Consider the following 115,343-nt stretch of genomic DNA (forward strand, 5'->3'; position numbering starts at 1 on the left):
GGCTTTAACACCTGACTTAATAGCCCGCCTACGCGCGCTTTACGCCCAATAAATCCGGATAACGCTCGCTCCCTACGTATTACCGCGGCTGCTGGCACGTAGTTAGCCGGAGCTTCTTCTGTAGGTACCGTCATTTTCTTCCCTACTGAAAGCGGTTTACAACCCGAAGGCCTTCATCCCGCACGCGGCGTTGCTGCGTCAGGGTTTCCCCCATTGCGCAAAATTCCCCACTGCTGCCTCCCGTAGGAGTCTGGGCCGTGTCTCAGTCCCAATGTGGCCGGTCGGTCTCTCAACCCGGCTACCCATCGTTGGCTTGGTAGGCCGTTACCCCACCAACTACCTAATGGGCCGCGAGCCCATCTCTCACCGCACAAGGCTTTCCCGTACATAGCATGCGGAATGTACGGAGTATCCGGTATTAGCACAGGTTTCCCTGAGTTATTCCGAAGTGAGAGGCAGGTTGCTCACGTGTTACTCACCCGTTCGCCACTCTACTCACACCCGAAGGTGCTTTCTCGTTCGACTTGCATGTGTTAAGCACGCCGCCAGCGTTCATCCTGAGCCAGGATCAAACTCTCCATTCAAAAGCAGGCGCGAGGCCTGCATCAAGAACGGTATTTGATTCCGGTGGTTTGGCTATTCGCTCTCACGATAGCCTGTTTCCGGATGCGACCCCTCGGTAGAAAGAGAGGAGTCGTCTTTAGAATTCTTTTAAGGATTTCCTCGGTATCTGACCGAGGCGGGTTCCTTCATGTGATCATTCAAAGAACTCGTTGGCTTGTATCACTTTTCGTCTAAACAGTATCCGATTTTCAAGGTTCCGAGACGGGCTCTATCTGAGACCGTCCCTGCCGCTTTTAGGTTAAAACCTTACGAGCGGCGCGAAGAAGTACTTTACGCTCCTTCGCATCTCGCGTCAATAGCAAATTGAAACTTTTTCAAAATTTTTTGAAGAAGCGACTCTTCGCCATTGCTAAGAACCTGTCAATTGACCTGCTCTTATCCGCCTCGAACATGGTGCCCTTCGCTGCGGCGCGAGTTGGTATATTACGCATCGCATTTGGGGGTGTCAAGCATTAATTTGCAATTTCTCGAAAGTTTTTACGAGACGTCATGTGAGCGTGGCTTTTAGTATGGTTTGTAGTCCTTGCCAATAACGACGAGGAGATTGCCCTCGTAGCTGTAACGTGCATAGCTGCGCACCACGCGCCCCTGGCCCAAATCGGCCGCAAGCAGGCGCGCCGCTGCCTCGTCATCGGTGTCCTTGAACACGACGAAGGTCTCGTCATAGACGAACTGGTTGGCATTGCCCGTGCTGATCACCTTCCAGCCGAGCTTCTTGAGCTCGTTGGTGCAGTCGTTGGCGACGCCCGACACGCCCACGCCATTCCAAACCGCGACGGTGCAGTTCTTGCGCGTGACCTTGTTGGTATCGACCTCCGAGGGAGTCGCGACAGGCGACATGCCACTCGAGACACGCGAGACCATCGTATTCCAGCTATCGGTACTGCAAATACTGTATTGCACGCCGCCTATATCCTCCAACGTCGAAGGCATCGTCTCCTGGTAGCACGAAGTGTCGACGTTGATGCCATGCAGGGCACGAAAGGTCTGCGTCACCTCATCACTTGAGGCGTCTGTTGCAACGCATGCCGTGAAGCTGTCAACGCGCGCAGACATTTGCTCGGAGCTCGATCCAAAGAGCCTACGGCATATGGCGCCCACAAGCGCCTCCTTGCTCGCCGTTGCCACATCGACGGGCAAGGGAGCAAGCTGGCTTTCGAGCCTACTCAGGCCAGCGTCGTTTACCTCTATATAGTGGGCGATATCAACGTCCGCGAGCTTTTTGACAGCCGCGATGATTCCCTCCTCATGCGCATCGGCAAAAGCATCCTCTATCTTGCTATACCCCACGCCATCGATATAGACGCGCGTGTTGACGGGAATCCAGAGGAACGAGAGCGTGACGTTGTCGGGATCAACGCAGACAAGGGCGAGGTCGACGATGGCGCCACGGCCCTCCTCGGCAGATGAGGCATCCGTATGCACGAGGACATTCCAGAACAAGTCGGTTTTGGACTCAACGGGCGTGAGCTGCTGGGAGAAATCCTGCGTATCGAAGACGGGCTTGAGCGCATTGCGTGCCGCCTGCTGATAGACGAGCACACCCACCGTCGTCGCAAGCGCCAGCGCAATGACAGCGACGAACAAGACGGTAAAGAGCATCCTTCGCGTCTGGGATGGATCGCGCTTGCCGAAGCCCGTCGGGTGGATATAGGTGCCGCGTCCCTTCGCGGCGCGCGAAAGGGCCGCACGCTCCGATGCACGAGCTGCCCGGGATTGCGATTTGGACGAGAGGCGCGAACTCGCGAAAGGCGTGCCACCGGAAGACCTATGACGTCGTCCGCCGGCACCGTTTATATTGAGTCCACCTCTTTTGTGATGATATGGCACTGCGCACTCCGACGAATCGCTAGAAACTCAGGTCTTGCGCCGGGACACGCTCGATATCGGCGCCGAGCGCCCGCAGTTTGCCGACGTAATCCTCATAGCCGCGATCGATATGGTGAATGCTGTCGACGAAGGTCGCACCATCGGCAACGAGTCCCGCAATCACGAGCGCGGCGCCCGCGCGCAAGTCGGTCGAATTGACCGGTGCGCCGGAAAGGTGGCCCACGCCGTTCACAAGGGCGTGATGTCCGTCGATGCGGATATCGGCGCCCATGCGAGCAAGCTCTGCAGCGAACATGAAGCGGTTCTCGAAGAGGTTCTCGGTGATGATGGAATCCCCGTTTGCCAGCGCGCAGAGCACCATGAATTGAGCTTGCAGGTCGGTGGGGAATCCGGGAAATGGCAGGGTCTGGATATCGGCCGGTCGCAAATCATCCGAGCGCTCAGCCGTAATCTCGTCGTCGGTGATGAACAGGTCCACGCCCATCTGGTGGAGCTTTTTGAGCGCAAGTCCCAGATGGTCGGGACTAGCGCCCCTTACGGTAACGGGACCGCCAGTCGCAGCACCCGCCACGAGGAAGGTCCCCGCTTCGATACGATCGCCCACGGTCATATGCGAGGTAGGATGAAGCTCGGTAACGCCATGCACCACGACGTCCGGAGTGCCCGCGTTTTCGATGTCCGCTCCCATCGAGATGAGGAAGTTGGCGAGATCCACGATTTCGGGTTCGCAGGCGGCGTTATGGATGACCGTCGTGCCACGAGCGCAAACGGAAGCCATCATGAGGTTCTCCGTCGCGCCCACGCTCTGAAAGTCCAGGATGACCTCGGCGCCAATCAAGCCATTGGGCGTGCTCGCATGGAGGTATCCGTGATCGACATCGAACTGCACGCCGAGCGCCTCGAGACTCGCGATGTGCATGTCGAGTTTGCGCGAGCCAATCTGGCATCCGCCTGGCATTGCCACGACAGCGCAACCGAACCGGGTAATGAGCGGGCCAAGAATCGAAATGGAAGCACGCATCTTGGCGACGAGCTCATAAGGGGTTCTATACGAGTTGAGATCGCGCGTGTCGATGAAAAGAGTATGGCTGTCCTCCCCGCGTCTGACGCGGGCGCCAATGGTCGACAGAACGTCACTCATAACGTCTACGTCCGAGATAAACGGCACGTTTCCGATGCACGTCTCACCAGACGCCATCACGCTTGCCGCCATAAGCTTGAGAACTGAGTTCTTGGCGCCACGAACCTCTACCGTTCCCGAAATGGGCCGTTGGCCGTTGACGACGATCAACTCACGTGAATCCATATCTCCCCTTCAATGCGCTTGCATGAGTTTAGCATCTTGCTCCTGGAGCTAATCTGTAGATGCTGTGATATCGCAAGCGGCGCCCGTGTGGAAGCGGGCAGAAGAAGGCCCGCCAGCTTGGGGCTGACGGGCCGTCACATCCTTGCTTATTACGGCAGAATTACTTGCCGAAACGCTCGATGAGCTTCTCCTTCTGAGCAGAACCCAGGCCGCCAACGCGACGGTTCTCGGCGATGCCGATCTCCTCCATGGCCTTCTGGGCAGTCACCTTGCCAACGCTGGGCAGGGAGACGAGAATCTGAATGACCTTGGTCTTCTTGGTGATCTCGTCATCGCTGTTGAGGACCTTGCTGAGCGTGAGCTTGCCAGACTTGATATCCTCCTTGAGCTTCGCGCGCTTGGCGCGAGCTTCCTTGGCCTTCTCAAGTGCAGCAGCGCGCTGCTCATCAGTCATCTTGGGTAAAGGCATTTCCATCCTCCTCGAAATGGGATCTTGCATCGTGGGGGTACTATAGCACTTCTGAACGTCAAGGTCACGAACATATTGCATTTCAGATAATTTCCATGACCTGCGGAAGGACGATTCGAGACCGGAAAAGGTAGTTGCGGGGGAGATCTGGCGCGCCATGAGGGATTCGAACCCCCGACCGCCGGATTAGAAGTCCGATGCTCTATCCTGCTGAGCTAATGGCGCGCTGTGGCTCCACATTCTAGCGTAAATCACGCGAGGCAACCGACAGCTTAGGCGTCGAAGTTTTCCTCGTGCTTCTTGAGAATCTTCACGGCATTAAGAGTCTCGCGCAACGTCGCATCGATTTCGTCCTCGAGCTGCTTGAGACGCACGAGATCATCATGCACGGCAGCATCCACCATGCCATGGCTGCGCTTGAGGGAGCGGCGCAGGCGTGCATCGATGTCGATCAGGCGCTTCTTGATGCCCACTAGGTCAAGCCCCATGCGGGCAAAATGCGCGGATGATCCCGCCTGTTTGCTTGTCTTATAGAGCTCGAGGATGAACTGGCTGATGGATTGCCCATGTGCAGTCGCGTCAGTGGCGATGGCATCCTTCGTCGAGGGCGGGCACGAGATATTGAGCCTGCCGGTATGGTACTCGGAGTCCTGCTTTCGCTTACGCATGGCCCTCGCCCGCCATCATCGAGACCGCGTGATCGAACTGGTCGAAAACCCCTTCCCAGTTCTCCTCTGCAGCTTTCTTGGAGCCAGGCAGGTTAACGACGAGCACGCGCCCGCGCTGCGCGGCAATTGCGCGACTGAGCATGGCACGATGCGTCTTGGTCATGGAGTAGGCGCGCATCGCCTCGGCAATGCCGGGAACCTCGCGGTCGCACACCTTGCGCGTGGCTTCGGGCGTGACATCCGCGAGCGAAAGACCGCTGCCTCCGCAAGTCAAGACGACATCGGCGCCGGCATCGCAGCAGGCAACGATGGCGTCTGCGATCATGTCGACGTCGTCTTTCACGACAACGCGCGAAAGCGTCGTCCACCCTTGCTCGGCAATGAGCTCCTCGAGGCGCGCTCCTGCCGTATCCTCCTCGATACTGCGTGTGGATGAGCAGGTAACGATTCCGAATTTGATGTTCATGGCCTGTCCCGTCTCTAGTCTCGCGTCCACAACCCCGTGCGTCCACCCTCCTTGCGGACGAGATGCACGTCGCAAATCTCCATGCCGCGATCGACCGCCTTGCACATATCGTATACCGTAAGGAGCGCAATGCTCACGCCGGTGAGAGCCTCCATCTCGATACCGGTCTTTCCGGTCACGCCCGTGGTCATGATCGCGTGAATACCTACTCGCCCGTCCTCGCGTTCGCCTGCCAAGACGGGCTCAAGCTCACACTTTGACTTGGTGATGTTGAGTGGATGGCACATGGGGATAAGCGAACTCGTCTGCTTGCAGCCCATGATACCCGCCACGCGTGCGCAGGCGAGGACGTCGCCCTTCGCCGCCGTGCCGTCCGTAATCATCGCAAGAGTGTCCGAATGCATGAAAATCCAACCTTCGGCAATGGCCTGGCGCTCGGTATCGGCCTTCTGCGAGACATCGACCATGCGCACGACGCCCTTCTCGTCGACATGGCTGAGCTGCCCATCGCGTGCGAGGTCGTTCTCGGAATTGCCAGCCGCAAGGCCTCCTGGTCTGTCCTGCGTCATGTTCTAGCCTCCTATTTGGCTCATGCGTCGCTCGGTGCCACGCTCCTCGTGATGCTCGTCGGGCTTGATGCCAATCGCCTCTTCGATCGCGTGATCGATGGCCTCGGAATCATCGGAGCGAATTGCCTCCATGACATCGATCTCGCGGTCACTGAACAGGCAGGGCCTAATCTTGCCATCCGCCGTGAGCCGCAGGCGATTGCACGAGCTGCAGAAATGGTTCGACATCGCGCTGATGAAGCCGACCGTTCCCTTCGCACCTGGGAGCCTGTAATAAATCGCAGGGCCGGCGCCCGAGGGAAGATCGTCATCAGTGACGGGCTCAAGCGGGCCAATACCAGCTGCGATGGCGCCTTCGTTGATGCGCTCGATGATCTCGCTCGCAGGAACGATGTCTTCTTCGGTCCAGCCAGCGCCTGTGCCACCCGAACTCTCCCCCACCGGCATGTACTCGATGAAGCGCACATGCAAGGGCCTGTCGAGCGAGAGCTTGGCAAAGCCGAAGAAGTCCTGGTCGAGACTGCGAACGGCGACGGCGTTTATCTTGACGGGATCAAAGCCGTTCTCGAGAGCCGCGTCGATGCCCGCAAACACGTCCTCGATCTTTCCGAGACGCGTCACGTAGGTGAACTGTGCGGGATCGAGCGTGTCGAGCGAGATGTTGACGCGCGTGAGACCGGCATCCTTCAAATCGGCCGCCATCTTGGGGAGCAATATGCCATTGGTCGTGAGCGAAATGTCCTCGATTCCCGGCGTAGCGGCGATCTCGCGTACGAGGTCAACCACGCCTTTGCGGATGAGCGGTTCGCCGCCCGTGAGACGCACCCTGCGAATACCCGCCTGCGCCGCGCGACGCGTGAAGTCGGCGATCTCCTCGATGCGCAAGATGGACTCGTGCGATCTGAACGGCACACCCTCCTCGGGCATGCAGTATATGCAGCGCAAATTGCAGCGATCTGTCAGAGAGATACGTAGGTAGTCAATCTTGCGCCCGTAATTGTCCTTCATGTGGCTCCCTCGAAGAAGTTCATTGCAGAATACTACAGAGTGCTCGTATCGATACCGGCGAGCTCGAGGAAATAGCGCGCGACCGCTTCGAAGTCCTCAAGGCCGAAGACGGGCTTTCCCTCAGCGCGCACCTGATCGGCAAGGGCGACGTTATCGGTGACGAGCGCAATGCGCTCCTCAGAGGCGAGTTTGGGGTCTGGATGCCCCGCAGCGTTGCGATAGACCTCGATGGCACCATCAGCCTCGGCGCGGAACCCCTCGACGATCACCAAGTCAACGTCATCGGCGATCTTGGCGACAAGCTCGTCACGCGATGGCTCGCCCTGCGGTGTGCTCACGAAGATCGCGTACTGATCCGAAGCGCTGAGAATGACGGGGTTGGCACCGGCCTGCGCGTACTTCCAGGAGTCCTTGCCCTCGACATCGACGCCGCCCGTCCTGTGACCATGATGCTTGATGACGCCAACGCGGATGCCCATGCCCGTGAGCAACTCCACGACGCGCGTGGTGAACGTCGTCTTTCCGGAATTTGACCACCCGGTCATCGTTATGACAGGCACTTCGCTCATGGATTCTCCTTGCGTGACGCCCGACCATCATTGTGCTGAGCAAAGTATAGCGCAGCTCTCCGACAAAGCACGGAGCAGTTCGAGGCAGACACTGTCGGTGGTGATGCGCACATGCTCGCTCCTGAACGGGGGAAGTCCGAAAACGCTCGCCTTTCTGTCCGAATTTGCTCCTGCTTTGGTCTGGGTTCGTTCAGATTGTCGGGGTGGTTCGCTCGGTAAGCAAAGGCATAGCATGGCGGCTCCAATCGAAGCGACCACCTGGACTATCGGGTGGAAAACGAAGGAGAGGCCATGCCACAGAGCTTTCGCCACGCAGCACCAGATACACCACGCGCGCTGCACAAGATGCAGGTCATCATGCTGAGCTTGCTGCTCATATGCACAATGACCTTACCCTACATTGGCGTAGCCGCCACGCGACCCGCCTTGGCATCGGGACAGACCGTCAATTTATGGAAAGAGGGCAATATCCATTACTCAGACGGTGCATGGAACGCGCATATCTTCCACACGAACGACGGCGAGGGCGAGACACTGGCATATTGCATCGAACCCGCAAAGAACTCGCCCGGCGAGGGAAGCTACGAGAAGAGCAGCATCCATTGCGTGAGCGGAAGGGATTATGAACTCATAGCCGACCTATGGTTCGCCTTCGGTGGGCCGGGTTTCGATGCGAGCATGTGGCCCGCGACAAACTGGAACGGCGACCCCATGGGTGCCGAGGATTACTACCTTGCCTCGCACATTCTTCTGGCCGACACATACAGTTCGAGCGCCCACGAAGCCACCTATGGCGCTGGCGAGAACTTCCGCAACTGGCTTACCTGGAACATCACGGGATTTGACCTAAATAATGGCAGCCTCATCAACCCCAACGCCCTTGGGCGCCTCGTCATGACGCGCACAGGCGAGGTACCCGCCGACTTCGAAGCCTATATGATCGACGGGGGAAGCAAGCAGACCATAGCCGCAAGCTCACGCTACAAGACCGTCGGCATGATCAAGATGAACAAACGGTCGATGAATCCCGATATAACAAACGATAACCCCCTGTACTCCATGGAGGGCATTACATACGGCGTCTACGTGACTAACACCTGTGGCCCCGAAGGCGATACGGGCAAGACTCTCGTGCTCGACGAGTCTGGTTATGCAGAGGTCGGGGGGCTCTATTCAGGCACCTACTTCATACGCGAGATCGAATCCTCCGTCGAGGGCACGGGCTACGCCTACGACCCGACCATTTACAACTGCTGGGTTGACCCCGGAGAAGTGAGCTGGCTTCACGATACGTCAAACGGCGCGGGCGATGTCGACCAAAACGATGTCACGGACGAGCCTCAAACCGAAGACGTTGACGTCATCATCCAGAAACACGACTTGATCACACGGAGTTCGACACCCTCAGGAGACGGTACGCTTGCCGATGCGCTCTTTGAGGTGCGCTATTTCCCGAACCTCACGGGAGAGACAGGGGGCAATGCAGTTCGCAGATGGACCTTTAGGACCGATGATACGGGTAAGGTCGATCTACGCGGCGACCTTGCGCATGCCTTTGTCAGCGGAGACGCACTGTATCGCGATCCGATCGCAAACGAGCCGCTGTTCCCCATTGGCACCTACGCGATTCGCGAGCTGAAGGCCCCCGCCTCCTACGAAGTTCCCGTAGACAACGAGCCCATTGTCATCACCATCACCTCTCATGGCACGGGCGCGCATGACGTGTCGAGCGGTCCGCTTGGCAACGGCGGCGTCATCGTCAACGAGAACCCCATACGTCAGGACCTTTGCTTTACCAAACGCGATCTGGACACGCAAAGGCCCATGGGCGGCATCCCGTTCCTCGTGTCGCGCATTGCCGCGGATGGGTCGACCATCGAACGACATGTCGTCGTCACCGATGCGAACGGAAGATTCGACTCGAGCGCCGCATATCGACGCCATACAACACGTACCAACGCCAATGATGCGGCCGTAGAAATTGGGGCAAATGGAAGTTACGTTGTAAACGAAGCACTGCTCGACTCCGAAGCTGGCACATGGTTTGGGATGACGGCGGACGGAAGCATGACTACGGCGAACGACTCGGTCGGGGCCTTCCCCGACAGCACGAGCTGCCATTACCTCTTCGAGGAGCTGCCCGTGCGAGCAAACGAGGGCAAGGCACTCGTTCAGTTCGAGGCATTTGCCCATGCCGCGCAATCCACCACAATAGACCTGGGAACCGTTGGCAACACCACCCCCACGCTGGCAACGAGCGCACATGACGCACGTGACGGCGATAAGCTCGTGAGCTGGGACGCAAATGCCGTCATCCTCGATTCCGTGTCGTACAGCGGCCTCGTTGCCGGACGGACTTACACGCTCGAGGGCCACCTTGCCGACGCGACGACGGGTGAGGTGCTTCGCGACCCTCATGGCAATGCAATTACCTCCTCGCACACGTTCACCGCATCAGCAAGTACGGGAAGCGTTGAGGTCAAGTTCACGCTCAATACGATGGGTCTGAAAAACGGCAGGCAACTCGTCGTCTGCGAACGCCTTCTCGAGAGTGGCCGTCTTCTCGCGATGCATGAGGATATCGACGATAGCTCCCAAACCGTTACCGTCGTTCAGCCGGCAATCGAGACACACGCAGTTGACGGAATGGATGGCGACTCGCTCATCGTGGGCGATGTCGATGCGACCATCGTTGACCACGTCTCATACACGGGCCTCATAGCGGGCGCGAACTACGAGCTCACCGGCACGGTTGTGGATAGCGCAAGTGGCCTGCCCTTCGAACCGTCAGGCAGCACGGTTACCTCGACAGTCACGTTTGTTCCCGAAGCCTCATCCGGGTCAATCGACATCGCATATGCCCTTGACGCATCCGAGCTGGAACCGGGCACGAAGCTCGTCATCTTCGAGAAACTGATGAGTGACGGCACCATCGTCGCAACGCACGAGGACCTCGATTCCGTCAGCCAGACGATAAGCGTCTTTCCGCCGTCCCTCCAAACGCACGCGCATGATCCACAAGATGGCGATTCGAGCGTTGCGAGCGATATCGCCACGAGCATCATCGACATGGTTTCCTACAGCGGGCTGACGCCAGGGTACGAATACTCGATCGAGGCAACGCTCGTCGACAAGGAGAGCGGACGTCCAGCACTCGATCCGTTCGGGCTACCCGTCACCGCAACGCACGTCTTCACACCTCTGGAGCGCGAGGGAAGCACGGACGTGGTCATCGACTTCGATGCCACGAACATCCAAACGTCAACGGCATTCGTCGTCTTCGAGGAGCTTTACCGCGACGGACGTCACCTCGCAAGTCATGTCGACCTTGCAAGCGTCGAACAGGCGATAGTCGTGGAGCCACCGTACATCCAGACAGCGGCAAGCTCGGATGGCATATCAAAGCGGCTTATGCGCGATAGAGATATCCCCCTCGTTGACACAGTCTCGTATCGCAATCTCAAGGTAGGACAGAACTATGAGCTTCGTGGCCGCGTCATGAACAAGGCAACGGGCGAGGCGCTGAGCGACCGCAGGGGCGACCCCGTAAAGAGCAGTCTCGAATTCACACCGGATGCCCCATCGGGTCTCGTGGAGCTCTCCTTCACGCTCGACACAACCGTCGTGGATGAGGGGACGGAGCTCGTCGTCTTCGAGGAGCTTTACCGCGACGGCGTCAAAATCGCCGCACACGAAGATCTTGCAAATGCCCAACAGACGGTCACGGTCGCCAAGCCACGCATTACGACAACGGCAGCGTCGAAGGACGGGGCCAAGACCGTTGTACGCGATGTCGATACGACCATCGTCGATACCGTGAGCTATGAAGGCCTGGCGCCTCGCTGCGACTACACGCTTGCCGGAGCAGTCATGAACAAGGCAGACGGGAAGCCCCTCGTCGACGAGGACGGCAGGCCAATAACATCGCAAGCAGATTTTGTCACCGAGCATGCCGACGGAACCGTCTCGCTGTCGTTTTCCCTCGACACGAGCATGCTCGAAGCCGGAAGCGAGCTTGTCATCTTCGAGAAGCTTCTTCGCAACGGCGAGGAAATCGCCGTTCACGAGGACATCGAAGACGAAGGGCAAACGGTACGCCTTGTGCCAGCCGCCATCAATACCTGTGCGAGCGACCCGCTCGATGGTGGCAAGCTCATCGCCGCCCATGAGCAGACACGAATATTCGATGCGGTGTCGTATGAGGGCCTGCAGCCTGGCGTCACCTATGAATTCGTGGGAACGCTCATGGACAAGGAAGCGAAAACACCACTCCTTACTGCACAGGGCGAACCTGCGCGGACAACATACAGCTTCGTTCCCGAAGAGGCGGCTGGAACCGTCGATGTCAACTTCTCCTTCGATGCCTCAAGCACCGACACAGAGCGGGAGATCGTCATCTTCGAGGAGCTCTACCGCAAAGGGAGACTTCTCGCGACTCACGCAGACTACGAGAACACCGCTCAGACGGTACGCGTTACGCCGCCCTCTATCAAAACGTACGCGTCCGATATGAGCGATGGCGACAAGGAAATCACCGGGAATTGCATGACAACCATTATCGACAGCGTCTCCTATGCCGGCCTCGTTCCAAACGAAGAGTACGAAATCGATGGCACGCTCATGATCGACGATGGCACTCTCGAAGGAAGACCCGCACTCGATGCTTATGGAAGGCCCATAACCGCGCATATTGCATTTACACCAGACGCCTCCCATGGAAACGCCACCGTTCCCTTCGAGATAGATGCCACGCTCCTGGGCGATGACACAAAGCTCGTCGTTTTCGAGAAGCTCTTTGCCAATGATGCGCTCATGGCCGAGCACGCTGATCTCCATGACGAGGACCAGACCGTGCGCGTGAAACCCTCCAGACCAGAGACACCGCCCGAAGAGGCATCGCCGCCTAATGAGTCGACGCCCACTCCATTTGGCCCCTCGCTGAAGACAGGCGACTCGACCATATGGATGCTCGCAGCATGTGGGTTGATTGGGGGTGCAGCATTCGGCCTGCTAGCAGCGCTACGCCGCAAAGCCTTTGGCCCGAACAGCAAACGGGAGTAGGAAGAATGAATTCGACTACTAACGAGGATGACGTGTCACGCGGCGAGGAACCGTCGTCACTCGTACCGAAAAATATCGTAATTCGAGAGAAACCCCGAATGAAGCGTGGTGATTATTCGGTCACCCAAGAACAAGTTGATGACCTTATCCAAAATGAGCTTTCCGGCATACGTTTTAGCGTAAAGCCAAAGGTAAACAACAGAATCGGCACCCCGGGCAAAACTTCAAAAAGGTATAATGCGGAGAAAGATAAGTACGAGCTGTTCATCGAGATTGGAAAACAATATTCCAGTTCGCACAAGGATTTGATCGATACGCTGGTTCACGAAGAGCTGGAGGCAAGGATAATCAGAAACCGCCATCATCGAGAACTGTATTGTAAATTTGTCGAAGCCAACGACGACGACATTATCCACACTTATATACAAAGATTGGTTGATCGTTTCTTGTTAATAAAGGGGGTACGATGAGCATCGATGAAATTTTCGACATTCTCATGGATGGAGATGCCGAGACGATAAGAGCGCTCTCCGGGTCTGGCGCTCGATACATGTACTCACCCAAGACAGGCGGATTTAGAGCGTGGCATGGCAGAGACTTCGTCTCTGCGTGCAAGGTTTACTTCACGCCTGCTTGCGTAGCCCTCTACGGTAACGAGCATACTTTCTAGGGCGCAATCCCCTACTTGCCGATGAGCTTGAGCAGATAGGGAATTTCGGTCTCGAAATCGACGCCGTACCAGTTGTGGTCGGGCTGGCTGATGGTGGCCTTGATGCAGGCAACCGTGTAGTCAGCCGCCACGGCAAGCGCCTCGTCCAACTCGAAGCCGTTGAGAAGAGCGCCGACCGTCGTAGATGAGAATACATCGCCCGTCCCATGGAAGCGCGCATCGACGAGCTCGTTGAAATACGAGAAATACTCGCCCGTCTCTCCGTCGAGACCATAGACGCCGCAGCTACCCGGCTCGAGACTCACACCAGTGAGCACGGCCTTCTTGGGGCCGAGGGCGGCGAGTCCCTGGAGAAGGTCACGCACGTAGTCCTCGTCATAGGTGCCGTCTTCCTTGTATTCCGCGCCAAGCATGAATGCGGCTTCGGTGATGTTGGGGTCGATGATATCGGCCTTGGAGCAAACCACCGTGCCCATTGCCCGAGCGAACTCGGGGGTGAAGCCCTTGTAGAGCACGCCGTTGTCGGCCATGGCCGGGTCAACGAAGATGAGCGTGCCATCCTCCTTGTGACGATCGAAGAAGCGGCTTACGAGCTCGAGCTGCTCGAAGGAGCCAAGATAGCCCGTGTAGATGGCATCGAAGTCGACCCCGTTGTCAATCCAGCTCTGGGAGATGGGCTCGATCTGGTCGGTCAGGTCGTCGAAAGTGAAGCTCTTGAAAGCGGTGTGAACCGAGAGCACGGCAGTGGGAAGAATGCCGCACTCGACCCCCATGGCCGAGATGATGGGCAACGCAACGGTGAGGGAACACTTTCCAACGCAAGAGATGTCCTGAATGCTTACGACGCGCTTCATGCCGTGCCTCTTTCCAAAAAAGCAACGGGTACCATGCGGCACCCGTTGGCAGATGTCTGGAGCGGGCGATGGGAGTCGAACCCACCTCATGAGCTTGGAAGGCTCAGGTTCTACCGATGAACTACGCCCGCAATGTAGACAGATTATACCCCAATAGGTTCAAGTCACAGGATAAAGCTCGGAAAAGTTTGCGGACGCTTGGACATCGCCTGCATCAGACGAGCTTCGCGTCTGGACGGATTACCGCATCCTGCTCAGGCCTTCGGGAATCTGCGCTCGCCGTAATAACCCGCGTCGAACGCGGCATCCTTCATACCGCATCCGCTCTGATAGCAGGTCGGTCGGAAGTCCAACACCTTCGAGTACAGCTCGGGGTTCTTGCGCAGGTTGGCGAGCATGGCATAGACGGCGGCGCCGTCAATAGCAACGATGCGGTCATTGTGGGAAATCATCGCCAGATACACATCGGCTGCCGTATGCCCCTCCACGCTGATGGGGTCTTCTACCTTGTCGAAGAAACGGGGTTCCTCCATGTCCACGTATCTGCAAAACTCGCGGTAGATATCGTCGTTCTCAGGTGCGAGCAGGCTCCTGGAGTAATCGGGCCTATGCTTGAGGTGCGACGTCTCGTCGGTAAGCCCGGCATCGACTTCCTCGAAGTACAAGCGCATCGTGTGCCCGCGCGTGGCCGTTCCCGCCTCGACCATGGCGGCTTCGTTCTCGTAAGATCCCATGAGCACCTCCCATGACTCTTCCTTTTCGCCATTATCATTCACGAGCACGCGAGCAGGCAAGCCTCTCACCCGCGCAACAGCGGAGTAGGCCTCTTCCAGAATCCCGCCGAGATTTGCTACGCGAGCTATCGCACGAAGTTCGTCATGATCTGGGGTTCTTTCTCGGGCAAACCGAGCTCCTCCTTGCCAAGCGCGATTGCCTTCATGAGAAACGTCATGTTTCTGGCAAGCGTTCTCATCTGCTGCAATCCCTCGGTATCCTCTCCGGCCTCGCCCGGAAGTCTCCCGTGCACGCCATTCCAATACTGGCCCGTGGCAATCGGCATGCCGCATATCCCAAAGTACTTGTTGAGCTCGTCGTAGGTCGCGGTGATGCCGCCGCGCCGCGCTGTCGCAACGGCCGCGCCGACCTTCATAGTCTTCGGGAAATGCGTACTGAAAAATAGCCTGTCGAGGAGAGCAATCAGCGTCGCATTAGCAGAGGCGTAGTAGACCGGCGACCCAACCACCAGACCGTCGGCTTCCTCGAGAGCCGGAGCTATCTCGTTGACTATGTCATCAAAGACGCACGCACCCGTGTTGGCGCAGGATCCACACGCTATGCACCCGCGCACGTCAAGGGAGCCTACGCGCACAAGCTCGGTATCGATTCCTTCGGCCTTGAAGACATCGATCATCTCGTCGAGGGCACGTGCCGTGTTGCCATTCTGCCGGGGTGACCCGTTAATCAGCAATACCTTCATTTCCACTCCCGAAAACTCGTCTTTATTCGACTCCCACCCAGGATACACGTGCTGCAGCATCGTGACGATTCCGCACGCGAAACGCACGCGCACCAAGAAGGCCAGGAGCCTGAGCCCCTGGCCTTGTAGTTTTGTTGGTCGGGGAGACAGGATTCGAACCTGCGACATCCTGCTCCCAAAGCAGGCGCGCTACCAGGCTGCGCCACTCCCCGACGCGAGAAGGAAGTATACCGCACTTTCAGCGCCGAGTAGCGGCATTGTTCCGGCAACGTTCGTCATGCGCCGAGGGACCTGGCCCCATGGCTCATCCCCTACGCGAGCTTGGCCCACTTGCGCTTGCCAACCTGCAGCGTCGCATGGGCGAGCCGCGCGGCGGGCAGATGATACGTGCCCTTCTCGACGGCTTCGCCGTCAATCTTCACGGCACCCTGATCGATCATGCGACGACCTTCACCGCCTGAGCCCACGAGCTTGAGGTCTGCAAGCAACTTGGGCAAGTAGACACCGCCCTTCTCAGGATCCTCCTCGAGCTCGATGTCGAAGACCTCGATGTCATCAGGGGCCGCATGTGCCTTGAAGACAAGGTCGAACTGCTCCTCGGCCGCAGCCGCGGCGTCAGCACCGTGATAAATCCCGATAATCTCACGCGCGAGGCGACGCTTCGATTTGTTGGGGTCAAGCTCCCCTGCTGCCAGGCCTGCTTCGATATCGTCGATCTCGTCCACGGGAAGCGCCGTCGCCAGGCGGTAGTACCGCGGCATGAGCTCATCGGGGATGCTCATGATCTTGCCGAACATGTCGGCTGGCTCGTCGGTGAGACCCACGTAGTTGCCGTAGGACTTCGACATCTTGCGTACGCCATCGAGACCCTCGAGCAGCGGAAGCGTCAGGCAGACCTGTGGCTCCATGCCCTTCTTCTCCATGAGCTCGCGTCCGGCGAGCAGGTTGAAGAGCTGGTCGTTGCCGCCAAGCTCGACATCGGCATTGATGACGACGGAGTCGTACGCCTGCATGATGGGGTAGATGAATTCGTGCATGGCGATGGGCTGCTGGCTGTGATAGCGGTTGGAGAAGTCGTCCCGCTCGAGAATGCGAGCGACCGTGAAGTTGGAAAGCAGACCCAGCAAGTCGGCAAGGTCAAGGTCAAAAATCCAATCGCGGTTATGCACGACCTTGGTCTTCTCGGGGTCAAGCACCTTCATTGCCTGCTCCATGTAGGTCTGAGCATTCGCGTCGATCTGCTCGGCAGAAAGCTGCGGGCGCGTCGAGTTGCGACCGGACGGATCGCCGATCATGGCCGTACCGTCACCGATGATGAGCGTGACCTCATGGCCAAGGTCCTGGAACTGGCGCAGCTTGCGCAGGGGCACGGCATGGCCGATGTGCAAATCCGGACTCGTCGGGTCAACACCGAGCTTGATGTTGAGCGGCGTGCCGCGATCGAGCTTCTTCTTCATGGCCCCAAGCGGCGTAATGCCCGCGACGCCCGACTGAATGATGTGGAGTTGTTCTTCGCTTGAAAGCACGTCTTTGCCTTTCATCAAACCTTACTGCTATGTAAATTCGCTATCTTAGCAGAAGCACCCATGCCAGTTGCGGTGCATGTACTACTCGACCGGCCTGAAGAGATGCCCCGTGGTCGTATCGGCGCTCTTCTTGACCTTCGTCCCGTTTATTCCGCTGCGCACGCGATTATGCGCGTGCTCCGCTTCGCCTTCGCCCATGAGCGTCGCATCGACGGCGAAGCCACGCACGCCAGCACGCAGCAAGTCGCCAATTGCATGCGCGACGTCGAGTGGCACGGCATTGTAAATGTGCCCTCGCCCGCATGCGTCCGTCGTAACCGGAAAGCGGTAACCCTTGCGATCCTCCAGAAAACGCGATGCGCCCTGACGGCGCTCGCAAGTGCCACAACGCTCATCGCACGGCCCTTCGGACATGAGGAAGCAGTGATCGCTCACCATGAGCTCTTGGCGGCCGATGACGACGATCCCGAGAGGAAGCGGCGACTCATCGGCCAGCAGCTTCATCTGGTGAAGCGTGAGCTCGGGCGAGAGCCAGACGAAGCTCGCGCCGAGCGCGGCCCAGGTGCGGATGGCCTCGATGTTGGTGGCGTACATACGCGGCCCGATGGCACAGCCCGGCTCGAACTCCTCGAGCGAACAGGCTATGTTCGTGTCATCGAAACGAATGACCGTCGTGAACGGCGCCATGTCGGAGAGGTCCGTCACGCGCGTGATGTCAATGCCACCGGCGGACAATGCCGTCTGCCCGTCTGCATCAAGCAGCGTTTCTTCGAAAGCGGCGAGTGCGGCACTGCGCGTCTTGTGCAGGGTCGAAAAGCCAATGCCCACGCCCTCGTCCAGATCGACCTGCCAGTCCTCGCACGTGAAAGGCGTGGAGCCGAGCCTGCCCACGTGCTCGATGACATCCTCACGCGTAATCGCCTTGGTGCGTGCCTCCTCAATGACCGGACCTGTCGCTTTCGCTTCGTGGCCCGCCTCGTCACATACGGTAATCTCGAGCGGCTCGCCCTTCCTCATGGTCACGTCGATGGAAACCGGAATCTTCATCCCCGTCTCGGTACGTTCTTGCGCATCGGCGGCGAGCTTGGCCGAGCGCACGCGAAACACGCGATCGCCAACGGAGACCGGCTCGCGCACACCCAGGTACTTCGTCTCGCCCTTGAGGGTGTCGGACGATTCGACGGTATAGGTGACGCGCCCCTTGGAGGTCCAGAACTCGAGCAGGTCACCCACGGCGATGTCCCTCGTTGCGGCAAGTTTGACCTTGCCAGCGGAATACCCCGTGACGCGCCCGACCGCCACACCGCGATTGTTCGGACGCCGGTAACCCATCATGTCGTTACCGCGCTCACCAGTTAGATAGCCCTGCGTGAATCCGCGGTTAAACGCCTCGGCTAGCACATCCTCGGCATCATCGGCGACCTCGTACGAAGCCCGGTCCCTCCATGCGCGGTCAATCGCCTCGCGATACGTTGCCGTAACCGTGGAGACGTACTCGGGCGATTTCATGCGTCCCTCGATCTTGAGCGACGCGACATCGGCCTCGATGAGCTGATCGACCATCCCGATGCCACAAAGGTCCTTGGGACTCAGCAGGTACTGACCTTCCTGCGCGAGCGTCTTGCCGTCTTCATCGACAAGCTTATACGGCAGGCGGCAGGGCTGAGCGCAGAGCCCCCTATTGGCGCTACGTCCGCCAATAAGCGACGAGAGCAGGCACTGCCCCGACTGGCAAATGCACAGCGCCCCGTGCACGAAAACCTCCAAATCGACGCCAAGCTCGGCAAGACGCGCAATCTGCTCGATGGAGAGCTCGCGCGCAAGCGTCACGCGCGAGCAGCCAAGACGCGTGGCCAGCTCGATACCACGCTTGCCACGCACGTTGAGCTGCGTGGAGGCGTGAAGTTCGAGTTCGGGCAGATCGCGGCGCAGCACCGACATGAGACCGACGTCCTGCACGATGGCGGCATCGATTCCCGCCTCGGCTGCAGAGGCGACCATCGCGAGCGCATCGTCCATCTCGCCCGGAAACACGAGCGTGTTGGCCGTGAGGTAGACGCGTACGTCGCGCAGATGCGCATCGTGGCATGCCGCACGCAGGTCGTCGATGGCGAAGTTATCGGCATTGCGCCGCGCGTTGAATGATCCGGCTCCCAGGTAGATGGCATCGGCACCAGCGGCAAGCGCCGCCTCGAACGCCGCGCGATTCCCCGCGGGTGCGAGCAGTTCCGGCTTTCTCATCGCCTAGTCCACCATGGCATTGGTATCGGCCGCAAGGCTCTCACGTGCATGCTCGAGCTGGACCTTGACCGCATCATGACCTGTTGCACCATAGGTCGTACGACGTTCGACGACCTTGTCGATGTCAACAGCCTCGAGCGCATCGGCAGCGAAGTGCTCGTCGACTTCGGCAAGATCGTCGGCACTCAGGTCCTGCAAGGTTTTTCCCCGTTTCTCGCATTCGAGCACGAGCCTGCCCACGATGGCATGCGCCTCGCGGAAGGGCACGCCCGTCCCAACGAGGTAATCGGCCAGATCGGTCGCCGCCATGAAGCCGCCGAGCGCTCCGGTGCGCATGGCGTCCTCGTTGACCTGCATGGTACGAATCATGCCCGTCATCACGACGAGGGAGTTACCGAGCGTATCGACCGCGTCGAACACGCCTTCCTTGTCCTCCTGCATGTCCTTGTTATAGGCAAGCGGAAGGCCCTTCATGGTCGTGAGCAGCGCCATGAGGTCACCGTACACACGACCGGTCTTGCCGCGAATGAGCTCGGCGAAGTCAGGGTTCTTCTTCTGGGGCATGATTGACGAGCCCGTCGAGTAGGCATCGGACAGGCGGATGAAGCCGAACTCGTTGCTCGACCAGTAGATAAGCTCCTCGCACAAACGCGAGAGGTGCATCATGGCCACCGCGCAGGCATAGGAGAGGTCGAGGAGGAAATCACGGTCGCTCACGGCGTCCATGCTGTTTTCCGCCACGCTGGCAAAGCCGAGCTCGCCTGCCACGAAATGGCGGTCGAGCGGATAGGTCGTGCCCGCGAGAGCGGCGCTACCCAAGGGCAGCACATCGGCAGCCGCGTAGGCCGCCTGCAGGCGCTCGAAATCGCGCGTGAACATCCAGTAGTACGCGAGCATATGATGCGAGAAGAGCACGGGCTGCGCTTTCTGCATATGCGTGTAGCCTGGCATGACGACGCCGAACTTGTCCTCGGCAAGCTCGAGGAGCGCACCACGCAGGTCGAGCATCTGGTGCGCAAGACCCGCGGCGAGTTTCTTGGCATGATGGCGTGCATCGGTCGCGACCTGGTCATTGCGGCTCCGGCCCGTATGCAGGCGTCCGCCTGCCGCACCGATGGCCTCGGTCAGGTTGCGCTCGATGGACATGTGAATGTCCTCGTCATCGATATCGAACTCGAAATCGCCTTCGTCAATCTGGGCTGCAATGGCATCGAGCCCCGCGCGAATGCTTGCGGCGTCCTCGTCCGAGATAACGCCCTGGCGAGCGAGCATGAGCGCATGCGCCTTCGACCCCTCGATATCGGACTCCCACATGCGCTTGTCGACGGGCAAAGACGCACCGAAGGCCTGCGTAAACTCCGTAGGGGAATCTTCGAAGCGACCTCCCCAGAGCGCCTCGCTCGCGTGCATGCCGTCTGGGGAAGATGTTGTGTTCTGCATGGTGTACTCCAAGTTGGTTTGTCGCGACCAAACTGACAATATAGCAAAGATGCGCCGCCGTTCTTGCGACGGGCGCAAACATCCCGTCTACCTAGCGCTCTGCAGAAAGTTCCTTTCACTTTACCGTACTAAAGTTATAATAGTGCGCCACTAGGCTTTATGGACGAGAGGTTTTCATGAATACAGGAGATTACGCAGTCATCATCGCCATCTTGATCTACTTCATGGTGGTGCTCATCATCGGCTTTTCCTACGCGAGGCGTGCCAACAAGTCCTCGTCGGAGTACTTCCTGGGCGGCCGCAAGGTCGGTCCCTGGTTCACGGCCCTTTCAGCCGAAGCATCGGACATGTCGGGCTACCTGCTCATGGGCCTACCCGGCCTCGCCTACTTCACCGGTGCCGCCGACGCGGGTTGGACGTGCATCGGCCTGGCACTCGGTACCTACTTCAACTGGTTGCTCGTCGCCAAGCGCTTGCGCCGCTATTCCGAAAAGGCCAACGACTCTATCACGTTGCCCGGTTTCTATTCCAATCGCTTTCACGATGACAAGAACGTCGTGAGCACGGTTGCCGCCGTCATCATCCTCATCTTCTTCTGCGTCTACACGGGCAGCTGCTTCGTCACTTGCGGCAAGCTCTTCAACACGCTCTTTGGCATGGACTATACGGTCATGATGATCTTCGGCGCCATCATCGTATTCCTCTACACGATGGTGGGCGGTTATCTCTCGGTCGTCGCGACCGACTTCGTGCAGGGCTGCCTCATGTTCTTTGCCCTGGCGGTCGTCGTCATCGGCTCCATCACCATGGCAGGTGGCATCGAGAACACCGCAGCGTTCCTCTCCGACATCCCCGGCTACCTCTCGATGGTGCAAACGGCTACGCCCGAGGTCGATGCCGACGGTGTCCAGTATCTGCTTGGTGGTGCTCCCGTCTTTGGCATTCCCGCCGAATACGGTCTGCTCACCATCATCTCGACCCTGAGCTGGGGCCTCGGTTATTTCGGCATGCCGCAGGTACTCGTGCGCTTCATGGGCATTCGCAATGACAGCGAGATCAAGACCTCGCGTCGCATCGCCATCGTCTGGGTCGTCATCTCCATGTTCTGCGCCATCATGATCGGCATCATCGGTCGTTATCTCTTCCCCGCCCAGTACCTCACCCAATCCGGCGCGGAGAGCATCTTCATCTTCCTGTCGCAAGTCATGCTCCCCGGTTTTCTCTGCGGCCTTGTCGTCTCGGGCATTCTTGCCGCCTCGATGTCGAGCGCCTCGTCGTACCTGCTCATCACGGGTTCTTCGGTTGCCGAGAACATCTTCCGCGGCGTCTTCAAGAAGAATGCCACCGACAACCAAGTGCTCATCGTGAGCCGCATCACGCTGGCCTGCGTCCTGCTCTTCGGCATCGCCGTTGCCTGGAGCGAAGACTCGATCATCTTCAACGTCGTCTCGTACGCCTGGGCCGGTCTGGGTGCCTCGTTTGGCCCGCTCACGCTCTTCAGCCTGTACTGGAAGCGCACGACCAAGTCAGGTGCCATCGCAGGCATGCTGACGGGTGCCGTCTCCGTCATCGTATGGCATAACCTCGTCAAGCCACTCGGCGGCGTCTTCGGCATCTACGAGTTGCTTCCCGCCTTCATCCTGAGCTGCCTGGCGATCGTCATCGTCTCGCTGCTGAGCAAGGAGCCTTCGAAGGCCATCCAGTACGAGTTCGATCACTACATGGACGAGGAGCTCGTTGACCGTCACCTCGACGCCGTGCTCGAAGGCGGCATCCCGCTCAAGGGCGTCAACATGCCCGTCGACACGCCCATCCTGCCCAAAGAGGCCGAGGAAGTCGACGAGAAGGAGCCTGTCGTGTTCCCCGATGGCGAGGTCGTCGTCTCCGAGGAGAATCCCAAGGACGACCGCTAGGGTTATCTCGTAAACGTGTCAGGGGATCAGACCCCTCGACACAGGTATATCCGCAAAGAGAACGGGCCGCGCAATGCACGGCCCGTTTTCTTTGATGCCAGGAAGGCGATGATGCGTGTCTTCTAGACGACGCCGGGGCAGCCCTCGTCCTGACGGTGCTTCGCCCACACGCGCGTCGACAAGCCGAAGAGGTCGATGAAACCCTCGGCGCTATCACGGTTGAAGGTGTCGGCGGAGTCATACGTTGCCAGGCCATAATCGTAGAGCGAGTACTTGCTGCGACGTCCGACCGTCACGCAGCTACCCTTGAGGAAACGCAGGCGCACGTCGCCCGTGACGAGCTGCTGGGTGGTCGAGCAGAAGCCATCCAGGGCCTCCTTGAGGGGCGAGAACCACAGACCGTCGTAGACGAGCTCTGCCCACTTCTGCTCCACGATGGGCTTGAAGTGCAGAAGCTCGCGTTCCAGGCACAGGTCCTCGAGGGCCTTGTGCGCCTGGATGATGGATAGCGCACCAGGCACCTCATAGCACTCGCGGCTCTTCACGCCCACGAGACGGTTCTCGATCATGTCGACGCGGCCGAAGCCGTTGCGGCCCGCAATCTCGTTCATCTTGAGGATGATGTCGTGGAAGCTCATCTTCTCGCCATCCAGCGCGCAGGGCACGCCCGCGTCGAAGCTGATGACGACGTACTCGCCCTCTGCCGGGGCTTCGTAGCTCGAGGTGGTCATCGTGTAGATGTCCTCGAGCGGCTCGCTCCATGGATCCTCGAGCTCGCCGCACTCGATGGCGCGGCCCCAGAGGTTGTCGTCGATGGAATAGGGCGATGCCTTCGTCGTGGGGACGGGGATGCCGTGATTCTTCGCGTACTCCATCTCGTCGTTGCGCGTATGCAGATCCCACTCGCGCACGGGGGCAAGCACCTTGATTTCGGGGTCGAGGCTCTGGATGGCGACCTCGAAGCGAACCTGGTCATTGCCCTTGCCGGTGCAGCCGTGGGCGATGTACTTCGCGCCGTACTTATGCGCAATCTCAACGAGATTCTTGGAGATGACGGGGCGCGACAATGCGCTCACCATCGGGTACTTGTTCTCGTACATGCAGTTGGCGGCCAATGCCTTGGTCAAGAAGTCATTGACGAATTCCTCGCGCATGTCGATGGCCAGCGCCTCGATGGCGCCGACCTGCAGGGCCTTCTTCTTGACGAACTCGAGGTCCTGGCGCTCCTGCCCGACATCACCCGTCACCGCGATGACGTCGAGACCCTTTTCCTCCATGAGCCACTTGATGCAGACGGATGTATCGAGACCACCCGAGTATGCAAGTACGACCTTGTCCTTTTCCATTTCCATTCTTCCTTCCTTTCGAGTCAGCCGAGTTTACTTCTTCTCGAGCAGCTGGTTCACGTCAATTTGAAATCTCTCGCCCTGCGCGTCGTCAGCGCAAATGACGAGTATCGTATCGTCACCCGCGATGCTACCGAGCACGCCCTGCGTTTGCGAGGCGTCGAGCGCCGCCGCCACACTCGAAGCCGTGCCGGGATCGCAGAGAAGCAGCACCTGGTTTTGCGCCCGGCGCGTCTCGCGTACGGCACTTGCCGCAATCGAGCGGAGGCGGTAATCCTCCGGCAGCATGTAGACGCCCCTAACATCCTTCTCGAGACCGAGGTCCGTGATGTCGCGCGAAATGGTCGCCTGCGTGACATCGAAGCCGCGGTCGCGCAGCTGCGCGACAAGATCGGATTGTGTGCGAATGTGATTGTGCCGGACAAGGTCACGAATCGCATCCTGGCGCTCTTTGCGCGCACCCGCCATGCTACTGCGCCCCCATCACGAGCGAGAGCAGTGCCTTCTGGGCATGCAGGCGATTTTCCGCCTCGTCGAAAATCACCGAGTACGGAGCATCCATTACCTCGTCAGTGACTTCCTCGCCACGATGGGCAGGTAGGCAATGCATGAAAAGGGCATCATCGGCGGCTAAAGCCATGAGCTCGGCGTTGACCTGGAAGCCTTCGAACTCGGCAACGCGCTGGTCATGCTCGTCCTCGTCGCCCATGGAAGTCCAGGTATCGGTGATGACCACGTCAGCACCGGCAACCGCCTCGCGCGGATCGTTGAAAAGCTCGATCGAGGCACCGGTCATGGAAGCGACTTTCTCGCACTCGGCGATGACGACGGGATCGGGCGTGTGAATCGCGGGAAATCCCAGCTTCACGTTCATGCCCGCCAAAACGCCCATCTCAAGGTAGGTATGGGCCATGTTGTTGCCATCGCCCACATAGGCGATGGTGAGGCCCGCGAGCTTGCCCTTGTGCTCTCGAATCGTCAGAGCGTCTGCCAGGCCCTGGCAGGGATGAAAGTCATCGGAGAGCGCGTTGATGACGGGAATGCTTGCCCATTGGGCGACCTCGACGACTTTACTCTGCTCGTAGGTGCGCAATACGATGGCATCGACAAAGCGCTCGAGCACGAGCGTCGTGTCCTGCACGGTCTCGCCACGACTGAACGCCGAGTGGTCATCGCTCATGACGAGCGGGTGCGCCCCCAGACGATAGGTGCCAATCTCGAAGCTCGAGCGCGTACGCAGACTTGGCTTCTCCATGATGATGGCAACGGCCTTGCCCGTGCAGGGGGCATCGTGCACGCCGTTCTTCCAGTCGGCCTTTTGCCGTGCGGCCGTATCGAGCACGAGTGTGAACTCCTCGGGCGTCAAATCGAGCAGACGCAGGCAATCGCGTCCGGCAAGCGTGTTCTGGCTCATTGTGCAACCTCCTCGTATATGGTCGGGAACGCTTCGGCGAGCGCATCGATGTCATCCTTCTCGATGATGAGCGGTGGCAGGAAGCGAATGATGTCAGCCGCCGGAGCGTTGAGCACGAAGCCATGCCGCAGCGCGTTGAGCACCACCTGATTGGCGACGGGCTTATCCAAGCTGATGCCACACATGAGGCCTTTGCCACGTACGTCCATCACGAAGGGCAGCTCGGCCAGTTTCTCACGCAGATAGGCGCCCATCTCGTTCACATGGTCGAGGAAGCCCTCCTCGCACATGATCTTGGTGGTCGCATCTGCTGCCGCGCAGGCGAGCGGGCCGCCACCGAAAGTCGTCCCGTGCATGCCCGGCTGCATGAGTGCGGCAAGATCGGTCTTGGCGGCAAACGCGCCCATGGGGATGCCATCGGCGATGCCTTTTGCCATCGTCACGATATCGGGCTCGATGCCGTAGGACTGGAAGGCGAAGTACGAGCCCGTACGACAAAAGCCCGTTTGCACCTCATCGACGATGAGGAGCATGCCGCGCTCGGAGGTCATCTCGCGAGCCGCCTTGAGGTATTCGAGCGAGCACGGCCAGACGCCGGATTCACCCTGGATGCACTCGATCATGAGCGCACAGGGACGCGTGCCATCGATCTCGCCGTCGAGCGCAGCCACAAGCGCGTCGATGTCGTTGAGCGGCGTACGTCCAAAGCCCGCCGGAAGCGGTGCGAAGGGATCCTGCTTGTTGTCTTGCGCAGTTGCCGCGAGCGTGGCAAGCGTTCTACCGTGAAAGGACTTCTCGGCCGAGATGATGCCGTAGGCGCCCCCGAGGTTCTTGGCGCCCCACAGGCGCGCAAGCTTGATGGCGCCCTCGTTTGCCTCGGCGCCGGAGTTGGCGAAGAAGCTCTGCCAGACCGCCTCCGTACCATGCGCGAGCATGTCCGAGATGCGTTCGGCGAGCTCGCCGCGATGCTCGACGTAGAAGTAGTTGCTCACGTGGACGAGCTTGTTTGCCTGCTCGGTGATTGCCTCGGTGACGCGCGAATTGCAGTGCCCGACGCTCACGACGCCAATACCCGAGAGGAAGTCACGGTATTCATTTCCCTCGTCATCGATGAGCCACTGCCCCGCACCCGAGACGAACTCGACCGGCTTGCGGGCGAAGGTGTGCATGACGTAGGTGTCATCGAGCTGCTGTGCCTTGTCGAATTGCTTTCCCATGTCGATTACTCACTCCTTCCGATGGTCTGGATGGATTGGTCGAGCTTGCTTGCGAAGTTGCTCACCGGTGCCTCGACGAAGTCCGGATCCATCGAATCGTCTTGATGGCGCACGATGAGCGTACCGACACCCGAATCGGTAAAGATCTCGAGGACAAGCGAATGGGGGACCGTGCCGTTGATGATGTGCGCCTTGCGCACGCCCGCCGAGAGCGCCGTCACGCAGGCATTGATCTTGGGAATCATGCCACTCGACATCGTGCCCTCGTTGGCGAGCTCGACGGCCTCGGAAAGCGCCATGCGAAAGACGAGCGTCGACTTGTCATCGAAGTCCGTGTAGATGCCGTCGACATCGGTGATGAAGACAATCTTCTGCGCACCGACCGCCGCCGCGATCTCGCCTGCGACGGTATCCGCGTTGATGTTATAGTCGCCGTCGTCACCATAGCCAACCGTCGCGATGACGGGAATGTAGTCCGCTGCGAGCAGATCCTCGATGAGGCGGGTGTTGATGGACTTGACCTTGCCCACGCGCCCGAGCTTCGGGTCGAGCGGCTCGGCTTGGATAATCTTCGCGTCGGCACCATTGAGGCCGACGGCAACCGACCCGTGCTTGTTGATGGCGCTCACAAGATCCTGGTTGACCTGGCCGACGAGGGTCATCTTGACGATCTCCATCGTCTGCTCGTCGGTCACGCGCTGGCCACCCTCGAAGTGCGTGGGGATGTCGAGACGCTTGAGCATGGCGTTGATATTGGGGCCGCCACCATGCACGATGATGGGATTGGCGCCCATGAGCTTGAGCATGATGATGTCATCGACAACCGCGTCGCGCAGCTCGCCTGCCACCATGGCCGCCCCGCCATACTTGATGACGACCGTCTTTCCCGTGATATCCTCGATCCAGGGCAGCGCGTCGAGCAGCACGCGGGCACGCAACTGATTGGGAAGCGCATCGATGTCCGCTACGTCAACCTCGTCGTATTTCTTGCGATATTGCATGTTCTCCTCTTGTCTTCCTGTCTGGACTAGCTGCGATAGTCGGCGTTGATGTGAATGTATTCGTGGGTGAGGTCACAGGTCCACACGCGCGTATCCGCACCACCACCCGTGCCAAGCGAAACCTCGATGACGATCTCGTCGTCCTCGAAGCGGCGCAGCGCCTCGTCCTCGTCAAAGCCACACGGCAAGCCTGCGCGCAACACGGGCATGCCCATGATGTCGATGTCGACGTCATGCTGCTCGAAGCTCGCGTCGCTGCGGCCGAGCGCCGCCGCGATACGGCCCCAGTTGCAATCATGACCCGCGATGGCCGTCTTGACGAGCGGCGAATTTGCAATGGTACGTGCCGCCTTGTCGGCATCGGCTACGTCCTTTGCGTCGCGCACGAAGACGGTCACGAGCTTGGTCGCACCCTCACCGTCGGCCGCAATCTGGCGTGCAAGGTCTTCGCAGACGACGCGCAGCGCCTCTGCGAGCACGGCGGCTGCTTCGCCTGCATCGGCAACGGGTGCGCCCATGCTGCTCGAGAAGAAGAAGACGCTGTCGTTGGTCGAGGTGTCGGAATCGACCGTGACCTTGTTGAAGGAGACATCGACCGCCGTTTGCAATGCGAGACGCGCATCATCGGGCGCGATGGGCATGTCAGTGGTGATGACGGCAAGCATGGTCGCCATATCAGGCTGAATCATGCCCGAGCCCTTGACCATACCGCCTACGGCATATTCGTTGCCGTCGTAGACAAAGCGCACGGCATGCTCCTTGGGGTGCGTATCCGTGGTCATGATGGCGCAAGCCGCATCATGGCCGCCGTCCCGCGACAGCGCCTCGACGAGGGCGGGGATACCCGTCTCGAAGGGCGTCCAGGGAAGATCGACGCCGATGACGCCCGTCGAGGCAACGAGCGCCTCGCCCTCGGGCAACCCCAGGGCATGGGCGGTCGCCTGCGCCGCCTTGCGCGCAATGGCCAGGCCCGGCTCGCCTGTCGCGGCATTGGCGTTACCGGAGTTGAGCAGGACGGCGCGCGGCATGTGATGTGCGAGCAGATCGCGATCGACCTGCACGGGTGCTGCGCAAAAGACGTTCTTCGTGAACATTCCGCACGCCACCGTATCGGGACCATCGGACACGACAAGCGCGGCATCGAGACGTTTGGGGTCCTTGCGGAAACCGGCATGCACGCCAGCCGCTCTAAAGCCCTCAGGCGCCGTCACGCCATTCTTGTCGTAGTTGAACTCAACGTCTCTCATTTTTCTACACCACCGGGCAACTATAGGTAAGACCAGCAGTTTCCTCGAAACCGCACACGAGATTCGCAGCCTGGATGGCCTGGCCGGCTGCGCCCTTGACGAGATTGTCAATCGCGCAACTCGCAACGAGCAGCTTGCCATCCGATGCGAGGTGCAGACCCACCTGCGCCCGATTCGAGCCCTCGACCCATGAGGTCTGCGGCATGGTGCCGATAGGGCACACGCTCACGAACGGCTCGGACGCATAGCGCGCGGTATAGAGCGCATGCAGCTCCTCGATGGTATGCGGCGCGTCGAGCGGAATGTAGACCGTCGAAAGCAGACCACGCACCATCGGAACGAGATGCGGCGTGAAGATAACCTCGACATCGGCACCAGCAGCGCGCGAGAGCGTCTGGGCGATCTCGGGCGTGTGACGATGCGGCAAACCATAGAGCCCCACCGACTCGTCCGCGTTGCAGAAATGCGTCTTGGGCGTTGCCTTGCGGCCAGCACCCGACACGCCGGAAAGCGCCGCAATGGTAACAGGGCCCTCGCCTTTGAAGCCGGCTTCCATGATGGGCAGAGCCGCCAAGGCAGATGCCGTGGGATAACAACCAGGGCAGGCGACAACGGGCGTGCCTGCCTTGAGCTCGTCACGAGCGACCTCGGGCAGGCCGTAGACCGCCTGCGCCAGCAAATCGACGCTCGTGTGCTTGGCGTCGTACCACGCCTCGTATACCTCCGGATCGGCCAGACGATAGTCCGCCGACAGGTCTATGACCTGGACGCCGGCGGCAACGAGCGCGGGCGTCATCGCGAGCGATGCCGTATGGGGCACGGCGAGGAAGGCGACGTCGGCCTGTGCGGCGATGCGTTCCGCATCGTGCGCTTCGAAGCTCAAATCGCATATGCCGGTAAGGGCCGGATAGAGGCTCGCGATGCTCTCGCCCTCATTGCCCGACGAAGTGATGCAGGTCAATTCAAATTCGGGATGGCTCAGTAAAATGCGTACTGCCTCGACGCCGGCATACCCTGCCGCGCCTACAACTGCTGCCCTCTTCATGTGCTTCCCATCTAAACGGATGAAATGATACTTGGATGGTATTGTGGACCGATTTTCGGCACAATTCAATAATTATTTTGTTTTATGCAATATTTATGCATTTATTTATTGTTTTATGCAATATAGAACAAAACAAGGAGTGCCTTATGCAGCCGCGTTAGCCTCGTTCGCAAGACGGACGGCGTCACGCGCGATCATGAGCTCCTCGTTGGTGGGGATAACGAGGATCTTGACCGGAGAGCGTTCGTCGCTGATGATGCGCTCCTCGCCCATGACCTTGTTGGCCTCGTAGTCGAGGACGATGCCGAGCGGCTCCATACCGCCTAAGATCATGCGACGCATGCGCTCGGAGTTCTCGCCCACGCCACCGGAGAAGACAATGGCATCGACGCCACCCATCTCGGCCATGTACGAGCCGATCATCTTCTTGGCGGAGTTGGCGAACATGTCGTATGCGAGAGCCGCGCGCTTGAGGCCGGATTTGGTCGCCGCGTCGATGTCGCGCATATCGGCCGAGATGCCGCTGATGCCGTAGAGACCCGACTGGCGATTGAGAATCGTGATGATCTCGTTGGGGGTGTAGCCCTCTTGCTCCATCAGGTAGGTAACGATGGAAGGATCGATATCGCCGCTGCGCGTACCCATGACGATGCCGCCAAGCGGGGTGAATCCCATCGAGGTGTCGACTGACATGCCGTGATCGACAGCGGTTACCGAGCAACCGCCACCCAAATGGCAGGTGATGAGCTTAAGATCCTCGGGCTGCTCGCCGAGCATCTCGGAAGCGCGCTGGACAAGGTAGCGATGCGAGGTGCCGTGTGCACCGTATTTTCTGATGCCGAACTGCTCGTAGAACTCGTACGGAATGGCATACATGTACGCGCGTGGCGGCATAGTCTGATGAAACGCCGTATCGAATACGCAGACATGCGGAACATCGGGCATGATCTCGCGGCAGGCACGAATACATTGCACCGCCGGCGGATTGTGCAGCGGGGCAAGCTCGGAGCAAAGCTCGATATCGGCGACAACCTGGTCGTCGACGAGCACCGACTCGCTGAACTTCTCGCCACCATGCACGATGCGGTGGCCAACGGCGCCGATCTGATCGAGGCTGTCGATACCGGAGTCCGGGTCCTTGGCGAGCACGTCGAGCACCATCTTGACGGCGACGAGATGGTTCTCCATCGGCTCTTCGAAAACGCGCTTGTCGTTCTTGTTCCAATGTTGCACGAAGGCATCGGAATACCCGACCTTCTCGCATAGGCCACGTGTCACGAGCTCTTCGGTTTCGGAATCGATGATTTGGTACTTGAGGGATGAGCTACCCGCATTGATCACCAGAACGTACATCGGCATCCTCTTTACGCCATAACCTTGAAAATACGTATTCTGTATTCTCTCATATCACGCAGATGCCGTATATGCATGATGCCGCAAGCGGCGCAGACGCGAAGGTGCGGAAAGGGATATTGGCGTGGCGGGGAGGGATGAGACAGCTGCTCAGGGACGTTGCCTCATTCGTTGCGAATGAGGCAACGTCCCTGAGCAGCTGTCTCATCCCTCCCCGCCACGGACGCTTCTAGCTAAGCGTTGTGTCGATGCTGTCGTCGTTCTCGGGCTCGAGCTCGCCCATCAGCACCGTGACCTTTTGCTGGGCCTCGTTGAGACGCTTTTGCAGCGACGCGAGCAGCGCCACGCCGCGCTCGTAGCTCTCGATGCTCTGCTCGAGCTCGATTTGGTTGCTCTCGAGCGAGCGGACGATGGCGGCGAGCTCATCAAGGCCCTCCTTGAAGCTCAGGTTGCCGACCTCTGTTGCCGTGACTTCCTCAGACATGCGCTTCCCTTTCTATTGCATCGACGGTGCAGGCAAGCCGCCCGTCCTGGACTTGGACTTGAATATGATCGCCATCGTTGACGTGCTGCACGCTGTCTACGACGGAATGGCCATCGGCGGCATAGGTGATGGAATATCCACGGCTCAAGGTCTTGAGCGGAGAGAGCGCATCGAGCTTTGCCGCGCAGAGGGCGATGTCACGCCCAAAGCCATCGCAGAGATGCGGGCCGAGATTGAGCAGCTTGCCCTTGAGCAACTCAAGCGCATGAGCATCTGCCCGAAGCGCATCGGGAATGGCGCGCAGCAGGCGCTCTTCCATGGCATCAAGCGTCTGGAAATACGAGCCGGTGAGATAGTGGGCATCGTGCCAAAGCGGACGGTCAAGCAGGCGGTCAAGCTGCGCTTGTTGCGCCTGCATGTAGTTCTCCACGGAGCGACGCAGGGCATCCTGGGCGTTTGCCAGCTTGTTGGAAAGCTCCTCGGTGGAAAGCGCGATGGCCTCCGCCGCCGCCGTGGGCGTGGAACAACGGCGATCTGAGACCATGTCGCAAATTGAATTGTCCGGCTCATGCCCGATACCCGTAACGACGGGAATGGGGGACGCCGCCACAGCACGCGCGAGGGACTCATCGTTGAAGGGCATGAGGTCCTCGTAAGAGCCGCCACCACGCACGAGCAGGATGACATCGGGCGCGGGACTTGCCGACCACGCGGCCTCGAGCCCCTGGATGATGCGCGCCGGGGCATCCTGGCCCTCGACGGGCACGCCGCAGATGAGCAGCTCTCCGAGTGGATAGCGGCGCCGTAGCGTGCGGATGACATCGTGTACGGCCTTGCCGCGTGGCGAAGTGACAACGGCGATGCGTTGCGGCAGTGGAGGCACGCGGCGCTTGCGGCCCGCGTCCATGAGACCCTCTGCCTCGAGCTTGCGAGCAAGCTGGGCGACCTGCATGCGCAGCTTGCCCTCCCCCGCCAGCTGCATGGAAGCTACCGAAAACTGAAGGCGACCCTTGGCGGGATAGCAGGAGAAGTTACCCGTGAGCTCGACGAGCATGCCCGCCTGCAATGTGACGCCCGATGCGTTATAGCGATCACGCCACATGAGACAGGGCATGGAGCAGTCGTCATCGTGCACGGTGAAGTACGCGGCCTTGTAACCGGGTTTGTCATTGAATTCTGAAACCTCGCCGATGACGGTAAGGCGAATCTTCTCAAGCCCGCGCTTGGCCGCGTTCATGGCCTGCGTCACAGTATATGCAGAGCTTTGCTCCGAATCTTCCATCACACCCACCTTCACGCTCTTACATCTGTGCAGCAATGATACGCGCCAGGTGTGACACGAAAACGCACACCGTTAATCCCCACGTACCATACCGAGGAAGTACAGAAGCTGCAGAACGCTCGTGAGGGCCGCAGCTACGTAGGTGAGCGCCGCCGCCCTGAGAACCGTGCGGGCACCATCGGCCGTGGCATCGCCCGGAATGGCCAGCGCTTGCGTGGATGCCGTGACGGCACCCGAACTCGAACCCGTGATGTAGGCAAGGGCACGACGCGAGGCGTTGAACTCGACGGGCAGCGTGACGATCTGGAAGAGCACCGCGAACGCATAGAAGATGATACCCAGCCAGAAGAGCTGCATCATGTTGAGGAAGATGCCGATGAGCAGCAGGATAAGCCACACGCTCGAGCCGAAGTTGGCTATGGGGACGAGTGCGGAGCGCACCTTCATGGCGGCATAACCACGGGCGTGCTGCACCGCATGGCCGCATTCATGGCAGGCGATGGCCATAGCCGAGACGGAAGCCTGGTCATATACGCCCTCGGAGAGGCTGACGACCTGTGTGCGGGGGTCATAGTGATCGCTCAGCGAGCCGGCGACGGGACGCACCTGCACGTGCTGCAAGCCGTTATCGTCAAGCATGCGGCGAGCGATCTGCGCGCCCGTGAGACCAGACTCGTTGGGAACGGAAGCATATTTGCGATACGACGAGTTGATATATGCCTGCGTGCCGAAACCCAGCACCATCGTAACGATAATCAAGAGAAACCAGGAAGACATGGGTACCTCCAAAAATCAGGGGACGCATTCATCATAGCAGTGCGAAGCCTGCCGAGGGTAACCGTTTCGTTCCGATGTGGATGCGCCTAGCGCCGCGCGACCTCGATTGCCCCATCGCACAGGTACAGCGAGAGACGGCCCTCGAGCAGGCCGATGAGTTCGCAACCTGCGATGTCGTAGCGCCAACCCTCCATGAGCGCCAAACCCTCGCGATGTCCGCGTACGAGCTTCGAGAGGTCGGAGTGCGTCGCGATGAGAGGAGCTGCGACGCCATGTTGCTTGGCACGTACTTCAAGCAGCGAGGAAAGCAGCTCGACGGCACCGTCCGCCTCGACATCGCCCTTGGGATTGCGCTCGAGCTTAGGCCACTGGTCCTGAGGCACCTCCTTGCCGCGAGCGACCGCCTCGAGGATGTGCTTGACGTCACGACCGTTGAGCTTGTTTGCCAGACCGCGAACCTCGAAGAGCGCCTCCCTCGTCTTGGGCGCCTTGCGGGAGATCTCCACAACCGCCTCGTCGGCAAGCACCCATTTGCGGGGCAAGTTGCGATGCTGCGCCTCGGTCTCGCGCCAAGCGGCAAGCTCACGCGCAATGGAAAGCTGACCACGCGAAAGCGAGGAGACGCGCTTGACCCGATGCCAGCACTCACGTGGGTTGACATCGTAGCTTTCCGGGGCGGCAAGCGCGTCGAAGTCTCGCTCGCACCAGGTAAGACGCCCTTTTTCGATAAGTTCATCACGCAGGTGCTCGTACACACTCGGCAGATAAATGACATCGTCAAGGGCATATTTGATCTGGCTATTGGTAAGCGGACGGCGCGACCAATCGGTGTAGTTATCGGCCTTCGCGAGCTTCACATCGCAGACCGAGCGCACGAGCGGCCCGTAGCCAACCTGGAGCGGATAACCTAGAAGCGACGCGGCAACCTGCGTATCGAAGACCGGGGAAGGCGTGACTCCCGTCTCGTGATAGAGAATCGCGATATCCTGCGTGCCCGCATGGAAAATCTTCACGCAGTTCTCGTCGGTGAGAATGGGGACGAGCGGCGAGAGATCATGAACCGCAAGAGGATCGACAAGCGCGGAGACCTTCCCGTTGTTCAGCTGCAGCAAACAGAGCTTCGCGTAATAGGTCTTCTCGCGCATGAACTCGGTATCGATGGCGAGCAGTTTCGAGCCTTCGAGCTCGCGTGCCAGCTCCTCGAGTTGCGCTTGCGTCGTCACGTACTTACTCAACCAAAGCCCCCTCGTGCTCCGCGTTATCCGATATGGCGCGCTCGCGCACATGACGCTGTTTCATCGTAAGAAGCGAGACAATGAAACCGAAAATCATCATCGCATAGAGCAAGGTGCTCAAAGGAGCTCCAACGATGTACTCGATGTGGAACGACTCGAGTACGAGCTCGCAGCCCACGAGCACGATGAAGGCGAGCGCGACAATCTTTATCTCGAAGTTGCGATTGATGAAGTTGCTGATGGGGTCGGCAAAGATGATCATGATGAGCACGGCACCGATGACCGCGATGATCATGACGACAATCTGGCCGGATAAGCCTGCAGCGGTAATGACCGAGTCAAGCGAGAAGACGATGTCCATAATCATGATGGTAAACACGGCCTGGCCAAGCCCAATTGTCTTGCGTGGCTGCGGTGCCGTATGCTCGGACGTCGGAGCATGCTTGGCGGCGTGGAAGGATTCATGCAGCTCGCTAATGCCCTTGAAGATGAGATACGCACCGCCGAGGAGAAATACGAGGCTGTGTACGGTGAAATCGGTATGGCCGCCTTCGATGCCAAAGGGCAGCGTGAACACGACGACGTTAATGGACATGATCCAGACCACGGCGCACAGCAAAATGCAGCGCATGACCATGGCCGCGGCCAAGCCGAGCCTACGCCCTATGTGCTGCTTGTTTTCCGGGAGGCGGTCAGAGGTAATTGCAATGAAGACGAGATTGTCGACGCCGAGGGCCAGCTCCAGGAACATGAGGACAACGACCTCGCCCCATCCGTCGACAGTTGCGAGCGGTGCAAAGAAACCTGCTAGAAACTCCATATTGGCTCCAAGGGCAAGACGAGTGCCCATCTACTTACATCGCGTATGACAAAACGCCTGCCATTATACGGCAAACGGACGAAATACCCTTGTCGGTTTGGGATTATTGCGCGGCCTCGTCGAGGGCGTCGAAGTGCAGCGCGGCGGCAAATGACGCGGCATCGCCGTAGACGATACCGTACCTCACGCCCTTCGCCTCGACGCAACGCCCGTTGCCAATGTAGATGCCCACGTGACCGGGCTTCCACAGAATGTCACCGGGAGCCGCCTCGGCAACGCTGCGGACACTGCTCGCCTGTGCGTACTGGGACTCGGAATAGTGCACGAGATCGATACCTGCAAGCGAGTAACACCACTTGGTCAAGCCGGAACAATCAAAGGTCTTCGTTGCAGGAGACTCGGCAGCCCACACGTAGGTGCCGCCCAGCATGGCTTCGGCACTGGCAACGACCATGCCCGCCTTCGTGTCCATGACGCCCATCTCGCGTGACTTGTCGAGCGCGAGAATGGCAGGATACATGCGCAGGGCATGCGTTACGCGATGGTCAAGATGAGCGACACTTGCAGCTGGCCCCTCATAGCCCGCCATGAACGCAAAGGTGAGCTCCTCGACATGGCGACGAGCCTCATCCTCCGTGCGCTCGACGGGCGTCTGCATCGGAAGGATGCGCGACACGCCGGCGACCTTGCTCCGCACAACCGATCCGTCCACGACGCGCATGGTGACTGGATCATCCGCGTTGAGGATGCCGTCGCCGTCGATATCGTCATCCCACGCATCCACGATGCCGTCACCGTCGAAATCGCCTCCGGTGGTTTCGTCGAAGAGCCCAAGGGAGACATCGATGGCGGCGTACTCGGGATACGCGGCGTCATAGTAGGTCTGACGCTCGCCCCAGCTGTCACGCCAGGTTTGCAGGAAGTAGTCGGTCTGTACGTTGACATCGGTCCACTCGAGGCCATGCTGCTCGGCAAACTGCCTGAGCCCCGTGAAACCCGCACAGGAAAGCTCGGACGTGGATGAACCGGCATCGGTCCACTGGAACAAACCGCCTGCGACCTCATAGCCGTAGTGGAACATGCCGCTCATGTCGCAGAAGGAAGCGGCATTCGAGCCGGACTCCGCAAACATGTTGCCAATCGCAGCGGCAGCCATCTCGGGCGTCCAGCCGGCATTGAGCAAACGCGTGGCAACTTGCAAGTCGGTCAGAGTCGTCGCAAGCGTCGAGCCATCATCGGCAATGACCGGTGCCGAAGTCGTGGCGTCGGGTGAGGTGTATTGGTCGATGGGGGTCGAATCCTGTGGGCCTGGATCAGGGGCAGCGGGCTGCTCGGTCTGCTGCACGACATCCGCAGGCTCCTGACCGGGTGATTCGGCACCGTCGTCAGGGGTGACAACATCAGCGGCAGGCGGCTGCTCGCTCGGCGGAAGCGTCACATCAGGAGTATCGGCCGGCATATCCGCACCAGGCTTCTGGGCCGCATCAGGGGATTCGGTCGCATCAAGCGACTCCAGGATGGCGAGAAGCTCAGCCGGATCGAGTTCGGAAATATCGAGGTCATCGACGATCTGCCCCAGCAGCGGATATAAATCCTTGAACTCGCCCTCAGGCTCGACGAGGTCCATCGTAACCGGGTCATAGGCCTTGCCCGTCAGCACATCGACAAGCAGGCCAGAGCGCTCGTCGAAGACGAGCAGCGTGTTGTCGGCACTGCGCTCGACCGTATGCACGACGGGAGCCTCGGAAGACTCGTCCGCAATCGCACGTAGGGGAACGCTTACGGTTCCCGCACCCAGACTCGTCGTGAGCAGGAGCGCAACGGCAGGCATGGAGCGCTTCGAAGCTTCGCGCTTGATATACCAAGTGCAGGGATGCGAGACACCGTGCGCTCCCAGCGGGAAGCGCTCAATGGCGTGCCTTCCCTTGGGATAACGCGGAATCGCGTGTTGTCCCTGCGTATATTTTGACATGTGGGTTCCTACACCTTTTGTCATGTTTGCGTAGGCGCATTGTACTCTTTTTTGGGACACCTGTGGGAGCCCAAACACCCTGTCGGCATGAAGGCATATGGTGAAAGAGCAAGCTATGGAACGAGGGATCTAGAGCTGGTTGTCCTTGAGGGCATTCATGTCAGCTTTGCTGATGTTGTAGCGCTCGAGATGGGCTTTGTACGCATCGCGCAAAGTCCAGTATTTGTTCACCTTGGGAGCAACAAAAATCATGAATATGACGAGGATGATGAGCGGCACGGTGTTGCTCACGAACGAGGGAAGCTCAACAACGCCCGTGAATGCGATGAGAAAGAGAACGGCAATGATAGCGCAAGCGAGAATAGTAACGCACACGATAAGGAGAAGGGTCTTTCTCAACTCATCGCTCATGGTAATGGCCTGGCGCACTTCTTTGCGGCGCTTCTTGCCCACATGCTCTTCGACCACGTGTCCACCTCAGCCCATACGTACCGACGCGGCAATTCTACCAGCTTATGAGGCTCTTGTAGACAATTCACAAAAGAATGACAAGAGCACGGAAGAAGGAGCGCACAAAGAGAGACGGGCGCCGGTATGCTCCGGTCGCCCGTCGTCTGTCTGCCGTGCCGCCGTTTTGGCGGAAGCCTTCAGTACCTTGCGAGAGATTTCTCGACTTCGTTCGCTTCGCTCACTTCGCTCGAAATGACAAAAGACGTCGCAAGCTACAGCCTGGAAACCCACAGACCGTGGATGTTGCAGTAATCAAATGCCTCGATGACCGCATCGTCAGGCGCAACCGTGAAAACGGCCTCGGGGGCATCGCCCGGATTAAGGTGCACGAACTGCACGCCCTTCTCGGTGTGCAGGCAAATCCACTGGATGTAGTGCTCCTCGATCATGGGATGGGGCACCTCGCCCACCTTGACCGTCACGACTTCGCCGTCGATCTCGATGACGGGAACGTGCTTCTCAGCTGCGCCGTCTGAGCTGTCGGCGATGAGCTCGGTCATCTTCTGACCACAGCAGAAGGGAATCGGACCTCCGTCGATAATCTTGGTGATGATGTTTCCGCAAATATCGCAGCGATAGAATTTGATCTCTTCCATGACTGCTCCTCTCTCTGGACAATCTGTTGAACCAGGTATGACCAGTATACACTTCACAAGAGAATAAAGGGATATCAGACGACCAGATCGATGGCTTCGATTTCTATGGTTTTCGCAAGGTCGTCGAAGCTCATCTCAATCTGCGTGCCAATACGCCCGCCCGAGAACATGATCGTATCGAAGAGAACGCAGGTCTCGTCGATGAAGGTACGGAAGAACTTCTTCATTCCCAAGGGGCTGCATCCGCCATGCACGTAACCCGTCAAGTCGAAGAGCTCGCGCGAGCGCACCATAGCCACCGACTTCTCTCCTGCGGCGCGTGCCGCCTTCTTGAGGTCGAGCTCGGCGGCAACCGGAATCATGAAGACGAGATACTCACCGCTTTTACCCTGCGTGACGAGCGTCTTGAAGACATGGTCGGGATCCTCCCCCGCGCGCAGCGCGATATCGACACCCGTATCCTCCCCCGTTGCATCGACCGTATGAACGACATGATCGACATGCGCGGCATCGAGAATGCGCATGGCGTTCGTCTTCGTCTCCTTCTTCCTAGACATCATCGTCTCCCGGAGCCTGAGAAAGGAGCAGGCTGACGATGGAATCGAAGGAATCCGGAAACTCGTCGGCGCCCTCGGAACGAAACGTGGAGCTGCGTTTTGCGATGGGCTCGTCGAAGTCGACCTCGACACGCCACTCGGTCACGACATTCACGAAGGGTCCCTGCGCGGGTTTGTACACGCGCTGCCATGTGAAAAGCCCCGCCGCATCAAGTGCCGCTATGAGAGAGCGTGCCTCGTCAGCGGCAAGATCAACCTGGGCAATCTCGGGTGCACCGCGACGGATGAGCATCTGCGCCCCATCGACTGTCTTGCGATACGCCGCCGAGCGCGGGAAGGGCAAATCAGGATCGACTTCGATGAACTCGATGCCCTGCACATGCTCGTACGTGCGCAGCTCATGCGGTACGTCGTATGACTGTGCGGCTCCGAATGGCAATCCCGGCATGATGAGGTCCTTCCCTGTCGCCGTGCAAATCCGTCCACAATACTGAACCTATCTTATCGCACCGAACATGCAGAAAATGGGCATTCTGCGGTATCGATGTCCGTTGCAAGCGGCTTGGGGTATCATGTGTCCCACTTCGCAAGCATCAAGAGTTTGGAACCTGTCATGAGAATATTCGGCCTCGGTCTTCCCGAATTGCTCATCATTTTGGCAATCGTGTGCATCCTCTTTGGTCCTGTCCTCTTCAAGAAGCTCAACAAGCAGGTAAAGGAGACGGGCAAGGCCGCCAAGAAGGGCATCGAGAATGGCGCCAAGGCAGCAGGCAGCGATGTCGACCTCGACCACATCGACAAGAATACGGTGCTCGACAAGGTCGAGAGCTTCCAGAACCGTGTCGACAAGATGTTCGAGGATGACGAAGAGGACGAGCCTGCCAAGACGGCAGACAAGACCTCCGATTCTACCCAGACAGCCGAGAAGGACGAGAAGCCCGAACCCACCAAGACCTCGAAGGACGATGCGCCAAGCGCCTAATGCGTATGCGTGTGCTCCCCATGCTCATGACCATGGGTATGACCGTGGCTATGCATCTGGGCGGCATCGGTTGTCGTCACGACGAGCTTGCCATGCAGTACGCCCTTGGTGCCGAGCAGCGCGTCGGCAATTGAGCGAATTACCTTGCTCTGTCCGCGCATGAGCACCACCTCGAGACAGTTCTCTTCATCGAGATGCACGTGGACGGTCGAGACGATCTCATCGACATGCTCGTGCTGAATGGCATCGAGCTTATCGCGCAGGTCATTGGAGTGATGGTTGAAGACCATGGTGAGCGTGCCAAAGATACTCGAATCGGGATCCTCGACTTCCTCCTCGATGAGAGCGCCGCGTACAAGATCGCGAATGGCCTCGGAACGATTCTTCGCGATACCGCGTCGTGCCGTGTACCTGTCGAGCTCATCCATCAGATCCTCGGGCATCGCCACCGAAAAGCGCACGAGTTCGCTCATGACCGCCTCTCTCCTTCCAAAAACCGTCTACTGCAGGCGATGGTACCACCAAATGTCCGCATGCGGAGCTAGATGGCGCAGGCACCCCCATTAAGAATGGAGGCATGCTTTGCGTTCACGGCCTGCGCGTCGGAGAAGACGACGAAGAAGTACGCAAGCATCTCGTCGAACGAGTCGAACATCATCGGGGCACCCAGATAACCGCCACAACCGCATTGGGGCAAGGTCCGCACCACGGCACGTGGCTGTGTCGCAGGCGCCTTTGGCAGACGATCCCAGCGACTGTACCGACGCCAGTGACCTTCAGGCTGCTTGATGACGAGTTGGCCCGTCTCGCCATCGACATCACCCACGAGCTTCACGAGCGGCTCGTCGCCCGCATCGCGCGGGTTAGGGCACGTGTCGCTTGCCATGCAGTCGCAACGATATGCCGCGCCACATGACGTGTCGATAAAGGCGACGACTTCGCGATTATCCGTCGCGTCGACTTGCGCAAGATACGCATCGCCTCGCGCGCCATCAGATGCATCTGCAGGTCGCAGAAGCGTGAAGGAGCAGCCCCCAACGGGCGGTATGCTCGCAAGCGCCGCACTCTCCACGTAGTCCTGGGGCATCTCCACGTCTTTTCCCTTCCTAGAACGTCGCCTTGTGGATGAACTCGCGCATCTTGCGTGCCGCAGCCGGATTGACCTTGGGAAGGCGATCGTCGATGAGCTTGAGCATGTTCTCCTGGTCCTTGGGCACGAGACCCTCGAAACGCACGATATCGGTGTCGTGCGAGCAGTTGACGTACGTCTTGCAGTCGAGGTTCTCGATGAAGGTGCGAATCTCCTCGATCATCTCGATTTCGTCAGGGGGTGCCCACCTGCCCGCCGCTATGTCATCGGCAAGCGGCCAGGTCGCCGTCGGCGTGATAGTCACGATGAGAATGTGACCCGGAGCCGCCTCGCTAAAGGCCTTCGCACTTGCAACGGCGTTTTCCTGCCCTTTGCCGGCACCGGCCATGCCCGTAAGGTAGAAGTACGTGCAGTCGATGCCGGCATCACGCAGCCGTTTGCCCTGCTCGGCAACATCTGCTGCCGTATGTCCCTTCTCCATGAACGCGAGTACCGGGTCATAACCGCTCTCGGCACCGATGCTCAAGTCGTCGACGCCATACGAAGCAAGCAATTTGAGATCCTCATCGCTCTTGTTCTGGATATCGGCAATGCGGCAAAAGCCGCCAAAGCTCGTGATGCTCGGAAGCTTCTCCTTGATGAGCTCGAGGATGGGCACGAGGCGCTCTGCCGAAAGCGCGTATGGATTGCCGCCCGTGAGGTTGATGCGATGCTGGTTGGGGCGTATGGTCTTTGCAAGCTCTTCGAGATCTTCGACGATCTCCTCGCGCGGAGACACGTGAAACTCGACATCGCGGAAAATATCGCAGAAATGGCATTTGTTATGCGTGCAGCCCGTGACGATTTGCAACATGGGACAGTTCATGACCGACGGCGTCTGGTGTTGCGGCTTGGTATAGCGCATGGCGGCTCCCTACACGAAGACATGGGCAATCGCATGACTTGCAGCGCCCATTATAGGCTCTCAGGCCTTGCGGCGCGCCTGCTTCCTCACCATCCTCGCGAGGCGCTTGGCCTTATCGGCAGCCCATACGTCCCAGGTCTGCACCACGGCGGTGACAACGCAGATGCCAACGGCTATGCCTCCCGCATACAGCATGGTCATGACGCCGAACTCCCCGCATGCGGATAGATTCCCACTCACCGCGTTATACATCGTGTAATACAAGGCGCGTCCGGGAATGAGCGGGATGACCGAGATGATGAAGAAACCGGTCACGGGCGTGTGGGTGATGCGCGACATCGTCTCGGCAAATACGGCCGCAAAGATGCTCGCGATCACGACGGGAATGAAGACGCCGCTGATATGCAGGGAGAGCACGTAGTAGATCGCCCACGTGAACACGCCGCCAAGAGTCGCGGGAATGATACGCCGCTTGTTCACGTTGAAGAACAGCGCGAAGCCAAGCGACGCGACGAGCGTGACGAGAAGCATTATGGGAAAGGGGTAATCCATCCGCCACTCCTATATCAACGACGCTATCCAAAGCGCGGCCATGAAGCCGAGCGCAAGGGACGTGGCCCAAAGCAGGCTCTCGATGAAACGCATGACACCGGATATGGTGTCGCCCGATAGCATGTCGCGTGTCGCGTTTGTAATGGCGACGCCGGGAATCAAGAGCATGATCACGCCGATGATCGCCATGTCGATGGACATGTGCGAGACGAACCTGGCGACAAGGCAGATGATCAGGCCGGTGACGAGCGAAGTCGCGAAATTGAAGACAATCGTATTGGGCGTGATGGGACGGAAGTATTTGAGCGCAGCGCACACGAACAACGCGATGAGGGCCGACATGATGCCATCGAGAATGGTGCCACCAAAGAAGATGGCAAACCCACCGGCCGAAAGCGCACCACCCAGATATAACGACAGCTTTGGAAAGGACTTTCCCTTGATGCGATCGAGCCTCCTGCGAAGCTCCTGGGCCGGCAAGGGCGTCTGACAGCACTCCTCGCACAACTTGCTCAGGGCCTCCAGCCGATCGAAATCGGTCGAACCCTCATTGGCGATGCGTCGGGACATCGTCTTCTCGACATCACCCGGCAACGTGATGGTCACGATGATGACGGCCGTGATGACGAGCACGTTCATCTTATAGGCGCCGTAGGCCCTTCCCATGCGCGCAAGCGTGTGCTCGACGGTGTGGACGTCGGCACCGGACGTAAGCATCGCCTCGCCGATGTCGAGCATGTACGAGAACACGTCGAAGTCGACGACGAGCGTCGCGTCACTTGCGTTTGCCTCTATCGTGACCGTCTTAGCCATCTTCCTCGCGATCGACGTACGTGTACTGCCCTATGATACGTGTTCGGGCTCGCATTCGCACTTGGTTCCGTCGCCTTCGGCTTCGCAATAAACTGCATCCTCGGGACGACCCTCGAGATACGCCTCCATCGAATAGCGGGTGATATCGCTGCGATTGATGATGCCGCAAATCTTGCCGTCCTCCATGACCGGCACCTTTTTGAGATGGTTGTCGGCCAGCACACGGCATACCTCGTCGATGCTCTCATGCACGTTGACGCTCAGGAAGTTGCGCGTGCCGATGGAGGCGACGGGTTTCTCCATAAGCTCCTCGAGCTTCTCGTCGTAACCGCGCTTGTCCTGCGCCGTCATGGCGATGAGCGCCACCGGATCCATGAAGGAACTGGAATTGCGCGCAAGGTTCTTGAGTATGTCGCCATCGGAAATGAAACCAACGGGCCTGTCGTCACGATCGACGATGGGACAGGCGCTGATTCCTTCGTTGATGAAGAGCTGCATGGCCGCCTGCACCGTATCATCGCTATGCAGCACGTACACGTCGCGCTTCATGATGCGTTCGAGCAAGGTCTTGTTCTCGCCAGCGACGCCACGCTCGTGCACGGTTTCGCCTTCGGCGCCCGTCGCCTCGATCGTGCCAGGCTTGCCCTTGACGAAGATGATGGTGAGGACTGCACCGATGAGTACGAGCGCCGTGCAAATCATGAACGCGATGTTGAACGCCGTCATGGATGCCTCGACCGGCGGATTGGGGCCACCGATCTGTATCTGGGCCACCGTGTAGATCGAGACGACGAGCGCCGTGCCAAGCGAGCCCGCAACCTGGCGCAGCGTATTGTTGATGGACGTGCCGTGATTCATGAACTTGGTGTCGAGCGCGTTCATGCCCCAGGTGGTGATGGGCATGTTCACGAGCGCCATCGAGAACATGCGCACGGCGAACAGAATCGTGATGACGGCGATTGACGTGTTCGTTCCGACAAAGACGAATCCCAGCGTGGTTGCCGCGAGCAGGAGCATGCCGATGATGCCCATGGCGCGTGCACCGTGCTTATCGAAGATGCGTCCTGCGATGGGATTCATGATGCCCATGATGATGGCGCCGGGCATGATGACAAGGCCAGACACCGTTGCGGAATAGCCCAGAAGGTCCTGCACGTAAATGGGCATGAGCACGGGCGCCACGAGCAGGGACGCCTGAACGAGCATGCCGATGATGGTCGCGATGAGGAAGTTGCGGTTGAAGAGTATGCGCACGCGCAGCATCGGTGTCTCGAGATGCATCTGCCTGAAGAAGAACCAGACGATGCACGCGCAACCAACGAGAATGGTGATACCGCTCACAAGATCGATGCCGTTGGAGCCAAAGACGCTGAATCCATAGAGCAGGCCGCCAAAGCCGAGCGTGGAGAGCACGACGGAAAGCGGATCGAGCGCCGCATCGCCTTTGGTCTTGGGGCTACGCTGCTCGATGAGAAAGGCAGCTGCCACAACGACAACGGCGACAAGTGCCGCAACGACGTAGAACATGACATGCCAATTGACCGTATCGACCATGATGCCCGAAACCGTGGGACCGATTGCCGGGGCGAAGGCGATGATGAGGCCGAAGACGCCCATGGCCGAGCCCCTGCGGTCGACGGGAAACATGACGAGCAGGACGGTCATGGACATGGGCATGAGTATGCCCGCACCTACAGCCTGAACGAGACGCCCGGCCAGGAGAACGTCGAAGGTGGGTCCCCATCCACAAAGCAAGGAGCCGACGGCAAAGACGCTCATGGAGAAGAGGAATAGACGACGCACCGAGAAGCGATCCTGAAGGTAGGCGGTAATGGGAATCATGATGGCGTTCACGAGCGTGAAACCCGTGGTAAGCCATTGGCCTGTCGCCGCATCGATGGACATCTCGGCCATGATGGCGGGAAGCGCCGGCGTGACAAGCGTCTGGTTGAGAATGGTGACGAACGTGCCGATTACGATGACGACAAGCATCATCCATTGTTTTCTGGTTAGACCCATATGAATAATCATCCCCTTTTACATGCATCCTACGATAACACTAAACGGAAGGTACATGCGAAGCCGACGGGCGATTACGAGCTTGCTTTCGCACCCGACCCGCGCTTCACGCAATGTTTAGGATGACCTGCGCTTTGATGGTGGACCGTTAGGGGTTCGAACCCTAGACCTTGGGATTAAAAGTCCCCTGCTCTACCAACTGAGCTAACGGTCCACGGCGCAGCGCATGACATTCTAGCAGATTGACAGGAGTGTGGCGTCTTCGGAAAATACGAATGACCCCACGAGGAGGAACGTCATGCGACGCAGATATTGCTTTTTCGATTACGACGGGACTCTGCGCTCGCGTTCGCTTGACGCCGTACCCGCTTCCGCACATGCCGCGCTCGACAAGCTGCGCGAAAACGGCCATTTCGTCGCGCTCGCAACAGGGCGCCTGCAATCGGATGCGCTTGAAGTGCTTGCCCCTTGCGGCATCGATACCATGGTCGCCGACGGCGGCAACTCCGTCACCATCGATGGCAAGCTCATCTCCATCGAGGGCATGCCACTCGAGCCCTCACGGGCTTTCGCCCATCGTCTCGATGATGAAGGGTGGGCCTGGGCCGTCAACTGCGAGAACGCGCGCACCTGCTTGACCCGTGACGAGCGCTACGCGAGCCTCGTCACGCATCTCTACTACACGCCCGTCGTCGATCCTGCACTCGATATCGATACGGTTGACCCCATCTACAAGATCTTCGTCCCTTGCAAGAGAGGCGAGGAGCAAGCCATCGACTTTACGGGCGTGACCTGGGCGCGCTATTCCGATGAGCTTATCTACATCGAACCAACGGACAAATCGCGCGGCATACGAAAGATGATGAAGTTGCTCGATGCACCCATCGAAGACGTCATTGTCTTTGGAGACGGTACGAACGACGTCGACATGTTTCGTCCCGAATGGACAAGCGTCGCCATGGGCAACGCCGTACCCGAGCTCAAGGAGCGTGCCGACCTCGTGACGAGCAGCGTGGACGAGAACGGCATCTGGAACGCCTGCGTGAAGCTAGGGCTCATCGAAGAATAGCCAGCACGCGCCAGTTATCGTGATTAAGCCACCGTTTCGGCCTCGGGGAGCAGACTGTCCGACGTATCGGGTAGTGCCTGCTGGCCGCGTGGGCGAATGATCGGGGCACCCTCGCCCCTGATGTAATCGCCGGTGATGACCACCGAGCCGATCGTGTCATCCTTGGGAACCTCATACATGATGTCAAGCATGAAGCGCTCGATGATGGCACGCAGGGCACGTGCACCCGTATCCTGCTCGAGAGCCAGGCGGGCAATCTCGTGCAGGGCAGATTCGTCAAACTCGAGCTCAACATCATCGAAGGCCATGAGAGCCTGATATTGCTTGATGATGGCATCATGCGGCTTGACGAGAATATCGAAGAGCATCTGCTCGTCGAGAGCCTCCATCGTGCACAGGATGGGCAGACGACCGAGGAACTCCGGAATGAGACCGTACTCCTTGAGGTCTTCGACCTTGACGCTCTTGAGAATGTCACGGTCCTCGTCGTAGTTCTCGCGCACGGCGGAGCCAAAGCCCACGCCCGCGCTCTTGTTGAGGCGCTTCTTGATGATGTCGTCCAGACCGGGGAAGGCGCCACCGCAGATGAAGAGGATATTGCTCGTGTCGATGGTGGCGTTCTGCGAGAAGGGCGTCTTCATGCCACCCGAAAGCGGCACCTCCATCGTCGTGCCCTCAAGCACCTTGAGCAGGCCCTGCTGGACGGATTCGCCGCCGATATCACGACCACCGCCCGTGCCCTCTGGACCGCCATTGCGCTTGGCGATCTTGTCGATCTCGTCAATGTAGACGATGCCATGCTCGGCACGCTCGATATCGCCCTCGGCCGCGGTGATGAGCTTGGTGATGATGCTCTCGATGTCATCGCCGACGTAACCGGCCTGGGTAAGCGTGGTCGCATCCGCGATGGCCAGCGGCACATCGAGCAGATTGGCGAGCGTCTTGATGATGTAGGTCTTGCCCGTGCCCGTGGGGCCGAGCATGAGGATGTTGCTCTTGTCGATCTGAACATCGCTCTTTTGCGTCGCGTCATAGCGCTTGTAGTGGTTGTATGTCGACACGGCCACGATCTTCTTCGCGAGCTCCTGTCCGACGACGTACTCGTCGATCTGGGCCTTGAGCTCGTGCGGCTTGGGGACGGGTGCCATGATGGGCTCGCCCTCCTTGCGCTTGGGCTGCTGCACGGGCGCGCCCATGCCAAAGGGGCTGCCGCTGCCGCTGCCCGTGAAAAAGCCAATGGGGCTCCAACCGCCAAAGGGGCCATTGTTGGCATTGTCGTTGGAGTTCTCGCCATCGACGGGCTCGCCGTCGACTTCCTCGATCTGGTTGCCCTGCTCGTCGGTAGTCGTGCGCGTGGGCTTGTTGTCATCGGTGTTCTGTCCCGGCATGGTAAACCCAAAGAGCTGCGACATCTTGTTGACCTCGCGCTCGAGGCAGGCGGGGCATACGGGCGTATTGGGAGGCAGCGTCACAAGCGCGCCGCCGGCTTCCTCTTCGGTCTTGCCGCAGAAGCTGCAGCGCCTATTCGAGTTGCCGGTCGTGGTATCGGACATGAAATGGTCCCTTCATCGTGCGGCTTGCGTGCACCCGCAATTGAAAACATGGCGACTATATTGCCCCATTTATCCTGCGACTACCAAGATGGACAATGAACCGTTACCGATGGGTTGCCCGGCGACGATTGTCTGGCTGTCCCGTTTCTCGCATGGCTAGCTATTCGACGACTTCTTGGATGACGAGCTCGAAGACGAGGACGACTTCGATCCACCGCTTGAGCTGTCCTGAAGCGTGACCTTTGCCGAAGCGGGCGGTGTGTAGCCCTCGGTATAGGGACTTCCGTGAAGCGCCGAGTACGAGGTGTACGCGTACACGGGACCATCGACGTAATTGCTGTTCACGTTATCGTCGTTGAACTCGGAATTGAAGTTGTCGAGATTCTCGAACAGGGACTTGCCCTCCTTGAAGTTCTGGTCCATCACCGCGAAGACATCCTGGTACATGACCGCCTGCCAATCGCCATTGATGGTAGAGGCGCCAATGGGCAGCTGGGCGGATTCCATTGACTCGACATCCATGCCCTTCATGTTCATGGCAAGCGAGATGATCCTGTCGACGCTCATGTTCGTCTCGACGCATTTGGAGAGGCTCTCGATGAGGGCGGGCATCCTGGTGATGTCCTGGGCGAGTACCTCCTTGGCAATGGCCTTGATGAGATTGCGCTGGTTGAGCGTGCGCTGATAATCGCCCATCGCGTAGGCACCTTGGTCGATGGGCCATCCGTGACGGCAGCGTGCGAGCACGAGCGCCTGCTCGCCGTTGAGACGAACCGCATCGCCCGCGGGAAGGATGATGTCCGGTTCGCTCTCGTCCATGTTGTAGTCAGCCGTTCCCTCGGGAACTTCGACGGTGACGCCCCCGAGCGTATCAACCAAGTCGAGGAAGCCCTGGAAATAGACGATCGCGTAATAGTTGATTTTGATGTCGAGCATCTTGTTGAGCGTACTCACGAGCAGGTTATAGCCACCGTACTCGATGACGGAGTTGATTTTGCCGTAGCCATGGCCGTCGATCTTGACGCGCAGGTCTCGGGGTATGGAGAGGATGCTGACCTTCTGCGCCTTCTCGTCGACACGAGCAACCATGATCGAATCCGAACGCTCGCCATCGTTGTACTCATCTACAGGCTCCCACCCCTCGCGGGCGTCGCTGCCCATGAGGAGGACGTAGTATGGCTCGTCCGCCGCGGGAGCGGCGAGGTTGGTGATGTCCTGGTTGCCCTTGATGTTGTTGGCGATGTTGTTGTACCACAGCCCGACGGCAATGCCTCCACACGCGAGGATGACGGCGAGCGCGATGACAATGCCGAGGGCGATCTTCTTGCCCCGCGACATGCCGCGCTTGCGTCCCACGTACTTGGTGGGAGCATAATCCGCCGTGGCACCTACCGCCTGCGTGCGACCACGTCGCCTCGCATCAGCATGACCTTGCACGCGCGCCTGATCCGCTTGGCTCTGCGCGCTCACGTGCCGATGCGCGTTTGAGTACGCAGATGCGGAGGCATGCCGTGAACGGCGGACGCCTGCCTGCGAACCCTGGCGACTGCTGGAACGTGTGCTGGAGTGCTGCGCCCTCGAGCGAGACCCCTCGCGGGGGTCACCGTGAACGGGCTCTTGCGATGCATGACGAGAACTGCCCGGCTGGGCGCTGTATCGAGCGCTTCGCTGAGCGCCAGGTTGAGGTCTTCTGCCTGTCCCGGGGCGACGACTGTCACGTGCGCCATACCTGTTTCTATTGCCGTTGGCGCGGTTCCGGTTGGATCGGCGGTCCTCTCCCATAAACCCCTCGTTTGATCGGGAACACGTTCGAGCCCGCATGCGAAAAGCCATGCCGGGCATGTTTGGCTCCGTATCCTAGCACTTATCCCAAACGGAACCTATTAAAGTTGCAAAATGTCCACAGAAGCGGCTGATGGAAGGACTATTCACCCAGCTGCTCGGAGTAGTCGAGCCATGCGTCCTCAAGCGCCGAAAGCTCGGATTCAAGCTGCGAAATCTTGGCCTGCTGTTCGCCAAGGACGATGTAATCCGTCCCATCCATCTCGAGCAGCTCCTCGCGGGCGCGCTCGAGCTTGCTGCGAACGCTACCCATCTTGCGCTCGGTCGAGGTGCGCTTCTTGCGCAGCTCGCGCAACTCGCGCTGCACGGGCGCCGCTTTGCCGCTGCCGGCAGAGGCGGACGGTGCGGGTGCCGCTGCCTGGCTCGCCTGCTCCCTGCGCTCGATCTCCTCCAAATACCCGTCAACGCCGCGTGGCATATGGATGAGCTCGCCATCGATGAGGGCGTACTGGTCATCGGTGACGCGCTCGACCAGATAGCGGTCATGGCTCACGATGAGCAGCGTGCCGGGCCACGAATCAAGCAGGGTCTCGAGCTGGGCGAGCATGTCGGTATCGAGGTCGTTACCCGGCTCGTCGAGTATGAGCACATTGGGGCGGTCAAGCAGGATGAGCATGAGCTGCAGGCGGCGCTTCTGCCCGCCGGACAGGTCGCGCACCGGGCAGCTGAGCTGGTCTGCCTCGAAGCCCAGCTCCTCGAGCAGCTGCATGGGAGACATGGTCTTGCCGTCAGCCATCTCGACGTAAATCTTGTGGCGGTTGCATACTTCGCGTACGCGATCATCGCCAAGCTCGTCAAGCTCGCTCAATTGCTGCGTGAGCACGGCGAACTTCACCGTCTGGCCAATCTCGACACGACCGCGATTGGGATGAATCTTGCCCTCGAGCAGCTTGAGCAGGGTCGTCTTTCCTGCGCCGTTGGCACCAAGAATCGCAATGCGCTCCCCTGCCCCGATGTTCCACTCGAGTGGTTTGATAATCTCCTTGCCGCCAAGCTCGACGCTTGCGTCGCGCACATGGATGACCTTCTTGCCCAGGCGCGACATGTCCGTGCGACGCAGCTCCACCTTTTTGCGCAGCGGCGGCTCATCGGCGATGAGCGCTTCGGCTGCCTCGACGCGAAAGCGTGGCTTGGTGGAGCGTGCCGGTGCGCCACGAGCGAGCCAGGCAAGCTCGCGTCTCAGGATGTTCTTGCGCTTGGCTTCGGCGACACGCGCCTGACGCTGTCGCTCCACGCGCTGCATGATGTACGCGGAATAGCCGCCCTCGAAGGGCGTGACGATGCAATCGTGCACCTCCCACATGTTGAGGCAGACCTCATCGAGAAACCAGCGATCGTGCGTGACGAGAAGCAACGCTCCCTCGTTATCGCGCCAGCGTGTCTTGAGATGTTCGGCCAGCCAGTGGATGCCCTCGATGTCCAGGTGGTTGGTGGGCTCGTCCATCATGAGCACATCGTAATCCCCGATGAGAACGCGGGCCAGGTCGACGCGACGGCGCTGCCCACCCGACAGCGTGCCGATCTTCGCATTCCAATCGAGATCGTTCACGAGATGCGCGAGAATCGAGCGGACACGTGCGTCTCCCGCCCATTCGTATTCGGGACGATCGCCAACGATGGCATGTCCTACGGCGTCGTCGTCATCGAGCGCGTCCTTTTGCGCGAGCATGCCAACCGTGACGTTGCCCGTGCGCACGACACGGCCGTCATCGGGCGAGGCTTCGCCTGCCAGAAGCTTGAGCAACGTGGACTTGCCATCGCCATTGCGTCCGACGATGCCGATGCGGTCACCCGAGTTGACGCCAAGCGTCAGGGAGTCGAAGATCCGCGCCGTAGGGTATTCGAGCTGGATGTTCTCGCAGCCGAGGAGGTATGCCATGCGCTATAGGCCCCGCTCGTGGCCCCAGAAGAAGAGGGCGACCGTGCCCGGTCCCGTATGGCTACCGATGGTCGTGCCGATGCTGTAGATCTCGACCTTGCCACGCATTTTGGGGAAACGCTCCTCGACGAGATCCGCCACCGCACGCGCGTCCTCCATGCAATCGCTTTCGCTGATGAAGACGGGGCCGTCATAATCGAGGCCCTTGTCGGCGGTCTGCTCCATCTTCTCGACGATGCGCTTGATGACCTTCTTCTTCGAGCGGATCTTCTCGCGCGGAATGAGGCGCCCGAGCGAATCCATGTTGAGGAGCGGGCAAATGCCGAGCATCGAGCCCACAAAGCCGCTCAACGGCTTCACGCGACCGCCCTTGATATAGAAGGTGAGATCCGTGGAGAAGAACCAGTGCCAATCATGGAGCTTGTGGGCCTCGGCCCACTCGCTCAGCTCGTCGAGGCTCATGCCTTCGGCTCGTTTCTCGGAAAGCGCCTGCATAAGCAGGCCATAACCACTCGACGCGGCAAGGGAGTCGATGATGTAAATCTTGCGATCGGGAAACTCGTCCGCAAGCGACTCGGCAGCGATGCGAGCGGACTCGACCGTGCCCGAGATACCCGAGGAGAGCGAGACATGCAGCACGTCTTTGCCCTGCTCGAAGAAGCCACGGAAAAACTTCTCATACTCGCCCGTGCCAATGGCCGCCGTCTTGGTCTCGGCACCATCTTTCATCGCCTGGTAAAACTTGTCGAAGGGAATCGTCTGTCCCAGGTCATCTGCATATTCAACGCCATCGATGTAGAAGTGGAAGAAGATGCATTCGAGACCAAGCTCCTGGATCTTCTCGGGCGTCAGGTCAACCGTCGACTCGCAGCTCAAGACATAATCAGACAAGGGAACCTCCTTATGGCCTACAGCGCACGGACTTTGCGCGTATCTATGTATTTTCCCGCATCACAAGGAGCATTTCCAGCTGGAAAACGGAACGAGTCGTGCAAACTTGCGACCATGAGCGGGCAGTGTCACCCACACTCACGTCAAGCTCCCCACATTGGCATCCCAAACCCCAGCATCCCCATCAGTGCACGATGCTTGAGAAGCATCGTGTCTGCCTCATTCGACCTCTTTTGACGTCTCTGGAGCCGCGACTGCGGATATCGAGTCCAGCGCTTGATTCCTGTTTCGAACACCAAGCTTGGCATATATGTTCGAAAGATGCTTCTTGGCCGTATTCAGGCTAACGCTCAACGTGTCGGCAATCTCCTTTCTCGACATCCCCATATTCAGCAGAGCGAGAACCTCACGCTCTCTCGAGGTCAGGTATTCGAGCTTTTCTATGCTCGCATTCTGCATGTCCTGAATATTCTGGAAACTATGCATCTCCTGCTCGAACTTCACCAATATGCCCTTCACGAATTGGCGCGTATGCGCATTTGCGTGTGATGAGGAGGAGTATTTCCTGAGTATGTCCCTCATGGGTGCCCCGGCATTCAGCAAAACGCGAACGAAGCCACGAGAATCCGCAAGATGGATGAGACGAGTCAGCAATGCCGCTCTATGCGGCGCACTCCCCTTGTCTCCACAAGCCAGCAAGAACGATATGGCTTTGGCTTCCAGAAACGCCGCGCCGGCATTTTTCGCGCTCTCAACGGCAGCAGAATAGGCTATTGCAGCTGCTTCCAGGTCACCCTGCTGCTGCAGGCGTTTCCCTTCGACCATCTGAAACATGGTCCTGTGGTTGTTATCGTGCGCATCGCGCAGCTTGAATTTTCGCTCGATAACCTGAAGATCCCGTTCGCTTCCCCTTTTGGCGGCAAGCTCACTTTGCTTGAAATACGCCGTAAGAAGATAGTTCAACGGCACGATGGTCCGCTCACCATATATTACGCTCTCGGAGATGACCTCATACGCGCCCGTAAGATTTCCCTTAGCTGCGAGCAACGTCGACTCTGCCACCTTTGACAGAAGGTACATGTTCACGTTTCTGTACGGAGTAGCGCCCTCCAAGGCGCCCCTTATATCCAAAGACGCCTCATCGACAAGGTCGCGCTCGATGTGTATCAGAGCGAGAAGCGCGAACCCTCCGTTATAGAACACGAGCTCCCGAGGGCAGGCTTCTATCAGTTTCCTGCATGTTGCCTCGCACTCATCAAAATCCCCAAGATCGAAACGCACCTTGGCGTAAGAGAACATGTTGAAATACAGATGGTGTTCCGTGTTATCCACGCTGGCCGATGCCTGCGCCTGCAGGAACATCTCCTCGGCGACTCTCAGCCTTCCCAATCGCGCGTTTGCCTCTCCGATAGATTGATAGAGCAAGCTGGAAAGAGAATGCTCGGTCGAACGTACCGATAAAAGAAGTTCCTCGTTCATCTTGAGTGCAAGTTGTCCGTCTCCCGCCATTGCCATGTGCTTGGCTTCCAATAGCTTGACAGCGATGGCAGTGTCCTCTTCAGATACCTTCGGACTTGACGCAGCGGCTCCTTTGAAGAATTCCAGCCATTCCTCTGCATCCTTCACATGTCCGACAGCGTTGTACGCCCATGCCGACAACAAGCTCATCAAGGGTGATTTTGGGAAGCGGGAGGAAGGGATTTGATTAATCCAGACGAACGCATCGGTATCGCCTATTCCACACTTCAAGCCGCTTGTCGACTCGACCACGTTGCTGACATACTTGAAATCGACATACATCAATACGTATTTAGCGGCTTCTTCCGTGTAACCCTTGCCATTGAACCACTCGCTTGCAGCAAGGCAGGCCCTGCGAATGCCGTGTTTATCACTGGGCTGTAGATTTCTCCTGATCCAATCCGCGAACAATGGATTGAATCGGTACCACTCGTCCTCATCATCACATGAAACGACTAGGACATCTCCGTTTGTGACGATCTCTCTAAAATTGTCTCTTGCCGCTTCCTGATCCTCGAAAACAACCTGGAAAAGCGACTCGTTGAAGCGCTCGAACACGGAGAGCACCTTATATACGCCGATGAGCTCGGGACTTACGGAACCCGAAACGTTAGATGAGAAATAGCGTCTTACGGAGCTGCTCAAACCGGTGAATTTGAATTCGGCCCCTCTTTGAATGCACGTGGCAAGGGTTTGGATGGCAAGGACTATTCCCTGCGGCCAGCCTTCGCAAAGGTCCCATATGGTATGCACCGTGCTCTCGCTCAGGAGAGGAGAGCTATCTTGCGAAGCCCCCCCCCCCATCACATATGAATTGGTAACGGCTTCGAGGGCGTTTTTCGTTTCGGACATCGAGAAAAACAAATCATGATATCCCAGTTGCAGTTGTCCCTGATTGTATGCCCCATGCTCCAACTTCTGAGACAGCTTCCTGGCTGAAATCAAAAAGCGCAGCCCTCGGGGTGAATACGTGATGAAACGAACCAGCTGTTCGTCGATTTCCTCGTTCTGCGCGAGGTCAATCCCATCAAGCATCAGGATAGTATTCGCAAACTTTTGGGATTCGAATAACGACGCTGCAAGTCTATCAATGCAATCGAAGTCGATATGACCCTGAAGAAGCGGCAGGGTGTTCTCCAAGATGCTGCTGTCATTCTCTGCAATGGATAATGCTGCAAAGACATGGCTCCAGAAATGCTCGGGATCGCCATCTCTTTCATCTACAGAGAGCCATCCAACACGAGGTGCCGCCTCACATCCGTTTTCACCTGGACTCGTCAACGCCATTGCGCATTCGACCAGCGCGCAGGTTTTCCCACAACCCAATGGCGCCACGATGAAGGTCACCTTCTGATCGAGGAGGCGACATATATGGTCCATGACGTCCGGGCGTCTCATAAAAGCCGGAGGAGGCGAGGGAATTTCGAGCTTGGCAGGCACTATCTGATGATTGTTTAGGCGGAATTCACTCATGGCCATATTCCTTAAAAACCTATCAGTCCCACTTGAATGTCCTGATGATACTATCACCGGGACCAACTCATCTTCCGCATTTTCCATTGCCTCTCTTTTACTGTCCATAAGACGATAAGGCGCCGGGCAGAGCCTGGGCGCCTTATCGAGGAGGGAGAGGAGCTGGCAAGAGCCTGATTCTCATGCATTCTAGACCGAGCGGGAAAAATCAATCGCTCAATGCGCGAGATCCCAGAACAGACCGGTGCCAACTATGCGCGCTGAGTGGGGGAACTCAGCGCTTATAAAGGTAACGACGATTCCACCGCGGGGGGATGCCAGAATCGCAAAACATAAATTACAGGGTTCGTGAATGGGTACAAACACCTTATCCGGTGTAATTTTTAGGGTGATATAAACAGATTAGCCGAAAGGACTATTTCTAATCCTGTCTTTCATGCGCGTCTTCCGAACTCTCGAATCGCGCTTCCGCCTTTCGGAAAAGCGCCTCCGAATCACCCGAAATATAACCCTCATACGAAAACAGTAGCCTTCGGCTAATCCACGTCCATTACCTCTTAAGTTTCCACGAAAAGAGTCTGCTCATCAGCCGGCGCGCTCTTTAGTCTCTATATGTTCCGCTGAATGGAACTATGGCGAGGTTTAGGCCGGCATGCGCATGAGATTAACACCGTCGGTCTGGGGTTTATCTCCTGCGCAAAACACGAGGAGGGACTTTCTGAACATCGAAAACATCGGAAAGGACGACTCATCAAAAGAGAGGGTTATTATGAGTGTAAATCCAACCATAAAAAACTATGGCTTGCTTGACCGACAGCTCATGGACAAAGAACGATGGATCTGCTTCTGGGCATTGTTCTTCTTCGGCTTCATGTGCTCGTTCAGCTTGTTCAAGGCATCGTCGGTGCTTCCGCAAATCGCTGCTGACCTGAGCATTCCGGCAGGAGACATCGGCATGGTAATGACCAGCTTCTCGATTGCTGGATTAATCCTTGCATACCCGGCAGCATGGATCATGCGCACCATCGGCCTGAAGGCGTCGGTCATGATTGCAGCCGTAATCTCCATTGTTGGTACCTTGCTCGGCTGCATAGCGCCGACAGCAGAAATCTTCATGATTTCACGCGCGATAGAAGGTGTGGCTTACGGTCTATTCTCGGTGCAGGGACCAAATCTGCTGCCCCGTCTTTTCCCGACGAACAAGCTAGGCTTGGTCATGGGTGTCTGGTCTTTGTGGATGCCCGTGGGCAGCGTATGCTCGTTTGTCATCACTCCCCTTATGTACGAAGCATTTGGATGGCATTCGGCCTGGTGGGCTTGCGCCATCGCGGAGATCCTCGCAACAATCGGACTCCTCATTTTCATGAAAATGTCCGCCGTGCCCGAAAACGAGATTGTCGACGGCGATGCTACGAAGAAACGCAAGCCGGTCAAGAACCATTTCTTTGCAGCCATCATGATGCAGGTCGCATTCACTGGCTGGTGCTTCGTCTATCTATCCAACATCAACGGCCTTTATCCCACCTTCTTGCAAGAGGTGAAGGGACTGTCTGTCTTTGACGCATCCTTGCTCCCGACGGTTTTGGCGTTGATAACGATTGCATTGGGTACTTTTGCCGGAATCCTATCGGACAAGCTGCAGGCACGTAAGTCCTTCGCTGTCATCGCCTACCTCGTGGTTGCGGCCGTGATGTTTACCGTGGGCTTTACGGATGATCCCAATGACATGGTCAGCCCCTGGATCACCATGGTTATTATCGGCATGTGCGGCAGCGTCCTTCCGATGGCCACTCGCTCCATAGTTCCCGTGCTGTGTCCCGACCCGAAGAAGACAGACTATGCACTGGCAACGATGGCCTTCACCACTTGCGTTGCACAGGTTTTCGGTGTCGTCGCAAGCCAGTCCGTACAGGCACTTGGATGGAATGGCAACGCCGTGTTTGTCCTAGGCCCCGTGGCTGTCGTTGCCGCGCTCATCGTTCTCTTCTGCGTTACCTCAGACAAGAAGGCAATCAAATCCCTGAGGGAAGCCGAGGGCAAAGAAGTGGACCCGCAGATCGAAGAGGCCATTGAGCTCTCGCACGATGAGGCTATGTAGCCTATGGGTTTTCTTTAGCGGTTATCTCGCTGCAGTAATCTCCTAGCACAAGCTCTTCAAGATTAACGAAGCCCCCTATCTAAATGATAGGGGGCTTCAAATTGCCTATTCGTGCTTTGTATTCGCCCACCTTCGCCGAGTTCACCTTGATGGAGTCTGCGCAACGGCAACTGGATTGACGAAATTCCCGATGGAAACAACCATTCCATTGACGCGTTTCACTATGTCATTCGAGTTCATCTAGCAAGTTGCTGGTAAATGAAATCGGTGACTATTCTGGAACGGTTATCAATAACGGGTACTCCATGTTCATCGTTCAGGCTGAAGGTAATTGAACGACTAGCTGGTAGCTTTACAATGAAGAGTAAACATCTGTCGTATTTACATTGCGAAATCCCTAACAGGATGGTATAAAGATTCTACTCTGGGCACGCAAATAGCGGGTCCACCCTTAGGCGGGGAGCATTTCCCCGCCATTTTTATATCTACAGAAAGGATATCGTGCGAGAGCTAAGCATATTCTGCGACGAATCCGGCGACTTCGGTCCATATGACCACCGTTGTCCTTATTACATTGTTGCTCTTGTATTTCACGATCAGTCATCTGCAATAGACGATGAAACTAAATTAATCGAAAACAAAGTTTTATACCTAGGATTCAATCCGAATACAGCCATACACACAGCACCACTAATACGTCGCGAATCCGAGTTCGCTAACATCTCAATGGAGGATAGAAGAAAACTTTTTGATACGTTGTTCTCCTTCTTCAACCATTGCGATATCTCATTCCAGACATTTGTAGTTGAGAAAAACAAGTTCGGATCTGGGGATGATCTGGCAGAGCGTCTTGCCAAGGTTATGGGTGAGTTTCTACGAGAGAACCTCGAGTTCTTCCAGAGCTACGATCGAGTCGTCGTCTACTATGACAAAGGACAAAAAGAGGTGACTCGAACATTAAAGATCATCTTTAGTGCAAATATGTCTAATGTTGAGTTCTCCATCGTGCAGCCCAGTAAGTACAGATTATTCCAAGTCGCTGATCTCGCTTGTACTTTAGAGCTCGTTCGCCTTAAGAGCATAAACAAATCAATTAGCTCATCTGAGAAAGACTTCTTCATAAACGCGAAGAGGCTTAAGAAAACGTACTTCAGAAGATTCGAGCAGAAAAGGTTTCACTAATCCCGCACACCTGTCTGTGGTCAAGCAAGGATAATACTTATGCAGTGCGTCAGGCACGTATTGATGCACCTTCCACATCCAGAACAGTTGCCGGGATTTAATACCCATACCTTGAACTTATCGTCCTCCTTTTTGGCACGTAAGACGTCATCCCTGGGACATGCCTTGATGCAGTTCATGCATCCCACGCAATAGTCCTCGCTAATCATGACATGAGGATGATTCTGGTAGAAACCCGGAGGAGGCCCATATGCTCCCATCATCGCTCCTTTCAATAGACAAAAAGGAGGCGCCCTTGGGAAAGGACGCCTCCTAATGGGGAGGGAATCAACTACTTCTTGAGCTCCCAGTTGGAAAGGTTCGCATAGGCCTTGTCCCACACGGTGTCATGCTTGCCATCGTATTGGTCGATGGGAATCGCATCATCCGTGCCATCAGTTGGATCGATGCAAGGATAAATCTTGCAAAGCAGACCACGCGTGCACCAAGTAGCCGTCATCTGGTCGGCCTTGTCCGGATCGTCATCGACGAGCACGTTGCCGGCTGCGTCGAACACGCCCTGGCTCCATGGCTCCTCGGCGGGAAGCTCGGGATACCACCAGCTCGGCGGTACCTGGACGACACCCTCGGGGATGTCCCATCCCAGATGTGCCTTCTGGCGGATACGACCCATCGGCGTCTCGATCCAGATCCAGTCGCCTTCCTTGATGTGCAGCTTGCGTCCATCATTGAAGTGCATCCAGGTGTAGGGATACGGCTCGACCGTGCGCGTGCCATGTCCCGGCGTGCGGAACTCGGAGTGATACAGCGGGCTCACGCGACCCGAAATCGTCATGCGGAACGGATACTCCTTGGCCATTTCGGGATTGCCGAGCGGAGACTCCGGCTCGCGATAGACGGGGATGGGATCGTAGTCGAGGTCCTCGAGCACGGAGGCGTAGATCTCGGCCTTGCGCGAGTTGGTCGCGAATCCCATGATCTGGCCATTGTCGAGGCGCTTGGCGTACTTGTAGTACTCCGTGGGATACGGGAAGTACGTGCCCATGTTGACGGCCTTCTCGTAATCCAGATCCGGGACGCGCTCGACCGTGTACTCGATCGCCTGCTCGTAGGTCTCCCACGGCCAGTCCTTCTCCTGGCCCATGGCGCAACCCAGCGCACGGAAGAAGTCATAATCCACGCGGCGCTCCTCGTAAGGCTCGACACCGCGGTCACCGACGGTAATGAAGTCCATGGAGTCCTCGGACGTGGTGCACAGCGGACGCTCCATCCAGTCGCAAGCGGGCATGATGTAGTCGGCCAGTGCCGCGGTCGGCGTCTTCCAGTACTCGACGGAGACGAGCAGGTCGAGGTTCTTGAGGGCCTTGTACATCTTCTTGGTGTTGGGCGCCCAGGCAAGCGGATTGGATTCCCAGCAGATCATCGCCTTGATGGGATACGGATCTCCATCGATCATGGCATCCATGACAAGCGACGGCGAGCAGAGCATCTGGTGCAGCATCGGACGCGGCACGCCGAACATCTTGCGATAGTTCTTGTCGATCATCTTGAAGCCCTTCCACGACATGACGCGGAAGCGGTCGTTACCGATGAACTTGTCCTGGTTCGCGGGGTCCTGCAGCTCGGAGAGCTCGAACTCGGCGTTACGCACCGGATAGGTCTTCTCCTTGCCCACGGCGTTGGGATCGCAGGGCATGCCGACGAACTCGCCACCGGGGTTATCGATGTTGCCGCACAGGATGCGCAGGATGGTCTTGGCGATTCCGAAACTCGAGGCGTTATTGCCATGCTGGTCGCCGCCACCGAGACCCCAGATGATGCAAGCCGGACCATTGGTAGCGTAGAGATGGGCAGCTGCCTCAATCTTGCGGACGGGCACGCCGGAAACCTTGGAGGCACGCTCGGGCGTGTACTCCTGCATGCGATCGGCAATGGCGTCGAAGACGGTCTTGCACTCGACCGTGGAACCGTCCTTGAGCGTGACGGTGTAGGTTCCGTAGAGCTGAGCGTCCACGACGGTGTCCTCGGTGGGAGTGTAGTAGCGATTCTCGTCGGAGCACCAGCACAGGGGTGCGCCCGTTTCGCCGTCCCACACGACGAAGTCCTCGTGCTTGCCACCCTCCTCGACATCGCTCGCACGCAGCAGCTTGTTCGTATCGGTGCGGAAGAGGAACACGGCGTTGGACCAGTACTTCAGGAAGTCCTCGTCATAGAGCTTCTCGCGAATGACGTAGTGCACCCAGGCAAGGCACACCAGGCAATCGGTGTTGGGATAGGGCTGCAGCCACTCGTCGGCCTGCCCGGACTCGGTGATGCAGACGGGATCCACGACGATGAGCTGCGCGGGATCGGGCTCGTTGACCGTCGTGCGTCCCGAAATGACGCGCCAGAGGGGCGCCTGGGGTGCATAGGACTCCTGGCAGCGCTTGCCCCAGTTGACAATCGTGTGCGACTGCTGCGGGGATGCCGGCATCATGGACTCGACGGGCCATCCGACCATGGCCATGTTGAGCGTGTAGTTCCAGCACCAGCAGATGGTACCCGGATCGATGACATTGCCGGGATTGCCCAAGAGGTTGGTGAAGCGGCTGCGCGCCCACAGATGGTCCGAGCGGTAGGTGCCTTCGGAGGCGACGAGCGTCTCAGGACCATATTCGTCAATGAGCGCCTGGAGCTTCTCGGCGATTTCCTTGATGGCCTGATCGTAGGAGATCTGCTCCCACTTGTCCTCGCCACGCTCGCCAACACGCTTGAGCGGATGATTGATGCGCTTGGGGTGATAATGGAACTTGATTGCGCGCTCGCCCTTCTCGCCCAGGCGGTTGCAGAGCACGGAGCCCTCCGCGTCATCGCCCCTGAGCTCCACGAGCCTGCCGGTCTTCGTGTCGACACCGGCATAGATGCTGCAGTTCATGTGGCAGAAGTGGCAACGAGTACGACGCCATCGCACACCATTTTCGTCCACGGTGTTATTGGGCACACCAGCCATTGATGGTGTTTCGGACATAGCATACTTCCCTTCTCTTATCACGCTTTTCCCAGTCGCATTGCAAAAGGCATCCACAGAAGTTAGGCGAGGTGATGCAGAACCAACATGCGTGCCACTGGGCATCTCAAAGTGAAGGTTAAAGCTGTATGGAAGGGGGTAAAACGCCTTATATAACGTAAGTAAATGGGTAGTATTGAGGGGTAATGCACATGGGTAACGATCATGACACAAAAGGAGGAATTGGACACTCCAATCCCTCCTCGGTTTCGATCCATATTTAATTGGCGCAAGTCACCTTACGCAGATGCAGGGATGTCTAGGCTTCGCCGTTCCGTAGCCTCGTATATGTCACGCCACGGATTGACGCGCTCATAGGCTGCGCTTGCCGCAAGCAGATCGATCTCGCCATAGCGATTGCCTATGAGCTGCAGGCCAACCGGGAAGCCCTCCTTCGAGAGGCCAGCCGGGATGGATGCCGCGGGATTGCCCGTGAAGTTGCAGAAGAATGTGAGTCCAAATCCGCAAAGCGGGTCACTTTTCACACCGCAAATCTTTGCGGGACCCAGGGTATTGCGATTAGGATCATTCTTAACCGGATGACATGCGGTCGTCGGTGAGACGATAAGGTCATAATCCTGGAACGCCCCCTGGATCTGGTCGAAGACCTCCGTGCGGATCACCTCGTCGTCGTGGAAATCGACATACCCGCGTTTATACGAGTCTTCGACCCACCAGATGAACTCGTCGGGTAGATCGTCTGCGTGATCACGCAAAAGATCTATGCCCATCGCCTTGATCTCCTCGACAGAGCCAAGACCGCCCGAAATGGTAATCATGCGGCACCACGACTCGGCAAGCTCGAAGGCTGAGCGCTTGAAGTCGAAGCTCACGGGCTCGACGATGGCACCGGCATCCTCGAACTTCGCCGCAGCAGCCTCGCACATGGCGGCGATCTCCGGTTCGACCGGGAAGATGCCGAAGTCAGGCGTGAAACCGACGCGCATGCCGTTGATCGGTTTGTCGAGGGCGGCAACATAATCGCGATCGCCGAAGTCGATGCTGTTGGGATCGAAGGGGTCGTAGCCCGCCATCGCCTGCAGGGCATACGCGGCATCCTTTACGCCACGCGATATGCTGCCCGGGAAACAGTACGGATGACAGGTGCCGTAGGCGTTCGGCCTCGGTGCTCCGCCCACCGTGCCATTTCCAGGTTTGAAACCATAGCATCCGCACCAGGCAGATGGGATACGTATGGATCCGCCTCCGTCAGACCCTTCGGCGATGAGCAGGATGCCGTCACCGACCGCGGCTGCCGAGCCACCGGAGGAACCGCCGGAGTTGTATCCGGGCTTGAACGGGGTGCTCGTGGGACCGAACATCTTATTGTCGGTTGTTCCGCGAAACGCGAATGACGGAGCGTTGGTCTTGCCGATCATGATGGCACCCTCGTCGTTCATCGCGCCCGTGTAGCTTCCCCAATGGTCGTCGATCATGTGGGAGAGCGCCTTAACGCCGCCAGTCGTTCCCGGCCATCCCGGTATGCCGGGAATGAAGTCCTTCGCGGCGGTCGGTATGCCAAAGAAAGCACCATGAGCCTCGCCTCGAGTCAGCTTATCGTCTTCCTCCCGCGCCTTGGCACGCGCTTCATCATAATTGGTGTATACGAAGGCATTGATGGATGGATTACGCTCGTCAATCGCCTTGATGGTCTCCTCGATTACCTCCGAGGGAGACACCTTCATATCCTTGATGTCGGCGGCCAAATCGACCGCGCTTACGTACTCGTCGCTAATCATAGAAATCTCCTCTGCTCCTCAAAACCAGACAAACGGCCTGCGCATTTGTCTGGTTACGACAAAAAGGGGCACAAAGCGATGCGCTCCGTGCCCCTCCATGGAACATAGCAGCGAAACTTACGCTGCGGGCACGTCGCCGATGTTCACGTCGAGCTCGCTCGCATCAGCGTCATAGGTCTTGGCATCCTTACCGGGAACCTGATAGACGATTTGGTAGGCGGCAGGATCGACCTGATCGAACATGAAGTCGCCAAACTCGTCGGTCTTCTGCTCGGCAACCGTGTTGCCACTCGCGCTCACGAGCTTCACATCGGCACCGATGACAACCTCGCGAGCGTCAAAGTCGACGACGCAACCGGTCACGAAGCGCTTGGGCAGGTTGCGATACCAAATGCGAGAGCCTTCGACGAGCTGCTCGGCGCCCTCGAGATCGAGGTCCGCGACATCGCCAAAGCGCAGTGCTTTGGTGGGGCAGGAGTCCACGCAACGCGGAACCTCCCAGCCATCGTCAAGAAGATGCGCGCAGCCCGTGCAGGTCTGCGGAATCTGGAGCGCCTCGTTCCAGTACACGTCCTCGAACTCGCAAAGGTCCTTACGTCCCTTTGCCTTTTCGGGATCGAGGTACATGAGTCCGTCGGGGCGCTCCACGACGGCGTCACCTGCCGCTGCGGCGAGTGCGTCGCTCTGGCCGCCGATGTGAGGAACGTAGGTGATGCGCGTCTTGGGAACGCTACCACGCACCTTCTCCTCGACCTTGCACCAGAACTGTCCGGTCAGGGGTTGCTCGGCGGCATAGGGCAGCCAATCTGTCCCGCAGTGTTCGTCCTTGCAGGCGATCTGGCAATTCATGCAACCATTGCACCTGGCAACATCAATAACAAATGCTTTCATTCTTAGCCCTCCACAATCCAGCTATCGGGAATCTGGCCGAAGTCGGGATCGTATGCGCGGCCCCACTCCTCCGGACGCTCCTTGGCCATTTCGATGACATCGACTTTCTTCACGCCAACGAGGTAGCTGTTGGTCACCTCACCGGCGCAGTTCTTGGATGTCGTCGCAGACGGGCATATCAGATTGTTCGCACCGCCGCGGTCCAGGCCGCCAACGCCAGTCTCGATCTCGTCCTCGCGAGCGCCATGATCCTGGGAGACGCAGCCGGGCATGATGCGCTCGGATATGATGACGCCTCCGAGCACGGTGCCCCGCTCGTTATAGAGTGCGGCGATGTCGCCGTCTTCGAGCCCGAGCTTCTCGGCATCGATGGGATTCACGTACAGCGGCTCGTACAGGTAGCCATCGGGACCCGTGACCTTGCCCGTCGAAAGCTCGTGGAACCAGGGGATGTCGTCATGATTGGCGTGCACGCGCCAACGCGGATGGTTGGTGACGAGTAGGAACGGGTAGTCCTTCGCACGCGGGCTGGAAAGGCGGTCATCATGGCCGTCAAGTGGCTCCTCGATCCAGCGCGCGATGGGGCCTCGTGCCGTGTCATCGGGAAAGACCTGCGCCAGCGATTCGGAGTAGTACTCGATCAGCCCGGACGGCGTGGAGAGCGGATGCCCCACGGGATCTTCGTAGAAGCCTATGAGGCCATGCGGCATGTCCTCCCAGTCCTCGCGCGTCGGGAAGAGCTTGAAGCGGTCCTCCTTGAACTGCTCGAAGTCGGCGTGCTCGCCATCTTCGATACCGGACTCGCGGAAGCCCTTCTCGATCCAACCCATGACATCGCGTCCCTGGGTATAGCGCTCGTACAGGTTCTCGTAATTGCCGCCGAATTTCTCGAGCGCCTTGGCAACCGAGCATACGGCCTCGTAATCGCTGCGCGTATCGCCAATGGGGTCGATTGCCTGGCCCTCGTACGCAATGGCATTCCACTGTCCGCTGCGCACGTCGACATTGAAGTCCTCGGTCTCGAACAGCGTGTTGGTGGGCAGGATGATGTCGGCAAACTTGGTGTCGTTCTCGAACCAGGGGTGCTGCACCAAGATGAAGTCGAGCTCGGGATCACGCATGGCCTCCTGGAAGACGTTGCCGCCTTGCCAGCAATTCGACCAGCACGGAGCATCCGACCAGATCATGCGCACGCCCTTGCCCTCTTCCGGCTCCCACTCAAACGGAATGAACTGATCGACGGTGGCGATGCCGGCAATGACATGGCCGTGCCATTCGAGCTTCTTTTCGGTGATGGCCTTGGGGATGAGCGTCTTGGGGATGAACGGCTCGGACAGGTCCATGGTCGCACCACGATAGGCACCCTCGACACTCGGGAGCACCGAGCAGCTGGGCAGCGGGTTCCACGTGGGCATGTCCATGAGCTGCCACTCGATCATCTGGAACTGGTTGACACCCGGCTGACCAACACCACGCATGCCCAGCAGGTAGATTTCCATGCGAGCGGGCTCGTGCGAGAAGGCAGCGCGAATGTAGCCGCCGCCGTTGCAGTGGGCAACGGAGACCTTCTTGCTCGCCCAGTAGCGAGCCAACGCCTTGATGCGGTAGTCGGGCACGCCGCACTTCTCGGCCGCCCAGGCCGGCGTCTTCTCGATGCCGTCTTCGCCGCGACCCATGACGTAGTCGACGAACTTGTCGAAGCCCACGGAGTGCGTGGCAATGTAGTCCTTTTCGTACGTGTCCTCGGTCAGCCATACATGGGCAATTGCAAGCTGCAGGGCAACGTCGGTATTGGGCAGAACGGGAATCCACTTGTCGGCATGAATTGCCGCGCCGTAGTTAAGATCGGGACACACGTAAACCTGCTTGACGCCGATGTCGGTGAACCAATACGAGATGAGGCTCGACATCTGGCCACCCCAGCCCCACGGAGTTGTCTCGGGATCGGCGCCCCACATGAAGACGGCATCCGTGTGCTCGGCGATGTCTTTGATGACGTTGTTGGTGATGGTCTGCATGCCGACGGGATCCATGCCCCAGACATGCTTTGCACCCCAGTACCAGCCTTCCCAGCTATCTGGCTGACGAGCCTGCTTCAGAAAGCCACCCGTAAGCGCCAGGAGATTGGTCTGGCAGCCATGGGCCGCATGCACGGTCTTGGTCTCGCCGTGACCATCGGACTGTGCGTAGATGGAGAACGGTCCGCACTCGTCCTGAATCCTCTTGATCTCGGCCGCGATGATGTCACAGGCATCGTCCCAGGAGATGCGCTCGTACTTGGAGATACCACGGTTCTGCGGATTGCGCTCGCCGTTCGGATCCCAGTCGACGCGCTTCAGGGGATACGGGATGCGGTTCTTCGAGTAGGCACGCATCTTGTATGCAGTAGCCAGCGGCGGCGGACAGCTTGCCATACCTGGCTCCAGCACATGCCCGTTCTTCTCGATCTTCCAGTAGTTCAGATCTTCGGGCTTGTAGAGCTGGTCATAGTGTAACGGTCTGATGCGAGCAACCTTCCCGTCTTTCACATCGACCTCAGTGATGTTCGCACCCATTCCAAAACCGCAGAAACCGATGCACTTGATCACTGATTTGTCAGAGGTCTTTCCAGACATCATGTGTCCTTTCATTCGAACAAGGCGCATCCGCCGGCGAGGACGAACGTGCCGGATATATCTCTAAAACGTACGGCTCTTCGTGACTTCGTAGATTGCCGCCCATGGGTTGACGCGCTCGTAGGCCGCGCTTGCCGCAAGCAGGTCGAGCTCGCCGTAACGGTTACCGATGAGCTGCAGGCCAACCGGGAAGCCGTCCTTCGAGAGACCGGCCGGGATGGATGCCGCGGGATTGCCTGTGAAGTTGCAGAAGAAGGTGAGGCAAAAACCAATGAGAGGCTCGGTTTTAACACCGCAAATTTCCTTGGGCCCAACAGTATTCCAGTTCGGGTCGTTCTTAACGGGATGACACGCGCATGTAGGCGAAACGATGAGGTCGTAGTTCTGGAACGCCCCCTGGATCTGATCGAAGACCTCGGTACGGATCACCTCGTCGTCGTGGAAATCGACATACCCGCGCTTGTAGGCATCCTCAACCCAGTAGATGAGCTCATCGGGCAGGTCGTCCGCATGGTCGCGCAAGAGGTCGATGCCGCCGGCCTTGATTTCCTCTATGGTACCCAGACCGCCCGAAATGGTGATCATGCGGTCCCATGCCTCGGCAAGCTCGAAGGCGGAGCGCTTGAAGTCGAAGCTCACGGGCTCGACGATGGCGCCGGCATCCTCGAACTTCGCCGCGGCAGCCTCGCACATGGCGGCGATCTCCGGTTCGACCGGGAAGATGCCGAAGTCTGGCGTGAAACCGATGCGCATGCCCTTCACTGGCTTCTCCAACGCCGCAATGTAATCGCGATCGCCAAAGTCGATGCTGTTGGGATCGAAGGGATCATAGCCCGCCATCGCCTGCAGGGCGTAGGCAGCGTCTTTGACCGAACGGGAAATTGTTCCGTCCCAGCAGTATGGATGACAGGTGCCGTAGGCGTTCGGCCTCGGCGCTCCTCCAATGACGCCGTTGCCCGCTTTGAATCCGTAACAACCACACCAGGCGGCCGGAATGCGAATGGATCCGCCTCCATCGGTGCCTTCGGCGATGAGCAGGATGCCGTCACCGACCGCGGCTGCCGAGCCGCCGGAGGAACCGCCGGAGTTGTATCCGGGCTTGAACGGGGTGCTCGTGGGACCGAACATCTTATTGTCACACGTGCCACGAAACGCGAGAGATGGCGAGTTCGTCTTGCCGACCATGATGGCGCCCTCGTCGTTCATCGCGCCCGTGTAGCTTCCCCAATGATCGTCGATCATGTGGGAGAGCGCCTTGATGCCGCCGGAGGTTCCCGGCCATCCTGGTATGCCGGGAATGAAGTCCTTCGCAGCAGTCGGAATGCCAAAGAACGCTCCCTTTGCCTCGCCGTTGGCAAGCTTCTCATCTTCTTCCTTGGCTTTTTCGCGAGCTTCATCAAAGTTTGTGTAGACAAAGGCGTTGATGGATGAGTTGCGCTCATTGATGGCATTAATGGTCTCTTCGACAACTTCTGAAGGGGCGACCTTCTTGTCTCTGATATCTGACGCCAGGTCGACAGCGCTCAGGTAATCGTCAGTAATCATTTTCGATCTTCTCCTAAACACGCTCGACCCCTAGCATGATCAACTAGGAACACGTTAGGGGTCGAAGTCTTTTCACTGATTACGAACTGACAAACAACAGTGTTACTTCCAGATATCTCGCCCTATGCGAGACCCATGGCAGTGCAAACGAGCGGCAAAACGATGGAAACCATCAAAATGGCCGCAATGCTGGGAATCCAACCAACCTTGAGCTCGTCAAATGGGGAGAAGTACTTGCGCTCGTTCGAATATGCAACGTACACGCAAAGATCCAGCGGCAGGAGGAACGCAGCGGAGGAAAACACCGCGCACATGAAAATTGCAGCAGTGACATTACCACCGAGGCCAATGACCAAGCCACAAACGGGAATCGTAATGAGACCGGCAACGGCTGCGCCCGCGGGAAGAATGTTATGGACGACGCAGGCAAAGACCGCCACGAGAATCATGACAACGATCACAGGCAGTCCCATAAGCGGAGCGAATGCCGTATTGACAAGCCAAACCATTGCGCCAGTGGCAATGAAGCCGGCAACAAAACAACCAACAGCCCAGTTCAGCATGACGACTGACCAGGGACTCTCGTCACACCACTTCTTGAAGGAAACGCACTTGAACGGCGGCAGGAACATCAGGAACAGCGCGAGCAGACCAATGACCGTCATATCGAGCTGCGGGAACCACGAACCGGCAATCCACAGGGCCAACGTGACGACAATAACGAGCATGCCCCAAATCTCGTCCTTTCCAAACCCGGAAATCTCGGAACGCTCCTTCTGGATGCGCTCGATAGCCTCATCGCTAATAGGCTCGGGCTTAAAAATCTTGACAATGGCAAACCAAGAAATGGGAAGCAGGACGATGTTCATGATGATGCCGAGGACCATCCAGTTGGCAAACGTCACGGTAATGCCAAATGCCTGCTCGGCAAAACCCATGGCAAGGATGTTGACAACGCTACCAACGGGAGTAATCCAACCACCAATATAAGAAGCAAAGGCGATGCCAAGCACAAGAGCCTTGGCTAGGTTTGACTTATTGCCCCAGGGAGTCTTGTTTTCGTCCAGAATTCTGTACGCAAAAGGCAGCATGACAATGACGAGAACCAGGTCATCGATGATCAGAGAAAGAAGCGCCGTCGCGAGCATCAGACCGGCAAGCACCTTCTTGGAATCATGCTTCGCCCACTTCAAAATGAATGCAATGATACGTAACGAAATGCTGGAATACTGAACGAATAGAGCAAACGCGAAACACGGCAAGCAGACAATCATGGCGACGCTCACGCCACTTGCCCATGTCTCGCCCGAAGACAGAATGCCCATTAAAGGCACGGCCGCGGCAAACGCCCAAGCCGTCACGACAATCGGCACCGGCTCGCAAATCCACATGATGACGCAAGCGACCAGGATGCCGAGTAGCATCTTGCCTTCAAAAACAAGCCCTTCCGGAGTTGGGAGAAGGTACGTCACGATTACGATGAGTATCGAGATCGCAGTTATTCCCACCTTAAAAGGTAGTTTTTCCCTCATTTTGCCCTCCAATTTGAATTGAAATAGATGGACTCAAGATGAGCATCCCTAGTCAGTTGCCTACATCATCACGTAGCACACATGAAAGCGGGGTAGTCCCCATGGACGATTGACGGCACCTGACGCTTCCTCCCCTCTACGTGGGATGTCTCACGTTCCGAAACATGCGTCGAAACGAACTTGTCCATTCCTTTCGACGCGTTTACGTTGACGAGGATATCGAGGGCAAAATGAAACAAGAACGCCCTAAACGTACCAATCAACGGGATAAGAGCGTGGGTACCTTCCGGGGTGCTCATTAGGGCCCAATCGTGCCAAAAGGGTAAGGAAAACCATTACCTCTCGCCGGAAAGCCTAGCCATCCTACGAGTCGAGCTAGCCAGCTTCCCGCTGGCTAATGCCATGCGTCAGTCCGTCGAGCGCCTCGGTCTTGTTGCGAACCCCCATCTTGGCGTATATGTTGGAAAGGTGCTTCTTGGCCGTGTTGATGCTGATGGAAAGCGTTTCGGCAATCTCGTTGCGCGAAAGCCCCATGTTGAGCAGGCGCAGGACCTCAATCTCGCGAGCGGTGAGCATGTACTCGCTCTCCAAAAACGCCGTGCTCTCGTCTGTAGCTTCCCTCTTGTCGGAGCTCTCCGCCTCGAAGTGCAGCAACACGTCTTTGACATAGGTTCGCAGAACGCCGCCCAACTTACGTGTCGTCGAATACTCGCGGAGCAGCTGCTTCATGGGGGCTCCGCCGTTCAATACGGTACGCATGTAGCCATGCAAACGGGCGATTCGGAGAAGCTCGTTGAGAGAGGTTATGGCCAAGGCGCTCTCACCCATATCGTTGAGAATCAGGGTCCTCTCGACAAGCGCGATAACGACCATGCGATTGAAATCTCGCTCAAGCGCCCGCTTTATCATGGCATCGAGCAGCTCGACCACCTCGGCGTCACCTCCTTGCAACCTCAAGGCAAATGCGCGAATGGCATCGAACAGCAATGTGCCGAAGATGTCGCTCTCCTTTAGATGGAGAGCGAACTTGTTTTCTATGAGTTGCAGCTCGTTAAGATCACCCCGATGCAGGGCAATCTGCGCCTGGAGAAAGTAAGCCGAAAGCAGTGCCCCGCGAGGAACGTTTCGATACTTCTCCCCTTGCAATATCGCCTCGGTGATCACCTCGAAGGCCGTGGAGGAGCTACCTGATGTCAAATGCCAGGAAGCGTGGCTCGTCATTATGTCGAGATAGAGGTCAATGTGACGATAGCAAGAGAGGCCGTCTTCGGATATGCGAAGCAATTCCGGTACCCGGTTCACGTCGTCTCGCTCTATGAGGATACGCGCGAGAAGCGCACAAGCCGCTCCGTATATTGCGAAGTCCGGTGGGCATTTCTTGAGAAGGCTCTCGCAGCAGCGCTCCGCCTTGCCGTGCTCTCCGCAATAATAGAGATTGACTGCATTGGTGTATTCGTTGAAGACAAGCTGGTGGATGGTCTGATCGACGCTCGCACTCGCCTGCGCCTTTAGATAGTAGTCCATCGCCTGAACATAGTCTCCGATATACGAATAGGCCTCTCCCTGGGACTGGTTGATCATGCTGAGCAGCGACGGGGTTATGGGCCAGCTTCCGTCTTGCAGCTCCTCGCAAAGAAGCAACGCCCTCTCACCGTCACCCTCCATCGCCAGATATTTCATGGAAAGGCATTTCATGGTGAAAGCGGCCATTTCGGGTGAGGTCTCTTGCGTCACGACTCCGCTTTCGATGAGTTTCTCGAAGACTCCCATCCACAAGTCCGCGTCCTCGAGACGCGCGTAGGTCACGCAAGACCAAACGGCCATCAGGCACATGAACGGCGAGGTGGGAACAGACGCGGCAGGGGCCCGACACATCCACGCAAAGGAGTCCATGGACATATCCGGGCGCACGAGTCCGCTCGTCGCCTCCACGAGCCCCTCTATATAGTCCAGATCCCCCGACATGCTGAGGTACTTCACGGCCTCATCGGGATAACCGTTGTCATGAAACCATTCCGCCGCATTGAGGCAGAGGCCTCGCAACTCGCTCATGTTGAAACGCTTCAGCTCATATCGGAGCATGTCCAGGAACATGGGATGAAGCCGATACCACTCGTTTTCGTAATCGCAGTTCATGATGAACACGTTGGCTGCCAGCAGTCTGTCGAATCTCTCGATTGCCACGGCTGAGCCGAAAACGAAGGCGAGAAGCGAGCGGTTGATTTTCTCGAACAAGGACACCCGAATGAGGAAATCGACGTCGTCTGGAGGCAAATCGGAAAGAATGTTGCATGTAAAGTAGTCACGCACTAGGTTGTTTTTTCCATTTATTGGCCCTTTGATTCCCATCGTCTCGTTTCGCGCGATTGCCTGGGCACGCAGCTTGACACCCTGAATCCAGCCTTCGGTGTAACGGTATGCTTCGGCAATGAGCTCGTCGGAAAAGGCGCTCCCGCACGAATCCCGAACCAATTCTTCGGCCTCGACCTGCGTGATGGTGAGGTCCCTGGCCTCAAATACGTGTTCACCATATTTGAAAGTCGCTGTTTTAAAGCTCTCGAGAAACTCCCGCGTGCCTACGACAAAATGATATTCGGGAGGAGCTTCGAAACAGAAACGCAGAAAATCGTCGATAAGAGAAAGCGAGCTTATCCGGTTGAAGGCGTCGAAGAAAACAAAGCGTTCGCCTTTGACCTCTCCGCGATGTTGAAACAGGATATCTGCCAGAGACTCCCCGTCACCGGCAAGCTTGTCATGCTCTGTAGCAGGACAAAACGCGCTCTCTCCGAACGAGGCGTGAACGTGAGCCCAGAATTGCGTCGGGTCCGATAAGGCCGGATCGATGCTCAGCCAACTTGTGCCGTACCCTTCCTGCCTCAGGATCCCGCTCAATTCGCACATGGCTACGGTCTTCCCGTATCCGCTTGGGGCATGTAGAAAGGTGATACGCTGATCGCAGACCGCGCGTCTCAGCTCTTCAATCAAAGGGCGATTCATCACGAGATTCGAAGGCAGCACAGGCTCTATGAGTCTTGCATGAATGATCTGGTCCATCGATTACTCCTTCCCCCCAGGCCTCAGGAGCACGCATGGTAATTAAACTAAGTTATCAAGGAGGAGCATAATAGAAATCATCCGAATTGGGTACTTTTCACGGGTTATTCAAAGGGTAATGCAAAGGGTAGGTTCACGAGTCTTTCTTGCTGGGCTTCCTTGCTATCCTAATCCGTCCGGAATATTCGACTCGCGTTGCACTTCCGCGTGAATGCTCATTCCCACTATGCAAACTTACGGTAGAATACCTTGGGCACGTTTCCGTGTCCCTTCCCGACAGAACGGACGAGTAGATGGACCTGACGCTTCCGGTGTTCATTGCGCAAGCGGGCGCTCATCCCGCGCTTATCGTCATTCTCGTCCTCGTTATCGGTGTCACTGTTATCTCGGGCGCAACCGATGCCCCCAATGCCATCGCTTCGGCCGTTTCGACGCGCTGCCTCAAGCCAGGCACGGCCCTGATTCTGGCAGCCATCTTCAACTTCGTCGGCCTCGTGGGCATGACATACATATCCACGGCCGTGGCCCATACCATGTTTAACATGGTCAACTTCTCGGGTAACACGCACCAAGCGCTCATGGCCCTCATAGCCGCGATGATAGGATCCATAGGTTGGGGCTTCTTCTGTTGGTATCGGGGCATCCCCGCGTCCAAGTCCCACTCGCTTATCGCCGGTGTCACCGGTGGCGCCATCGCCATGAACGGCCTTGCCGGCGTCGTGGTCAGCGAGTGGATGCTCGTCATTTACGGCATGCTTTTCTCGCTCATCGCAGGGTTTGCGTTGGGCTGGGTCAATACCAGGATCATCGAGTTCTTCTTCGCCCACGCAAACCGCGGCAAGGCCAACAAGGTCTGCGTGGTCCTTCAGGACATTTGCGCATGCGCGCTCTCGTTCTTGCACGGTGCGCAGGATGGCCAGAAGTTCATGTCAATCGGTCTTTTGGGTATCGCGCTCGCATTCGACATGCAGACGAGCGGTGCGACGGAGTTTCCGCTGTGGCTCATGATCCTGTGCTCGCTTGCCATATCGCTCGGCACGCTCGTCGGCGGCAAGCGCATCATCAAGTCAGTCGCGATGGACATGGTCAAGCTCGAGAAGTACCAGGGCGTGGCGGCATCGGCGACAACGGTCATCACGCTTTTCATTGCATCCATCACCGGCATGCCGGTCTCGACCTCGCACTGCAGTACGGCGGCCATCATGGGCGTCGGTGCCTCGAAGAACCCCAAGCGCGTCAAGTGGGACGTTGCCAAGAGCATGGTCGCGGCCTGGCTGCTCACCTTCCCCTGCTGCGGATTCATCGGCTGGGCACTCGCGCAGATCTTCATGCTCTTCTAGCCGTTTCGAGCAGATTCTACCCCGTGCGCGCCGCATAGACGTTATAGGCGGTTGCCGCGCCAATCACCAACACCGCACCAAAAATGGAGATGGGGCCGATGGTCTCCCCCACCACGATCGCGACCAGGATTGGGTTGAGCAGCGGTTCGATAGTCGAGGTGAGCGATGCCGTCACGGGAGAAACCACATCAAGACCCTTGGAGAGGAAAAAGTACGCGAAGCCGAGCTGGACGACACCGAGCGCGACGATTGTCACCAAGATCTCGGGTGTGAAGAGCGTCTCTTGCGGATAGAAGGGAATGCCAACGACAAAGCACGCCGCAAAGCCCAGTATCGCCGCGCATTCGAAGTCGCACTTGGGTGACTCCTTGAGAAGGAACACGCCCGCATAGGCAACGCCGGAGACAATCGCGAGAACGTTTCCCAACATGCCACCAGCATTCAAGCTGTCATAGAAGAAGCAGGCGATGCCGGCGATTACGACGAAACTCGCCACAACGGCGCTCCTGCGCGGCCGCGAGCGAAAGATGATCCAGGCCAGCAAGATGACCCAGATGGGCTCGGTAAACTGCAGGACGATCGCGTTTGCGGCCGTCGTGAGCTTGTTGGCGATGACGAAGGTCTCGAGCATGGCGAAGTCGAGCACGGCACCGCCGATGATCTGCTTGTTGACGTGAAAACGCCTGCCCGTCGCACGCAGGTAGAGATACATCGGGATGATCGCGAAGATGCAACGTGCGCCATTGATGCTGATGGGATTCCAGGGAATGACCTTGATGAGCACGCCGGCAAGCGAGAAGCACACGGCGGATATGAGAACGTACGCAAGTCCTCTTCTGTGGCTGATGGCGGCTGACATACCGTATGCGTCATTCCAAGCGTAGCTCGCGCACGGGCCCACCCCGCATACCGAGGTAGGCCCTAGACGCTATTCGCTGCGCAACGCCTCGACGGGATCGCGGCGGGCGGCATTCATGGCGGGCACGAGGCCGGCGATGAAGGTCAAGAAGACGCTGATGAGGATGAGAATCAGTGCCGCTGTGATGGGCAGGGCGAGGATGCCCGAAATGTTCATCATCGCAAGCACGATGGCATTCACAGGCAACGACACCAACGCCACGAGGAGGACCGCAAAGACGCCGGACATGAGACCCTCTATGACCGTTTCGGCATTGAAGATGTTGGCGATGTTGCCCTTGCTCGCGCCCATGGCACGCAGAATGCCGATCTCCTTCTTACGCTCGAGCACGCTGATGTAGGTGATGATGCCGATCATGATCGAACTCACGACGAGCGAGATGGAGACGAACGCGATAAGCACCATGGAGATCATATCGATGATGTTGGTGACGGAGCTCATGAGCGCACCCATGATGTCGGAGTAGGAGATGGTCTTGTCCTCCTCGCCCGAGGATTCCATGTCGGCGTTGTACTGGTCGATGATGTCCTCGACGACCTGCTTGTCATCGAAGCTCTTGGCGTAGATGCTGATGGAGATCGGATCGGCTATATCGGCATAGCCCAGGGTCTGCAGGTTACTCTCATAGCTCAGGTCGTTGCTGCGTGCGAGGTTCATGAACATGGACGTGAGCTCGTCCTGGTCCATGTTGACGGTGATGGACTGGGCGAACATGCTCGGGTCAACCGATATCGCCGTGCCCATCGCGGTCGAAAGCGCGGAGGCCATCGAGCTCGCCAGACTCGTGGTGTAGCTCTGCAGCATGCCACCCATCTTGCCTTCCAGATAGGGCACGAGCTGGGTGGTCATGTACTCGCTCATCTTCTTCTGAATGGCTTCGGTGAAGGCCTTCTGGAGCTGCTCGCTGGAACCTGACATACCCGATGCGATGCCCGTTGCCGCCTGGTTGATGATGGACTTGTAGGCATCCGATTGCTGATAGGCGCTCCATGCCCCAGGCAAATCTGCCATGCTACTGGGATTACTGCTTACGTACTGCATGAAGCCCATGACAACCCCGCTGCTCATTTGGCCCAGGCTCTGCTCGAGAGCAGCCACCTGACTTGCGGAGGGAACACCACCGGACAGGTCGATATCCAAATCGCTGAAATCGGGGGCGGGAATGTCCGCGAACATGTTGCTCGTGTCAAGACTCGCAGCCGCGCCGCTCATCGCGCTTGCCATTGCCGACTCGATGGCGGCGTTATCGACGTTGAAGGCGCGCGCCATCATGTTCTGGTCGATGCTGAACAGCGAACCCATGTCGAAGGAGGACTCCGCATCGTCCTTGAGCGACTCGAAGGTCTTGCCCGTGAAGATGTCGACATCGGGCTCGGCCATCTGCGCCTCGACCACCGGCGAGGTGGCCGCCTGATCGATGAGATGCAGGATGAGGTCATGGCGATACCCGATACCCTCGTCCATGGACGTCGCCGATGCCGTCGCGCTCGGTTTGATGATTCCCACGACCTTGAGGTCGAGGCCCTCGGCGATTTGCGTCTTCATGTAGCTCTCGTCATCGCTGCGATCGACCCATGTCGAGCCAGAGGAGGCCTTGGTGTACATATCGCATTCGTTCACGACCTTGAACGTGAGCGCCAGCGCCTCGTCTTGCGTGAACTCGACGTTGGTATCGGGAACGTCAAGGTCCTCGGAGGCAAGGGCGTCCATGAGCAGGTCGTTGAGCTCGTCGGGGTCGAGGATGCCCAGCGCGTAGAGCGTGTAGTCGCTGATGCCGCCGTTCTTGTTGAGCACCAGCACGCACTCGTCGTAGTTGGCAGGCCAGGCGCCGGCGACGATGTCGTATTGCTCCTCGAGGAGCTTCTGGTCATCGAGCATTTCCTGGAACGAGCTCGCCGAGCCCATCATGGTCGAGAACATGCCGGCGGAGCTGATGTCGTTAGACATGATCGAGGACAAGGCGCCGGGATTGAGCTGCTTGATGCCGGCGGAGGTGTCGGCCTTGTAGATCTGGGGCGTTATGCCGTAGCCGTAGACGATGGCGTTTACATAGCGGTTCACGTCTCCGCCGTTTGCCTCGAAGAAGGAGCGCAGGGACTTGAGGTCGTTCGTCTTCACGTCCGTCAAGACATCGGCCATGATGGTGGATTCCGGGATGACACCCGCGGCGACGTCGTCTTCGGTATCTCCATGCACGTAGTCACCTGCCTGCATCATGATGGAGGTCACGTCGAAGCTCGACTGCGTGATGGTGAGCGGAGTCGATGAGAGCGTATCCTCCTCGACCTTGGCAATGTAGTTGTTGACGCCGTTGGAAAGCGCGAGGATCGCGGCGATGCCAATGATGCCGATTGATCCCGCAAATGCCGTGAGAAAAGTACGGCCCTTCTTGGTCATCAGGTTGTTGAAGGACAACGCGAGTGCCGTGAGAAACGACATGGATGCGTGCTTCTTATGGCCGTCAGTCGCCTTGTTGCGCTGACTTGCGGCAAGCTTGGCAGTTTGCTCGTCTGCCTTGCTCGGCTCGAAGGGGTTGCTATCGTCGGAAATGCGTCCATCGTGCAGCTTGACGATGCGATTCGCATAATCATAGGCAAGCTCGGGGTTATGCGTGACCATGATGACGAGGCGGTCGCTCGCGATCTCTGACAGCAGGTCCATGACCTGGATGCCCGTCTCGGTATCGAGCGCACCCGTGGGCTCGTCTGCTAGCACGATGTCTGGGTCGTTCACCAGGGCTCGGGCGATGGCGACGCGTTGCATCTGACCACCGGAAAGCTGGCTGGGCTTCTTGTTGGCGTGCTCCGCCAGACCGACACGCTCGAGCTCGGCCATGGCCCGCGCTCGACGCTCCTCGCGCGACACGCCCGTGAGCGTAAGCGCGAGCTCGACATTCGAAAGCACCGTCTGATGCGGAATGAGGTTGTAGCTCTGGAAGATGAAGCCGATGTGATGGTTGCGGTAGGTATCCCAATCGGCACTTGAGTAGTCCTTGGTGGACGTGCCGTTGATGATGAGCTCGCCGGTATCAGCATGATCAAGACCACCCAGTATGTTGAGCAGGGTGGTCTTGCCGGAACCTGACGGCCCGAGGACGGCGACGAACTCGTTGTCTCGGAACGATATCGAGACGTCGTCGAGCGCCTTTTGCTCGAAATCGCCGACCCTGTAGGACTTGCGCAGGTGCTTGAGCTCGATCATGCAAATACTTTCTTCTAGTCTTCCTCCACCTTGATGGTGCCGCGGAAGGTACGGTAAATAATGACATGATATATGGCGACCAGCGGAACGCCAATGCAGGCGATGATGGTCATCACCGTAAGTCCATAAGTGCTCGCAGCTGCAGTGAACAAGTCAATCGAGGGACCAGGACCTGTGGAGATAACCAGGTTGGGGAACATGGCGAGCACGAGAGCGAAGACAAGTGCCACGCAGACAGCCGAATTCGCACCGAAGGCAAGCCAGTTCTTGCCGCGACCAGCCGCCAGGAAACCAACGACGATAGCAGCGACCAGGATGCAGGCAACGAACACGAGGAACGGGAAGGCGGGACCCTCGCCCTGAGGAAAGCCGATGAAGGTGAAGAATATGACGGAGACGGCCACAACGAGAATGGCCGTGACGATCTGGCCGGCGACTCGCGCCGTGACGGCGCGCTTATGCAACTCCGTGCCCGTCTCGATCTTTGCCGCGAGCCAGCAGGCGCCCTGCGTGACGATGGTCGCCAAACCGAGCAGGCCGCAGACGAGCGGGAACGGCGTGAGCAGACCGAAGAAGGAGCCGATGTAGTTACCGGCAGCATCAAGCGGGACGCCCTGCAGGCAATTGCCCAGCGCGACACCGAAGAGCAGCGCGGGAACGAGCGATCCCACGAAGAAGAGCGCGTCCCAAAGCTTCTGCCACTTGGGATCATGCGCGCGGAACTCGAGGCTCACCGCGCGGATGATGAGGCCAAAGAGCACGAGCATGATGGCCAGGTAGAAGCCGGAAAACACGGTCGCATACGCAGGGGCGAACGCAGCGAAGAGCGCGCCACCTGCGGTGAGCAGCCAGACCTCGTTACCATCCCAAACGGGACCGATGGAGGTCATGAGAGCACGTTTCTCGCCCGGAGTCTTGGCGATGAACGGCGAGAGCACGCCCGCGCCAAGGTCGAAGCCGTCGAGAACATAATATGCGCAGATCAGCACTGCGATGATGATGAACCAGAGAATGGGGAGCGTCATGCCACATCACCTTCCTGCGCATCGACGACGGGTGCATCTTTGGCCTCGGGCAGGCACTTCTCGGGACCGCTCTTGACGATCTTGGAGAAGATGCGCGCCCATGCGATGAAAATCACCAGGTAGATGATGATAAAGAGACCGATGGTGAGGAGAAGTTGATCGGCTGGCACTGACGGACTGATGGCATCAAGCGTCTTGAGCTCGCCCGTGACGATCCACGGCTGCCTGCCAACCTCGGCCGTCGCCCAACCAAACTGGATGGCGAGGAATGGCGCGATCCAGAGAAAGAGCATCACGACATAGGGCCAGCGCTTGGTCTTGAGCTTCTTGCCGAAGGCCATGATGAGCGCGAGCAACACGCCCAGCATGATGACGCCCATCATGACAATCATGATGTGATAGGACTGGAAGGTAATCTGCACCTCGGTGGCCGTGGGAGTGCTGCCAGGATCGGCGGCTTCTATATCATTGAGGCCCGGATACTCGGCACTGAAGTCACCCGCGGCGAGGAACGAGGTCAGACCCGGAATCGAGGGACCGATGACCGTACCGTTCTCGGTATCGACGATGCCGAACAAGTACATGGGAACGGGCTCGGTCTCGTACTGACCTTCCATCGCGGCGAGCTTGGTAGGCTGCTCGTCGGCGACGACCTGAGCCTGCATGTGCGCGACCGGCATCATGAGCACCATGCACACGAGCGTGACGATAGCGCCCCAACGCATCATCTTCGTGACGAACTCAGAGTTGCGACCTTTGATGTGGTAGTACGCGGCAATCGCCATGGCGATGAAGGCACCGAAGATAAGCAGCGCGAGAACCGTGTGCAGATAGGTTGGGATGGTCTGCGGATTGAAGGCCGCGGCGAAGAAGTCGGTAATGATGGCTTTCTTGCCATGAGCCGTCTCGACAACCTCGAAGCCGGCCGGGGTCTGCATCCAGGAATTCGCGATGAGAATCCACAGGGCCGAGAGCATGGAACCCACCCACACAAGCCATGAGGAAACCATGTAGAACTTGGGAGATACACGCTTGCGTCCGAAGAGGAGCACGCCGAGGAAGCACGACTCGAGGAAGAACGCGAGCAACGCCTCGGCTGCGAGCGGTGAGCCAAAGATGTCACCCACGAAGCGGGAGTAGTTAGCCCAGTTGGTACCGAAGCTAAACTCCATCGTGATGCCCGTCGCAACGCCGACCGTGAAGGTGAGCGTAAAAATCTTGACCCAGAAGCGGGCATCCGCCTCGTCCTTGGGATCACGCGTCTTGTAGGCGCGCGTCTGGGTAAGCGCAACGAACAGGCCCAATCCAATGGACAGCGGCACGAACAGGAAGTGGAATATGACGGTCAGCGCGAACTGAAGGCGCGACAGAAAGACCACATCGCCAAATAATTCCATGTGTCCTCCTTCAGAAACCTCGGGTAATGCCAGTTACCCATCCCCTCTCACAAGTTTTCCATCTTACTCCTATTAGTGTTTGTAGGCGCTGGGAAAATCCGCTATACTCTCGCCTTGCGCATCGACGCAGGAAGCTCACGGTGGGTATAGCGCAGTTGGTTAGCGCGCCAGATTGTGGCTCTGGAGGTCGAGGGTTCGAATCCCTTTACCCACCCCATTTTCCTGCTTGGGCGCACGGCGATTTCGTGTATAATCCTTTTTCGCTGTGACGGACCGGTAGCTCAGCTGGCAGAGCAGGGGACTCTTAATCCCAAGGTCCAGGGTTCGAACCCCTGCCGGTCCACCATGAAACACGAGGTCAGCGGCTTATCCGGCCGCTGGCTTTTTTGTTTGCAGGGGTCGCAGGGGCGAACAGGACACATTTAGGGACCATTCGTTTGCGGCTATGCCGTCTTTCTTCACGCGGGCAAGCTGCTCCGCTCCGACGGTCGCTTCCCGACAGCCCGCTACGCGGTCTTTACGGCGCGCTCCCTTGGACCTCCGCTTCACAGCTTGCCTGCGCACAAGTGGATGTTCTTAACCCTCGAAGGGGAAGCGGTAATCCAACCCGAGCTCGTCGCGAATCTGCGTCATCTCCTGCTTGACGGCAGAGTTGACCGGGATGCCCTTGTCCTTGCGATCGAGCCAGGCCAGGTACTCCTTCTCGCCTGCCGTGTAGATGCGTTCGGCACCAGGCGCTTTCTCAGACGCGCGCAGTTCGCGCGAGATGTCGCCCGCGATCTTCCTGAAGGTGTCTTGTCCCATGAACGCATCGGGATCGACCACGAAGAAGAAGTGACCAAGACCGTACATCTGCGGATCACCATCAGGAGAAACGCCCGTGAGTGCCTTCATGAACTCGCCGCCGGCAAGGGCTGCCGAGAGGATTTCGACCACGGTGGCATAGCCATAACCCTTGTAGCCGCCGAGGTCCTCGCCAATGCCGCCAAGCGGAGCGAGCGCCGCCGTGCCGTCGACGAGCGCCTTGAGGATCTCGTCGCTATCCGTCATGGCGCTGCCATCGCGACCGATAACCATACCAGCCGGCGTGGGGCTACCTTCGCGCGCATAACGCTCGATCTTGCCGCGCTGCGAAATGGAGGTCGCGCAGTCGAGGCAGAAGGGAAAGTCCTCGTCAGTGGGCAGAGCAAACGTGAGCGGATTGGTGCCGAGCATGTTCTCGACGCCGAAGGTCGGAGCGATGGACGGCCGGGCGTTGGTGCCGGTGATGCCGATGAGCCCCTCGTCACTTGCCATCGTCGCCCAGTAGCCAGCAATGCCGTAATGCGTAGAGTTGCGGATCGCGCCGCCAGCCATGCCGAGCGTCTTGGCTTTCTCGATCAGGCGCTTCATCATCTCGTAGCTCGCTACCATGCCCATGCCATCATGCGCGTCCATGACGAGCGTGGTGGGCGTCTCCTTCAGAATCTCGATGTCGGTCTTGGGCAGCAGCGTGCCGTTCTTGATGCGATCGAGGTAGATGGGCTTGAAGCGATTGATGCCGTGGCTTGCGATACCACGACGGTCGGATTCGATGAGAACGTCGGTGCAGATCTCGGCATCCTCGCGGGGGACGCCGTATGCCTCGAAGACATCGACCATGAAATCGTGCATGAGGTCGAAGGGGACGTAGGTTTGCGCGGTTTCTTCAGTGCTCATTGCTTGCTCCTCACCGTCGTGAGTTGTCATTGTTCTTGGCAACGTATTATCGCATGGAGATGTGAAGAGCACATGAGGTAGAAGGTTCTAGCAGATACGGGGGAGCTGCTCGCCAACGAGCATATCGAGGATGCGCTCGCTGCCAAAGGACGTGCGCAGATATACGCGTCCGTCGCCCTCGAGTACCTCGCCGATAATCGCAGCCTCAGCGCCATACTTGTCCGCACGCATGGCCGCAAGCGCGGCGTCGGCCACCTCGGATGCGCACACGCAGACCATCTTGCCCTCGTTGGCAACCTGGAAGACGTCGTAACCAAGCATCTCGCAGGCGCCACGCACCTGGTCATGCACGGGCACCTCATCCTCGTCGACGCAAATGTCGACATGCGCCGTGCTCGCAAACTCGTTGAGCGTCGAGGCAAGCCCGCCACGCGTCGGGTCGCGAAACGCGCGAACGCTCCCTGCCGGACAGGCGTCGAGCACCGCCGCGATCAGATGGTTGAGCGGGGCGGCGTCCGACTCGATTTGCGTCGAGAAGCTCAGCTCCTCGCGCGTCGAGATAATCGCGATGCCGTGGTCGCCAATGCTGCCGCTGATGAGAATCTTATCGCCCGGCCTAATGTGCGACGCGGAGAGATCGACACCGTCGCGCAGCTCGCCGATGCCAGCCGTGTTGATGTAGATGCCATCGCCATGACCGCGGTTGACGACCTTGGTGTCACCCGTCACGATCTCGACGCCAGCTTCCTTGGCCGTCGCCGCCATCGACGCGCACACACGTCGCAAGTCGTCGAGCGGATAGCCCTCCTCGAGCACGAAGCCGCAGGAAAGGTAGCGCGGCGTGGCTCCGCTTGTCGCGACATCATTGACCGTACCGCACACGGCCAAATGCCCGATGTCTCCACCGGGAAAGAAATGCGGCGTCACCACGAAGGTGTCCGTCGAGAACGCAACGCGCCCACCCGCGATGTCGAGCGTCGCCGCGTCATCGCCGCGTCGCAGCGTGTCGCCTGCATATGCCTCGAAGAACAGTTGCTCAATGATGTCGCGCATCATCGTTCCGCCACTGCCATGTGCCATTAAGACCGTATCGGTTTTCTGCATGATGTAATCGTCCTATTCGAAAATGGAGCTAACGCTGCTGTAATGGAGAAAAATGCCCTCGTCTGCCAAGGACTTGATTTTGGTCACATCGGCAAACGCGAAATCCTCGACTTCCTCTTCCTGGACCGCAACCATGGACTCGTCGGCATCGAGTTCGAACTTGTAGACGACCATGAAGTAGTTGTTATCGTCGTTCGGATCCTCGCGCTTGTAGGTGAGCACCTTCTCTGCCGCAACGTCAGAGACGTCCAGTCCGGTTTCCTCGGCGACTTCACGGCGCACCGCCGCTTCGGGCTCCTCGCCCGCACGCACGGCACCGCCGGGGAACTCCCACCAGCCGGCACCCCATGGCTTGTCCATCTTGCGCTGCGTAATGAGGTATTTCTTGTCAGGCCTCTGCACAACGCCCAGCACGGATACGTGGTATTCGCCGGGCTGCATGTTCCAGTTGTCACGCTCCATGGTCTTGCCGGTCTTATTCATGTGCTCGTCGTAGATGTCCCACATCTCCATTGGCATTGTTCGCCTTCCACGCAATTCGCTCGTCTACATCATGTTCTTGAGTTGGCTTAGGTCGATGTCGCCCAGGCCGGGAATGCCCATGCGCTTCCTGCCGCGCTTGCCCTTCTTGCCGGGTTGGTTCATGGCGGCCATCATCTTCTTGACCTGCTTGCGCGTTTCGTTATAGCGCTTGATGAGCTGATTGACCTGCTGAATCGACATACCGCAGCCATCGGCAATGCGCTTGCGACGAGAGCCGTTCAAAAGCGTCGGCTTGGCCCGTTCTTCCTTCGTCATCGAGTTGATAATCGCCTCGGTGCGGTCAAGCTCGTGCTCGTCGACCTGTCCGGCATTCAGGGCCTTGTCGCCACCGGGAAGTGCGCTCACGAGTTTTCCGAGACCACCCATCTTGCGTGTCTGGCCGATGACCTGGAGGAAGTCGTTGAAGTCGAAGTCGGCGCGAGCGAGACGTTCTGCCTCGGCCTCCTCCATTTCGCGGTCCTGAATCTCGATGGCGCGCTCAATGACCGAAACCACATCGCCCATGCCGAGGATACGCTTGGCCATGCGATCGGGATGGAAAATCTCGAGGGAGTCGGGGCGCTCGCCTGCGGAAATGAACTCGATGGGCTTGCCCGTGACCTCGAGGATGGAAAGTGCGCCACCACCACGAGCATCGCCATCCATCTTCGACATGATGACGCCGTCGAAGTCGACCTTCTCGGCAAACGCCGCGGCGACGTTGACAACATCCTGACCGGTCATGGCATCGACGACCATGAGGATTTGATCAGGCTCGACCGCGTCGCGTATGGCAACGGCCTCGTCCATCATCTCATCGTCCACATGCAGGCGGCCGGCCGTATCAACAATCACCACGTCACGCAGGTTATCGACAGCGTCACGCACGCCTTCGGTGGCGATCTTGACGGGATCCTTGCCATCGCCGCGATAGACGCGCACGCCCATTTCGTCACCGAGCGCCTGCAGCTGATCGGCGGCGGCGGGACGATACACATCGCATGCCACGAGCAGAGGGTTGTGTCCCTGTTTCATCAGACGATAGGCAAGTTTGGCGGCAGCCGTCGTCTTGCCCGAGCCTTGCAGGCCGACGAGCATGACCACGCCGGGGATTCTGCTGCCAAAGGTGAGCTCGGCGGTCGTACCACCAAGCAACTCGGTGAGCTCGTCGAGTACGATCTTGATGACGTTTTGGCCCGGTGTGAGCGAGTCCATGACCTCGGCGGTCAGGCAGCGCTCCTTGACGCGGCGCGTGAAGTTCTTGACGACCTTGTAGTTGACGTCCGCTTCGAGCAGCGCCATGCGAATCTCGCGGATACCTTCGTTGATATCATCCTCGGTCAAGTGTCCCTTGGACCTGAATCCAGAGAACGCCTTTTGCAGTTTATCGGACAGACTCTCAAACATCATTGCTCCTTATGAAAACCAGCAACGCATCTTGTCGCGGATATAGTAAAGCGAATATAGGACTGAAATATGAGCCGTGCTGCCGATATGCACCAATGCCAGCGGAAGGCTACAAGCCAAGCCAGCATTGAAATGTTTGCGTGAAATTTGTCCCGTCCTTCGCCATTCCGATTACAAGGGTCACTACTCCTCGCAATCAGAACTTGTATCTGCTATTCGATTTTAGCAAGTTTCCGCATATTACTAGACATCAATCGCGCGCCAGTCGCTGAGACCAGCAAGGTCTTCAGTTCTAAACAAGTCTTGAACACCCAGCGTCCCTCGTGCGATAATCAGCTCTACCGAAAAGGGATTGAAACCTTGTAGGTATCAGAGCGGCGAGGTTCGTACCTCGCCATTTCTGTCTTTAGGGGTAATGTGGCGAAGCGATTGAATCTACACGTTGACGAAACGGGAAGTCAGGACCTCTCCGAGAATCTTTACCTCGTATCAGTCGTTCTTCACGAGCATTCCGCAGACGTTGTCACGCCTATTGAGGAATACGAAAGGCGCTTGGCAGTTGCCGAGTTGGCCAACGTACCGTTTCACGGAAAGGATCTTCTACACGGCAATGGAGACTACCAATCTGTGTCGCCTGGCGATAGAAAGCGCCTTCTCACCCAGTTCGCTCGTCTTGTACGCTCGCTCCCGTTCACGTATTTCGCGCTGCGGTATGATGTCTTCAACATCCGCAGCAGAGACGAGCTCGAGTCGAGAATCCGACGTGACCTGGCGTCCCTCGTTTACGAGCACCTGTCATTTTTCCAAGTCTTCGATACCATATCCGTCTATTACGACAACGGTCAAGGTGCCGTGAGCGTAGCCTTGCATGACGCACTCGACTTCGTGCTCGCCAGGAATGTCTCCGACTTTCGCGATGCCGACCATGGAGCGCGCAGGCTCCTGCAGGTCGCCGACTACATTTGTATGGTGGAGCGCGCCTCCATCGCCTATGACGCCGGAAGGCAGTCGAAATCGCAAGAGCGCTTTTTCGGGAACCGGCGATCTTTCACCCAATCGTTCATGAAGCAGCTCGCCCGCAAGCGATTTTGCTAGCTGACTCTTTCCAAACCAACAAACCGGGACAAATGGGCAGGTCACTTGTCCCGGTTCAAGCGATTGAGAAATCAACTGGCACTTAGCTGCCAAACTGAACCCTGACAGGAAGATTACTGTTTTCCGTGGTTCCATTGCCAAGCTGGCCGTAATCGTTGTTGCCCCACGTCCACACGGAACCATCGTTTTTAATGGCAGCATATTGGCCGGCGGAGATAAAGCCTCCACCCCAATATACATCCTTGACACCATCCAGTATTCGAGTGGGATGATTGGTGTAGTTGGGGTACAGAACGCCGCCCCATCCCCAAATCGACCCATCTGTATCAAGGGCCAGGCTTGTTGACGAGCCCGTCGTCCATGCTATCCTCGTGCTATCCATTACTTTTATAGGGGACAACTTATCCTCCGTTGTACCATCGCCGAGCTGGCCGACATGATTAGCTCCCCACGCCCAGACAGACCCGTCCTCTCTTGTCGCCATACTGTACCCAGATCCAAAGTTTGAATCCCCCAGCGTAACGAATCTCACGCTGTCCATAACCTTGACAGGGATAAGCTTGCTTTCGGTCGTTCCATCACCGAGTTGGCCGCGATTATTGAGACCCCACATCCACAAAGTGCCATCTTTCTTAATGGCGGCACCATAATACTCACCGAGCGAAACGGAGTTCACGTCATCCATGACCTTGACGGGGACACTGGCATCTTCGGTTGTGCCAATGCCGAGTTCGCCGTATGAATTGCTACCCCACGTCCATAATGAATCATCTTCTTTGATGACCGCATAGCCTCCTGCTCCCCCTAGCGAAATCGACGCCACGTCATTCATTATGCAGACGGGAGAGCGTTTCTCTTCTGTAGCAAAGTCGCCGGACCGATCACGATAATAGTCACCCCACATCCATAGAGTACCATCCTCTTTTATCGCTGCACCTTCGTAGGCTCCCGCAATAGCTGATGTCACACCATCCATAATCTTGACGGGAGAGAGCCTGTCCTCGGTTGTGCCATCGCCTAATGAGCCATACCAATTTCTGCCCCACGTCCACAGTGAACCATTGTCTCCGACAGATGCGGTCCATCGATCCCCAACCGACACGAGCCTCGCGCCATCCATGACCTTGACGGGGGAGGTCCTGTCCTCTGTGGTACCGTCACCGACACAACCGTAATCGTTCCTGCCCCACGTCCAGAGGGAGCCATCTCCGAGGATCGCGGCGCTGTGGTAATCCCCCAACGACACGCTGCTGACACTCAAGGCGGACACCGATCCATCCCCCGGCACTACCACATCCACGCCGTACCAGCCGATTCCCTCGTCGTTCCAGCCTATGGAAACGAGGTGCTTGTGCTCATCGAGGCTCGTGGTGTAGTTGTGGGATCCCGAGTTGTTCACGGGTGCGGTGGGATCGACGTTGGGGTTGAACTGGCGGTACAGCGGCACGCCCTTGGCGTCGTCGGAGTACCAGCCAATCCCCTCGTAGGACCATCCGGCGGCAACGAGGGCGTCCTTCTCCCCCTCACCGGTGCAGTAGTGGTGGTCTGTGCCCGAGTATAGCCGGTAGACCGGCGTGGATGACACAGTCGGCGCGGTCCATCCCTCGCCTTCGTAGGACCATCCCGCGGCGGCCACGGCATCGCGTTCGGAGACATCGGCGGTGTAGAAGTGCTCGCCGGAGTTGGGGTTGTATAACCTGTACATCACCTGAGCAGTACCGTCGGCACAGGCAAATTGAGTTGTCTGCAGAACGCAGGCCGCACATACGACAAATGTCAACATCGCGACAACCGCAGTCGAAGCGCGCAGCAGGGCTCTTGTCGGCATCGGAATCCTCCCAGGCTCGAGACGCCCCATAGAGCGTCGTTGCAAATTTGCCTTGGAAGATACCCCCCCCCCCCCCCCCGCATTTTGTCAAACCGGGAGTTCGGTGACTGACCGCGAACGGTTTCCCGTCTCAATTTAAGGCGGGATTTCTCGACTGTGCGGCCTTCAGCCGCTTCGCTCGAAATGACAGGGAGGCAGTCTCTCGTTCGAAATAACAATGGGAAGGGTCAGCGGTGTTCCTTATGAAAACCAGCGACGCATCTTGTCGCGGAAAGACTCCTGCTCCTCGGGCTCGGATTCGGTCTCGGCGAACCACTCGTCCGCAGTCATCGAGATCTTTTCGGTTTCAAGCATGTCATCTCGACCGGAGGTGTCGTCAGACACCGGAGCGGAGAGATCTCCATCGAGAGATTTCTCGACTTCGTTCGCTTCGCTCTCTTCGCTCGAAATGACAGAGGGGACCTCTTCGGGCTCCGGCATGTCATCTCGACCGGAGGTGTCGTCAGACACCGAAGTGGAGAGATCTCCGCTTTCTTCATCGCCATCGAGCTCTGCGCGCATCTCGCCGAAGAGCGCCTCGGCATACTCGCGCGCATCGAAGGGCTGCAGGTCCTCGATACCCTCGCCCACGCCCACGCGCAGGATGGGCAGTCCCAACTCGTGACTCACCGCCACGGCAATGCCGCCCTTGGCCGTGCCATCGAGCTTGGTCATGATGACGCCATCCAGGTCGAGCGCCTTATCGAATTCGCGTGCCTGTTGCAGGCCGTTCTGGCCCGTCGTGGCATCAATGACGAGAACGGTCTTCACGTCCACGTCTGCACGTTTGCGCGTGACGTTGACAACCTTCTGCAGCTCGCGCATGAGCTCATCGGACGTATGCAGGCGCCCCGAAGTATCGATGAGCACGAGGTCGCTTCCCAGCTGTTCGGCGCGCTCTACAACGTCATAGCACACGCTTGCCGGGTCGCTTCCACGCTCGCGCTTCACGACCTCGACACCGCTGCGCTCGCCCCAGATGTCGAGCTGCTCGATGGCGGCGGCACGGAAGGTGTCGCCCGAGCCTATGAGCACCTTGCGGCCGCCGAGCGACGCCTGATTGGCAAGCTTGCCGACCGTCGTGGTCTTGCCCGCGCCGTTGATGCCCACGAAGAGCACGCAGACGGGGTTCATGCGGAACGGATCAGGGTCGGGTTCGGCAAAGAGACCGCTGATTTCGTCAGCAAGCATGTCGAGCACGGCGTACGCATCGGGCAGTGCCTTGCGCGTGGCCTGGTCGCGCAGACGGTCGATGACCTCCATCGTCGCCTGGGCGCCCAAATCGCTCAAGATGAGCGTTTCCTCGAGGTCCTCCCAGAAATCCTCGTCGAGCTTGGGACCACGGCGGAACAGCACGTTCATCCGCTCGTTGAACTTCGTCCTGCTCCGATTGATTTTGTCCTTGAACGCCATGTGAATCTCCCTTGAAAGCAAGCGCTACTGCGCGCCGCTGAACTCCTCGACGTCACGCGTCTGACCCGAGTCTTCGGATGACAGGCGGATTTGCTGGTCAAGCTTCTGTGACACGAGCTTGGATACGCCATCGCTGCGCATCGAGACGCCATAGAGCAAGTCGGCCATTTCCATCGTACGCCTCTGATGGCTAATGATGATGAATTGCGTGGTAGAGCGGATGCTGTCGAGATACGAGAGCAGGCGACGCAGGTTCGTGTCGTCGAGTGCCGCCTCGACCTCGTCGAGTATGTAGAACGGCGTCTTGCGCACGCGATACACGGCGAAGAGCAACGTCAGCGCAACAAGCGATTGCTCGCCGCCCGAAAGCAGCGTCTGCTTGCGCACCTTCTTGCCACGCGGTTGGGCATAGACCTCCACGCCCGTCTCTTCGGGATTATCCGGATCGGTCAGTTCGAGATGGCCGTTTCCACCTGGGAAAAGCTGCGCGAAAACCTCTTCGAAGTTCTCGTTGACCTGCTTGAAGGTGTCGATAAAGCGATTGCGCATCTTGCGATCGATTGCCGCGACGATGCGCTGCAGTGCCTTGGCGGCCGCCTCGAGGTCCTCGAGCTGCACGGCGATGAAGTCGCGGCGCTCGCGAAGCTTGAGGTACTCCTCGACGGCGACGGGATTGACCGAGCCGAGGTTGTTGAGCTTGCGCCGCAAGCTTTCGGCGCGCTTCTCCTCTTCCTCGCGATTCTCCGGCGGATCAAGCGCGAGCGCAATCTCGAGCAGCACGCCGTGCGTTTCGGTGATGACGCTCACCGCAGATTCGACTTTGACCTCGAGCTTGCTCTTCTCGATGCGCACCTGCGTGAGCTTCTCGTTGGCCTCGTCAAGCTTGACCTGCTCGTCGGCGACCGCCTTGCGAGCACCATCGATGGTGTCACGCAAGTCGCCCTGTCCGGCTTGTTCGATCTTGGCGCGATCGCTCAGGATTTCCGCCTTTTCCTGCACGCCTTCGCGCAGGCTCGTGAACACGTCGTAGAGTGGCTCGACACGCAAGCGCAAAATCTCGAGCTTGCTCTCGGTCTCGTGCGAGACCAACAAGGTCTCCTCGAGCTGATCGGCCTCCTTCTTGAGCGATTCGATCTGCTTGCTCAAGTGCCGCTCACGCTCGCGCACCGTGGCAAGATCGACTTGGATGGCCGAGATCTCCCGTTTGGAGCTATCCTCGCGGCTCGCCAGCGCGGCACTCTTCTCGCGTGCAGCAGCCGCCTTCTCGTCAAGCTCGCCCTTACGCGCCGCCAGCTCGTTCTTGCGGTCACTGAGCTCCTTGACCTTGGCGCGGCTCGCGGCCGTGTCCTCGGCAATGCGCGTGCGGCGCTGTTCGATCTGGTTCTTCTCCTGCAGCTGGTCGGTGATGGCCTGCTCGAGACGACCGACCTCCTCGCGCAAGCTGTCGGCCTCGCCGGAAACCTGCGCGATGGACTGCGAAAGCTCGAAGTCATCTGCCTGCGCGATGTGCAGGTTGTTGAGTGCCTTGTCGACATCGCGCTCTCCGTCTACGACGGCCTTTGCCGCCACAGGTTCCTCGGCCTGCAACTCGCGCAAGCGACGCTTGCGACTCAGAACGCCCTCGGTATCGGTGACTTGCGTACCGATGGTGACCTTGCCGTTGGGCCACGCGACGACGCCATCACGCGTAACGAAACGCGAACCGGTCGTATCGGCCGCGGCTGCTTCGATGGCATCGATGGCCGAGTCGAGCACGTACACGTCACCCAAGAGCAACTCGGCCACGCGTATGTGCTCGGGAGCGTACGTAAGCTCGTCGAGAAGGCGCGTCCCGACTTTGGCACGGCCATGCTCGATGGTCGCGCCGGTCATGTTGACAAGCGAAAGCTCTCCACCGGAAAGCTCGGCCTTCAGAAGCTGATCGACAAGCTCGGCCGAGGCATGCGAGTCCTTGGTCATGAGGGCGAACATATCCGCCCCGAGCAAATGCTCTACCAGGCCCTCAAGTGCCGGCGGCGCAGAAAAGAGCTCGCTGACGGGCGAGATGATACCCGCCTCGTCCTTGCGGTCGAGCGCCCAGGCAAGCAACGGGCGCGAACCATCGAGTGCCTTGTCGACATGCTCGAGGCCCTTGATCTCGGCGCGCAGGGAACTCAGCTGCTCGCGCTTTTCCTCGAGACGCGCACGGCAGTCGTCGTGGATGCGCACGCGACTGTCGATGTCGGATTTAGCGGCCAGCGAATCTGCCTGCAGCTGCGTGAGCTGCACCTCGAGGTCCTCCAGATGGCTGCGTCGGGCGGCGAGCGTCGTCTGCGTGGAGACGTGCGCATCCTCGATCTGCGAGATGCGATTGACGAGAAGGCCGTCCTCGACATCGGCAGTCGAAAGGCTCTCGGTCGCCTTGAGCTCGGCGAGCGTGCACTCGTCAAACTCCTTCTCGCAGGCACGAACCTGCGCGTTGGCCTCCGTAAGCTCGCGTTCGGCCTGCTCGTGCAGCTCATGCACCTCGTTGGCAGCAGCTTGCTGACGCTCGAGCTGCGCGGTAAGCTCGTCGAGTTGTGCAGACGTGTCACGGTGATCGGATTCGTAGGTCTCGAGACGGGCAAGCACGTCGACGCGGCTCGACTCCGAACGATGCACCGCCTGGCGCAACTCGGAAAGGCGCGTCACCATGTTGCGGCCCTTCTCCTCGAGCAGGAGCATGCCCGAGTCGAGACGGTCGAGGGCCGTCTGACAGCGACGGCGTTGCTCGGCTATATCGCCTGCGAACAGGCCTTTCTCCTCGAGCAGATGCTGGTACTTCTCGAGCTCGCGGTTCTTCTCGTCGACGCGGAAGCGCGCGAGCTCCACGAGCGAATCGGCTTCCTTCTCCAGGCGTTCGGTCTCGCGCCAGCTTTCCTGGAGCCTGCGCAGGTCATCGACGGCAAGCGAAAGCTCGACGGACTTGAGTTCCTCGGAGAGCTGCTCGTGTTGACGAGCGCGGCTCGCCTGACGCTCGAGCGGCTTGAGCTGACGGTCGATCTCTCCCGCGATATCGTGCACGCGCTGGAGCTCGGCGTCCATGTTCTTGAGCTTGCGGGCGGAACGTTCCTTGCGTTTCTTGTGCTTGAGGATGCCCGCGGCCTCCTCGATGAGCAGGCGGCGATCCTCGGGACGAGCGCGCAGCACGTTTTGCAGCGAGCCCTGCGAGATGATCGAGTGCGTATCGCGGCCGAGGCCGGAATCGTTGAGGATGTCGAGCACATCCATGAGACGCGATGGCGAGCCGTTGATGAGGTACTCGCTCTCGCCGCTGCGATACATGCGGCGCGTGACGACGACCTCGTTGAAATCGAGGGGCAACGTGCCATCGGAGTTGTCGAGCACAAGGTCGACCTCGGCCAGGCCGACTGCCTGGCGGGCAGACGATCCGGCGAAGATGACGTCTTCCATGGCCTGGCCGCGCAGCTGCTTGGCGCTTTGCTCGCCCAGGACCCATAAGACGGCGTCGGAGATGTTCGATTTACCCGATCCGTTAGGGCCGACGACAACCGTCATCCCCGGCTCGAGCGAGAGAACGGCTCGGTCGGCAAACGACTTGAAACCCTTGAGAACGAGTGACTTGAGGTACACGATTTCCCTTGTACGCGTGGCAAACGGATAAACCTGTAGAGTTTACCACAGGGCCGCAGACACGCACCGCCATGGACGCGCAAATGCCCCGCATGCGGAGCGATTCACGCCTTCTTTTCCGCAAACATGTCGAGCGCAGCCTGAGCCGCAGCGGACTCGGCTTGCTTCTTGGATTTGCCGCTTCCCTCGCCGATCATCTCGTCGTCGACGAATGCCTGCGCGAAGAAGGTGCGGTCATGCGGCGGACCATCGAAGCCGGTGATCTCGTAATGCGGTTGCCTGCCATCGATTTGCAGCAGCTCCTGCAACGAGGATTTGGGGCTTTCCGGCACCGAGGCGAGTTTGCGATCCGCGTGTATGAACAGCGAACGGGACACCCATGCATTTGCCGCATCCATACCGCCATCGAGGTAGAGCGCCGCGACAAGCGACTCGTAGACGTTCTCGAGCGCCGAGGAGAGGCCGCGCTTGTCGGTGCCCGCCTCGCTCTCTCCAAAGATGATGCAGTCGGCGATGCCTTCGTCACGGGCAACGCGCGAGAGGCTTTTGCCCGAGACGAGCGAGACCTTGATGCGCGTGAGACCGCCCTCATCAAGATCGGGATATTGCTTGAAAAGAAATATCGCCGTGATGGCGCCCAGGATGGAGTCACCCAAAAACTCGAGACGCTCGTAGTCGTAGAGGGCCTTCTCTCTATCACGCGCGGATGGGTGCGTGATGGCAGCTCCGAGCAGGGGCTTGTCCTTGAACTGATAGCCGAGGATTTCCTCAGCCTTGGCTATCTCGCTCGCGTGCGATGCGAGCACTTCCTCGTTGGCCATGTTAGAGCACTTCCTCTGTCACGTCGTCACCGGCCAGCGCTTGCGCAAGACGCTTGGGCATGTCCTGCCGGATTGCATCTGCCGTTGCAAGTACGCCACTGCAAATCGCCTTCGCATTGCTCGAGCCATGCCCGATGAGGCATACGCCCTTGCATCCGAGCAGTTGGGCACCGCCGTACTTATCGGCCGAGAGATCTTCCTTGAATGCGGACAGTGCGTCCTTGATGAGCAGGCCGCCAATCTTCGACTTGGTCGTCGAGTAGATGGTCTCCTTGAGACCGACGAGCAGCGCCTTGCCGACGCCCTCGTAGACCTTGAGGGCGACGTTACCGGTAAAGCCATCGGTTACGATGACATCGAAGCCGCCTAGCGCAAGATTGCCGCCTTCGGCATTGCCCTTGAAGTTGGGAACGTGCTCCTTCATGAGCCTGTGGCATTCCTGCGCGAACTCAGAGCCCTTTGTCTCCTCCTCGCCGATGTTGAGCAGGCCGACACTCGGATTCTCGACGCCGAGCGCAACCTGCGCGTATACGCGTGCCATGCGCGCAAACTGAACGAGGTATTCGGGCTTGCAATCGGCATTGGCGCCCATGTCGGTGAAGACGACCTTGGCCACGGGCGATGGCAGCACCGTCGCGATGGCCGGACGCTTGACGCCCTTGATGCGGCCGATGACGAGCGTAGCCGCAGACATGCACGCACCTGTGGAGCCTGCGGAGAAGAAGCCGCCCGCCTCGCCCTCCTTGACCAGACGACAGCCCACGACAATCGAGGAGTCCTTCTTGCGGCGCACGGCCTCTGCCGGATGCTCGCCCATCTCAATGACCTCGGTGGTGGGATGGGCCACGACGTTGGCATGCTCAGCTGCGAAGGGAACGATGACATCCTCGGCGCCTGTAAGGATGACGGTGATCGAAGGATCTTGCGCTACCGCCTGAGCAACGCCCTCGAGAACAACACCGGGGGCATTGTCACCACCCTGCGCATCTACGACGACCTTGATTTCATCCATGCTCATCGACCCGCCTCACAAACAGTTTTTCTCAGAATAAAGAAATAATCCTGCAAACGGATGACCATCTGCAGGATTACATGCAATGTGTATATTGCTGTTAGTCCTCGACGACGAGAACCTCTCGGCCCTTGTAATAGCCGCAGCTCGGGCAAACGGTATGCGGAAGCTTGACCTCGCCGCACTGCGGGCAAACGGAACGCGCAGCCGTCTTGCACACGTCGTTGGAAGAACGACGAGAATGGGTCCTCATCCTGCCTGTTTTACGCTTAGGTACTGCCATCGTCTCAAACCTTTCTAGCAAGCGCGTCGCCTGGACACGCAGAATCTCTTAGAACACGCGAAAAAGAAATATACCACGCTTTCGCATGAGAGTGAAGAGAAAAGTTTATCGTTCCAGCAGTGCGACGCTCTCGAGGTGCTTGGTGTGAGGAAACATGTCGACACCCACGAGCTTGCTCACGTGGTAGGCAGACATAAGGCGCTCGATGTCACGCAGCTGCGTGGTGGGATTGCAGCTAACGTAGACGATACGACGAGGCGCGGCAGCCAGGACGCTTGCCAGAAACTCCTCGGACGCGCCGGCACGCGGCGGATCGAGGATGACGACATCGAATACCTCCTGGGATTTCGCCAGGTACTCCCCCGCATCAGCGCATACGAAGCTTGCGTTCTTCACGCGATTGACGCGCGCGTTTTCCGCGGCAATTTCTACCGCAGCCTCGACACTCTCCACGCCGACGAGCTCGACGCGCGTCTGCTTGGCGGCGATGATACCGATAGTGCCGATGCCACAATACGCGTCAAGCACACGGTCACCCTCGCGGAGCTTGGCCATGTCAATCGCCGTCTGATAGAGCACTTCCGTTTGCGCGGGATTGGTTTGATAGAACGCGGTTGCCGGAATGCGAAACGTGCAGCCGCAGACCTCGTCCTCAATCCATCCCTGTCCATAGGCCGTCATTGTAAGCGGACCGAGCACGGCATTGGTACGCCGCGTGTTCACGTTGAAGCTCACGCTCTCGATGGCGGGATGTCGTTTGCGCAACGCGGTGACGAACGCCTTCTTACGCGGGAACTCCTTGCGATTGACGACGAGCGTCACCATGATCTTCCCCGTGCCCTTGCCCACGCGCACAATCGCATGGCGCAGCAATCCCTTGCCGGTGTTCTCGTCATAGGCGGGAATGTGAAAGCCCTGCGCAAGCTCGGCGATGCTATTGAGTATGGGGCGCCCTGCCTTGTGCTCGACCAGACACTCGCACACCTCGATGAGCTTGTGCGTACCGCGCTCGTACATGCCAAGGCGCGGCTTGCCCTCCCTGCCGGGCGCATACGGCGTCATGATCTTGTGACGATAGGCAATCGGCTCGTCCATGCCGATCGCGGCATGGACGTCACAGCCGAGCGGCTCGAAGAGCTCCTCGAGCATCGCGCGCTTGCGCGAAAGCTGAATGGGATAGGGGACGGAAAGCCACTCGCAGCCACCGCAACGTGCAGCGTGAGGGCAGGTGTATGTCTTGTAGCCCACGGGGTTTACGTCACTCGTCTTCGAGCTTGAGGTCCTTGAGGACCGCGAAGGGATTGGTGGGGTCGATCTCGTCTTCTTTGTTGCACGAACACGGCCCCTCGTTGAGATCTGCTCCGCAATGAGGACAGAGGCCTGCGCAGTCTTCCTTGCAGAGGACCACGTACGGCGTCGCATAGACGAGAGCGGCGATGATGGCCGGCGCAATATCGAAACTGCCATCGGCACCGATGACCTCGAACTCGTCGTCTTCGTAGCCATCGACATCTTCAGATGCTTCGAGCAGATAGTAGCCCTCGACAGCGCCCGAGACCTCGATGCGAGTGGGGACAAGGCAACGCGTGCACGGCGTGATTGCCGCACAGCTTGCCTCACCGGAGAGCACGATGCCCTCTCCGGTGTTTGTCAATTGAAGTTGATACTGAATGCCATCCGGCGTTTCGAGATCCATGCCGCCCACGCGGTAGGATGTCTCGTCGAGCGCTCCCTCGAGAAAGCGCGTCGATGCCGGTTCGACGAGATCCGGATGAATGGAAACAACGAGCTGCTGCATTGCTCGACCTCCCAGCTATCGAGCCGTCGAGCAATGAACAGATTAGTCGGTCATACCGCTGTTCAAGCGCTGACGGCAACGCGTGACGTTCTTGAGAAGGTTATCGAGATTCGTCTCGAGATTGGCGAAGATCTGATCGGCGTAATCCTCGGCACCGACGCGCATCTCGCGCTCGCGGGCCATGGCATCGTCGATGACCTCCTGAGCACGCTGCTCGGCGAGGCGCACGACCTCCTGCTCGCCGGCAAGATGCTCGGCCTGACGCTCTGCGTCCTCGAGGATGCGATTGGCATCAATCTCTGCGGCCTCGATCATGCCCTGACGGTCACGAACGATGATGCGAGCCTGACGCAACTCCTCCGGGAAGATATCGCGAATCTCATCAAGAATCTCAAAAATGGGGCCAATTTCGACCTGGCGCTTCTGGCTATTGCCCAAGACAGGCTTGGACTGCTCGATGCGCTCGGCAAGCTCGTCGAGGAGCTCCTCGATACCTGCGTCGTCCATGTTGGGACTCCTTTACCTATCAGTTTCTACATTTGAGCTGCACTTCTGATTGTGGCACCAGATATGCTAATTGCACATGGTAACACATAATGCAAGCGATTGTCCCGATTGGCTGCAAACGGGAGTGTGGGGACGCGATGAGACAGAAGTCGCCGGGGCAGAACTGTCTCATCGCACGCCCGTCAAGCCAGCATATCCCGCGCGGGCCCCATAACCTGACCCACTGTTACCTTGTCGCGTGTGACCGCAATGCCATTCGCAAGCTCGCAGGAGGGCATGATATCGAGCAAAGGTGTCACGACGAAATCACGCTCGAGCGCGAGCGGATGCGGCAAATAGAGCTGCTCATCTGCGCAGACGACGCCCTCGTAATCGATGATGTCGAGGTCGAGCGGACGCGGACCGTTCTCCACGCTGCGCACGCGCCCATGCTCGGCCTCGAGGCCTTGAAGCATGTGCAGCAACTCGTGTGGCGTGAGCGTGGTCTGGATGAGCGCAACGGCATTGACGAAGGGAGCTTGCGCCTCGAGGTAGGCCGGCTCGCTCGTGACGTACTCGGAAACGGCACCGACCCAGACATCGGGATTGAGCCGCAGGCTCGCGAGCGCATCGTCAAGATGCCCGCAGCTATTGCCCATGTTGGAGCCAAGCGCAATGATTGCACGATGCGAATCACGCAGCATCTCGCACGTGGCAGCCACGTTGTGGACGCGCAGGATGCGCGCGCCCTGTCCGGCCATAAACGCCGCGCACAGGGCCGATGCACGATCGCGCATGGAAGGTGCGCTTTCGGCACTCATCGCGCCGATGAAGGACTTGCGACTCACCGCGGTCATGAGCGGATAACCCAAGTCGGCAAAGTGCGCCGTCGCCTGCACGAGGGCGAGATTATGCGCGATGTTCTTACCAAAGCCGATTCCAAAGTCGAGGCAGATGCGCTCGGGTGCGACACCCTCGGCACTCAAACGCGCAGCCATGCGCGAGAGCTCCTGCTCGACATCGAGGACGACATCATCGTAGACAGGGGCTTCCTGCATGGTCTTGGGCGTACCACGCATGTGCATGACCACGAGTCCCACGTCGCTTCGTGCCGCGAGCTCGCGCATCTCGAGGCTCCTGAAACCGGAGACGTCGTTGATGATGCACGCACCCGCATCGATGCACGCGGCGGCCACGCTCGCGTGGCGCGTATCCACGCTCACCGCCACGCCCTGCGCGGCAAGCTCGCGCACCACAGGCAGCACGCGCTCAAGCTCGACATCGGGGGGCACTTCCTCGGCACCGGGTCGAGTCGATTCGCCTCCCACGTCGATGATGTCTGCGCCGGCAGCAAGCAGGCCACGGGCATGTTCGAGGGCCTCGGGCGCGGTGGCGTGCATGCCACCATCGCTGAACGAATCGGGCGTGACATTGCATATGCCCATGACGACGGGCGTCGAGAGATCGAAATCAAAGGGACCGCAATGCCATGTACGTGCCCGCATGGGCGCCTACCTCCCCTGTCGGATAAGGCTGAGAGCCTCGGCACGCGTCTCGGCCGAGGTGATGAAACTGCCGCGCACGGCAGACGTCGTCGTCTTGGATCCGGGTTTCTTGATGCCACGCATGGACATGCACAAGTGCTCGCACTCAAGCACGACGAGCACGCCCTGCGGCTCGAGCTCCCTGACGAGCGTATCGGCAACCTGCGAGGTCAGGCGCTCCTGCACCTGCGGACGTCGGGCAAAGAGATCGACCAAGCGAGCAAGCTTGGAGATACCGCAAATCTGACCTGACGGATTGGGCACATAAGCCACGTGGGCCACGCCATAGAACGGCACGAGGTGATGCTCGCAAATGGAATAGATGGGAATGTCATGGACGAGCACCATCTCCTGATGCCCCTCGTTGAACTTCTTGACGAAGAGCTCGGTGGGATCCTCATGCAGACCCGCAAGGATTTCCTCGTACATGCGAGCCACGCGCGCGGGTGTCTCGCGCAGGCCCTCGCGGTCTGGGTCTTCGCCCACGCCCTCGAGAATGAGCCTGACGCCCTTTTCTATCTTGGCGGTATCCACCTAGCGCTCCTCCTCATCAGAATCGGGCGGAGGGGGCGACACGGGAGCCGGCATATCGGCCACATCTTCCGGCCCCATGAGCTCGTGCGGGACACCGGCGTTCTCGGCGGCCGTGAGGATGTCCTTGCGGTCCTCCTCGGCCTCCTTGGGATGCGTCTTCTCCCACTCGATGTACTCGTCCCAGCTGTTGTCGAGCAGGGCCTCGACGGCCTTGCCCTCGACGGTCTCGCGCTCGAGCAAGACGTTGGCCATGAGCTCGAGCTGCGTGCGGTTCTCGGAGAGAATGCGGAATGCCGTGTCATGCGCCGTCGTCATGAGGCGTGCGACTTCCTCGTCGATGGTGTTGGCAGTCTCCTGGCTGTAATCCGGCGTCGAGCCAAAGTCACGACCGAGGAAGACCTCCTGGTTGGGTTCGCCGTAAACCTGGTGGCCCAGAATATCGCTCATGCCATAGCGCGTGACCATGGCCTTGGCCATCTTCGTCGCACGCTCGAGGTCGTTGGAGGCACCGGTCGTGACATCGCCATCGTTCATGATTTCCTCGGCGACGCGGCCACCCAGGAACATGGCGAGGTTATCGATCATCTCGCTCTTGGACTGCAGGAACCGGTCCTCGCTCGGGATGGAAAGCGTGTAGCCGAGGGCCTGGCCACGCGCGATGATCGAAATCTTGTGGATGGGGTCGGTGTGATTGAGCAGATGACCCACGAGCGCATGACCGGACTCATGGTAGGCAATCGTCGTCTTCTCCTTCTCGGTCATGATGCGACCCTTGCGCTCGGGACCAGCGACAACGCGCTCCATGGACTCGGTGACCTCATCGTTGGTGATGATGCTCTTGCCGCGACGGGCGGCCAGCAGCGCCGCCTCGTTGAGCAGGTTGGCGAGGTCGGCACCCGTAAAGCCGCTCGTGAGCGAAGCCAGGGCAGCCAGGTCAACGTCGCTTGCCATCGGCTTGCCCTCGCAGTGCACCTTGAGGATTTGCTCGCGGCCCTTGAGGTCGGGACGATCGACGACGATCTGACGGTCGAAGCGGCCAGGTCTGAGCAGGGCGGGATCGAGGATGTCGACGCGGTTGGTCGCGGCGATCATGATGACGGAGTCATTGCTCTCGAACCCGTCCATTTCGACGAGGAGCTGGTTGAGCGTCTGCTCGCGCTCGTCATGACCACCGCCGAGACCAGCACCACGCTGACGACCGACGGCATCGATCTCGTCGATGAAGATGATGGCGGGAGCGCTCTCCTTGGCCTGCGCGAAGAGGTCGCGCACGCGCGAGGCGCCGACGCCGACGAACATCTCGACGAAGTCGGAGCCAGAGATGCTGAAGAAGGGCACGCCGGCCTCACCGGCAACGGCACGCGCGAGAAGCGTCTTGCCCGTGCCCGGAGGGCCGACAAGCAGCACGCCGCGCGGGATCTTCGCGCCCATCGCCTGGTATTTGGCCGGGTTCGAAAGGAAGTCCTTGATCTCCTCGAGCTCCTCGACGGCCTCATCGATACCGGCAACATCCGAGAAGCGCACCTTGGGCGTTTCCTCCGAAACCTTCTTGGCCTTGGTCTTGCCAAATTGCATCTGCTTGCTATTCGCGCCGCTCACCTGCGACATGAAGAAAATCAGCACGCCAAAGATAAGAAGCAGCGGCAGAAGCGTCGTGAGGAGCGTCGTGATCCAACCCGAGGTGGTGACATCCTCGTTGTACTTGGTTTCCGGATGAGCTGCCATGAGCTCCTGCAACATATCATCGCCGGTATAGGTCGACTTGAAGCTCGAAAGCTCACCGGCTTCCTTGGCTGCGGCGTCCTTGTAGTAGGTGCCGTCGAGCGTCGCGGATGCGGCATGATAGGTAACCTCGGCCACGCGATCCTCGTTGACCGCCGTGACGAAGTCGCTCGTGATGAGCTCGTCGATCTCCTGCTGCGGGCCAAAGTTCAAAAGCTGGCTTCCCACAAGAGCAACGAGCACGAGTCCCAGGAGCACGTACAGGACGATATTGCGGGGATTCGGACCCTTCTTCTTGGTGGTGTTGGGCTCTTCCACTCAACTTCTCCTTATCTAGCAATCATCAGGCCTACTGATAGACCTCTGGCTTTAACGCGGCAACGCAAGGCAGGTTGCGGTAGCGCTCGGCATAGTCGAGCCCGTATCCGACAATGAACTCGTCAGGGCAATCGAACCCGACATACGCACACGCAAGATCGGCCTTCTGCGCGCCTTGCTTGCGCAGCAGCGTGGCGATTTCGAGCGTTGCGGGCTTGCGGCTGGAAAGCTCCCTCATGAGGAAGTCCAGGGTCAAGCCCGAGTCAAGGATGTCCTCGGCAATGAGGACGTGCTTGCCCTCAATTGACGTGTTCAAGTCCTTGACAATTGTCACGGTCCCGGATGACGTGGCATCCAGCCCGTAAGAACTCACGGCCATGAAATCCATCTCGAGCGGAAGGTCGATGGCGCGGACGAGGTCTGCCATGAAGATGGCGGCACCTTTGAGCACCGAGATGACGACGAGGGGTTGCCTATCGGCATAATCGATGGTGATTTGCGCACCCATCTGCGCGACGCGGGCTTGGATCTGCTCCTGCGTAAAGAGCACTTCCTGTATGTCCTCGTACACAAAACGCCTTTCCGTCTCGAGACAATGGCTTGCACCATTATGTCATGTGCATATAAAAAGTTTAGACTATATCGACTTCGTCACGAAACCGCAAACAAACGGGGCCCGCACATGCGCGAGCCCCGTCTCTCTTTCCATGTTGCCACGCGACTACTTGTCGAGCTCGACCTTCTCACCGTGATGGTGCTGTTTGACGACGGCTGCGACCACACCCGACATGGCAAACAGCGCAATGGCATTGGGAATGACCATGAGCTGGTTGAACATGTCGGCAAGCTCCCACACCAGGTCATTCGAGAGCAGCGAGCCCAGGAAGATGAAGATGAGCGCGATGACCGAGAAGATCTTGACCGGCATCTTGCCGAAGCGGGCGAAGAGATACTCGACGTTGAGCTTGGCAAAGAGGTTCCAGCTGAGAATCGTCGAGAACGCGAACATGAGCAGGCAGATGGCGACGAACGAGTTTCCGAAGGTCGACCCGAAGAACGTGCCAAACGCAAGCTGCGCCATGTTGGTCTTGTCGATGCCCTCGGCCAAGCCCGTCGCGTCAACGGAAAGCGGACCGCCCACGTAGAGGACGGAGATAACGACGAGCGCCGTCATGGTGACGACCACGAAGGTGTCGATGAAGACACCGATCATGGCAACCGTGCCCTGATGATGCGGGTCCTTGACGTCGGCGAGCGCATGCGCGTGGGGCGTGGAGCCCATACCGGCCTCGTTGGAGAACAGGCCACGCTTTGCTCCCTGGCTTATCGCGGCGATGATGCCAAAGGTCACGCCACCGACCTCGGCCTGCGGGTTGAATGCGCACTGGAAGATGAGCGCGAAGGCACCCGGCAGGTTCTGGATGTTGAGAACGAGAATGACAAGACCACCGATGAGATAGATGATGGCCATGATGGGAACGAGCTTCTCGGTAACGGATGCGAGACGCTGCACGCCGCCAAGAAAGACGAGACCCGCAAAGAAGACGATGAGCAGGCCCATGACCCAGGTGGGGATGCCAAAGGCAGTGTTGCAGGTAGCGGCAATCGAGTTGGACTGGACCATGCAACCCATGAAGCCGAGAGCCAGAATGATGGAGACGGCAAAGAAGCCCGCGAGGAACTTGCCACCCGCGCCCGTGAAGGCCTTGGTGATGTAGTAGACCGGACCACCATGGACGGTGCCGTCCTCGTCGACCTCACGTGTCTTCTGGGCGAGCACGGCCTCCGCATAGTTAGTCGCCATGCCGAGGAAGGCGATGAGCCACATCCAGAAGATGGCACCCGGACCGCCAATCAAGATGGCGCCGCAAGCGCCCACGATGTTGCCCGTGCCAACCTGTGCGGCAACGGCCGTGGCAAGCGCCTGGAACGAGCTGATGCCGCTCTTCTTCTTGCCACCGAAGAGATTGAACTCCCCGAAGACACGGCGCATGCCCTCGCCGAAGAAGCGTATCTGCACGAACTTCGTGCGGATGGTGAAGACGAGGCCCATGGCCACGAGCAAGATGATGAGCACGTAGTTAGACAGATAGGTGTTGATGGTTACGACGATGTCGTATAGGACGTCCATAAGAAAAACCCTCCCTTGCACAATAAAACAGCGCTGCCAGAGAAGGTCAAAAATGTGCCTCTGTCCTTTTGCCTGAGAGTTTCGGTCCTTACGGACCTTGCACCTTCGGCACTCATTTAAGAGATTCTCCAGAGTTTTCTCCACTCCCGGTCTCGCGCCTGGGCGGGATTCCGGAAGCTTCGCAGAAAAACACAGCGGCGAGATTATGGGGCAAGATCGTCGTCCGTGCAAGGGGTATTTTGTCCATCGGACAAGATACACGCCGTGGAACAGAATGAGACAGTTGCTCAGGGACGTTGTCTCATTTTCAAAATGAGACAACGTCCCTGAGCAACTGTCTCATTCTGCATTGAGCCGCCCGGTCGTTTATCATGGATGCGATGCACCACGAAACCAGATGATGGGATGTCGTACGATGAAGCTCTTGCTTGCCGAGGACGAGCGGCGCATGGCAGAGGCGCTCCTGGAGCTGTTGCGCCAAGAGGGCTATGACGTTGACTGGTTTGCCAATGGCACCGAAGCGCTACTGGCAGCCCAGGCAAACGTCTACGATGCCCTCATCCTCGACGTGATGCTTCCCGGATCCGACGGCTTTGCCATCACGAGCGCCCTGCGACGCGAGGGCATCTCCACCCCCATCCTCATGCTCACCGCCCGTGGAGAGCTCGAGGACAAGGTGCAGGGACTCGATAGCGGGGCCGATGACTACCTCACCAAGCCGTTTCTCACCGAGGAACTGCTCGCGCGCCTGCGCGCCCTCGTGCGCCGCGGCAGCGGTTTGAATGACGACGCGCAGCTTTCCGGCGGTGACATCGCCCTTGATGAAACAACGTTTACCCTACGCAATGTCCATACCGGCGAGAGCGTGCGACTTGGCGACAAGGAGTTTCGCATCCTCGAGTACTTCCTGCGCAACCGCGGACGCATACTCACGCGCGACCAGCTCGCGCAACGCGTCTGGGGCTACGACAGCGACGCAGAGTACAACAAGATCGAGGTCTACCTCACCTTCACGAGAAAGAAGCTCGCGTTCATCGGGTCGGCCTCGAAAATCAAGGCCGTGCGTGGCGTGGGCTACGAGCTTCAGCTTCCGCCTGAGGTGCACTCATGAAGACGTCCTCACTGTTCGCGCAATCCCGTCGCCGCATCATCGCCGCCATCATGGCCGTACTCGTGACGCTCTTCGTCGCCACGCTCGCCGCCATCTACGCGTTCAGCTATGCCGAGGTCTATGATCGCAACACGCACATGCTCGAAAGCTACGCGGCAAACTACCAGGCTAACCGCCTTCCCTCCGGATTCGTACGACCTGATAATCTGCGGCAACGCCAATTTGAAAGCCCCTCCTCCTCGGCACCGTTTTACGCCGTGCTCTTCGATGCCAATGGACTAGTGGTATCCGTGGAAAGCATCAATGCAGACGGTTACACGGTTAGCGACCTCGTCGGCTTTGCCCATAACGCGCTTGACAGGAACGAACGCAGCGGGCTCGAGGGTTCGCTCATGTTCGCCGTTGAGCGCACCGCAGGATATACGCTCGTCGCGTTCATGGATAACACTCTCGTGACCGAGAGCATGGGGACGCTCTTTCGATACACGCTCATCGTGGGGCTCGTCATGCTTGTCCTGCTCTTCTTCGTGGCCCGTTGGCTTGCCGGACGCATCGTACGGCCCATGCAGCAGGCCTACGAAGCGCAGCGTCGCTTCATCTCGGACGCGGGGCATGAGCTCAAGACGCCCGTCGCAGTGATGGAGGCAAACGCCGAGCTTCTCCAACGCGAGGTGGGCGATAACCCCTGGCTTGCGAACATCCGCCATGAAAACGAGCAGATGGGCGTGCTCGTGACACAGCTTCTGGAGCTCGCTCGCACCGAAAGCAACGCGATGACGCGCGAGAAGGTAGACCTGAGCCGCCTTGTCGAGGCCGAATGTCTCTCTCATGAGCCCGTCGCCTTCGAGCGTGACATGCAGCTCGAAAGCAAGATTTCGGACGGTGTCGAGGTCAAGGGCAACGCGCCCGAGCTCTCGCGCCTCGTCGCCATACTGCTCGACAATGCCATAAGCCATGGAGCGGCAAACACGACAGTGGAGCTAACGCTTGCTCGCGCCGGAGCCAGCGCGCAAATTTCGGTGGGCAACGCGATAGAGCCCGAAGACACCGAGCGCCTGAAAGATGCCAAGCTCTTCGAACGCTTTACGCGCGGTGATGAGGCCCGCACGAACGAGGTGGCCGATAACGCAAGCTCGCATTACGGACTCGGCCTTGCCATCGCGCAAAGCATCGTCAATGCACACGGCGGGACAATTGACGTCAGCCTCGACGAACAAGCTCCCTCCATCACCTTCACGGTACGTATCCCCACGAAGTAACGAAATCGCACGGTTCGCGAGGGTTCAATCTTCATTCAATCTTGCATCCCTATCATCTCCTCCCGAAGGCACGGGGAGGAAGACACGATGATAACGAGCGTATTCAAACGACGTGAGAAAAAGTACCTGATAGATGCAACGCAAAGACAAGCAATCGAGGCGGCGGCCCGACGCTTCATGACGCCGGACGATTACGGATACACGCTCATCACGAGCGTATATCTCGACACGCCCGACCGTTCGATTATCGCGCGGTCACTGGAAAAGCCCGTGTACAAGGAGAAACTGCGCATACGAGCCTATGGGCAGGAAGATGGCACAGCCCTCGTCTTCCTATGCCAACACGGCCTTATCGCCGCGCGAGCCTTCTACGGTGACATGCTCCTCGCGATTCCCGTCTTCTTCGAGCTCAAGAAGAAGTACAAGGGCATCGTCTACAAGCGACGCGTGCGCATGTCGCTCATGGGCGCATGGGCATTCGCACACGGTGCCTCCTACGAGGCGGCGATGACGACGTATCCGCTTGCGTGTGTCAAGGGGTCTGACCCCCTGACACATCACCCCACGACTGCCAGTGGGACAAATGACCTGTCCATTTGTCCCAGTTCGATCGACGTACAGATCGCCCACGAGATAGAGGCGACGCTCGGTCGCTACGACGGACTCGAGCCATCCGCGGCCATACTCTGCTGGCGTGTGGCCTGGGCTCCCCAAGGCGAAGCCAATGAGCCTCGCATCACCTTCGATGACGAGCTTTGCTACGTCGACCTCGCGGCAGATGATTCGGTCACCCATCCCATTCTCGAACCCATCACCTCGATCATGGAAATCAAGGCGAGCGTAGCGCTCCCCCAGTGGCTCACCGATACCCTGAGCTCGCTACACGTCTACCCCCAATCGTTTTCGAAATACGGCGCGGCCGCCTGCATGTCCGCCGCGCATCATGAGGAAAGGAAATCCGCTCATGCTTGATTCCGCTCTCACGTCCATTTACGCCAACTCGCAGTCGCTCGCATCGCAGGTGACCTCGGGCGAGTTCCTTATCTGCTGCCTCGCCTCCATCGTGCTTGGCATCGTCTGCGCGCTCGTCTACATGTTTCGCCACGACCACAGCAAGAACTTCGTGGTGACGCTTGCCCTGCTCCCGCTTATCGTCCAGATGGTGATCACGCTGGTAAACGGTAACTTGGGCGTAGGCATCGCCGTCATGGGCGTGTTCAACCTCGTACGATTTCGCTCGATCCCCGGCAGTGCCAAGGACATCGGAAGCGTGTTCCTCGCCATGGCCATCGGCCTTGCCACCGGCATGGGATTCATCATTCTCGCCATCGTGTTCACGGCGATCGTGGCGATCGTGAACGTCATCTATGTGATGACACCCTTTGGCAAACCGCACGAACCTGACAAGATGCTGCGCATCAGCATCCCCGAGGACCTCGAGTATAATGGTGTCTTCGAGGAAGCCCTCGGGCGGTACGCCACCGAATACAAGCTCATGAACGTGCAGACGACGAACATGGGAAGCCTGTTCCAGCTCGAGTACATGCTGCGTCTCAAGGAGCAAGGGCTCGAGAAGGCGCTCATCGACGAATTGCGTTGCCTCAACGGCAACCTGAAGATCTCCCTCGGCTACGCGCCGAAGACCCAGGAGGTGCTCTAGATGAAAAAGGTAATCGCCGCCCTGACGAGCGTGATGCTCGTCATCGCCCTCGCCGGTTGCTCGGCATCCGGAACGGGCCAGAATCAGCAATCCGAAAGCCCGAGCGACAAGATGGCCAAAGAGGAGCTCCGCTTCACCGACCGTGATCTCGACCCCAGCTACGACGAGGCAAGCGCGACCAAAATCGTGCTTGACGGCTCGGGTGCCTCCGTCACGGGCGAAGGCGCCACAGCCGACGGATCGACCGTCACCATATCGGCCGATGGAACCTATGTCGTCTCTGGCACGCTGGCCGATGGCCAGATCGTGGTGAGCCTGCCGGGTGACGAAGACAAGGCGCAAATCGTGCTCGACGGCGTCACCATCCACAACGAGGACGGTCCCGCCATTCAGGTCGACCAGGCCGACAAGGTCTTCCTCACGCTTGCCGACGGTTCGACCAACGCGCTTTCGGACGGAACGAGCTACGCCCTTGCCGAGGGAGAGGACGAGCCGTACGCCACACTGTATTCCAAGGATGACCTGACCATCAACGGCTCGGGCGCGCTCCAGGTAACCGGCAACTATCGCCATGGCATCGCTTCCAAGGACGACATGGTCATCACCGGCGGCACCATCAGCGTCACGAGCGCCGAGGATGCCGTGCGCGGCAACGACGCCGTCGAGATTGGCGGAGGAAACATAACCGTGAACGCGGGAGATGACGCGTTTCACTCGGAATACCTGTTCTACATCGCGGACGGCACGGTAAGCGTGGAAAGCTGCGTGGAGGGATACGAAGCCGAGAAGATCCTCGTGCATGGCGGCGAGACCAGCATCGTGGCAAGCGATGACGGCGTAAACGCATCGGCCGCCGAGGATTCGACGACCACGGGCGACGCGTCGCAAGGGGCAGCGTCTCAGGACAATCAACCGCCCGCCATGCCCCAGGGTGAAGAGCCGCCCCGGGACGGAACGACCCCACCCGATAGGCAAGGCGGCAAGCCTCAAGACGGGACTGGCCCCGGCCGACAGGGAGGCGCCATGGCGATGCCCGGCGCAAGCGAGGAATGCCTCATCCAGATCAACGGCGGCACGCTTGTCGTGAACGCCGGCGGTGATGGCCTGGACTCCAATGGCTACATCGAGATCAACGGCGGAACCGTGTTCGTGAACGGTGCTTCGAACTCCGACGACAGCGGCCTGGACTACGAGTACGAGGCGACCGTCAACGGCGGCAACGTCATCCTCATGGGTAGCGCCGCCATGGCCGAGGACTTCACCGGTGGCCTGCAAGCGCACCTCATGGAGCGCACGAGCGGAAGCGCAGGCTCGACCGTCGAGGTCATGGACGCGTCTGGTGCCGTCATCGTCTCCTACGTCTCCCCCAAGGCCTTCCAGGCGGTAACCGCCTCGGCCCCAGGATGTGCGAGCATCGCTGTGCGATGAGAGGTAATGAGACAAAAGTGGCCGGGCCACTTTTGTCTCATTACTGCACCTTGCGGATGACGAGCGCATCATCCGATGTGCTCACACGCAGACCACCGGAGGTCTCGGTCGTGAAGCCCTCGTCCTCCATCCCGTCGAGGACCCGATCAATCTGACCGGCCTCGAGACGCGCATCGGGATTGACCACAAGCAAGCAGGCACGCATCACACGACGAGCCATGGATCGATCGATCGAGCGCAGCGCCTCGGCTGGCATAGACGCGGTCTCGCCATCCCACGTAAGCGTCCGGTAGGCAATCGAATCCGCCTGACACCGCAGCGCCTCATCCTCATCGGCAATGAGGTCCATGGTCTGGGCAAGCGAACCTTCGAACCCCGGGCGCAGCTCGCGAAGCACGGGGATGAGTTCGCGCCGCACGCGGCTGCGGAAGTTATCACCCGTGAGATTCGTCTCGTCCTCGCGCCAAAGCCCCTCGTCTGCCGTGTCCGAATGGCGCTTCCTCAGCCAATCGCGCAGCTGCTCGCGCGATGCGTCGAGCAATGGACGACGTAGATTGCCGCGGACACGCGGGATGGACGCAAGACCCCCGGGGCCCGTTCCCACGAGAGCGCGCATGAAGAATGTCTCGACGCGATCGTCAATCGTATGCGCGGTGCAGATGAGCCCGTCCTTGGCACCCACCCGAGCGCAAGCGCGATCCAGCGCCAAAGACGCCAGGCGATAGCGCTCCTCACGTGCGATGGCCTCCATCCCTCCCCTGCGGGCCTGTGACAGTGCGCCTATGTCCACGCGCTGCACCTCGCAGGGTACGTCGAGCTTCTCGCAAAGCTCGCGCACGAAGCGTTCGTCACCATCGGAATCCTCGCCGCGCAGCATATGGTTCACGTGCAGGACAAAGGGGGCAACGCAATCGGGAGCAGGCAACGAGTCCGCAAGCATCGCGAAAAGCTCATCATCGGAGCCTTCGCCTGCAACATACGCGCAGACGAGCTCGAGCAAGGCCGTGGAATCCGAGCCACCCGAAACCATGAGCAGCACGGGAATCTTTGCCTGCGCTTCGGCCATGCCTACCCCCAGAACCGGCTGGAGTTCTCGAGCCTCGCGGTCGGACGCCTGCGCGTGTGCACGCTGATGTTCGCGAACTGCAGCACGATCAGAATGAGCAGCAGGCACATCTCGGCCAGATAGGTGATGACAGCGCCCATGAGACCGATGGAGTTGATAAGCGCAAACGAGGCAATGAGCGAGAACGCGAACGTGATGAGATAGAGCTTCACGACGCTGTTCTGACGGCGCTGAACGGTGATGATCTGATAGATGAAGTCGATGGCCGCCGTAATGCCACCGGCAACGATCATGAGGTTCATGAGGACCCTGAACTGCTCGAAGTCCGTGTTGTACAGCACGCTCATGATCGGAATGCCAATCCAGTTCATGATGATGAGGTTGAAGACGGTGATGGCGATAATCGCGCCGAACACCGCCATCATGATGATATTGAACGTGCGACGCTCGTCGGGATTCTCCCAGGCTGCGGCCAAACGCAACAGCAGCGGCTTGTAGAGCAGACTTGCCGTGAGCAAGATGCCCTGCGCAGGAAAGTAGAGCACGTTGAAGTACAGCTGATTATCGTAGGACAGCGGACCTTCCATCATGAACTTGGGCATATTGTCGATGAGGCAGTAGAGGAACAACGCGACGAAGACGGGAAAGCAGCGCTTGAAGAGGTTGATGACGCCCTTCATGTCCCAGCGGCGCGACTTGGGCGTCTCCATATAGGCGAGCGGAATCGTGAGCACCAACAGACTTGCCGCAGCAACGACCGCCATGACAATGCACGAAAAACCCAGGTTGCGCGTGATGAAGAGCACGATGCTGAACACGATGAGCACGACGGCGCTTCGGAAGGCCTGCGAAATACCCGCGAGATACATCTTGTCGACTTGCTGCAAGCGCCCTTCGTAGACATCGGCCAACGCATCGACCATGCGATACAGATACACGCCCATGCTGATGACGAGCATGTCGGACTCATAACCGCGGATGCAGCAATACACATAGCCCACGACAACCATAAGAATGCAGGTGAGTATGCGATTAATTTGATAATCCGCAAAGGAATGGTCCTCGTCGATGTCCGACACCTGGTAGGTACGCACACCGTAATTGCCGATAATCATCAATAAGGTGCCGGTCACAAAGGCAAGCGAGAAGATGCCGGCCTGGTCGGCGCCGACGAGCTGCGTGATGACGATGGTGAGCAGCGGAAACACGACGCCCCATACGCCGATGCCGACGCTATTGAAGATGAAGTCGCGCGTGGTCTGATGGGGAGAGTATTGCTCTTCCTGGCTTGTAAGCGAGCGCTGCGAGGCCGCGCCGACGAGACGGTCGATCCAATGATTCACCAGTCGTGCGATTGCGCCTTGCTTGCGCGCTTTGTTGGGCCTTCGATCCATAGCGCGATTATAATATCGCATAAGACGAACGTCATCCGGGGAGGCATCATGGCCGATACCATCACGCAAGAGCCCGTTTCGTTTCCAAGCACCGATGGCGAGACGACCATCCACGGCTATATCTGGCGCGACGAGGACTGTACCAGTCCCCGCGGCGTCGTCCAGATTGCCCATGGCATGGCCGAGCACATCGAGCGCTACGACGACTTCGCGCGTTTTCTGGCCGGCAAGGGTTTCATCGTCGGGGGCTACGATCACCTCGCCCATGGTGATAGCGTCTCGCAATCCACGTCTTGGGGCGAGCTTGACCCGCGCAACGGCGCAAATCACCTCATAGAGGACGTGCATCGCATGCGCTCCTCCATGCTGGCACATACGCCGGCGGACCTTCCCTATTTTGTCTTCGGCCATTCGATGGGAAGCTACGTTATACGCGATTACATTGCGCGGCATGGCGAGGGACTGGCCGGTGCCATACTCTGTGGCACGGGTTATGTCGCGCCCCTTGTCTCGAAGGCAGGAAATATGCTCTCCCGCGCCATAGCTGCCGTCCGTGGCAAAGGCTACGAGAGCAAGTTCCTGGATTCTATGGCCGCAGGCGGCTTCAACAAGGTCATCGACGATCCGCGCACGGAGGCGGATTGGATTTCCGCAAACGAGGAAAACGTCGACCGCTACCTCGCCGACGAGAAGTCCGGCTTCATGTTTCCCGCTGGTGGCTATGCGACGCTCACGGCGCTCACGCTCGAGGCGTGCAGTCCCGGAGCCTTCCGGGCGATTCCGCGGGACCTGCCCCTGCTCTTCGTAGCCGGTGCCGAAGATCCCGTAGGCTCGATGGGAGAAGGCGTCAGGAAGGTCGCCGAGATGGCACGCGAGGCCGGCGTGCAGGATGTCGAGGTACGCATCTACGAGGGCATGCGTCACGAAATCTTGAACGAGAGGGACGCGCAACTCGTCTATGACGACGTGGCAACATGGCTCGACGAACATCTGGATGGAGGTGCCCAGTGACCGGCAAATACGTCATCGCCCTCGACCAGGGCACGACCTCCTCGCGCTCCGTCCTCATCGATCATGAAGGTCGCTCGGTCGACTCCATCCAGCGCAAATTCCCCCAGATATATCCTCAACCAGGATGGGTCGAGCAGAATCCCCAGGAGATTATCTTCTCGCAATTGGGCTCGATGACCGACCTGATTACGTCTCATGCGCTGGAGGCAGACGATATAGATAGCATCGGTATCACCAACCAACGCGAAACCACGATCGTGTGGGACCGCGAGACGGGACGCCCCATCGCAAACGCCATCGTATGGCAATGCCGTCGTACTGCCCCCATCATCGCCGACCTCTGCTCGGACCTGGCCGTATGCGACAGAATCGAACTCGTCACCGGTCTGCATCCAGACGCGTACTTTTCGGCAAGCAAGATCAAGTGGCTTCTCGATAACGTACCAGGCGCACGTAAGCTTGCCGAAGACGGTCAACTGCTCTTTGGCACTGTCGACTGCTGGCTCATCTGGAATCTCACGGGCCGTAAAGTGCACGCAACCGACGTCACCAACGCAAGCCGCACCATGCTCTACGACATACACAAGAGTTGCTGGGACAAGGAACTGCTCGAGCTTTTCGACATTCCCGAGCACATGATGCCCGAGGTGCGTCCGAGCGCAAGCTTCTTTGGCGAGACCGACTACCCAAACATCCCCGCCGGCATTCCCATATGCGGCGTTGCGGGCGACCAGCAAGCAGCACTCTTCGGGCAATGCTGCTTCGAGGCAGGCCAGGCCAAGAATACCTACGGCACGGGCTGCTTCCTGCTGCTGCATACGGGCGAAATGCCCGTCTCGTCGAGAAACGGCCTCGTCACGACCATCGCGGCATCCGCTCCCAACGTAGCGCATACCGAATACGCTCTTGAGGGCAGCGTCTTCATGGCCGGCGCGCTCATCCAGTGGCTCATCGACGAACTCGGCATCGCGCAGACTCCCGCCGAGACACAGCAGCTCGCCGAAAGCATCCCCGACACGGGCGGCGTCTACATCGTTCCCGCGTTCACGGGCCTCGGCGCACCCTATTGGGAGCCCGATGCGCGCGGCGCCATCTATGGGCTCACACGTGGGGCCGGTCGCGCGCATATCGCCCGTGCAGCGCTCGAAGCGCTCGCGTATCAGGTACACGACCTTGCCGTTGCCATGCAAGCAGATGCGGGCCTCAAGATCAGGCAGCTCAACGTCGACGGTGGCGCCTCGGCAAATGACTTTCTCATGCAGTTCCAAAGCGACATCCTGCAAACGCAGATCCATCGCCCCGCGAACATCGAGTCAACGGCGCTTGGCGCG

General features: G+C 58.6%; 90 protein-coding genes, 6 tRNA genes, 1 rRNA gene, 2 pseudogenes and 1 riboswitch (2 of these 100 only partly in view). Of the genes and pseudogenes, 19 read left to right on the forward strand and 80 right to left on the reverse strand.

Features of this window, described 5'->3' with window-relative positions; translation table 11 throughout:
• The 10 genes from OIM11_08175 to mobB form a co-directional block, all read right to left on the reverse strand.
• Positions 1 to 584, reverse strand: a 16S ribosomal RNA gene (locus tag OIM11_08175); it reaches 924 nt to the left of the window's first position.
• Positions 585 to 1,128: 544 nt separating this feature from the next.
• Positions 1,129 to 2,454 carry an LCP family protein gene (locus tag OIM11_08180; GenBank protein ID HJJ01102.1) on the reverse strand — a complete coding sequence of 442 codons (1,326 nt, stop codon included), beginning with the start codon at positions 2,452 to 2,454 and terminating at the stop codon, positions 1,129 to 1,131.
• Positions 2,455 to 2,473: 19 nt separating this feature from the next.
• Positions 2,474 to 3,760, reverse strand: coding sequence for a UDP-N-acetylglucosamine 1-carboxyvinyltransferase (murA, locus tag OIM11_08185; GenBank protein HJJ01103.1), 1,287 nt, complete (start codon positions 3,758 to 3,760; stop codon positions 2,474 to 2,476).
• A gap of 160 nt (positions 3,761 to 3,920) precedes the next feature.
• Positions 3,921 to 4,229 carry an integration host factor gene (locus tag OIM11_08190; GenBank protein ID HJJ01104.1) on the reverse strand — a complete coding sequence of 103 codons (309 nt, stop codon included), beginning with the start codon at positions 4,227 to 4,229 and terminating at the stop codon, positions 3,921 to 3,923.
• A 148-nt stretch (positions 4,230 to 4,377) separates the two neighbouring features.
• Positions 4,378 to 4,454: transfer RNA gene (locus OIM11_08195), tRNA-Arg, on the reverse strand.
• 47 nt (positions 4,455 to 4,501) lie between these two features.
• Positions 4,502 to 4,897, reverse strand: coding sequence for a hypothetical protein (locus OIM11_08200; protein ID HJJ01105.1), 396 nt, complete (start codon positions 4,895 to 4,897; stop codon positions 4,502 to 4,504).
• Positions 4,890 to 5,363 carry a MogA/MoaB family molybdenum cofactor biosynthesis protein gene (locus OIM11_08205; GenBank protein ID HJJ01106.1) on the reverse strand — a complete coding sequence of 158 codons (474 nt, stop codon included), beginning with the start codon at positions 5,361 to 5,363 and terminating at the stop codon, positions 4,890 to 4,892. The genes OIM11_08200 and OIM11_08205 overlap by 8 nt, the downstream gene beginning before the upstream one ends.
• Positions 5,364 to 5,377: 14 nt before the next feature.
• On the reverse strand, positions 5,378 to 5,932 hold the full coding sequence (gene moaC, locus OIM11_08210; GenBank protein ID HJJ01107.1) for a cyclic pyranopterin monophosphate synthase MoaC: 555 nt from the start codon (positions 5,930 to 5,932) through the stop codon (positions 5,378 to 5,380).
• Between the two features lie 3 nt (positions 5,933 to 5,935).
• Positions 5,936 to 6,940 carry a GTP 3',8-cyclase MoaA gene (moaA, locus tag OIM11_08215; GenBank protein ID HJJ01108.1) on the reverse strand — a complete coding sequence of 335 codons (1,005 nt, stop codon included), beginning with the start codon at positions 6,938 to 6,940 and terminating at the stop codon, positions 5,936 to 5,938.
• Between the two features lie 32 nt (positions 6,941 to 6,972).
• A complete protein-coding gene (mobB, locus tag OIM11_08220; protein ID HJJ01109.1) occupies positions 6,973 to 7,509 on the reverse strand; it encodes a molybdopterin-guanine dinucleotide biosynthesis protein B in 537 nt (178 codons plus the stop codon).
• A 291-nt stretch (positions 7,510 to 7,800) separates the two neighbouring features.
• On the opposite strand from mobB, the gene OIM11_08225 reads away from it, so the two are divergent.
• The 3 genes from OIM11_08225 (at position 7,801) to OIM11_08235 (ending at position 13,240) form a co-directional block, all read left to right on the forward strand.
• Positions 7,801 to 12,570, forward strand: coding sequence for a VaFE repeat-containing surface-anchored protein (locus OIM11_08225; GenBank protein ID HJJ01110.1), 4,770 nt, complete (start codon positions 7,801 to 7,803; stop codon positions 12,568 to 12,570).
• Positions 12,571 to 12,668: 98 nt separating this feature from the next.
• Entirely contained in the window at positions 12,669 to 13,040 is a 372-nt protein-coding gene (locus tag OIM11_08230) for a hypothetical protein (GenBank protein ID HJJ01111.1), read from the forward strand.
• Entirely contained in the window at positions 13,037 to 13,240 is a 204-nt protein-coding gene (locus tag OIM11_08235; protein HJJ01112.1) for a hypothetical protein, read from the forward strand. The genes OIM11_08230 and OIM11_08235 overlap by 4 nt, the downstream gene beginning before the upstream one ends.
• Before the next feature lie 11 nt (positions 13,241 to 13,251).
• Here OIM11_08235 and OIM11_08240 read toward each other — a convergent pair whose 3' ends face one another.
• From OIM11_08240 to argH, 8 genes are all read right to left on the reverse strand, one after another.
• Entirely contained in the window at positions 13,252 to 14,094 is an 843-nt protein-coding gene (locus OIM11_08240; protein ID HJJ01113.1) for a pyridoxamine kinase, read from the reverse strand.
• Positions 14,095 to 14,151: 57 nt separating this feature from the next.
• A tRNA-Gly gene (locus tag OIM11_08245) sits at positions 14,152 to 14,225 on the reverse strand.
• Positions 14,226 to 14,348: 123 nt separating this feature from the next.
• Positions 14,349 to 14,828, reverse strand: a complete 480-nt coding sequence (locus tag OIM11_08250) for a hypothetical protein (protein ID HJJ01114.1) — start codon at positions 14,826 to 14,828, stop codon at positions 14,349 to 14,351.
• A 125-nt stretch (positions 14,829 to 14,953) separates the two neighbouring features.
• Positions 14,954 to 15,571 carry a flavodoxin family protein gene (locus OIM11_08255; GenBank protein HJJ01115.1) on the reverse strand — a complete coding sequence of 206 codons (618 nt, stop codon included), beginning with the start codon at positions 15,569 to 15,571 and terminating at the stop codon, positions 14,954 to 14,956.
• A 135-nt stretch (positions 15,572 to 15,706) separates the two neighbouring features.
• Positions 15,707 to 15,783 (reverse strand) — tRNA-Pro (locus OIM11_08260).
• A 99-nt stretch (positions 15,784 to 15,882) separates the two neighbouring features.
• Positions 15,883 to 17,097, reverse strand: a complete 1,215-nt coding sequence (gene tyrS / locus OIM11_08265) for a tyrosine--tRNA ligase (GenBank protein ID HJJ01116.1) — start codon at positions 17,095 to 17,097, stop codon at positions 15,883 to 15,885.
• A gap of 81 nt (positions 17,098 to 17,178) precedes the next feature.
• Positions 17,179 to 19,338: a DUF3656 domain-containing protein gene (locus OIM11_08270; protein HJJ01117.1), complete on the reverse strand. Its 2,160-nt coding sequence runs from the start codon at positions 19,336 to 19,338 to the stop codon at positions 17,179 to 17,181.
• A gap of 3 nt (positions 19,339 to 19,341) precedes the next feature.
• Positions 19,342 to 20,778: an argininosuccinate lyase gene (argH, locus tag OIM11_08275; protein HJJ01118.1), complete on the reverse strand. Its 1,437-nt coding sequence runs from the start codon at positions 20,776 to 20,778 to the stop codon at positions 19,342 to 19,344.
• Between the two features lie 176 nt (positions 20,779 to 20,954).
• Between argH and putP the strand changes: the two genes are divergently transcribed.
• Positions 20,955 to 22,691 (forward strand): sodium/proline symporter PutP, encoded by a 1,737-nt coding sequence (gene putP / locus OIM11_08280; protein HJJ01119.1) that lies wholly within the window; start codon positions 20,955 to 20,957, stop codon positions 22,689 to 22,691.
• 122 nt (positions 22,692 to 22,813) lie between these two features.
• On the opposite strand, the gene OIM11_08285 is transcribed toward putP, so the two are convergent.
• The 18 genes from OIM11_08285 to OIM11_08370 all read right to left on the reverse strand — a co-directional run bounded on the left by OIM11_08285 (position 22,814) and on the right by OIM11_08370 (position 39,995).
• Entirely contained in the window at positions 22,814 to 24,037 is a 1,224-nt protein-coding gene (locus OIM11_08285) for an argininosuccinate synthase (GenBank protein ID HJJ01120.1), read from the reverse strand.
• A gap of 33 nt (positions 24,038 to 24,070) precedes the next feature.
• Entirely contained in the window at positions 24,071 to 24,505 is a 435-nt protein-coding gene (locus tag OIM11_08290; protein HJJ01121.1) for an ArgR family transcriptional regulator, read from the reverse strand.
• 1 nt (position 24,506) lies between these two features.
• The gene (argF, locus tag OIM11_08295; GenBank protein ID HJJ01122.1) at positions 24,507 to 25,451 is read right to left on the reverse strand and encodes an ornithine carbamoyltransferase; all 945 of its coding nucleotides are present in this window, start codon (positions 25,449 to 25,451) and stop codon (positions 24,507 to 24,509) included.
• Positions 25,448 to 26,668, reverse strand: a complete 1,221-nt coding sequence (locus OIM11_08300; protein HJJ01123.1) for an aspartate aminotransferase family protein — start codon at positions 26,666 to 26,668, stop codon at positions 25,448 to 25,450. The genes argF and OIM11_08300 overlap by 4 nt, the downstream gene beginning before the upstream one ends.
• 5 nt (positions 26,669 to 26,673) lie before the next feature.
• Positions 26,674 to 27,669 carry an acetylglutamate kinase gene (argB, locus tag OIM11_08305; protein HJJ01124.1) on the reverse strand — a complete coding sequence of 332 codons (996 nt, stop codon included), beginning with the start codon at positions 27,667 to 27,669 and terminating at the stop codon, positions 26,674 to 26,676.
• A gap of 26 nt (positions 27,670 to 27,695) precedes the next feature.
• Positions 27,696 to 28,916 (reverse strand): bifunctional glutamate N-acetyltransferase/amino-acid acetyltransferase ArgJ, encoded by a 1,221-nt coding sequence (gene argJ / locus OIM11_08310; protein HJJ01125.1) that lies wholly within the window; start codon positions 28,914 to 28,916, stop codon positions 27,696 to 27,698.
• 4 nt (positions 28,917 to 28,920) lie between these two features.
• A complete protein-coding gene (argC, locus tag OIM11_08315) occupies positions 28,921 to 29,961 on the reverse strand; it encodes an N-acetyl-gamma-glutamyl-phosphate reductase (GenBank protein HJJ01126.1) in 1,041 nt (346 codons plus the stop codon).
• Positions 29,962 to 30,105: 144 nt separating this feature from the next.
• Positions 30,106 to 31,314, reverse strand: coding sequence for an acetate kinase (locus OIM11_08320; GenBank protein HJJ01127.1), 1,209 nt, complete (start codon positions 31,312 to 31,314; stop codon positions 30,106 to 30,108).
• 229 nt (positions 31,315 to 31,543) lie between these two features.
• Positions 31,544 to 31,798 (reverse strand): exodeoxyribonuclease VII small subunit, encoded by a 255-nt coding sequence (xseB, locus tag OIM11_08325; GenBank protein ID HJJ01128.1) that lies wholly within the window; start codon positions 31,796 to 31,798, stop codon positions 31,544 to 31,546.
• Complete coding sequence (gene xseA / locus OIM11_08330) at positions 31,791 to 33,080, reverse strand: exodeoxyribonuclease VII large subunit (GenBank protein ID HJJ01129.1); 1,290 nt, start codon at positions 33,078 to 33,080, stop codon at positions 31,791 to 31,793. The genes xseB and xseA overlap by 8 nt, the downstream gene beginning before the upstream one ends.
• 72 nt (positions 33,081 to 33,152) lie before the next feature.
• Positions 33,153 to 33,857, reverse strand: coding sequence for a zinc metallopeptidase (locus tag OIM11_08335; GenBank protein HJJ01130.1), 705 nt, complete (start codon positions 33,855 to 33,857; stop codon positions 33,153 to 33,155).
• Positions 33,858 to 33,943: 86 nt separating this feature from the next.
• A complete protein-coding gene (rnd, locus tag OIM11_08340) occupies positions 33,944 to 35,092 on the reverse strand; it encodes a ribonuclease D (protein ID HJJ01131.1) in 1,149 nt (382 codons plus the stop codon).
• A complete protein-coding gene (locus OIM11_08345) occupies positions 35,085 to 35,912 on the reverse strand; it encodes a TerC family protein (GenBank protein HJJ01132.1) in 828 nt (275 codons plus the stop codon). The genes rnd and OIM11_08345 overlap by 8 nt, the downstream gene beginning before the upstream one ends.
• Before the next feature lie 103 nt (positions 35,913 to 36,015).
• Positions 36,016 to 37,884: a phage tail tip lysozyme gene (locus OIM11_08350; protein ID HJJ01133.1), complete on the reverse strand. Its 1,869-nt coding sequence runs from the start codon at positions 37,882 to 37,884 to the stop codon at positions 36,016 to 36,018.
• Between the two features lie 129 nt (positions 37,885 to 38,013).
• A complete protein-coding gene (locus tag OIM11_08355; GenBank protein ID HJJ01134.1) occupies positions 38,014 to 38,352 on the reverse strand; it encodes a hypothetical protein in 339 nt (112 codons plus the stop codon).
• A 254-nt stretch (positions 38,353 to 38,606) separates the two neighbouring features.
• On the reverse strand, positions 38,607 to 38,990 hold the full coding sequence (locus tag OIM11_08360) for a desulfoferrodoxin family protein (protein ID HJJ01135.1): 384 nt from the start codon (positions 38,988 to 38,990) through the stop codon (positions 38,607 to 38,609).
• Positions 38,991 to 39,064: 74 nt separating this feature from the next.
• A complete protein-coding gene (ybaK, locus tag OIM11_08365; GenBank protein HJJ01136.1) occupies positions 39,065 to 39,550 on the reverse strand; it encodes a Cys-tRNA(Pro) deacylase in 486 nt (161 codons plus the stop codon).
• Positions 39,540 to 39,995 carry a hypothetical protein gene (locus OIM11_08370; protein HJJ01137.1) on the reverse strand — a complete coding sequence of 152 codons (456 nt, stop codon included), beginning with the start codon at positions 39,993 to 39,995 and terminating at the stop codon, positions 39,540 to 39,542. The genes ybaK and OIM11_08370 overlap by 11 nt, the downstream gene beginning before the upstream one ends.
• Before the next feature lie 165 nt (positions 39,996 to 40,160).
• Here OIM11_08370 and OIM11_08375 point away from each other — a divergent pair, with 165 nt between their 5' ends.
• Positions 40,161 to 40,529 (forward strand): hypothetical protein, encoded by a 369-nt coding sequence (locus OIM11_08375; protein ID HJJ01138.1) that lies wholly within the window; start codon positions 40,161 to 40,163, stop codon positions 40,527 to 40,529.
• Here the strand turns inward: OIM11_08375 and nikR are convergent.
• From nikR to OIM11_08410, 7 genes are all read right to left on the reverse strand, one after another.
• A complete protein-coding gene (nikR, locus tag OIM11_08380; GenBank protein ID HJJ01139.1) occupies positions 40,526 to 41,002 on the reverse strand; it encodes a nickel-responsive transcriptional regulator NikR in 477 nt (158 codons plus the stop codon). The genes OIM11_08375 and nikR overlap by 4 nt on opposite strands.
• 68 nt (positions 41,003 to 41,070) lie before the next feature.
• Positions 41,071 to 41,622 carry a hypothetical protein gene (locus OIM11_08385; protein HJJ01140.1) on the reverse strand — a complete coding sequence of 184 codons (552 nt, stop codon included), beginning with the start codon at positions 41,620 to 41,622 and terminating at the stop codon, positions 41,071 to 41,073.
• Positions 41,623 to 41,635: 13 nt separating this feature from the next.
• On the reverse strand, positions 41,636 to 42,523 hold the full coding sequence (locus tag OIM11_08390) for a radical SAM protein (protein ID HJJ01141.1): 888 nt from the start codon (positions 42,521 to 42,523) through the stop codon (positions 41,636 to 41,638).
• A 60-nt stretch (positions 42,524 to 42,583) separates the two neighbouring features.
• Positions 42,584 to 43,075 carry a threonine/serine exporter family protein gene (locus OIM11_08395; GenBank protein HJJ01142.1) on the reverse strand — a complete coding sequence of 164 codons (492 nt, stop codon included), beginning with the start codon at positions 43,073 to 43,075 and terminating at the stop codon, positions 42,584 to 42,586.
• Between the two features lie 9 nt (positions 43,076 to 43,084).
• Complete coding sequence (locus OIM11_08400; GenBank protein ID HJJ01143.1) at positions 43,085 to 43,888, reverse strand: threonine/serine exporter family protein; 804 nt, start codon at positions 43,886 to 43,888, stop codon at positions 43,085 to 43,087.
• A gap of 30 nt (positions 43,889 to 43,918) precedes the next feature.
• Positions 43,919 to 45,907, reverse strand: coding sequence for an MDR family MFS transporter (locus OIM11_08405; protein HJJ01144.1), 1,989 nt, complete (start codon positions 45,905 to 45,907; stop codon positions 43,919 to 43,921).
• 138 nt (positions 45,908 to 46,045) lie between these two features.
• Positions 46,046 to 46,121: transfer RNA gene (locus OIM11_08410), tRNA-Lys, on the reverse strand.
• Between the two features lie 84 nt (positions 46,122 to 46,205).
• Between OIM11_08410 and OIM11_08415 the strand changes: the two genes are divergently transcribed.
• Positions 46,206 to 46,976 carry an HAD-IIB family hydrolase gene (locus OIM11_08415; GenBank protein HJJ01145.1) on the forward strand — a complete coding sequence of 257 codons (771 nt, stop codon included), beginning with the start codon at positions 46,206 to 46,208 and terminating at the stop codon, positions 46,974 to 46,976.
• Between the two features lie 23 nt (positions 46,977 to 46,999).
• On the opposite strand, the gene clpX is transcribed toward OIM11_08415, so the two are convergent.
• The 6 genes and pseudogenes from clpX to OIM11_08445 all read right to left on the reverse strand — a co-directional run bounded on the left by clpX (position 47,000) and on the right by OIM11_08445 (position 54,809).
• Positions 47,000 to 48,529, reverse strand: coding sequence for an ATP-dependent Clp protease ATP-binding subunit ClpX (gene clpX, locus OIM11_08420; GenBank protein ID HJJ01146.1), 1,530 nt, complete (start codon positions 48,527 to 48,529; stop codon positions 47,000 to 47,002).
• A gap of 156 nt (positions 48,530 to 48,685) precedes the next feature.
• Positions 48,686 to 49,999, reverse strand: a complete 1,314-nt coding sequence (locus tag OIM11_08425; GenBank protein HJJ01147.1) for an LCP family protein — start codon at positions 49,997 to 49,999, stop codon at positions 48,686 to 48,688.
• Positions 50,000 to 50,453: 454 nt separating this feature from the next.
• The gene (locus OIM11_08430) at positions 50,454 to 52,250 is read right to left on the reverse strand and encodes an ATP-binding cassette domain-containing protein (protein HJJ01148.1); all 1,797 of its coding nucleotides are present in this window, start codon (positions 52,248 to 52,250) and stop codon (positions 50,454 to 50,456) included.
• Between the two features lie 3 nt (positions 52,251 to 52,253).
• Entirely contained in the window at positions 52,254 to 53,141 is an 888-nt protein-coding gene (locus tag OIM11_08435; GenBank protein ID HJJ01149.1) for a DegV family protein, read from the reverse strand.
• Between the two features lie 219 nt (positions 53,142 to 53,360).
• On the reverse strand, positions 53,361 to 53,600 hold the full coding sequence (locus OIM11_08440; protein HJJ01150.1) for a helix-turn-helix transcriptional regulator: 240 nt from the start codon (positions 53,598 to 53,600) through the stop codon (positions 53,361 to 53,363).
• Positions 53,601 to 54,155: 555 nt separating this feature from the next.
• Positions 54,156 to 54,809: pseudogene (locus OIM11_08445) on the reverse strand (hypothetical protein).
• Positions 54,810 to 56,784: 1,975 nt separating this feature from the next.
• Between OIM11_08445 and OIM11_08450 the strand changes: the two are divergent.
• Together OIM11_08450 and OIM11_08455 are read left to right on the forward strand one after the other, a co-directional pair.
• The gene (locus OIM11_08450; protein HJJ01151.1) at positions 56,785 to 58,230 is read left to right on the forward strand and encodes an MFS transporter; all 1,446 of its coding nucleotides are present in this window, start codon (positions 56,785 to 56,787) and stop codon (positions 58,228 to 58,230) included.
• A 501-nt stretch (positions 58,231 to 58,731) separates the two neighbouring features.
• Complete coding sequence (locus OIM11_08455) at positions 58,732 to 59,412, forward strand: DUF3800 domain-containing protein (GenBank protein ID HJJ01152.1); 681 nt, start codon at positions 58,732 to 58,734, stop codon at positions 59,410 to 59,412.
• Between the two features lie 331 nt (positions 59,413 to 59,743).
• Here the strand turns inward: OIM11_08455 and OIM11_08460 are convergent, their stop codons facing one another.
• The 7 genes from OIM11_08460 to OIM11_08490 form a co-directional block, all read right to left on the reverse strand.
• Complete coding sequence (locus OIM11_08460; protein HJJ01153.1) at positions 59,744 to 62,419, reverse strand: molybdopterin-dependent oxidoreductase; 2,676 nt, start codon at positions 62,417 to 62,419, stop codon at positions 59,744 to 59,746.
• A gap of 278 nt (positions 62,420 to 62,697) precedes the next feature.
• The gene (locus OIM11_08465) at positions 62,698 to 64,197 is read right to left on the reverse strand and encodes an amidase (protein ID HJJ01154.1); all 1,500 of its coding nucleotides are present in this window, start codon (positions 64,195 to 64,197) and stop codon (positions 62,698 to 62,700) included.
• Between the two features lie 117 nt (positions 64,198 to 64,314).
• A complete protein-coding gene (locus tag OIM11_08470; GenBank protein ID HJJ01155.1) occupies positions 64,315 to 65,046 on the reverse strand; it encodes a carboxypeptidase regulatory-like domain-containing protein in 732 nt (243 codons plus the stop codon).
• 44 nt (positions 65,047 to 65,090) lie between these two features.
• Complete coding sequence (locus OIM11_08475; GenBank protein HJJ01156.1) at positions 65,091 to 67,703, reverse strand: molybdopterin-dependent oxidoreductase; 2,613 nt, start codon at positions 67,701 to 67,703, stop codon at positions 65,091 to 65,093.
• Between the two features lie 63 nt (positions 67,704 to 67,766).
• On the reverse strand, positions 67,767 to 69,248 hold the full coding sequence (locus OIM11_08480) for an amidase (protein ID HJJ01157.1): 1,482 nt from the start codon (positions 69,246 to 69,248) through the stop codon (positions 67,767 to 67,769).
• Positions 69,249 to 69,370: 122 nt separating this feature from the next.
• Positions 69,371 to 70,780, reverse strand: coding sequence for an SLC13 family permease (locus tag OIM11_08485; GenBank protein HJJ01158.1), 1,410 nt, complete (start codon positions 70,778 to 70,780; stop codon positions 69,371 to 69,373).
• Between the two features lie 375 nt (positions 70,781 to 71,155).
• Entirely contained in the window at positions 71,156 to 73,252 is a 2,097-nt protein-coding gene (locus OIM11_08490; GenBank protein HJJ01159.1) for a LuxR C-terminal-related transcriptional regulator, read from the reverse strand.
• A gap of 875 nt (positions 73,253 to 74,127) precedes the next feature.
• Here OIM11_08490 and OIM11_08495 point away from each other — a divergent pair.
• The gene (locus OIM11_08495; protein ID HJJ01160.1) at positions 74,128 to 75,174 is read left to right on the forward strand and encodes an inorganic phosphate transporter; all 1,047 of its coding nucleotides are present in this window, start codon (positions 74,128 to 74,130) and stop codon (positions 75,172 to 75,174) included.
• A 16-nt stretch (positions 75,175 to 75,190) separates the two neighbouring features.
• Here the strand turns inward: OIM11_08495 and OIM11_08500 are convergent, their stop codons facing one another.
• The 4 genes from OIM11_08500 to OIM11_08515 form a co-directional block, all read right to left on the reverse strand.
• Positions 75,191 to 76,033 (reverse strand): EamA family transporter, encoded by an 843-nt coding sequence (locus OIM11_08500; protein HJJ01161.1) that lies wholly within the window; start codon positions 76,031 to 76,033, stop codon positions 75,191 to 75,193.
• A 69-nt stretch (positions 76,034 to 76,102) separates the two neighbouring features.
• Entirely contained in the window at positions 76,103 to 79,294 is a 3,192-nt protein-coding gene (locus tag OIM11_08505; protein HJJ01162.1) for an ABC transporter ATP-binding protein/permease, read from the reverse strand.
• Between the two features lie 14 nt (positions 79,295 to 79,308).
• Positions 79,309 to 80,319 (reverse strand): cytochrome d ubiquinol oxidase subunit II, encoded by a 1,011-nt coding sequence (gene cydB / locus OIM11_08510; protein ID HJJ01163.1) that lies wholly within the window; start codon positions 80,317 to 80,319, stop codon positions 79,309 to 79,311.
• A complete protein-coding gene (locus tag OIM11_08515; protein ID HJJ01164.1) occupies positions 80,316 to 81,716 on the reverse strand; it encodes a cytochrome ubiquinol oxidase subunit I in 1,401 nt (466 codons plus the stop codon). Before OIM11_08515 ends, cydB begins: the two co-directional genes overlap by 4 nt.
• A gap of 140 nt (positions 81,717 to 81,856) precedes the next feature.
• On the opposite strand from OIM11_08515, the gene OIM11_08520 reads away from it, so the two are divergent.
• Together OIM11_08520 and OIM11_08525 are read left to right on the forward strand one after the other, a co-directional pair.
• A tRNA-His gene (locus tag OIM11_08520) sits at positions 81,857 to 81,933 on the forward strand.
• A gap of 53 nt (positions 81,934 to 81,986) precedes the next feature.
• Positions 81,987 to 82,062, forward strand: a tRNA-Lys gene (locus OIM11_08525).
• Between the two features lie 230 nt (positions 82,063 to 82,292).
• On the opposite strand, the gene OIM11_08530 is transcribed toward OIM11_08525, so the two are convergent.
• The 4 genes from OIM11_08530 to ffh all read right to left on the reverse strand — a co-directional run bounded on the left by OIM11_08530 (position 82,293) and on the right by ffh (position 86,447).
• The gene (locus OIM11_08530) at positions 82,293 to 83,414 is read right to left on the reverse strand and encodes an Ldh family oxidoreductase (protein HJJ01165.1); all 1,122 of its coding nucleotides are present in this window, start codon (positions 83,412 to 83,414) and stop codon (positions 82,293 to 82,295) included.
• 87 nt (positions 83,415 to 83,501) lie between these two features.
• The gene (gene hypE, locus OIM11_08535; protein ID HJJ01166.1) at positions 83,502 to 84,518 is read right to left on the reverse strand and encodes a hydrogenase expression/formation protein HypE; all 1,017 of its coding nucleotides are present in this window, start codon (positions 84,516 to 84,518) and stop codon (positions 83,502 to 83,504) included.
• A gap of 12 nt (positions 84,519 to 84,530) precedes the next feature.
• A complete protein-coding gene (locus OIM11_08540) occupies positions 84,531 to 84,959 on the reverse strand; it encodes an NUDIX hydrolase (protein HJJ01167.1) in 429 nt (142 codons plus the stop codon).
• Between the two features lie 105 nt (positions 84,960 to 85,064).
• Positions 85,065 to 86,447: a signal recognition particle protein gene (ffh, locus tag OIM11_08545; GenBank protein ID HJJ01168.1), complete on the reverse strand. Its 1,383-nt coding sequence runs from the start codon at positions 86,445 to 86,447 to the stop codon at positions 85,065 to 85,067.
• 417 nt (positions 86,448 to 86,864) lie between these two features.
• Here ffh and OIM11_08550 point away from each other — a divergent pair, with 417 nt between their 5' ends.
• Positions 86,865 to 87,542 (forward strand): hypothetical protein, encoded by a 678-nt coding sequence (locus tag OIM11_08550; GenBank protein ID HJJ01169.1) that lies wholly within the window; start codon positions 86,865 to 86,867, stop codon positions 87,540 to 87,542.
• A gap of 82 nt (positions 87,543 to 87,624) precedes the next feature.
• On the opposite strand, the gene OIM11_08555 is transcribed toward OIM11_08550, so the two are convergent.
• The 14 genes and pseudogenes from OIM11_08555 to OIM11_08620 all read right to left on the reverse strand — a co-directional run bounded on the left by OIM11_08555 (position 87,625) and on the right by OIM11_08620 (position 105,083).
• Entirely contained in the window at positions 87,625 to 89,370 is a 1,746-nt protein-coding gene (locus OIM11_08555; protein HJJ01170.1) for a hypothetical protein, read from the reverse strand.
• Between the two features lie 561 nt (positions 89,371 to 89,931).
• Positions 89,932 to 90,822 (reverse strand): annotated as a pseudogene (ftsY, locus tag OIM11_08560) (signal recognition particle-docking protein FtsY).
• A gap of 24 nt (positions 90,823 to 90,846) precedes the next feature.
• Positions 90,847 to 94,434, reverse strand: coding sequence for a chromosome segregation protein SMC (gene smc, locus OIM11_08565; GenBank protein HJJ01171.1), 3,588 nt, complete (start codon positions 94,432 to 94,434; stop codon positions 90,847 to 90,849).
• A gap of 104 nt (positions 94,435 to 94,538) precedes the next feature.
• On the reverse strand, positions 94,539 to 95,255 hold the full coding sequence (gene rnc, locus OIM11_08570) for a ribonuclease III (GenBank protein ID HJJ01172.1): 717 nt from the start codon (positions 95,253 to 95,255) through the stop codon (positions 94,539 to 94,541).
• A 1-nt stretch (position 95,256) separates the two neighbouring features.
• The gene (plsX, locus tag OIM11_08575; GenBank protein ID HJJ01173.1) at positions 95,257 to 96,273 is read right to left on the reverse strand and encodes a phosphate acyltransferase PlsX; all 1,017 of its coding nucleotides are present in this window, start codon (positions 96,271 to 96,273) and stop codon (positions 95,257 to 95,259) included.
• A 94-nt stretch (positions 96,274 to 96,367) separates the two neighbouring features.
• Positions 96,368 to 96,550: a 50S ribosomal protein L32 gene (gene rpmF / locus OIM11_08580; GenBank protein HJJ01174.1), complete on the reverse strand. Its 183-nt coding sequence runs from the start codon at positions 96,548 to 96,550 to the stop codon at positions 96,368 to 96,370.
• A 105-nt stretch (positions 96,551 to 96,655) separates the two neighbouring features.
• A complete protein-coding gene (gene rlmD, locus OIM11_08585; protein ID HJJ01175.1) occupies positions 96,656 to 97,798 on the reverse strand; it encodes a 23S rRNA (uracil(1939)-C(5))-methyltransferase RlmD in 1,143 nt (380 codons plus the stop codon).
• Between the two features lie 10 nt (positions 97,799 to 97,808).
• Positions 97,809 to 98,348: a YceD family protein gene (locus OIM11_08590; GenBank protein HJJ01176.1), complete on the reverse strand. Its 540-nt coding sequence runs from the start codon at positions 98,346 to 98,348 to the stop codon at positions 97,809 to 97,811.
• 42 nt (positions 98,349 to 98,390) lie between these two features.
• A complete protein-coding gene (locus OIM11_08595) occupies positions 98,391 to 98,855 on the reverse strand; it encodes an ATPase (GenBank protein ID HJJ01177.1) in 465 nt (154 codons plus the stop codon).
• 182 nt (positions 98,856 to 99,037) lie between these two features.
• Entirely contained in the window at positions 99,038 to 100,339 is a 1,302-nt protein-coding gene (folP, locus tag OIM11_08600) for a dihydropteroate synthase (protein ID HJJ01178.1), read from the reverse strand.
• A gap of 6 nt (positions 100,340 to 100,345) precedes the next feature.
• A complete protein-coding gene (gene folE, locus OIM11_08605; protein ID HJJ01179.1) occupies positions 100,346 to 100,912 on the reverse strand; it encodes a GTP cyclohydrolase I FolE in 567 nt (188 codons plus the stop codon).
• On the reverse strand, positions 100,913 to 102,952 hold the full coding sequence (ftsH, locus tag OIM11_08610; protein ID HJJ01180.1) for an ATP-dependent zinc metalloprotease FtsH: 2,040 nt from the start codon (positions 102,950 to 102,952) through the stop codon (positions 100,913 to 100,915).
• Positions 102,953 to 102,983: 31 nt separating this feature from the next.
• Positions 102,984 to 103,523 carry a hypoxanthine phosphoribosyltransferase gene (gene hpt, locus OIM11_08615; GenBank protein HJJ01181.1) on the reverse strand — a complete coding sequence of 180 codons (540 nt, stop codon included), beginning with the start codon at positions 103,521 to 103,523 and terminating at the stop codon, positions 102,984 to 102,986.
• 150 nt (positions 103,524 to 103,673) lie between these two features.
• The gene (locus OIM11_08620) at positions 103,674 to 105,083 is read right to left on the reverse strand and encodes a sodium:alanine symporter family protein (protein HJJ01182.1); all 1,410 of its coding nucleotides are present in this window, start codon (positions 105,081 to 105,083) and stop codon (positions 103,674 to 103,676) included.
• Positions 105,084 to 105,133: 50 nt separating this feature from the next.
• Positions 105,134 to 105,225, reverse strand: a riboswitch (glycine riboswitch).
• 273 nt (positions 105,226 to 105,498) lie between these two features.
• Here OIM11_08620 and OIM11_08625 point away from each other — a divergent pair.
• From OIM11_08625 to OIM11_08645, 5 genes are all read left to right on the forward strand, one after another.
• A complete protein-coding gene (locus OIM11_08625) occupies positions 105,499 to 106,194 on the forward strand; it encodes a response regulator transcription factor (GenBank protein HJJ01183.1) in 696 nt (231 codons plus the stop codon).
• Positions 106,191 to 107,453, forward strand: a complete 1,263-nt coding sequence (locus OIM11_08630; protein ID HJJ01184.1) for a HAMP domain-containing histidine kinase — start codon at positions 106,191 to 106,193, stop codon at positions 107,451 to 107,453. Before OIM11_08625 ends, OIM11_08630 begins: the two co-directional genes overlap by 4 nt.
• A gap of 87 nt (positions 107,454 to 107,540) precedes the next feature.
• Positions 107,541 to 108,425 (forward strand): polyphosphate polymerase domain-containing protein, encoded by an 885-nt coding sequence (locus OIM11_08635; GenBank protein HJJ01185.1) that lies wholly within the window; start codon positions 107,541 to 107,543, stop codon positions 108,423 to 108,425.
• Positions 108,418 to 109,113 carry a DUF4956 domain-containing protein gene (locus tag OIM11_08640; protein ID HJJ01186.1) on the forward strand — a complete coding sequence of 232 codons (696 nt, stop codon included), beginning with the start codon at positions 108,418 to 108,420 and terminating at the stop codon, positions 109,111 to 109,113. The genes OIM11_08635 and OIM11_08640 overlap by 8 nt, the downstream gene beginning before the upstream one ends.
• Entirely contained in the window at positions 109,114 to 110,541 is a 1,428-nt protein-coding gene (locus OIM11_08645; protein HJJ01187.1) for a carbohydrate-binding domain-containing protein, read from the forward strand.
• 40 nt (positions 110,542 to 110,581) lie between these two features.
• On the opposite strand, the gene tilS is transcribed toward OIM11_08645, so the two are convergent.
• Both tilS and OIM11_08655 read right to left on the reverse strand, forming a co-directional pair.
• Positions 110,582 to 111,607: a tRNA lysidine(34) synthetase TilS gene (tilS, locus tag OIM11_08650; GenBank protein ID HJJ01188.1), complete on the reverse strand. Its 1,026-nt coding sequence runs from the start codon at positions 111,605 to 111,607 to the stop codon at positions 110,582 to 110,584.
• 2 nt (positions 111,608 to 111,609) lie between these two features.
• Positions 111,610 to 112,950 carry a lipopolysaccharide biosynthesis protein gene (locus OIM11_08655; GenBank protein HJJ01189.1) on the reverse strand — a complete coding sequence of 447 codons (1,341 nt, stop codon included), beginning with the start codon at positions 112,948 to 112,950 and terminating at the stop codon, positions 111,610 to 111,612.
• A 99-nt stretch (positions 112,951 to 113,049) separates the two neighbouring features.
• Between OIM11_08655 and OIM11_08660 the strand changes: the two genes are divergently transcribed.
• Positions 113,050 to 114,012: an alpha/beta hydrolase gene (locus tag OIM11_08660; GenBank protein ID HJJ01190.1), complete on the forward strand. Its 963-nt coding sequence runs from the start codon at positions 113,050 to 113,052 to the stop codon at positions 114,010 to 114,012.
• Positions 114,009 to 115,343, forward strand: partial view of a glycerol kinase GlpK gene (glpK, locus tag OIM11_08665; GenBank protein HJJ01191.1) — the 5' portion only. Its footprint extends 156 nt past the window's final position; only the first 1,335 of its 1,491 coding nucleotides appear in the window; its start codon is at positions 114,009 to 114,011; its stop codon lies off the right edge, out of view. Before OIM11_08660 ends, glpK begins: the two co-directional genes overlap by 4 nt.

The organism is Coriobacteriaceae bacterium (assembly GCA_025992705.1).
GTDB lineage: Bacteria > Actinomycetota > Coriobacteriia > Coriobacteriales > QAMH01 > QAMH01.

Coding starts and splice junctions, on each gene's coding strand:
- murA (HJJ01103.1), bottom strand. CDS start 3,760: ATGGATTCACGTGAGTTGATCGTCGTCAACGGCCAACGGCCCATTTCG.
- OIM11_08190 (HJJ01104.1), bottom strand. CDS start 4,229: ATGCCTTTACCCAAGATGACTGATGAGCAGCGCGCTGCTGCACTTGAG.
- OIM11_08200 (HJJ01105.1), bottom strand. CDS start 4,897: ATGCGTAAGCGAAAGCAGGACTCCGAGTACCATACCGGCAGGCTCAAT.
- OIM11_08205 (HJJ01106.1), bottom strand. CDS start 5,363: ATGAACATCAAATTCGGAATCGTTACCTGCTCATCCACACGCAGTATC.
- moaC (HJJ01107.1), bottom strand. CDS start 5,932: ATGACGCAGGACAGACCAGGAGGCCTTGCGGCTGGCAATTCCGAGAAC.
- moaA (HJJ01108.1), bottom strand. CDS start 6,940: ATGAAGGACAATTACGGGCGCAAGATTGACTACCTACGTATCTCTCTG.
- mobB (HJJ01109.1), bottom strand. CDS start 7,509: ATGAGCGAAGTGCCTGTCATAACGATGACCGGGTGGTCAAATTCCGGA.
- OIM11_08225 (HJJ01110.1), top strand. CDS start 7,801: ATGCCACAGAGCTTTCGCCACGCAGCACCAGATACACCACGCGCGCTG.
- OIM11_08230 (HJJ01111.1), top strand. CDS start 12,669: ATGAAGCGTGGTGATTATTCGGTCACCCAAGAACAAGTTGATGACCTT.
- OIM11_08235 (HJJ01112.1), top strand. CDS start 13,037: ATGAGCATCGATGAAATTTTCGACATTCTCATGGATGGAGATGCCGAG.
- OIM11_08240 (HJJ01113.1), bottom strand. CDS start 14,094: ATGAAGCGCGTCGTAAGCATTCAGGACATCTCTTGCGTTGGAAAGTGT.
- OIM11_08250 (HJJ01114.1), bottom strand. CDS start 14,828: ATGGGATCTTACGAGAACGAAGCCGCCATGGTCGAGGCGGGAACGGCC.
- OIM11_08255 (HJJ01115.1), bottom strand. CDS start 15,571: ATGAAGGTATTGCTGATTAACGGGTCACCCCGGCAGAATGGCAACACG.
- OIM11_08270 (HJJ01117.1), bottom strand. CDS start 19,338: ATGAGAAAGCCGGAACTGCTCGCACCCGCGGGGAATCGCGCGGCGTTC.
- argH (HJJ01118.1), bottom strand. CDS start 20,778: ATGCAGAACACAACATCTTCCCCAGACGGCATGCACGCGAGCGAGGCG.
- putP (HJJ01119.1), top strand. CDS start 20,955: ATGAATACAGGAGATTACGCAGTCATCATCGCCATCTTGATCTACTTC.
- OIM11_08285 (HJJ01120.1), bottom strand. CDS start 24,037: ATGGAAAAGGACAAGGTCGTACTTGCATACTCGGGTGGTCTCGATACA.
- OIM11_08290 (HJJ01121.1), bottom strand. CDS start 24,505: ATGGCGGGTGCGCGCAAAGAGCGCCAGGATGCGATTCGTGACCTTGTC.
- argF (HJJ01122.1), bottom strand. CDS start 25,451: ATGAGCCAGAACACGCTTGCCGGACGCGATTGCCTGCGTCTGCTCGAT.
- OIM11_08300 (HJJ01123.1), bottom strand. CDS start 26,668: ATGGGAAAGCAATTCGACAAGGCACAGCAGCTCGATGACACCTACGTC.
- argB (HJJ01124.1), bottom strand. CDS start 27,669: ATGCAATATCGCAAGAAATACGACGAGGTTGACGTAGCGGACATCGAT.
- argJ (HJJ01125.1), bottom strand. CDS start 28,916: ATGAGAGACGTTGAGTTCAACTACGACAAGAATGGCGTGACGGCGCCT.
- argC (HJJ01126.1), bottom strand. CDS start 29,961: ATGAAGAGGGCAGCAGTTGTAGGCGCGGCAGGGTATGCCGGCGTCGAG.
- OIM11_08320 (HJJ01127.1), bottom strand. CDS start 31,314: ATGTACGTTCTGGTGATCAATGCGGGTAGCTCATCCCTCAAGTACCAA.
- xseB (HJJ01128.1), bottom strand. CDS start 31,798: ATGTCTGAGGAAGTCACGGCAACAGAGGTCGGCAACCTGAGCTTCAAG.
- xseA (HJJ01129.1), bottom strand. CDS start 33,080: ATGGAAGATTCGGAGCAAAGCTCTGCATATACTGTGACGCAGGCCATG.
- OIM11_08335 (HJJ01130.1), bottom strand. CDS start 33,857: ATGTCTTCCTGGTTTCTCTTGATTATCGTTACGATGGTGCTGGGTTTC.
- OIM11_08345 (HJJ01132.1), bottom strand. CDS start 35,912: ATGGAGTTTCTAGCAGGTTTCTTTGCACCGCTCGCAACTGTCGACGGA.
- OIM11_08350 (HJJ01133.1), bottom strand. CDS start 37,884: ATGTCAAAATATACGCAGGGACAACACGCGATTCCGCGTTATCCCAAG.
- OIM11_08360 (HJJ01135.1), bottom strand. CDS start 38,990: ATGGAAGAGATCAAATTCTATCGCTGCGATATTTGCGGAAACATCATC.
- ybaK (HJJ01136.1), bottom strand. CDS start 39,550: ATGATGTCTAGGAAGAAGGAGACGAAGACGAACGCCATGCGCATTCTC.
- OIM11_08370 (HJJ01137.1), bottom strand. CDS start 39,995: ATGCCGGGATTGCCATTCGGAGCCGCACAGTCATACGACGTACCGCAT.
- OIM11_08375 (HJJ01138.1), top strand. CDS start 40,161: ATGAGAATATTCGGCCTCGGTCTTCCCGAATTGCTCATCATTTTGGCA.
- nikR (HJJ01139.1), bottom strand. CDS start 41,002: ATGAGCGAACTCGTGCGCTTTTCGGTGGCGATGCCCGAGGATCTGATG.
- OIM11_08390 (HJJ01141.1), bottom strand. CDS start 42,523: ATGCGCTATACCAAGCCGCAACACCAGACGCCGTCGGTCATGAACTGT.
- OIM11_08395 (HJJ01142.1), bottom strand. CDS start 43,075: ATGGATTACCCCTTTCCCATAATGCTTCTCGTCACGCTCGTCGCGTCG.
- OIM11_08400 (HJJ01143.1), bottom strand. CDS start 43,888: ATGGCTAAGACGGTCACGATAGAGGCAAACGCAAGTGACGCGACGCTC.
- OIM11_08405 (HJJ01144.1), bottom strand. CDS start 45,907: ATGGGTCTAACCAGAAAACAATGGATGATGCTTGTCGTCATCGTAATC.
- OIM11_08415 (HJJ01145.1), top strand. CDS start 46,206: ATGCGACGCAGATATTGCTTTTTCGATTACGACGGGACTCTGCGCTCG.
- clpX (HJJ01146.1), bottom strand. CDS start 48,529: ATGTCCGATACCACGACCGGCAACTCGAATAGGCGCTGCAGCTTCTGC.
- OIM11_08430 (HJJ01148.1), bottom strand. CDS start 52,250: ATGGCATACCTCCTCGGCTGCGAGAACATCCAGCTCGAATACCCTACG.
- OIM11_08440 (HJJ01150.1), bottom strand. CDS start 53,600: ATGCAGAATGCGAGCATAGAAAAGCTCGAATACCTGACCTCGAGAGAG.
- OIM11_08450 (HJJ01151.1), top strand. CDS start 56,785: ATGCGCATGAGATTAACACCGTCGGTCTGGGGTTTATCTCCTGCGCAA.
- OIM11_08460 (HJJ01153.1), bottom strand. CDS start 62,419: ATGTCCGAAACACCATCAATGGCTGGTGTGCCCAATAACACCGTGGAC.
- OIM11_08465 (HJJ01154.1), bottom strand. CDS start 64,197: ATGATTAGCGACGAGTACGTAAGCGCGGTCGATTTGGCCGCCGACATC.
- OIM11_08470 (HJJ01155.1), bottom strand. CDS start 65,046: ATGAATTGCCAGATCGCCTGCAAGGACGAACACTGCGGGACAGATTGG.
- OIM11_08475 (HJJ01156.1), bottom strand. CDS start 67,703: ATGTCTGGAAAGACCTCTGACAAATCAGTGATCAAGTGCATCGGTTTC.
- OIM11_08480 (HJJ01157.1), bottom strand. CDS start 69,248: ATGATTACTGACGATTACCTGAGCGCTGTCGACCTGGCGTCAGATATC.
- OIM11_08485 (HJJ01158.1), bottom strand. CDS start 70,780: ATGAGGGAAAAACTACCTTTTAAGGTGGGAATAACTGCGATCTCGATA.
- OIM11_08495 (HJJ01160.1), top strand. CDS start 74,128: ATGGACCTGACGCTTCCGGTGTTCATTGCGCAAGCGGGCGCTCATCCC.
- OIM11_08500 (HJJ01161.1), bottom strand. CDS start 76,033: ATGTCAGCCGCCATCAGCCACAGAAGAGGACTTGCGTACGTTCTCATA.
- OIM11_08505 (HJJ01162.1), bottom strand. CDS start 79,294: ATGATCGAGCTCAAGCACCTGCGCAAGTCCTACAGGGTCGGCGATTTC.
- cydB (HJJ01163.1), bottom strand. CDS start 80,319: ATGACGCTCCCCATTCTCTGGTTCATCATCATCGCAGTGCTGATCTGC.
- OIM11_08515 (HJJ01164.1), bottom strand. CDS start 81,716: ATGGAATTATTTGGCGATGTGGTCTTTCTGTCGCGCCTTCAGTTCGCG.
- OIM11_08530 (HJJ01165.1), bottom strand. CDS start 83,414: ATGAGCACTGAAGAAACCGCGCAAACCTACGTCCCCTTCGACCTCATG.
- hypE (HJJ01166.1), bottom strand. CDS start 84,518: ATGCAGAAAACCGATACGGTCTTAATGGCACATGGCAGTGGCGGAACG.
- OIM11_08540 (HJJ01167.1), bottom strand. CDS start 84,959: ATGCAGCCCGGCGAATACCACGTATCCGTGCTGGGCGTTGTGCAGAGG.
- ffh (HJJ01168.1), bottom strand. CDS start 86,447: ATGTTTGAGAGTCTGTCCGATAAACTGCAAAAGGCGTTCTCTGGATTC.
- OIM11_08555 (HJJ01170.1), bottom strand. CDS start 89,370: ATGCCGACAAGAGCCCTGCTGCGCGCTTCGACTGCGGTTGTCGCGATG.
- rnc (HJJ01172.1), bottom strand. CDS start 95,255: ATGGCCAACGAGGAAGTGCTCGCATCGCACGCGAGCGAGATAGCCAAG.
- plsX (HJJ01173.1), bottom strand. CDS start 96,273: ATGAGCATGGATGAAATCAAGGTCGTCGTAGATGCGCAGGGTGGTGAC.
- rpmF (HJJ01174.1), bottom strand. CDS start 96,550: ATGGCAGTACCTAAGCGTAAAACAGGCAGGATGAGGACCCATTCTCGT.
- OIM11_08590 (HJJ01176.1), bottom strand. CDS start 98,348: ATGCAGCAGCTCGTTGTTTCCATTCATCCGGATCTCGTCGAACCGGCA.
- OIM11_08595 (HJJ01177.1), bottom strand. CDS start 98,855: ATGGACGACGCAGGTATCGAGGAGCTCCTCGACGAGCTTGCCGAGCGC.
- folP (HJJ01178.1), bottom strand. CDS start 100,339: ATGCGGGCACGTACATGGCATTGCGGTCCCTTTGATTTCGATCTCTCG.
- OIM11_08620 (HJJ01182.1), bottom strand. CDS start 105,083: ATGGACGTCCTATACGACATCGTCGTAACCATCAACACCTATCTGTCT.
- OIM11_08625 (HJJ01183.1), top strand. CDS start 105,499: ATGAAGCTCTTGCTTGCCGAGGACGAGCGGCGCATGGCAGAGGCGCTC.
- OIM11_08630 (HJJ01184.1), top strand. CDS start 106,191: ATGAAGACGTCCTCACTGTTCGCGCAATCCCGTCGCCGCATCATCGCC.
- OIM11_08635 (HJJ01185.1), top strand. CDS start 107,541: ATGATAACGAGCGTATTCAAACGACGTGAGAAAAAGTACCTGATAGAT.
- OIM11_08640 (HJJ01186.1), top strand. CDS start 108,418: ATGCTTGATTCCGCTCTCACGTCCATTTACGCCAACTCGCAGTCGCTC.
- OIM11_08645 (HJJ01187.1), top strand. CDS start 109,114: ATGAAAAAGGTAATCGCCGCCCTGACGAGCGTGATGCTCGTCATCGCC.
- tilS (HJJ01188.1), bottom strand. CDS start 111,607: ATGGCCGAAGCGCAGGCAAAGATTCCCGTGCTGCTCATGGTTTCGGGT.
- OIM11_08660 (HJJ01190.1), top strand. CDS start 113,050: ATGGCCGATACCATCACGCAAGAGCCCGTTTCGTTTCCAAGCACCGAT.